Source organism: Marinobacter sp. ELB17 (genome assembly GCF_000169375.1).
Classification (GTDB): domain Bacteria; phylum Pseudomonadota; class Gammaproteobacteria; order Pseudomonadales; family Oleiphilaceae; genus Marinobacter.
In genome coordinates this window covers 55,258-166,833 of record NZ_AAXY01000001.1, presented here as the reverse complement: position 1 = coordinate 166,833, position 111,576 = coordinate 55,258, and the positions used below count along the sequence as shown (strand labels likewise).

The 111,576-nt window shown below is 54.5% G+C and carries 114 protein-coding genes, 4 pseudogenes and 2 riboswitches (1 of these 120 only partly in view); of the genes and pseudogenes, 50 read left to right on the top strand and 68 right to left on the bottom strand.

Annotation, left to right across the window (positions count from 1 at the left end):
- Nucleotides 1–780, bottom strand: the 5' portion of a protein-coding gene (locus MELB17_RS00900) for a patatin-like phospholipase family protein (RefSeq protein ID WP_007348225.1). The gene continues 303 nt to the left of window position 1, outside the view; only the first 780 of its 1,083 coding nucleotides appear in the window; the start codon lies at nucleotides 778–780; the stop codon falls past the left edge of the window.
- Nucleotides 781–987: 207 nt separating this feature from the next.
- Here MELB17_RS00900 and MELB17_RS00895 point away from each other — a divergent pair, with 207 nt between their 5' ends.
- The 10 genes and pseudogenes from MELB17_RS00895 to MELB17_RS00850 all read left to right on the top strand — a co-directional run bounded on the left by MELB17_RS00895 (nucleotide 988) and on the right by MELB17_RS00850 (nucleotide 11,402).
- A complete protein-coding gene (locus tag MELB17_RS00895) occupies nucleotides 988–2,031 on the top strand; it encodes a sensor domain-containing diguanylate cyclase (protein WP_007348224.1) in 1,044 nt (347 codons plus the stop codon).
- A 99-nt stretch (nucleotides 2,032–2,130) separates the two neighbouring features.
- Nucleotides 2,131–2,703, top strand: a complete 573-nt coding sequence (gene folE, locus MELB17_RS00890; RefSeq protein WP_007348223.1) for a GTP cyclohydrolase I FolE — start codon at nucleotides 2,131–2,133, stop codon at nucleotides 2,701–2,703.
- 84 nt (nucleotides 2,704–2,787) lie between these two features.
- Nucleotides 2,788–3,210, top strand: coding sequence for a CoA-binding protein (locus MELB17_RS00885; protein ID WP_007348222.1), 423 nt, complete (start codon nucleotides 2,788–2,790; stop codon nucleotides 3,208–3,210).
- Nucleotides 3,211–3,505: 295 nt separating this feature from the next.
- Nucleotides 3,506–3,844 (top strand): annotated as a pseudogene (locus tag MELB17_RS26025) (EAL domain-containing protein); the annotation flags it as partial.
- A gap of 12 nt (nucleotides 3,845–3,856) precedes the next feature.
- Nucleotides 3,857–4,165, top strand: a complete 309-nt coding sequence (locus tag MELB17_RS00875) for a hypothetical protein (protein ID WP_007348220.1) — start codon at nucleotides 3,857–3,859, stop codon at nucleotides 4,163–4,165.
- Between the two features lie 80 nt (nucleotides 4,166–4,245).
- A complete protein-coding gene (locus MELB17_RS00870; protein ID WP_007348219.1) occupies nucleotides 4,246–4,677 on the top strand; it encodes a MerR family transcriptional regulator in 432 nt (143 codons plus the stop codon).
- 3 nt (nucleotides 4,678–4,680) lie between these two features.
- Nucleotides 4,681–7,281, top strand: a complete 2,601-nt coding sequence (locus MELB17_RS00865) for a heavy metal translocating P-type ATPase (RefSeq protein ID WP_007348218.1) — start codon at nucleotides 4,681–4,683, stop codon at nucleotides 7,279–7,281.
- Nucleotides 7,282–7,381: 100 nt separating this feature from the next.
- Nucleotides 7,382–7,831 (top strand): DUF411 domain-containing protein, encoded by a 450-nt coding sequence (locus tag MELB17_RS00860; RefSeq protein WP_036183078.1) that lies wholly within the window; start codon nucleotides 7,382–7,384, stop codon nucleotides 7,829–7,831.
- 144 nt (nucleotides 7,832–7,975) lie between these two features.
- Nucleotides 7,976–9,313, top strand: coding sequence for a GGDEF domain-containing protein (locus MELB17_RS00855; RefSeq protein ID WP_007348215.1), 1,338 nt, complete (start codon nucleotides 7,976–7,978; stop codon nucleotides 9,311–9,313).
- Nucleotides 9,314–9,425: 112 nt separating this feature from the next.
- On the top strand, nucleotides 9,426–11,402 hold the full coding sequence (locus tag MELB17_RS00850; RefSeq protein ID WP_007348214.1) for a ribonuclease R family protein: 1,977 nt from the start codon (nucleotides 9,426–9,428) through the stop codon (nucleotides 11,400–11,402).
- Here MELB17_RS00850 and MELB17_RS00845 read toward each other — a convergent pair.
- Nucleotides 11,350–12,273, bottom strand: coding sequence for an acyltransferase (locus tag MELB17_RS00845; protein ID WP_007348213.1), 924 nt, complete (start codon nucleotides 12,271–12,273; stop codon nucleotides 11,350–11,352). The genes MELB17_RS00850 and MELB17_RS00845 overlap by 53 nt on opposite strands.
- A 150-nt stretch (nucleotides 12,274–12,423) precedes the next feature.
- Here MELB17_RS00845 and MELB17_RS00840 point away from each other — a divergent pair, with 150 nt between their 5' ends.
- From MELB17_RS00840 to MELB17_RS00825, 4 genes are all read left to right on the top strand, one after another.
- Complete coding sequence (locus MELB17_RS00840) at nucleotides 12,424–13,335, top strand: LysR family transcriptional regulator (protein ID WP_007348212.1); 912 nt, start codon at nucleotides 12,424–12,426, stop codon at nucleotides 13,333–13,335.
- A 103-nt stretch (nucleotides 13,336–13,438) separates the two neighbouring features.
- Nucleotides 13,439–14,653 carry a multidrug effflux MFS transporter gene (locus MELB17_RS00835; RefSeq protein WP_007348211.1) on the top strand — a complete coding sequence of 405 codons (1,215 nt, stop codon included), beginning with the start codon at nucleotides 13,439–13,441 and terminating at the stop codon, nucleotides 14,651–14,653.
- Between the two features lie 115 nt (nucleotides 14,654–14,768).
- Nucleotides 14,769–15,266: a thiol peroxidase gene (tpx, locus tag MELB17_RS00830; protein ID WP_007348210.1), complete on the top strand. Its 498-nt coding sequence runs from the start codon at nucleotides 14,769–14,771 to the stop codon at nucleotides 15,264–15,266.
- A 148-nt stretch (nucleotides 15,267–15,414) separates the two neighbouring features.
- Entirely contained in the window at nucleotides 15,415–16,788 is a 1,374-nt protein-coding gene (locus tag MELB17_RS00825) for an MATE family efflux transporter (protein ID WP_007348209.1), read from the top strand.
- Between the two features lie 18 nt (nucleotides 16,789–16,806).
- On the opposite strand, the gene MELB17_RS00820 is transcribed toward MELB17_RS00825, so the two are convergent.
- A complete protein-coding gene (locus MELB17_RS00820) occupies nucleotides 16,807–17,235 on the bottom strand; it encodes an acyl-CoA thioesterase (protein ID WP_007348208.1) in 429 nt (142 codons plus the stop codon).
- 94 nt (nucleotides 17,236–17,329) lie between these two features.
- Between MELB17_RS00820 and MELB17_RS00815 the strand changes: the two genes are divergently transcribed.
- Both MELB17_RS00815 and MELB17_RS00810 read left to right on the top strand, forming a co-directional pair.
- Nucleotides 17,330–18,967, top strand: a complete 1,638-nt coding sequence (locus MELB17_RS00815) for an MBL fold metallo-hydrolase (RefSeq protein WP_007348207.1) — start codon at nucleotides 17,330–17,332, stop codon at nucleotides 18,965–18,967.
- 231 nt (nucleotides 18,968–19,198) lie between these two features.
- Nucleotides 19,199–20,584 (top strand): succinylglutamate desuccinylase/aspartoacylase family protein, encoded by a 1,386-nt coding sequence (locus MELB17_RS00810; RefSeq protein WP_007348206.1) that lies wholly within the window; start codon nucleotides 19,199–19,201, stop codon nucleotides 20,582–20,584.
- A 24-nt stretch (nucleotides 20,585–20,608) separates the two neighbouring features.
- Here the strand turns inward: MELB17_RS00810 and MELB17_RS00805 are convergent, their stop codons facing one another.
- Nucleotides 20,609–21,805 (bottom strand): MalY/PatB family protein, encoded by a 1,197-nt coding sequence (locus tag MELB17_RS00805; protein WP_007348205.1) that lies wholly within the window; start codon nucleotides 21,803–21,805, stop codon nucleotides 20,609–20,611.
- A 119-nt stretch (nucleotides 21,806–21,924) separates the two neighbouring features.
- Between MELB17_RS00805 and MELB17_RS00800 the strand changes: the two genes are divergently transcribed.
- The 3 genes from MELB17_RS00800 (at nucleotide 21,925) to MELB17_RS00790 (ending at nucleotide 26,594) form a co-directional block, all read left to right on the top strand.
- Nucleotides 21,925–22,818, top strand: a complete 894-nt coding sequence (locus tag MELB17_RS00800; RefSeq protein ID WP_007348204.1) for a prenyltransferase — start codon at nucleotides 21,925–21,927, stop codon at nucleotides 22,816–22,818.
- 190 nt (nucleotides 22,819–23,008) lie between these two features.
- On the top strand, nucleotides 23,009–25,510 hold the full coding sequence (locus tag MELB17_RS00795; protein WP_007348203.1) for an acyl-CoA dehydrogenase: 2,502 nt from the start codon (nucleotides 23,009–23,011) through the stop codon (nucleotides 25,508–25,510).
- Nucleotides 25,511–25,694: 184 nt separating this feature from the next.
- A complete protein-coding gene (locus MELB17_RS00790; protein ID WP_007348202.1) occupies nucleotides 25,695–26,594 on the top strand; it encodes a DMT family transporter in 900 nt (299 codons plus the stop codon).
- Nucleotides 26,595–26,615: 21 nt separating this feature from the next.
- On the opposite strand, the gene MELB17_RS00785 is transcribed toward MELB17_RS00790, so the two are convergent.
- Both MELB17_RS00785 and bamE read right to left on the bottom strand, forming a co-directional pair.
- Nucleotides 26,616–27,257, bottom strand: coding sequence for a MarC family protein (locus tag MELB17_RS00785; protein ID WP_036183262.1), 642 nt, complete (start codon nucleotides 27,255–27,257; stop codon nucleotides 26,616–26,618).
- Between the two features lie 174 nt (nucleotides 27,258–27,431).
- Nucleotides 27,432–27,740 carry an outer membrane protein assembly factor BamE gene (gene bamE / locus MELB17_RS00780; protein WP_007348200.1) on the bottom strand — a complete coding sequence of 103 codons (309 nt, stop codon included), beginning with the start codon at nucleotides 27,738–27,740 and terminating at the stop codon, nucleotides 27,432–27,434.
- 167 nt (nucleotides 27,741–27,907) lie between these two features.
- Here bamE and MELB17_RS00775 point away from each other — a divergent pair, with 167 nt between their 5' ends.
- Complete coding sequence (locus MELB17_RS00775) at nucleotides 27,908–28,357, top strand: potassium channel family protein (protein ID WP_007348199.1); 450 nt, start codon at nucleotides 27,908–27,910, stop codon at nucleotides 28,355–28,357.
- Between the two features lie 150 nt (nucleotides 28,358–28,507).
- Nucleotides 28,508–29,236, top strand: coding sequence for an OmpW/AlkL family protein (locus MELB17_RS00770; protein ID WP_007348198.1), 729 nt, complete (start codon nucleotides 28,508–28,510; stop codon nucleotides 29,234–29,236).
- Nucleotides 29,237–29,395: 159 nt separating this feature from the next.
- Here MELB17_RS00770 and MELB17_RS00765 read toward each other — a convergent pair whose 3' ends face one another.
- From MELB17_RS00765 to rlmE, 5 genes are all read right to left on the bottom strand, one after another.
- On the bottom strand, nucleotides 29,396–30,730 hold the full coding sequence (locus tag MELB17_RS00765) for a DEAD/DEAH box helicase (protein ID WP_007348197.1): 1,335 nt from the start codon (nucleotides 30,728–30,730) through the stop codon (nucleotides 29,396–29,398).
- A 314-nt stretch (nucleotides 30,731–31,044) separates the two neighbouring features.
- Complete coding sequence (locus MELB17_RS00760) at nucleotides 31,045–32,391, bottom strand: hypothetical protein (RefSeq protein WP_007348196.1); 1,347 nt, start codon at nucleotides 32,389–32,391, stop codon at nucleotides 31,045–31,047.
- 101 nt (nucleotides 32,392–32,492) lie between these two features.
- The gene (locus MELB17_RS00755; RefSeq protein ID WP_007348195.1) at nucleotides 32,493–32,951 is read right to left on the bottom strand and encodes a DUF302 domain-containing protein; all 459 of its coding nucleotides are present in this window, start codon (nucleotides 32,949–32,951) and stop codon (nucleotides 32,493–32,495) included.
- A 12-nt stretch (nucleotides 32,952–32,963) separates the two neighbouring features.
- Nucleotides 32,964–33,254 carry an encapsulin-associated ferritin-like protein gene (locus tag MELB17_RS00750; protein ID WP_007348194.1) on the bottom strand — a complete coding sequence of 97 codons (291 nt, stop codon included), beginning with the start codon at nucleotides 33,252–33,254 and terminating at the stop codon, nucleotides 32,964–32,966.
- A gap of 114 nt (nucleotides 33,255–33,368) precedes the next feature.
- Entirely contained in the window at nucleotides 33,369–33,989 is a 621-nt protein-coding gene (gene rlmE / locus MELB17_RS00745) for a 23S rRNA (uridine(2552)-2'-O)-methyltransferase RlmE (RefSeq protein ID WP_007348193.1), read from the bottom strand.
- A 211-nt stretch (nucleotides 33,990–34,200) separates the two neighbouring features.
- On the opposite strand from rlmE, the gene MELB17_RS00740 reads away from it, so the two are divergent.
- The gene (locus tag MELB17_RS00740) at nucleotides 34,201–34,989 is read left to right on the top strand and encodes a TrmH family RNA methyltransferase (protein WP_007348192.1); all 789 of its coding nucleotides are present in this window, start codon (nucleotides 34,201–34,203) and stop codon (nucleotides 34,987–34,989) included.
- A 56-nt stretch (nucleotides 34,990–35,045) separates the two neighbouring features.
- On the opposite strand, the gene ahpF is transcribed toward MELB17_RS00740, so the two are convergent.
- Nucleotides 35,046–36,614, bottom strand: a complete 1,569-nt coding sequence (ahpF, locus tag MELB17_RS00735) for an alkyl hydroperoxide reductase subunit F (protein ID WP_007348191.1) — start codon at nucleotides 36,612–36,614, stop codon at nucleotides 35,046–35,048.
- Between the two features lie 279 nt (nucleotides 36,615–36,893).
- Between ahpF and MELB17_RS00730 the strand changes: the two genes are divergently transcribed.
- Nucleotides 36,894–37,625 carry a DUF3581 domain-containing protein gene (locus MELB17_RS00730; protein ID WP_007348190.1) on the top strand — a complete coding sequence of 244 codons (732 nt, stop codon included), beginning with the start codon at nucleotides 36,894–36,896 and terminating at the stop codon, nucleotides 37,623–37,625.
- 233 nt (nucleotides 37,626–37,858) lie between these two features.
- Here MELB17_RS00730 and ahpC read toward each other — a convergent pair whose 3' ends face one another.
- From ahpC to MELB17_RS00710, 3 genes are all read right to left on the bottom strand, one after another.
- A complete protein-coding gene (ahpC, locus tag MELB17_RS00720) occupies nucleotides 37,859–38,422 on the bottom strand; it encodes an alkyl hydroperoxide reductase subunit C (protein ID WP_007348188.1) in 564 nt (187 codons plus the stop codon).
- Between the two features lie 179 nt (nucleotides 38,423–38,601).
- The gene (locus MELB17_RS00715; RefSeq protein WP_007348186.1) at nucleotides 38,602–39,537 is read right to left on the bottom strand and encodes a putative RNA methyltransferase; all 936 of its coding nucleotides are present in this window, start codon (nucleotides 39,535–39,537) and stop codon (nucleotides 38,602–38,604) included.
- Nucleotides 39,538–39,659: 122 nt separating this feature from the next.
- Complete coding sequence (locus MELB17_RS00710; RefSeq protein ID WP_007348185.1) at nucleotides 39,660–39,926, bottom strand: DksA/TraR family C4-type zinc finger protein; 267 nt, start codon at nucleotides 39,924–39,926, stop codon at nucleotides 39,660–39,662.
- A gap of 336 nt (nucleotides 39,927–40,262) precedes the next feature.
- Between MELB17_RS00710 and MELB17_RS00705 the strand changes: the two genes are divergently transcribed.
- Both MELB17_RS00705 and MELB17_RS00700 read left to right on the top strand, forming a co-directional pair.
- A complete protein-coding gene (locus MELB17_RS00705) occupies nucleotides 40,263–40,469 on the top strand; it encodes a cold-shock protein (RefSeq protein ID WP_007348184.1) in 207 nt (68 codons plus the stop codon).
- Between the two features lie 196 nt (nucleotides 40,470–40,665).
- Complete coding sequence (locus MELB17_RS00700) at nucleotides 40,666–41,043, top strand: thiol-disulfide oxidoreductase DCC family protein (RefSeq protein WP_007348183.1); 378 nt, start codon at nucleotides 40,666–40,668, stop codon at nucleotides 41,041–41,043.
- A 29-nt stretch (nucleotides 41,044–41,072) separates the two neighbouring features.
- Here MELB17_RS00700 and MELB17_RS00695 read toward each other — a convergent pair whose 3' ends face one another.
- The 3 genes from MELB17_RS00695 to MELB17_RS00685 all read right to left on the bottom strand — a co-directional run bounded on the left by MELB17_RS00695 (nucleotide 41,073) and on the right by MELB17_RS00685 (nucleotide 43,944).
- On the bottom strand, nucleotides 41,073–42,377 hold the full coding sequence (locus tag MELB17_RS00695; protein WP_007348182.1) for a TRAP transporter large permease: 1,305 nt from the start codon (nucleotides 42,375–42,377) through the stop codon (nucleotides 41,073–41,075).
- Nucleotides 42,367–42,861, bottom strand: coding sequence for a TRAP transporter small permease (locus tag MELB17_RS00690; RefSeq protein WP_007348181.1), 495 nt, complete (start codon nucleotides 42,859–42,861; stop codon nucleotides 42,367–42,369). The genes MELB17_RS00695 and MELB17_RS00690 overlap by 11 nt, the downstream gene beginning before the upstream one ends.
- Nucleotides 42,862–42,933: 72 nt before the next feature.
- Nucleotides 42,934–43,944, bottom strand: coding sequence for a DctP family TRAP transporter solute-binding subunit (locus MELB17_RS00685; RefSeq protein ID WP_007348180.1), 1,011 nt, complete (start codon nucleotides 43,942–43,944; stop codon nucleotides 42,934–42,936).
- A gap of 233 nt (nucleotides 43,945–44,177) precedes the next feature.
- Between MELB17_RS00685 and MELB17_RS00680 the strand changes: the two genes are divergently transcribed.
- Entirely contained in the window at nucleotides 44,178–44,963 is a 786-nt protein-coding gene (locus tag MELB17_RS00680; protein WP_007348179.1) for a DUF1499 domain-containing protein, read from the top strand.
- Nucleotides 44,963–47,239, top strand: a complete 2,277-nt coding sequence (locus MELB17_RS00675; RefSeq protein ID WP_007348178.1) for a mechanosensitive ion channel family protein — start codon at nucleotides 44,963–44,965, stop codon at nucleotides 47,237–47,239. The genes MELB17_RS00680 and MELB17_RS00675 overlap by 1 nt, the downstream gene beginning before the upstream one ends.
- Before the next feature lie 81 nt (nucleotides 47,240–47,320).
- On the opposite strand, the gene MELB17_RS00670 is transcribed toward MELB17_RS00675, so the two are convergent.
- The 3 genes from MELB17_RS00670 to MELB17_RS00660 form a co-directional block, all read right to left on the bottom strand.
- Nucleotides 47,321–48,121, bottom strand: coding sequence for a thiazole synthase (locus tag MELB17_RS00670; RefSeq protein WP_007348177.1), 801 nt, complete (start codon nucleotides 48,119–48,121; stop codon nucleotides 47,321–47,323).
- A 96-nt stretch (nucleotides 48,122–48,217) separates the two neighbouring features.
- Complete coding sequence (locus tag MELB17_RS00665; protein ID WP_007348176.1) at nucleotides 48,218–49,534, bottom strand: LLM class flavin-dependent oxidoreductase; 1,317 nt, start codon at nucleotides 49,532–49,534, stop codon at nucleotides 48,218–48,220.
- Nucleotides 49,534–50,307, bottom strand: a complete 774-nt coding sequence (locus MELB17_RS00660; RefSeq protein WP_007348175.1) for a 3-oxoacyl-ACP reductase — start codon at nucleotides 50,305–50,307, stop codon at nucleotides 49,534–49,536. The genes MELB17_RS00665 and MELB17_RS00660 overlap by 1 nt, the downstream gene beginning before the upstream one ends.
- Before the next feature lie 47 nt (nucleotides 50,308–50,354).
- A riboswitch (TPP riboswitch) is annotated at nucleotides 50,355–50,451 on the bottom strand.
- An 89-nt stretch (nucleotides 50,452–50,540) separates the two neighbouring features.
- A riboswitch (TPP riboswitch) is annotated at nucleotides 50,541–50,649 on the top strand.
- 110 nt (nucleotides 50,650–50,759) lie between these two features.
- Between MELB17_RS00660 and MELB17_RS00655 the strand changes: the two genes are divergently transcribed.
- Nucleotides 50,760–52,199, top strand: a complete 1,440-nt coding sequence (locus MELB17_RS00655; RefSeq protein WP_007348174.1) for a sodium:solute symporter family protein — start codon at nucleotides 50,760–50,762, stop codon at nucleotides 52,197–52,199.
- Nucleotides 52,200–52,209: 10 nt separating this feature from the next.
- Here the strand turns inward: MELB17_RS00655 and MELB17_RS00650 are convergent, their stop codons facing one another.
- From MELB17_RS00650 to MELB17_RS00630, 5 genes are all read right to left on the bottom strand, one after another.
- Nucleotides 52,210–52,455: a TIGR03643 family protein gene (locus MELB17_RS00650; protein ID WP_007348173.1), complete on the bottom strand. Its 246-nt coding sequence runs from the start codon at nucleotides 52,453–52,455 to the stop codon at nucleotides 52,210–52,212.
- A 77-nt stretch (nucleotides 52,456–52,532) separates the two neighbouring features.
- Nucleotides 52,533–53,105, bottom strand: coding sequence for an SOUL family heme-binding protein (locus MELB17_RS00645; RefSeq protein WP_227498751.1), 573 nt, complete (start codon nucleotides 53,103–53,105; stop codon nucleotides 52,533–52,535).
- Between the two features lie 113 nt (nucleotides 53,106–53,218).
- Nucleotides 53,219–54,196, bottom strand: a complete 978-nt coding sequence (locus tag MELB17_RS00640; protein WP_007348171.1) for a M23 family metallopeptidase — start codon at nucleotides 54,194–54,196, stop codon at nucleotides 53,219–53,221.
- 86 nt (nucleotides 54,197–54,282) lie between these two features.
- Nucleotides 54,283–54,957 (bottom strand): hypothetical protein, encoded by a 675-nt coding sequence (locus tag MELB17_RS00635; RefSeq protein ID WP_007348170.1) that lies wholly within the window; start codon nucleotides 54,955–54,957, stop codon nucleotides 54,283–54,285.
- Between the two features lie 143 nt (nucleotides 54,958–55,100).
- Nucleotides 55,101–55,772 carry an SDR family oxidoreductase gene (locus MELB17_RS00630; RefSeq protein WP_007348169.1) on the bottom strand — a complete coding sequence of 224 codons (672 nt, stop codon included), beginning with the start codon at nucleotides 55,770–55,772 and terminating at the stop codon, nucleotides 55,101–55,103.
- Nucleotides 55,773–55,837: 65 nt separating this feature from the next.
- Between MELB17_RS00630 and MELB17_RS00625 the strand changes: the two genes are divergently transcribed.
- Entirely contained in the window at nucleotides 55,838–56,671 is an 834-nt protein-coding gene (locus MELB17_RS00625; RefSeq protein WP_036183249.1) for a M90 family metallopeptidase, read from the top strand.
- 74 nt (nucleotides 56,672–56,745) lie between these two features.
- A complete protein-coding gene (ltaE, locus tag MELB17_RS00620; protein WP_007348167.1) occupies nucleotides 56,746–57,762 on the top strand; it encodes a low-specificity L-threonine aldolase in 1,017 nt (338 codons plus the stop codon).
- Here ltaE and MELB17_RS00615 read toward each other — a convergent pair.
- The 3 genes from MELB17_RS00615 to MELB17_RS00610 form a co-directional block, all read right to left on the bottom strand.
- On the bottom strand, nucleotides 57,731–58,138 hold the full coding sequence (locus MELB17_RS00615; protein ID WP_007348166.1) for a hypothetical protein: 408 nt from the start codon (nucleotides 58,136–58,138) through the stop codon (nucleotides 57,731–57,733). The two genes, ltaE and MELB17_RS00615, sit on opposite strands and share 32 nt — an antisense overlap.
- Before the next feature lie 193 nt (nucleotides 58,139–58,331).
- Nucleotides 58,332–58,508 carry a hypothetical protein gene (locus MELB17_RS24870; RefSeq protein WP_007348165.1) on the bottom strand — a complete coding sequence of 59 codons (177 nt, stop codon included), beginning with the start codon at nucleotides 58,506–58,508 and terminating at the stop codon, nucleotides 58,332–58,334.
- Between the two features lie 70 nt (nucleotides 58,509–58,578).
- Entirely contained in the window at nucleotides 58,579–58,899 is a 321-nt protein-coding gene (locus MELB17_RS00610) for a HigA family addiction module antitoxin (protein ID WP_014873018.1), read from the bottom strand.
- A 273-nt stretch (nucleotides 58,900–59,172) separates the two neighbouring features.
- Between MELB17_RS00610 and rlmF the strand changes: the two genes are divergently transcribed.
- Nucleotides 59,173–60,126: a 23S rRNA (adenine(1618)-N(6))-methyltransferase RlmF gene (gene rlmF, locus MELB17_RS00605; protein WP_007348163.1), complete on the top strand. Its 954-nt coding sequence runs from the start codon at nucleotides 59,173–59,175 to the stop codon at nucleotides 60,124–60,126.
- 25 nt (nucleotides 60,127–60,151) lie between these two features.
- On the opposite strand, the gene MELB17_RS25285 is transcribed toward rlmF, so the two are convergent.
- Nucleotides 60,152–61,846 carry a putative bifunctional diguanylate cyclase/phosphodiesterase gene (locus MELB17_RS25285; protein WP_007348162.1) on the bottom strand — a complete coding sequence of 565 codons (1,695 nt, stop codon included), beginning with the start codon at nucleotides 61,844–61,846 and terminating at the stop codon, nucleotides 60,152–60,154.
- Entirely contained in the window at nucleotides 61,816–62,769 is a 954-nt protein-coding gene (locus MELB17_RS25280; RefSeq protein ID WP_007348161.1) for a PAS domain S-box protein, read from the bottom strand. The genes MELB17_RS25285 and MELB17_RS25280 overlap by 31 nt, the downstream gene beginning before the upstream one ends.
- Here MELB17_RS25280 and MELB17_RS00590 point away from each other — a divergent pair.
- The 4 genes from MELB17_RS00590 (at nucleotide 62,768) to MELB17_RS00575 (ending at nucleotide 65,685) form a co-directional block, all read left to right on the top strand.
- Nucleotides 62,768–63,160 carry a hypothetical protein gene (locus tag MELB17_RS00590; RefSeq protein ID WP_007348160.1) on the top strand — a complete coding sequence of 131 codons (393 nt, stop codon included), beginning with the start codon at nucleotides 62,768–62,770 and terminating at the stop codon, nucleotides 63,158–63,160. The two genes, MELB17_RS25280 and MELB17_RS00590, sit on opposite strands and share 2 nt — an antisense overlap.
- An 83-nt stretch (nucleotides 63,161–63,243) precedes the next feature.
- Nucleotides 63,244–63,789 carry a GNAT family N-acetyltransferase gene (locus tag MELB17_RS00585; RefSeq protein WP_036183244.1) on the top strand — a complete coding sequence of 182 codons (546 nt, stop codon included), beginning with the start codon at nucleotides 63,244–63,246 and terminating at the stop codon, nucleotides 63,787–63,789.
- 84 nt (nucleotides 63,790–63,873) lie between these two features.
- Nucleotides 63,874–64,977, top strand: coding sequence for a histone deacetylase (locus tag MELB17_RS00580; protein WP_007348158.1), 1,104 nt, complete (start codon nucleotides 63,874–63,876; stop codon nucleotides 64,975–64,977).
- A 228-nt stretch (nucleotides 64,978–65,205) separates the two neighbouring features.
- Nucleotides 65,206–65,685 (top strand): NADAR family protein, encoded by a 480-nt coding sequence (locus MELB17_RS00575; RefSeq protein WP_007348157.1) that lies wholly within the window; start codon nucleotides 65,206–65,208, stop codon nucleotides 65,683–65,685.
- On the opposite strand, the gene MELB17_RS00570 is transcribed toward MELB17_RS00575, so the two are convergent.
- Complete coding sequence (locus MELB17_RS00570) at nucleotides 65,682–66,887, bottom strand: MFS transporter (RefSeq protein ID WP_007348156.1); 1,206 nt, start codon at nucleotides 66,885–66,887, stop codon at nucleotides 65,682–65,684. The genes MELB17_RS00575 and MELB17_RS00570 overlap by 4 nt on opposite strands.
- 360 nt (nucleotides 66,888–67,247) lie before the next feature.
- On the opposite strand from MELB17_RS00570, the gene ggpS reads away from it, so the two are divergent.
- The 3 genes from ggpS to MELB17_RS00555 all read left to right on the top strand — a co-directional run bounded on the left by ggpS (nucleotide 67,248) and on the right by MELB17_RS00555 (nucleotide 72,895).
- Nucleotides 67,248–69,521 carry a glucosylglycerol-phosphate synthase gene (ggpS, locus tag MELB17_RS00565; RefSeq protein WP_007348155.1) on the top strand — a complete coding sequence of 758 codons (2,274 nt, stop codon included), beginning with the start codon at nucleotides 67,248–67,250 and terminating at the stop codon, nucleotides 69,519–69,521.
- A gap of 32 nt (nucleotides 69,522–69,553) precedes the next feature.
- Nucleotides 69,554–70,996 (top strand): sucrose phosphorylase, encoded by a 1,443-nt coding sequence (gene gtfA, locus MELB17_RS00560; protein WP_007348154.1) that lies wholly within the window; start codon nucleotides 69,554–69,556, stop codon nucleotides 70,994–70,996.
- Nucleotides 70,997–71,128: 132 nt separating this feature from the next.
- On the top strand, nucleotides 71,129–72,895 hold the full coding sequence (locus tag MELB17_RS00555) for a diguanylate cyclase (RefSeq protein WP_007348153.1): 1,767 nt from the start codon (nucleotides 71,129–71,131) through the stop codon (nucleotides 72,893–72,895).
- Between the two features lie 76 nt (nucleotides 72,896–72,971).
- Here the strand turns inward: MELB17_RS00555 and MELB17_RS25275 are convergent, their stop codons facing one another.
- From MELB17_RS25275 to MELB17_RS00540, 3 genes and pseudogenes are all read right to left on the bottom strand, one after another.
- Nucleotides 72,972–73,418, bottom strand: a complete 447-nt coding sequence (locus MELB17_RS25275) for a hypothetical protein (protein WP_227498749.1) — start codon at nucleotides 73,416–73,418, stop codon at nucleotides 72,972–72,974.
- 22 nt (nucleotides 73,419–73,440) lie between these two features.
- The gene (locus MELB17_RS00545) at nucleotides 73,441–74,583 is read right to left on the bottom strand and encodes an iron-containing alcohol dehydrogenase (RefSeq protein ID WP_007348151.1); all 1,143 of its coding nucleotides are present in this window, start codon (nucleotides 74,581–74,583) and stop codon (nucleotides 73,441–73,443) included.
- Nucleotides 74,584–74,740: 157 nt separating this feature from the next.
- A pseudogene (locus MELB17_RS00540) lies at nucleotides 74,741–75,049 on the bottom strand (IS3 family transposase); the annotation flags it as partial.
- Between the two features lie 164 nt (nucleotides 75,050–75,213).
- Here MELB17_RS00540 and MELB17_RS00535 point away from each other — a divergent pair.
- Genes MELB17_RS00535 through MELB17_RS00525 form a run of 3 tightly spaced genes read left to right on the top strand, consistent with a single transcriptional unit; the run spans nucleotide 75,214 to nucleotide 78,418 of the window.
- On the top strand, nucleotides 75,214–76,425 hold the full coding sequence (locus MELB17_RS00535; protein ID WP_007348149.1) for a tyrosine-type recombinase/integrase: 1,212 nt from the start codon (nucleotides 75,214–75,216) through the stop codon (nucleotides 76,423–76,425).
- Nucleotides 76,422–77,381: a tyrosine-type recombinase/integrase gene (locus MELB17_RS00530; RefSeq protein WP_007348148.1), complete on the top strand. Its 960-nt coding sequence runs from the start codon at nucleotides 76,422–76,424 to the stop codon at nucleotides 77,379–77,381. The genes MELB17_RS00535 and MELB17_RS00530 overlap by 4 nt, the downstream gene beginning before the upstream one ends.
- On the top strand, nucleotides 77,378–78,418 hold the full coding sequence (locus tag MELB17_RS00525) for a tyrosine-type recombinase/integrase (RefSeq protein ID WP_007348147.1): 1,041 nt from the start codon (nucleotides 77,378–77,380) through the stop codon (nucleotides 78,416–78,418). Before MELB17_RS00530 ends, MELB17_RS00525 begins: the two co-directional genes overlap by 4 nt.
- 92 nt (nucleotides 78,419–78,510) lie before the next feature.
- Here MELB17_RS00525 and MELB17_RS25270 read toward each other — a convergent pair.
- Both MELB17_RS25270 and MELB17_RS00510 read right to left on the bottom strand, forming a co-directional pair.
- Nucleotides 78,511–79,382, bottom strand: a pseudogene (locus MELB17_RS25270) (IS3 family transposase); the annotation flags it as partial.
- A gap of 177 nt (nucleotides 79,383–79,559) precedes the next feature.
- On the bottom strand, nucleotides 79,560–79,892 hold the full coding sequence (locus MELB17_RS00510; RefSeq protein ID WP_007348144.1) for a YnfA family protein: 333 nt from the start codon (nucleotides 79,890–79,892) through the stop codon (nucleotides 79,560–79,562).
- A 408-nt stretch (nucleotides 79,893–80,300) separates the two neighbouring features.
- Between MELB17_RS00510 and MELB17_RS00505 the strand changes: the two genes are divergently transcribed.
- Together MELB17_RS00505 and MELB17_RS00500 are read left to right on the top strand one after the other, a co-directional pair.
- Entirely contained in the window at nucleotides 80,301–80,750 is a 450-nt protein-coding gene (locus tag MELB17_RS00505; RefSeq protein ID WP_007348143.1) for a MarR family winged helix-turn-helix transcriptional regulator, read from the top strand.
- 161 nt (nucleotides 80,751–80,911) lie between these two features.
- Nucleotides 80,912–81,340, top strand: a complete 429-nt coding sequence (locus MELB17_RS00500) for an organic hydroperoxide resistance protein (RefSeq protein WP_007348142.1) — start codon at nucleotides 80,912–80,914, stop codon at nucleotides 81,338–81,340.
- Nucleotides 81,341–81,377: 37 nt separating this feature from the next.
- Here MELB17_RS00500 and MELB17_RS00495 read toward each other — a convergent pair whose 3' ends face one another.
- From MELB17_RS00495 to MELB17_RS00445, 11 genes are all read right to left on the bottom strand, one after another.
- Complete coding sequence (locus MELB17_RS00495; RefSeq protein ID WP_007348141.1) at nucleotides 81,378–82,271, bottom strand: dihydrodipicolinate synthase family protein; 894 nt, start codon at nucleotides 82,269–82,271, stop codon at nucleotides 81,378–81,380.
- Between the two features lie 177 nt (nucleotides 82,272–82,448).
- Nucleotides 82,449–82,997, bottom strand: coding sequence for a hypothetical protein (locus MELB17_RS00490; protein ID WP_007348140.1), 549 nt, complete (start codon nucleotides 82,995–82,997; stop codon nucleotides 82,449–82,451).
- A 116-nt stretch (nucleotides 82,998–83,113) separates the two neighbouring features.
- The gene (locus MELB17_RS00485; protein ID WP_007348139.1) at nucleotides 83,114–83,299 is read right to left on the bottom strand and encodes a hypothetical protein; all 186 of its coding nucleotides are present in this window, start codon (nucleotides 83,297–83,299) and stop codon (nucleotides 83,114–83,116) included.
- Nucleotides 83,296–84,054: an IS21-like element helper ATPase IstB gene (gene istB, locus MELB17_RS00480; protein WP_007348138.1), complete on the bottom strand. Its 759-nt coding sequence runs from the start codon at nucleotides 84,052–84,054 to the stop codon at nucleotides 83,296–83,298. The genes MELB17_RS00485 and istB overlap by 4 nt, the downstream gene beginning before the upstream one ends.
- Nucleotides 84,047–85,552 carry an IS21 family transposase gene (gene istA / locus MELB17_RS00475; protein ID WP_007348137.1) on the bottom strand — a complete coding sequence of 502 codons (1,506 nt, stop codon included), beginning with the start codon at nucleotides 85,550–85,552 and terminating at the stop codon, nucleotides 84,047–84,049. Before istA ends, istB begins: the two co-directional genes overlap by 8 nt.
- Nucleotides 85,553–86,699: 1,147 nt before the next feature.
- Nucleotides 86,700–87,122 carry a GFA family protein gene (locus MELB17_RS23505; RefSeq protein WP_007348134.1) on the bottom strand — a complete coding sequence of 141 codons (423 nt, stop codon included), beginning with the start codon at nucleotides 87,120–87,122 and terminating at the stop codon, nucleotides 86,700–86,702.
- Between the two features lie 77 nt (nucleotides 87,123–87,199).
- Nucleotides 87,200–87,838: an SGNH/GDSL hydrolase family protein gene (locus MELB17_RS00465; RefSeq protein WP_007348133.1), complete on the bottom strand. Its 639-nt coding sequence runs from the start codon at nucleotides 87,836–87,838 to the stop codon at nucleotides 87,200–87,202.
- A 235-nt stretch (nucleotides 87,839–88,073) separates the two neighbouring features.
- Entirely contained in the window at nucleotides 88,074–89,603 is a 1,530-nt protein-coding gene (locus MELB17_RS00460; RefSeq protein ID WP_007348132.1) for a methyl-accepting chemotaxis protein, read from the bottom strand.
- Between the two features lie 21 nt (nucleotides 89,604–89,624).
- Nucleotides 89,625–89,834: a hypothetical protein gene (locus MELB17_RS00455; RefSeq protein ID WP_007348131.1), complete on the bottom strand. Its 210-nt coding sequence runs from the start codon at nucleotides 89,832–89,834 to the stop codon at nucleotides 89,625–89,627.
- 697 nt (nucleotides 89,835–90,531) lie between these two features.
- Nucleotides 90,532–90,756, bottom strand: coding sequence for a transporter substrate-binding domain-containing protein (locus tag MELB17_RS00450; protein WP_007348130.1), 225 nt, complete (start codon nucleotides 90,754–90,756; stop codon nucleotides 90,532–90,534).
- A gap of 120 nt (nucleotides 90,757–90,876) precedes the next feature.
- On the bottom strand, nucleotides 90,877–92,595 hold the full coding sequence (locus MELB17_RS00445; protein WP_007348129.1) for an aconitase family protein: 1,719 nt from the start codon (nucleotides 92,593–92,595) through the stop codon (nucleotides 90,877–90,879).
- Between the two features lie 45 nt (nucleotides 92,596–92,640).
- Here MELB17_RS00445 and MELB17_RS24445 point away from each other — a divergent pair, with 45 nt between their 5' ends.
- On the top strand, nucleotides 92,641–92,817 hold the full coding sequence (locus MELB17_RS24445; RefSeq protein WP_007348128.1) for a hypothetical protein: 177 nt from the start codon (nucleotides 92,641–92,643) through the stop codon (nucleotides 92,815–92,817).
- A gap of 458 nt (nucleotides 92,818–93,275) precedes the next feature.
- On the opposite strand, the gene MELB17_RS26395 is transcribed toward MELB17_RS24445, so the two are convergent.
- The 16 genes and pseudogenes from MELB17_RS26395 to MELB17_RS00365 all read right to left on the bottom strand — a co-directional run bounded on the left by MELB17_RS26395 (nucleotide 93,276) and on the right by MELB17_RS00365 (nucleotide 103,789).
- On the bottom strand, nucleotides 93,276–93,566 hold the full coding sequence (locus MELB17_RS26395) for an HAD hydrolase-like protein (RefSeq protein WP_007348127.1): 291 nt from the start codon (nucleotides 93,564–93,566) through the stop codon (nucleotides 93,276–93,278).
- A 24-nt stretch (nucleotides 93,567–93,590) separates the two neighbouring features.
- Nucleotides 93,591–93,731, bottom strand: a complete 141-nt coding sequence (locus tag MELB17_RS24440) for a hypothetical protein (protein WP_007348126.1) — start codon at nucleotides 93,729–93,731, stop codon at nucleotides 93,591–93,593.
- A gap of 217 nt (nucleotides 93,732–93,948) precedes the next feature.
- Nucleotides 93,949–94,245: a 4a-hydroxytetrahydrobiopterin dehydratase gene (locus MELB17_RS00430; RefSeq protein ID WP_007348125.1), complete on the bottom strand. Its 297-nt coding sequence runs from the start codon at nucleotides 94,243–94,245 to the stop codon at nucleotides 93,949–93,951.
- A gap of 137 nt (nucleotides 94,246–94,382) precedes the next feature.
- A complete protein-coding gene (locus MELB17_RS00425) occupies nucleotides 94,383–95,555 on the bottom strand; it encodes a pyridoxal phosphate-dependent decarboxylase family protein (RefSeq protein ID WP_227498748.1) in 1,173 nt (390 codons plus the stop codon).
- A gap of 172 nt (nucleotides 95,556–95,727) precedes the next feature.
- Nucleotides 95,728–96,183, bottom strand: coding sequence for a GNAT family N-acetyltransferase (locus MELB17_RS00420; protein ID WP_007348123.1), 456 nt, complete (start codon nucleotides 96,181–96,183; stop codon nucleotides 95,728–95,730).
- Between the two features lie 708 nt (nucleotides 96,184–96,891).
- Nucleotides 96,892–97,308, bottom strand: coding sequence for a GFA family protein (locus MELB17_RS00415; protein WP_036183065.1), 417 nt, complete (start codon nucleotides 97,306–97,308; stop codon nucleotides 96,892–96,894).
- A gap of 92 nt (nucleotides 97,309–97,400) precedes the next feature.
- A complete protein-coding gene (locus MELB17_RS00410; RefSeq protein ID WP_036183062.1) occupies nucleotides 97,401–97,718 on the bottom strand; it encodes an antibiotic biosynthesis monooxygenase family protein in 318 nt (105 codons plus the stop codon).
- Entirely contained in the window at nucleotides 97,702–98,286 is a 585-nt protein-coding gene (locus MELB17_RS24865) for a hypothetical protein (protein ID WP_198136416.1), read from the bottom strand. The genes MELB17_RS00410 and MELB17_RS24865 overlap by 17 nt, the downstream gene beginning before the upstream one ends.
- A gap of 70 nt (nucleotides 98,287–98,356) precedes the next feature.
- Nucleotides 98,357–99,256, bottom strand: a complete 900-nt coding sequence (locus tag MELB17_RS00400) for an alpha/beta fold hydrolase (protein WP_007348119.1) — start codon at nucleotides 99,254–99,256, stop codon at nucleotides 98,357–98,359.
- Nucleotides 99,257–99,861: 605 nt separating this feature from the next.
- The gene (locus MELB17_RS00395) at nucleotides 99,862–100,227 is read right to left on the bottom strand and encodes a hypothetical protein (RefSeq protein WP_007348118.1); all 366 of its coding nucleotides are present in this window, start codon (nucleotides 100,225–100,227) and stop codon (nucleotides 99,862–99,864) included.
- Nucleotides 100,228–100,334: 107 nt separating this feature from the next.
- Nucleotides 100,335–100,637 (bottom strand): type II toxin-antitoxin system RelE/ParE family toxin, encoded by a 303-nt coding sequence (locus MELB17_RS00390; RefSeq protein WP_007348117.1) that lies wholly within the window; start codon nucleotides 100,635–100,637, stop codon nucleotides 100,335–100,337.
- Nucleotides 100,634–100,915 carry a type II toxin-antitoxin system Phd/YefM family antitoxin gene (locus tag MELB17_RS00385; RefSeq protein WP_007348116.1) on the bottom strand — a complete coding sequence of 94 codons (282 nt, stop codon included), beginning with the start codon at nucleotides 100,913–100,915 and terminating at the stop codon, nucleotides 100,634–100,636. Before MELB17_RS00385 ends, MELB17_RS00390 begins: the two co-directional genes overlap by 4 nt.
- A gap of 161 nt (nucleotides 100,916–101,076) precedes the next feature.
- The gene (locus tag MELB17_RS00380) at nucleotides 101,077–101,394 is read right to left on the bottom strand and encodes an antibiotic biosynthesis monooxygenase family protein (protein ID WP_007348115.1); all 318 of its coding nucleotides are present in this window, start codon (nucleotides 101,392–101,394) and stop codon (nucleotides 101,077–101,079) included.
- Between the two features lie 207 nt (nucleotides 101,395–101,601).
- Nucleotides 101,602–103,173: pseudogene (locus tag MELB17_RS00375) on the bottom strand (transposase).
- Between the two features lie 113 nt (nucleotides 103,174–103,286).
- Nucleotides 103,287–103,550 (bottom strand): Txe/YoeB family addiction module toxin, encoded by a 264-nt coding sequence (locus MELB17_RS00370; RefSeq protein ID WP_007348113.1) that lies wholly within the window; start codon nucleotides 103,548–103,550, stop codon nucleotides 103,287–103,289.
- Nucleotides 103,547–103,789: a type II toxin-antitoxin system Phd/YefM family antitoxin gene (locus MELB17_RS00365; RefSeq protein WP_007348112.1), complete on the bottom strand. Its 243-nt coding sequence runs from the start codon at nucleotides 103,787–103,789 to the stop codon at nucleotides 103,547–103,549. The genes MELB17_RS00370 and MELB17_RS00365 overlap by 4 nt, the downstream gene beginning before the upstream one ends.
- 244 nt (nucleotides 103,790–104,033) lie before the next feature.
- Here MELB17_RS00365 and MELB17_RS00360 point away from each other — a divergent pair, with 244 nt between their 5' ends.
- From MELB17_RS00360 to MELB17_RS00345, 4 genes are all read left to right on the top strand, one after another.
- Nucleotides 104,034–104,939 carry a tyrosine-type recombinase/integrase gene (locus MELB17_RS00360; RefSeq protein ID WP_007348111.1) on the top strand — a complete coding sequence of 302 codons (906 nt, stop codon included), beginning with the start codon at nucleotides 104,034–104,036 and terminating at the stop codon, nucleotides 104,937–104,939.
- A 1-nt stretch (nucleotide 104,940) separates the two neighbouring features.
- Nucleotides 104,941–105,996 carry an IS91 family transposase gene (locus tag MELB17_RS00355; RefSeq protein WP_007348110.1) on the top strand — a complete coding sequence of 352 codons (1,056 nt, stop codon included), beginning with the start codon at nucleotides 104,941–104,943 and terminating at the stop codon, nucleotides 105,994–105,996.
- A gap of 307 nt (nucleotides 105,997–106,303) precedes the next feature.
- Nucleotides 106,304–106,540, top strand: coding sequence for an addiction module protein (locus tag MELB17_RS00350; protein ID WP_007348109.1), 237 nt, complete (start codon nucleotides 106,304–106,306; stop codon nucleotides 106,538–106,540).
- Between the two features lie 2 nt (nucleotides 106,541–106,542).
- Complete coding sequence (locus tag MELB17_RS00345) at nucleotides 106,543–106,857, top strand: hypothetical protein (protein ID WP_007348108.1); 315 nt, start codon at nucleotides 106,543–106,545, stop codon at nucleotides 106,855–106,857.
- 90 nt (nucleotides 106,858–106,947) lie between these two features.
- Here MELB17_RS00345 and ltrA read toward each other — a convergent pair whose 3' ends face one another.
- Nucleotides 106,948–108,288 carry a group II intron reverse transcriptase/maturase gene (gene ltrA, locus MELB17_RS00340; protein ID WP_007348107.1) on the bottom strand — a complete coding sequence of 447 codons (1,341 nt, stop codon included), beginning with the start codon at nucleotides 108,286–108,288 and terminating at the stop codon, nucleotides 106,948–106,950.
- A gap of 652 nt (nucleotides 108,289–108,940) precedes the next feature.
- Here ltrA and MELB17_RS00335 point away from each other — a divergent pair.
- Together MELB17_RS00335 and MELB17_RS00330 are read left to right on the top strand one after the other, a co-directional pair.
- Complete coding sequence (locus tag MELB17_RS00335; protein WP_036183053.1) at nucleotides 108,941–109,186, top strand: type II toxin-antitoxin system CcdA family antitoxin; 246 nt, start codon at nucleotides 108,941–108,943, stop codon at nucleotides 109,184–109,186.
- On the top strand, nucleotides 109,186–109,503 hold the full coding sequence (locus tag MELB17_RS00330) for a CcdB family protein (protein ID WP_007348105.1): 318 nt from the start codon (nucleotides 109,186–109,188) through the stop codon (nucleotides 109,501–109,503). The genes MELB17_RS00335 and MELB17_RS00330 overlap by 1 nt, the downstream gene beginning before the upstream one ends.
- A gap of 827 nt (nucleotides 109,504–110,330) precedes the next feature.
- Here the strand turns inward: MELB17_RS00330 and MELB17_RS00325 are convergent.
- From MELB17_RS00325 to MELB17_RS00315, 3 genes are read right to left on the bottom strand one after another with little or no spacing between them, the layout of a single operon-like run.
- Nucleotides 110,331–110,792, bottom strand: coding sequence for a methyltransferase family protein (locus MELB17_RS00325; RefSeq protein ID WP_007348104.1), 462 nt, complete (start codon nucleotides 110,790–110,792; stop codon nucleotides 110,331–110,333).
- A 42-nt stretch (nucleotides 110,793–110,834) separates the two neighbouring features.
- Nucleotides 110,835–111,137, bottom strand: a complete 303-nt coding sequence (locus MELB17_RS00320) for a CopG family antitoxin (protein WP_007348103.1) — start codon at nucleotides 111,135–111,137, stop codon at nucleotides 110,835–110,837.
- The gene (locus MELB17_RS00315) at nucleotides 111,124–111,411 is read right to left on the bottom strand and encodes a BrnT family toxin (RefSeq protein ID WP_007348102.1); all 288 of its coding nucleotides are present in this window, start codon (nucleotides 111,409–111,411) and stop codon (nucleotides 111,124–111,126) included. The genes MELB17_RS00320 and MELB17_RS00315 overlap by 14 nt, the downstream gene beginning before the upstream one ends.
- Between the last annotated feature and the right edge of the window lie 165 nt (nucleotides 111,412–111,576).

Here is a 111,576-nt window from a genome sequence, read left to right as displayed (position 1 = left end):
AACACCGGGCTGCTGGTACGGCAAATCCAGGTGATAATCCAATAAACCGCCGTCGCGATAAAGTCCTGCTGGCGCTCCAGGAATGTTCGCCACTCCCGACATCACCATCGGAATTGAAGCCGAGGCCAGCAACGCCGGAAGCAGGTTGTCTTGATTCAGTGCAATGGTGTGGCTGGCGAAATCGCGCAGCTCCTCTAAGGGTGCCGGTGTGCGAGTGTCCTGCACAATGCCCCGCTCCATGACCCGACCCAGATGCCGGCGCCCCAGCATATTGCTAGCTATGGCGTGTAGCAGCCCCAGGGTCAGACGACCGCGGCTATCGTGCCGCAACAGTCCCAAACTGCGCACCACCATTACGCTGAGCCGATACTGCGGGTGATTCAAAATATGCTGTTCACGCCCACCCAGTAACTGTTGCAGAAACTCGAGGCTTTTGCGGGTTACTTCGGCGGCGCTGACCCCTTTTGTAAAACGCTGCTGGGTGTATAGCTCCGCTAGCAACTCCAACTGAGCAACCGGGTTGTCAGACGACGCCACCGCCGCAAAGCGCCAGCTGCCAATAGACGAGCCCACCAACGCTCTGGGCTGCGGCGCGCTCGGCAGCCAATGACCAAACAGGGTTTTATCCAAGCCGCTCAGGCCCAAGGCTTTGGGCCCGCCGGCAGCGCCAGGAATCACGTGAACATCCTCGGCGCTCAGCGGGTTATCCCGTAACCGCCTCATGGCACGAGTACCGGCTCGAATCGTTAAAGCCGGTGTGCGAATATGAATAGCGGTCATGGTTTCTCCTTAATAAGGGACGCGGTCGAGAAAGCCACAAAGTGTCATCATTATTGGGTTTGGCCGCGGTTTCTCCGGCGAACACGACAACGATTATTCAACAGGGCAGCGTTTTTTCACGGCAAGCCGTGCTAAATTTGGCGTATTGAGTAATAAAAAAAACCAGCGTGCCAAGCCGCAACATCGGGCTGACGAAGGGAGCTCTAGGTGGCCATACCTTTTTTCCTATCGGAAAAATTTACCAGCAACCCAACTTTGGTGGTAATGGGGTTTCGCCGCCAGCTGGTTTATCATATGCATTTCTGGGCTTGCCTGGCCGTAGCGCCGCTGATTGTGGTGCAGTGGCTTCATCAGAATTATCTATTGTCTGCCCTACTCTTTCTGTTCTGCGCCAACGCCTTACTGGTGATTGGCTTTTTGCGCTTCCGCCAACACTACTTCTTGCGGGGCTGGCTGTTTCCGCTACTGGCGATGATCTGCGCGGTCTATTCTACCGCCATTAACGGCCATGCCGGGCTTTACTGGGCCTACCCTGCCATTACTGCCGTATTTTTTCTAATGCCCCTGCGGGATGCCGCCATCAGCAACTTTGTGTTTTTGGCCCTGATGGCGGTCATGGCCTTTTACGTATTTCCCCTGTCGGAGTTCTGGCGTATCACCACATCACTAGGGCTGACTTGCCTGTTCGCACTGATTTTTGCCTGGCTGGTGGGGCGCTTGCAGCAAGAACTGACAGAACTTGCCACCACAGACCCACTCACCGGCTGCCGGAACCGGGCAACACTGGCTGAAAGCCTGACCAACCAAATCCAGTTGTGCGAACGCTACGACCGGCCATCGTCTATTTTGCTGCTGGACCTGGACCACTTCAAAGCCATCAACGACAAATGGGGCCACCACACCGGTGACACCGTATTGACCGGCATAGCACGCCTGCTGAGCAACCGCCTGCGCGACAACGACCACATATTTCGTATTGGCGGCGAAGAATTCATGGTGCTGCTGCCGGAAACCAGCCTGCCCGAAGCCGAGACACTGGCCCGTGAGCTGGTAAAGAGCGTGGCCGTTGAACCCTTTCAGACCGGTATTGGGGTCACCATCAGCGGTGGCCTGACGCAAGCCTGCGCCAACGAGACTTGGTCAGTCTGGCTCAAGCGTGCAGACCAGGCACTGTATAAAGCCAAATCCGATGGCCGCAACCGTGTTGTGCAGTTAACTGGCAGCTCGCCGCCAACCGATACCGGCCTTTAGGGCGACAGCTGAACCGCTACGGCGCTTACCCATAGAGATCATGGCCATTTTGCCTTAAGCTTCCGCCCTTGCCAGATTCAGTAAACCGGACCCTTATTTATGAGCAATTCCCTGACAGACGATCTTGCAGGCCACTACCGCGCCATTATTAATGGCTTGGGTGAAAACTGTGACCGCGAAGGCCTACAAAGCACGCCTCTGCGCGCGGCCAAAGCCATGCAGTTTCTAACTCGCGGGTACCAGCAGGATCTGAACAAGTTGGTCAACAACGCGGTGTTCGAATCCGCCATGGACGAAATGGTGGTGATACAGGACATAGAACTGTACAGCATGTGTGAACATCACGTGTTGCCTTTTATCGGCAAGTGCCACATTGCCTACCTGCCCCAGGGCAAGGTCCTGGGGCTGTCCAAATTCGCGCGCATTGTGGATATGTACGCAAGGCGCCTGCAAATCCAGGAAAATCTGACCCGACAAATCGCAGAAGCGGTAGAAAGTGTGACCAACGCCAAGGGCGTCGCCGTCGTGATCGAAGCCCAGCACATGTGCATGATGATGCGCGGTGTCGAAAAACAGAACTCGAAAATGAAGACCTCGATGATGCTCGGCCAGTTCCGAAAGTCACAGGCCACCCGCCTGGAATTCTTCAATCTGATCAGTACCAACCGTTGATCAGGTTCACATTGGCCAGATGGGGCACTAGGTGACTGGTAGCACTTACATTGTCATTTTCTTCCTCGACAGGAGCGTTACATCATGCATGAGACGTCTGACTCGCAGATTCTCGACATTCTGCAGCAGGTCCGCACCATAGCGTTGGTGGGCGCCAGTGAAAAAACCAGCCGACCTTCCCACGAAGTTATGCATTACTTGCAACAGCAGGGCTACCGGGTAATACCCGTCAACCCACGTTTGGCTGGCCAGCAGCTACTGGGTGAAACCGTTTACGCGGATCTTGAATCACTGCCGGTCGCGGCAGACATGGCAGACCTGTTCCTGGCTCCGCAACGCACCGACGCGGTGATCGACCAGGCCATCGCCATGAGAATTCCGGTCCTGTGGCTCCAAATTGGCGTTATTAATCACCAAGGCGCCGAGCGCGCGCGACAGGCGGGCATGAAAGTAGTGATGGACCGCTGTCCAAAAATGGAAATACCCCGGCTTATACACCGACCCTAGAGAGCGCGATGAAAAACACCGATTCAACACAGCGTGTTGTGGCAAAAGGGCTTTTCCCCCCAGCCCTGCCGGTGTTTATCTTTTTTTGTTTTTATTACTGGCCTTGGGTTTGCGATTTGGCCAAAGCCAGCAAGACAGTCGCCAGATTCAGGCGCATCTGGACACCGAGGCTGAAATAATGGCCATTAGCGAAGCCCAGTGGCGCAGGGATGTCCGCAACCATTTGCAAGATTCCAAGATTTACCAGGCAATCGAGTGGATTGACCGTGATTTTTCCATCCGCTGGATCGAGCCGCAACTTGGCGTGCGCTTGGCAATTGACAATGTCGGAGTTGGCTACTCCTCGCTGAGCTACATCCGTGACTTCCCGATTGATCTGCTAAAAATTGACCGTTCGTTCATCACCCAAGTAACCGAACGCCAGGACGATGCCACCATTACCTCTGCAATTATCAATTTGGCCCACAATCTGGGCATCCAGGTGGTAGCCGAAGGCGTAGAAACTATCAGCAAGCTCAATTTTCTGCGCCAGCGTGGTTGCGCTGTGGCTCAGGGTTATCTGATCAGCCGTCCGATTCCCGCCGACCAGCTGGAGCAGTGGCTGAAGCCGCAACACGCTGAAAACTTACTTTAACTGTGAGACTCCATGACACATTATCTGACCACCGAACAAGACGCGCGCCTACGCCGCTGGGAACGGTGGAACCGCAATTATTTTCTGTTCGCCTTTACGGCGTTAATCATCATTTTGGTGTTCAGCAGCCAACTGGGGTTGTCTAGCGGCGATAGTTGGGACGGGCTGGGTATCATTCTGGTGCTGTTGGTGGCGCCAATAGTGGCGATGCAGCTAAAGCTGACCTGTCCCGCTTGTAGCGAAAAGCTGGGCTGGCAAGCCAAACTGATGGTTCCGGAACAGTGCAAGCACTGCGGTTGTTTTCTCCGCGCCAAAGGCTGACAACACGTTCGTAACATTTGACCTATGAGCAGCTAACAGGTTTTAAGCTACACTTATCGTAAAAGGCGACGGGGTAGTTTATGAAAGTAAAAGACATGGCCCGTGCCGCTGGGGTAACGCCTGACACTGTGCGATTCTATTCTCGCGAAAAACTGCTGGCACCCAGCCGCGATCCGGCGAACAACTACCAACATTTCTCCAGCGATGATCTGCGCCGCCTACGTTTTGCCCGTAAGGCCCGCCAGCTTGGTTTTTCCCTGCCCGAGATCCGCGACATTTTGAACCAAGCCGACGACGAGCATTCCCCCTGTCCCATGGTGCGCGGCCTGTTTGAACAACGACTGGCCGAGGTTGAACTCCAGATTAACGAGCTCCAGCAACTGCACCAGCGCATGGAAAAGGCCCTGGACGCTTGGCGAGACATGCCCGATGGCACACCAGACGGCCATACCATCTGCCGTTTAATTGAACACTGGGATCAGGCCGAACCTAACCTGACGGAGGAACTCTGAATCATGGACAACACAACCGCTAACACCGAGAATCGGCTCAGCATTGCCGGTGCCACCTGCCAGGGCTGCGCCCGTAAAATCCGCGTGGCATTAGAACCTTTGGTCACCGACAGTGCCGCGGTGGATGTGAACATCGAGCAGAAAACCGTCACCTTGCCCGCAGGCATTGACGCCACCGACGCTGCCCGCAGAATCACCGAAGCGGGCTATCCGTCGGAGATTCTCCATGCCGAGCCCGCCGCCAAAAACTGCTGTGCCAGCAAGATAACGCCATCCTGTCGCAGCGAAAAAAGTACCACTGATGAAGCAAAGGCCCCTGCGCCAGAGACGGCCAGCGCCGCCAGCGACAGCAACGACGGCATTCAGCTGACGGTCACCGGCGCCACCTGTGCGTCTTGCGTCAGCAGCATCGAAAAAGCCTTGAAGTCGGTCAGCGGCGTTACCCGCGCCCACATGAACCTGGCCGACAATACCGCCAGTGCCAGCGGTCAAGTAGCTCCGCAAGCACTGATCAAAGCCATCGAAAGCGCCGGCTACGGCGCCAGCGTGATTGAAGATCCAGACACTGCAGACGAACGCCGCCAGCAGCAAGATCGCAAACGCTACCGCACCTTGCTGGTAAAAATGGCGATCAGCCTGTCATTGGGTTTAGGCCTGATGATCTGGGGCATGGGTTTCGGCTCAATGACCGTAGATGCCGGTAACCAGACCACCTGGATCAACCTGGGCATTCTGACCCTGGGCGTGATGATTGCCACCGGCAGCCATTTTTTCACCAGCGCCGGGAAAGCCTTTCTCCATCACAACGCCAATATGGACACCCTGGTAGCGCTGGGTACCGGCACCGCGTGGATCTATTCCATGGTGGTGGCGGTGTTCCCCGCAGCCCTGCCAGAAATGGCGCGCCACGTGTATTTTGAAGCTTCGGCGATGATCATCGGTCTGATCAATCTGGGCCAGGCATTAGAGCTGCGCGCCAAAGGCAAAACCTCCGAAGCCGTGCGCCGGCTGTTGGATCTGCGCGCTAAAACCGCCCGCGTGATCCGCGACGGCCAGGAACAGGACCTGCCCATAGAGCAGGTGCGTAAAGGCGACCAGATCCGCGTTCGGCCCGGTGAACAGCTGCCGGTGGACGGTGTAGTGCGCGAAGGCAACACCCGCGTTGACGAAAGCATGCTCACCGGCGAGCCCATGCCGGTCAGTAAAGGCGAAGGCGACGAAGTGTCTGCCGGCACTTTGAACACCCGTGGCAGCATTGTGTACGAAGCCACCCGTGTAGGCAGCGACACGGCCCTGGCGCAAATTATCCGTCTGGTAAAAAAAGCCCAAGGCTCGAAGCCCTCAATAGGCCGCCTGGCGGATAAAATTTCCTCGGTATTTGTGCCCAGTGTGATGCTGATCGCCATAGCCGCCGCGCTTGCCTGGTACAACCTGGGGCCAGACCCGGCAGTAGCGCACATGATGGTGGCCGCCACCACCGTACTGATCATCGCCTGTCCCTGCGCCTTGGGCCTTGCCACGCCCATGTCGGTGATGGTCGGCGTCGGCAAAGCCGCTGAATACGGCGCGCTGATCCGCCAGGGTGAAGCGCTTCAAACCGCTGGCAAGATCAACCTGGTCATTCTGGATAAGACCGGCACTATCACTGCCGGCAAACCCGTGGTTACCCAAGTGCATGTAGTAAACGGTGATGAAATTCATCTGCTGGCCCTGGCCGCCGGTCTTGAGCAGTATTCAGAGCACCCGCTGGCCTACGCCATTATGGAAAAAGTCCGGCAGGACACTATTCAACCGGCCGACATAACCGGCTTCGACAGCCTCAACGGCAAGGGTGTAGCCGGGCAACACAATGGCGATACCCTGCGCCTGGGCAACCGGCGTTGGCTGGTAGATGAAGGGCTGGATGTAACCCCGTTGGACCAGGCCGCCCAAAGTATTACCGACAACGCCGGCACCCCGCTGTTTGTGGCCCTGGGCACACGGGTGCTGGGCGTCATTGGCGTTGCAGATGCGATCAAACCTGACTCCCGGGCCGCCATTGAACGGCTGCATCAAGCCGGCATCAAAGTGATGATGGTCACCGGCGATGTGGACGCCACCGCCAAAGCCATCTGCGCCAGTGCCGGTATTGACGATTATCGTGCCGGAGTGTTGCCGGAAGACAAAGCCGACGTAGTTAATGACATGCGTAAAAAAGGCTATACCGTCGCCATGGTGGGTGACGGAATTAACGATGCCCCGGCTCTGGCCGCCGCCGATGTTGGCTTTGCCATTGGCACCGGCACTGATGTAGCCATTGAAAGCGCCGCCATTACACTGATGCGCGGTTCCCTGCACGGGGTTCCCGACGCCATCGAAATATCCCGCGCCACGGTGAAGAACATTCACCAGAATCTGTTCGGCGCGTTTATTTATAACAGCCTGGGTATCCCCATTGCCGCTGGCTTGCTGTATCCATTGTGGGGCATTCTGTTAAGCCCGATCCTTGCCGGTGCAGCCATGTCGATGTCGTCGGTTACCGTGGTTACCAACGCTAACCGGCTGCGACTGTTCAAAACCAGTCGCAAAGTAGACAGCTCCGCCAAACAGGAACAGAACCAATGACATCTTTTTTGGTCAACCTCACAGGTTTAGCGCTGATGGCCGCCGTCGTCTGGTGGTTCTGGTTGGCGCCCACTGACACCAAAACGAAGAGGTAACACTTATGAAGCAACGTACTCTAGCCATGTTACTGGGCGCTAGCCTGAGCTTTGGCTCGGCCCTGGCAAGCGCCGAATCTGAGCACAACATTCACGTCTACAAATCGCCTACCTGTGGCTGCTGCACCGACTGGATCAAACACCTGGAGGACAACGGTTTTGAGGTGGAAGTCAGCGAAGTCGACAATGTCACGCCGGTGAAAATCGAAGCCGGCCTGACACCGGCCCTGGCCAGTTGCCACACCGCGTTTATCAACGATTACGTGATTGAAGGCCACGTGCCGGCGGACGACATCAAACGCCTGTTAAGCCAAGCGCCCCAAGCCCGTGGCTTGAGCGTTCCGGGCATGCCTGCAGGCTCACCAGGAATGGAAATGGGCGGCCGCAAAGATCCGTACCAAGTGCTGTTATTCAACGCCAACGGCCAGACCCAGGTGTTCGCCGAACACAACTAATTGCCGCACGATTCTGAACAACAATGTCAATCGGCCCTTACACCAAGCACTGCGACATTTTTATACAGTTTAGTGATTATTTGCTCTAACATCGGGCTCCTTATTTTATGACTTTGTGAACGAAATCATCGAGAGGGAGCCTCGTTGAATCTGAAAAATCGAATTCTCAGCCTTGCTGCTGGCCTGATGATCTTGGCAAGCATTGCCACCTGGGCCGCGTATCAGCAGTTGTCAGACAATCTGATCGAGCGCTGGGGTAAACAAGTCGCTGAAATTCAGGTGCGTTATGACAGCGCCCGTCTGCTGCAGTCGCTAGAGCGCGAAATAGGCCTGGCGCGGCAAATGGCGCGCTCTCAAGCCCTTCTGGCACTCGCCAGAACCCCTGACGGCCCGTTGATCAAAGCCGCCGCCATTGGTGAAATGGAAAGCTTTCGCAATAATTTCCGCGACCACAGCTATTTTGTCGCCTTTTTAAGCAATAGCCACTATTACTACAACAACACATCCAACGATTATCAGGGCCAGCAGTTCCGCTACACTCTGGACCCAAACGAGCCCGATGACGCCTGGTTCTACCGACTGATTGACGAAGGCCGCGACTTCCATCTGAATGTGAATCCCGACACCAACCTGGGTGTAACCAAGCTGTGGATTGACGTACTGATGCGCAACAAAGAGAACGTCATCGTGGGTATGGTAGGAACCGGACTGAACCTTGATGACTTTCTGAAGGACATTGTAGACACCGGCCAGCAAGGCATAACCACGTTGTTTGTGGATCTGAACGGCGCCATTCAGCTATACCGCGATCGCAATTACATCGATTTTGCCACGATCATCAAGCCCGAAGGCCAGAAAAGCACCATTGACCTGCTGTTCGACAGCGCCGACGACTTTGAGGAAATGACACGTACACTCAAATATTCCCGCGATGAGCTTGAACAAAAAATTGCCGAACGCACTACAGACCTGCATTCGCTAGCGCGGGTAGATTCGCTGACCGGACTTTGTAACCGCCGCAGTCTGGATGAAATCCTGGAGGTCGAGATCCAGCGGGCCAGTCGGCGAAATGCCGGTTTTGGCGTTATGTGGCTGGACATCGACCACTTTAAGGCGATTAACGACAGCCTTGGCCATCAAACCGGCGATGAAGTTCTGTGTCAGGCAGCGCTCTGGTTACAGTACAGTCTGCGCCCGTACGACCAACCCGGGCGATGGGGTGGCGACGAGTTTATGGTGGTGTTGTCGCCCTGTGATCATAATATTCTACGTTTTCTGAGCGAGCGTTTGCGCCAGACCTTTGAACGCGAAAGTGCAAACGGTAATATACCGATTACGGTCAGCGTAGGCGCCTACCTGTGTCAACCCGGCGACAGCGCTAAAACCATCCTGCACGAAGCCGACCAAGCGCTTTACCAGGCCAAAGCCCGCGGTCGCAACACGGTGTTCATCGCGAATAAAGACCATCAAATCCCGGGCTGACCCGACAAATAAAGCATCAGCCACGCTCTCATTGCCTAACGGGTCTGACTCATTGCCCCTTTACAGTTATACTGCGCGGTAACATTCATTTTTTTATCAGCCAGGTTACTTCATGCTCAATGCCGACGCTCTCAGCCAGTTGCGCCAGCTGAAATCCAATATCGAAGAACACAAAGTGGTTTTTTCCGGCACCGTAAAAGCAACCAATGGCCGCTTTGGCTTTGCTGCTATGGACGACGGCAGAGATGTGTTTCTTCCGCCCGAGGAAATGCAAAAAGTGCTTCCCGGCGACCGCATCAACATCACCGAACAGGATGTCGAAAAAGGCAAAACCCAAGGCTTGGTGGAAGAGCTGCTGAGCAGCTCGCTGGATACCTTTGTAGGCCGCTACCAGGTCAAGGGCAAAGGCCACTTTGTGGTGCCGGAAACGGCGGGCATTAACCGCTGGATCTTCATACCGCCAAAAGAGCGTAACGGCGCCCAGCCCGGTGATTACATATATTGCCGCCTGCACCGCCACCCGATCAAAGACGGCAAAGGCCAGGCCCGGGTACTGCGGGTAATAGGCCAGGCTGGCGATGCCGGTATTGAGCGGGCGCTGACCATGGCCGGTTTTGATTTGTCTGACGCATGGCCAGAGGCAGTGCAGCAACACGCCCAAGCACTCAGTGAAGACGCGATAGCCGCACACAGCGCAGGGCGAGAAGACCGCTGCTCACAGCCCTATGTCACCATCGACAGCCCTGGCACCCAAGATATGGACGACGCCCTGCTAGCGGTGCCAAACGCCACCGGCTGGGCGCTGTCAATTGCGATTGCCGACCCCACCGCATTGATTGAACCAGGCAGCGCCACCGAACGCGAAGCCATGCGCCGAGCCACCGCCATTTACTTCCCGGGAGAGCCGCTGCCGATGCTGCCCGAAGCCGCCAGCACCCGCTTGTGTTCGCTGCAGCCCGATACAACGCGTCTGGCTTTAGTTTGCGATCTGCAGGTTAACAACGATGGCAGTCTGGGCGATTACAGTTTTCACCAGGCCAGCCTCCGCTCCCACGGCAAACTCAGTTATGAACTGGTTGCCAACTTGATTGACGGCCGCGAAGACGACGACATCAAAGCTCTGTCGTCAGCCGTGTCTAACAGCTTGGACCAGCTGCACCAGGCCGCTACGGCGCTGCGGCGCTGGCGCGTCGAACACGCTCTTATTAATGGTGACCGCACGGAGTTCCGCCTGCGGCTGGACGAAAACCGCCGTATTCGCAGCATTGAACCCACAGTTCAAAATGAAGCCCACCGTTTGGTAGAAGAGTGCATGGTAGCGGCCAACCGCTGCGCCGCCGACTTTCTGTCGCAGCACAACACAGGTCTGTTTATTTGTCACAGCGGCCTGCGCGCCGACCGTCACGACAACGTCCGCAAGCTGCTGGAACAACACATGCCACAGCTTGCCGAGCTGGATATTGCCCAGGCAGAGAGTTTCAAAACACTGATGAAAACCACCGACAGCCTGAACGCAGATGCCCCGGTAAAATCCATTGTCGCGCGCCAACTGGCCCGCGCCGAGCTGGCCTTCAGCCCCGCACCGCACCAGGGTATGGGGCTTGCTGCCTACACCACGTTCACCTCGCCGCTGCGCAAGTTCACCGACTTTTACGTGCACCGGGTGATCAAATCGCTGATCTGGCAGACGCCGTTAGAAGAATTGGACAACAACGCCCTCAGCACGCTTCAGGCAACTCTGATACAGGCTCGCCAGGCCGCCAACAGCGTAGAGAACTGGCTTAAAAGCGACTTTGCAAAAACGTTGGGCGATGATGACATGGGCGGCGTTATCAGCCGCACCATTCCCGCCGGCTTTTTTGTGCGCTTAAATTGCAACGGCCTGGAAGGGTTTGTCAGCTGCCGTGACCTCGATGGAAAATACAGTTTTGACCCGGTCACCCTGCGCCTGATTCACAACAAAAATGGCCGCATCTTCCAACTCGACCAGGCCGTTACCGTGCGCCTGGCCGGGGTGGATGACGAACGCCGTCAGATCAATCTGACGCTGCAGGAGCCGAAGCAGGAACCTGTCCCAGCATCTGCGTAAGGCGCTGGTCTTTGGCTTGCCACTGTTCGGCAAGCCAAAGCTTTACGTTGCGGCGGTATTCAGAGTCGGCCATGTAGTCGCGGCCTTTGAGGTTGTCGGGAATGGCCACGGTGTGAATTTCCATTTTGATTTCTGGTATCTGGCCACACAAGAACTGCCAGAAGGTCGGCGCACCGCCGGGGTAGGCAATGGTCAAATCCACCAATGTTTTGACGGAGTCACCCATGGCGTCTAACACAAAACCGACACCGCCAGCTTTGGGCGGTAACAGGTGAGTGTAGGATGATTTTTGGGCGGCATGCTTGGCCGGCGTAAAGCGCGTGCCTTCTACGAAGTTCATAATGCTGACGGGCGTGTGCTGGAACTTCTCGCACGCGCGGCGAGTGGCTTTCATGTCTTCACCGCGTTTTTCGGGGTGCTTTACCAGATACTGACGCGAATAGCGCTTCATGAACGGGAAATCCAGCCCCCACCAGGCCAAGCCGATCACCGGTACCCACACCAGCTGCTGCTTCAGAAAGAACTTCAGAAACGGTGCTTTGCCGTGAAAAACCCGCTGCATGGCCAGAATATCCACCCAGCTCTGGTGGTTACTAAGCACCAGATACCAGCTTTCCTGCTTCAGCTCTTCAACCCCGGTCACGTCCCAGCGGGTGCTCTGGGTGAGTTTCATCCAGCCACTGTTACAAGCTACCCAAATTTCGGCCACGCGAATAATCAGCTTGGTGCACAGCACACCAAAACCCTTGTGGGGAATAATCAGCTTCAACAGCGCCGGAATATATAAAAGTAGGCACCACACCAGGGTGTTCAGTAACAACAGCAACGAGTTCAGTACACCAATCACCGGCGCAGGTAAAAAACTGAGCATGGGTTCATTCCATTTTGAAAATTCATGACTGTTAATCATAACAACCACATTGGGTCTTGGGCAGAGGCGAATGCCCTCTACTGTTCCCAGCGTGGTATCGTCATTACATTATTATGGCATCATTTTGGCAACAAGAACGGACTCCCGCTGATGAACCCTGTTGAGCCTTTTAATCTGGACCTGCGCGCGCTGGCCACCTTTTTGGTGGTGCTGGACGAAGGCAGCGTATCGCGGGCCGCAGTAACGCTTGGGGTTAGTCAGTCGGCCGTCAGTCACACCCTGGAGCGTTTGCGCCAGGCTTTGGGTGACCCTCTGTTTGTTAAATCCGGGCGTGGCATTGCCCCTACCCGTTATGCCCAGCAGGCCGGCCCGCACATTCGTCAGGTGCTGGATGATTTGCGCGCGCTGTCCTCCGGCCCACCGTTCAGTCCGCAAACCGCAGAACTGGTGTTTACCATCGCCGCCAACGATTATGAGCGCGACCTTCTGCTGCCCGGCTTGCTGGCTATTTTGCGTGAGCAGGCGCCGGGCATTCGCCTGCAGGTGATTGCCGCCGGCATTCCCAGCGCCGAGCTGTTACGCCAGGAAGCCTGCGATCTTATTGTGTCGCCGCACCCACCGGAGGCCAGCGATATTATGCAACGTGGCCTGATGACCGACCGCATGGTGGTGTTTTATGATCCGGCGCGGCGCGAGCCGCCTCATACCCTGGCCGATTTCCTCAAAGCCGACCACATCAGCCTGATGCTGGGTTCGGCCGAACAGCCGGGGCTGGACCAAGCCCTGAGCGCCCGCAATCTGCGCCGCACCAAGAGAGTGAGCGTGTCAAACTTCTCGGCCCTTGCCAGCCTTTTATACGGTACCGACATGTTGGCAGTGGCGCCGGAACGTATGGGTCAGCAGCTGTTGTCGCGGGCCGCCTGGGTGCCACTGCCGTTCGACTACAAGCCCTTTACCCTGTTGATGATCTGGCACCAGCGCTATCAGAACGATGCTGCCCACCGCTGGTTGCGCAACCAGATAAACGCGGTGGCGGCCACCATGAATGGAATGACGCAATAATCAATCGATATCATTCATAGGTTGTATGACAACTGACCGGCTTACCCGCTGCCTTTAAATTCGTAAACTGCCTGCCCGAATCAACGCTTTTACGGAATTTTCCATGTTTGCCTTAACCAGTATCTGGACCACTATTTTATTGGCTGCCGCGGTAGCGCTAGGGCCATTGGCGACTGATATGTACCTGCCGGCACTGCCGCAGATTGGCAGCGACCTCAATGCCAGCAATGGCGATGTCCAGCTTACCCTAAGTTTTTATCTGGCCGGTTTCGCCATGGCCCAGCTTTTTTGCGGCCCCTTGGCCGATTGCTTTGGCCGCAAGCCCATCATGATTGCCGGCTTTTTTATATTTGCCCTCGCCAGTATTGGCTGTGCCCGCGCCACCAACGTTGACAGCCTGATGCTGTTTCGCTTTTTACAGGCGCTTGGGGGTTCAGCCGGCCCGGTACTGGGGCGCGCCGCAGTGCGCGATATTTACACGCCACAACAGTCGGCCCGCATCATGGCCATTCTGGCCAGTATTATGGCCCTGGCCCCGGCGCTGGCTCCCACCATTGGCGGCGTAATGGTTAGCCATCTGGGTTGGGCATCGATTTTTTACGTGCTGGCCGGTTACGCTCTGGCAATGATGGTCATTGTTGCTATCGGCATACCCGAGCCCATGCGCCCGGAATACCGCCAGCCACTGCGGCCCGCATCGCTGCTGAAAAACTATCGCCTGATTGGCAGCGATATCAGTTTTCTGGGTTATACCCTGACCAACAGCCTGATGTATTCAAGCCTGTTCGCCTTTATTTCCGGCTCGTCCTTCGTACTCATCGACTTTCTGGGGGTGTCACCACAACATTTCGGGCTCTACTTTGCCTTTGTGGTGGCCGGCTACATAGTGGGCAACCTGCTGGCGGTGCGCTTGGGCAAACGCCTGTTGCCCGATCAAATTTTGCTGCGTGGTATTTTGCTGGCTGCGGCCGGTGGCACCGTGATGGCATCGTTGGCGCTGGCTGAGGTGTATTCGGTATGGGCGGTTATGTTGCCCCAGGCGGTGATTCTGTGCGGCACTGGTATGGTACTGCCACAAACCATGGCCGGCGCACTGGCAAATTTCCCGCGCACGGCCGGCTCAGCCTCTTCCCTGTTCGGCTTCGCACAGATGACTATAGCCGCCGGTTCCGGCGCTCTGGTAGGCTACCTGCACAATGGCACGTCACTGGTGATGGCGTTGGTGATTGCTCTGTCGACGTTTGCCGCACTCGCCAGCTATGTACTCCTGGTACAACGCTTCCCGGCACCGGGCTTCGAGGCGGAAGCCCGTGTTTAATCGGGCGCCTGGCGGCCAAAAACGTGCAAACGCATGCAGTTTAGACTAGAAAGAGTAAGTTGACCGGTATTATAAAGTCTGTTTTTCTGACACTTCCATCCTTAAGGAGAATGTTATGAGCAACGTAACACTTGGCGGCGATGCCGTAGAATTGAGCGGAAACTTCCCCCAACCTGGCGAAACCATCCACCCTTTTACCCTGACCAACAACAGCCTGGAAGACGTTAAACTCAGCAACTGGGACGGCAAGCGTAAAATTCTGAGCATTTTCCCCAGCATAGATACTGGCGTGTGTGCCGCATCTACCCGTAAATTCAACGAAAAAGCCGCTGATCTCGACAACACCGTGGTGTTGGTGATTTCCGCAGACCTGCCCTTTGCCTTTGCCCGTTTCTGTAGCGCCGAAGGCCTGGACAAAGTGATTTCCCTATCCAGCTTCCGCAACTACAGCTTCCAGCAGGACTACGGCGTCGCTATGCAAACCGGCCCGCTGGCAGGTTTGTGCGCCCGCGCCGTGATTGTGCTCGACCAGAACAACAAAGTACTGCACAGCGAACTGGTTGGCGACATCAAAGACGAGCCCAACTACGATGCTGCCCTGAACGCTCTGTAACCTGCCATAACGAGTGCCGGTATCGCGCCTGCGATGTCGGTTTTTCTACCCGGCTTTGCTATTCAACTCAACGCGCAAGCATCCAATGCCCCGGCGCTTGCTGCTACACTGCCCGACTTCATTCAGAACGCACATCCGGATTGCTCCTGTGAGTCAATTAGCCACTAACACCAGCATCAACGCCAGCCTGCATCGCCAGCTTTACGACATGACATGGCCGATGCTGTTCGGTGTGTTATCGCTGATGACCTTTCAGCTCACCGACAGCGCGTTTATAGGCCAGCTTGGCCGCGACCCGCTTGCGGCACTGGGCTTTACAATTCCCATGCAGCAGCTGGTCAGCGGCATGTATGTAGGCTTGGGAATTGCCACCACCGCGGTGATTTCACGCAATCTGGGCCAGAACAACAGCGATCGCGCCCGCCAATTGGGTGGTCTTGTGGTGCTGATTGGCGCAACCCTGGTGCTGGTGCTTTGCCTGCTGGTGTGGTTCGGCCAGAAACCGATTCTGACCCTGCTGGGCGCCGAGCCCGAACTTTGGCCGGTTATTCGCCAGTACTGGGCGCCCTGGCTGATTGCAGCCTGGATCGGCGCCATGGTGTATTTCGGTTACAGCCTGTGCCGCTCCCACGGCAACACCAAACTGCCCGGCGCGGTTATGGTGGCCACCAGCCTGCTGAATATAGGGTTGGACTGGCTGTACATCTTTTATTTCGGCTGGGGCCTGCCCGGCGCGGCCTGGGCCACCGCCACCGCCTTCGGCCTGGGCGCTCTGGTGATCTATCCGCTGCTGCTCAAGCGCGGCTGGCTCGGGTTTGATCTGGCCGGCCTGCAGCTGGTGCGCGCAGTGCGCCAGTTGGGCGGCATCATGGCGCCGGCCATGGTCAGTCAGATGATGCCGCCAATGGCCGCGGTGCTGGCCACAGCGCTGGTCGCCAGTTTTGGTTCTACCGCCGTAGCGGCCTGGGGGTTGGGGTCGCGGCTGGAGTTTTTCTCGATTGTTGTGGTGTTGGCGCTGACCATGTCGATGCCGCAAATGATCGGGCGCATGCTGGGCAGGGGTGAAATAGAGAGTATCCGTCGCCTGGTGCGCCTGGCCGTGCGGTTTCTGGTGGTCTGGCAGCTGGCGATTGGCCTGTTATGGCTGCTGGGTTCCGGCTTGGTGACCGAATTGTTCACCACCGATGCACAGGTGCAGAGCATTCTGGCCAGCTATCTGTGGCGAGTACCGCTGAGCTACGGTGGCCTGGGCGCCTGCATGCTGATGGTGTCGGTGTGCAACGCCTTGGGACTGCCGCTGCGGGCGCTGCTGATTTCCACCTTGCGACTGTTTCTATGTTACCTGCCCATGCTCTGGCTGGGCAGCCAACTTAATGGCATTCCCGGCCTGATGACCGGCGCGCTGGTGGGCAATCTGCTGGCCGGCATTATCGCCTGGCAGCTTTACCGCGCCGGTATGGCAAGGCTATCCGCAAAAAGCAGGCAAGAACCCGGCGAAGTAACGGCCCGTAATGCCGGTTAGGCGAACGTTAAGCGAGCCTCAGGCGGCGAACTTCAAGCGAAAGCTATCCGGCATGGGCGTTACCTGTTTTTCACCATAATCAAAAAACACAAAACCGTATTTGGCCTGCGCCACTTCAGCGCCGTCCCGTTCGCGGGTTACGCGGAACACAAAATCACCGCCGTAGCGATTAAAGTCGGTTATCCCCACGTCAAACACCAGAGTTTCCGGGTAGTAAGCTTCGGCCTGATACACGGTAGCCAAGTCAGTCACCAGAATGCCCAAACCATTGTGACCGACCTCGTCGATCCCGTGATGGGAAAGAAGCTGCACCCGTGCCTCTGACAGCATTGAAATCAGCGCATCGTTACCCAAATGATTGGCACCGTTGAGATCGGTGCTGCGCACTGCCAGACGAGTTTGAAAACAAAACGCCTGTTCGGGAAATTCCAGTTTTATTCGAGCCACTATCCATTCGCCTATGCCGAAAAATGAGGTATGTTGGCATAATCACGCAAAAATCCCAATTGCGCCATATTGACGACTGACTGCTGGTGATTTTATGGATATTCGCCCCGCTGCCACTCTTGCTTTGATCCGCGATAGCGACAAGGGTCTTGAGGTGCTACTGCTACAACGTACTTGGGAAGCCTCTTTTCTGCCGGGTTATTTCGTGTTTCCCGGCGGCGCGGTGGATGACGCCGACCAAGCCTGCCGCGCCCACATTGCCGGCCGTGACGATAGCGCCATCAGCCAGACCATGAGCCTAAGCGAGGGCGGCGCAGACTACATGGTGGCGGCATTGCGGGAATGCTTCGAAGAAGCCGGCCTGCTGCTGGCGGTTAACGATAACGGCGAACTGGTAGGCGCAGACCACCCCATTCTTCAGTCGCGGCAGGCATTGTTTCGCGGCGACGTGAGCTTGCAGGCGCTGTGCCTGCAACACAATCTGATTCTGCCTCTGGACCGGCTGGCTTACCTGAGCCACTGGGTAACCCCGCCGGGGCCACCGCGGCGCTTTGATACCCGTTTTTTTGTGGCGGTTACCCCAGAAAACCAGATCGCCAGCCACGATGGCGAAGAAACCATTGACCACTTGTGGATAACCCCGCAACAGGGCCTGGCGGAATACCGCAGCGGCGAACGCCTGTTCAGCCTGCCAACCTTGCGCACCCTGCGGGTGCTGCACGATTTCACCAACACCGGCGAGGTTATGCGCTACGCCCATGCCAATCCGCCCGAGCCTTTGCCCAGCGAACCCTGGCCCGCCAGACGCCGCGATAAAACCATCGTTCTGGAACCCGACGCGCCGGCGTACGATGAAGCCCGCAAGCTTGACCCGGAAGGTGCAGGTACCACCAATGCAGTGATTGTACCCGGCGAGCCGGTCGAAATTGCCGCGGGCGTTATCCGTCTGACCTCACCCAACCCGGGCGTGATGACTGGGCCGGGCACCAACACGTACCTGGTGGGCCACGATTGTTTCACCGTGATTGACCCAGGCCCGGAAGACCCCGCCCACATCGAGCGCATTCTTCAGTTAACCGGTGGCCGTGTTGATCAGGTGCTGGTAACCCACACCCATCAGGACCATTCACCGGCCGCCAGCCTGCTAAAACAACGCACCGGATGCCGGCTGATTGGCCGCACCGCACCGGCAGGCGCGTCACAGGACAGCAGTTTCAACCCGGATGAGGAGCCCGAACACGGCGACCTGATTGCCACAGACGCCGGTATCCTGAAGGTTTTACACACGCCGGGCCACGCATCGAATCACCTGTGTTATTTGTTGTTGGAACAGGGAATGCTGTTTTCCGGGGACCACATCATGCAGGGTTCCACCGTGGTGATAAACCCGCCAGACGGCGATATGAAGGCGTACATGGAATCGCTCTATGATTTGCTGGCCGAACCGCTGAGTTTTATTGCACCAGGCCATGGCTTCGTGATGGCGCGGCCAGAAGCGACGGTAGATTATTTAATTACCCACCGATTGACCCGCGAACACAAAATTGCCCGGGTGCTGAAGAAACTGGCACCGGTCAGCCTGGAAAAGCTTACCGCCAGCGCCTATGACGACGTACCGGCGACGATTCACGGGGTGGCCGCGCGCTCGGCGCTGGCACACCTGTTAAAACTGGAGCAAGAGGACCGCGCCAGTTGCAACGACGACGTCTGGCATGCCACCCGCCATACCTGATTACGCCGATACCGGGCGCAGAAGGTTCATGGGCTCGACTCCGTGTTTGATGACAAAAGCATGCTACTGAAATATTCATTCAATCCGCCATCTACTATGCTAAATCCGGCGAAGGCTTCATGAAAACGGTATTAAACCTTTGTCACAGCCATATCAACCATCTATAAAGCGCTCTAATCTGTCGACCGTTAGGCTCGGCAAAAGCCGGGAGTCACGATTACAAGAGGTAGTATGGCTAGCAAACACGGGGTGATGATGGCATTTTGGCAGCACTTGGCCAGGCGTTCTTTGGCAAGCGCCGTCGTTGTGGCGGGCGCTTTTGGCGCGCTTTCAGCCCAAGCCGACGGTAACAGTGACGGCGACACCTTAGTGGCCGACTTGGATAGCGAACAGGCACCCCTAGAATCACAACCTGCCGCCAGCCGCAGCGCACCGGATATCGATTTGAAGGAGGTGGCACCGCCCCCGGCAGCCGCGGCCGAACCGGCAAGTCCTGACGCCGGTGCAAAGCCGCTGTCAGACTCGATTCAGCCCGCATCCGCGGTAGAGGCCCCAAAAATTACCGCAAGTTTCAGCCTGCTGGGCAGTGATATTCGCCCGGGCATTTCTACCCGCCTGGCCTGGTCTCCCAACATCCAGATTGCCGGTCTATCGCAGCCAACGCCGGTTCTAGTGGTCAACGGCATCAATCCCGGCCCTACCCTGTGCCTGACCTCAGCCATTCACGGCGACGAGCTAAACGGCATTGAAATTGTGCGCCGCACCCTGTATGACCTGGACGCGACCAAGCTGTCCGGGCGGGTTGTGGGTGTGCCGATTGTGAATCTACCGGGTTTTGAGCAAGGCAGCCGTTACCTGCCTGACCGCCGCGACCTCAACCGGCACTTCCCCGGCAGCGCCAACGGCAGCTTGGCGGATCGTATTGCCCACTCGCTGTTTACCCAAGTTATCAACCATTGCGACATGCTGGTGGACATTCATACTGGCTCGCAAAAGCGCACTAACCTGCCGCAACTGCGCGCCGATATGAACAATCCGGATGTAGCAGCCTTCACCCTCGGCTTTGACCGCATGGCGGTGGTGCACAGCAGTGGCTCACCCGGTATGTTGCGCACCGCGGCAGTTAACGCCGGTATCCGCGCAGTTACTCTGGAAGTCGGGGAATCCCACCGAATTCAAGAGCACCAGATAGAAGCCGGGGTGAACAGCCTGATCAGCCTGCTAGAAAAACAGGAAATGATTTCGCGGATGTTTGTGTGGGGTGCACCCGAGCCGGTTTACTACGACTCACTTTGGGTGCGGGTTGATCACGGTGGCATTCTTTTCAGCAAGGTGGGCCTGGGCGACAAGGTGAACAAGGGGGATCTGATGGGCCATGTTACCGACCCCATTACCAACGCCCAGTACCCGGTGCGAGCCACTCGCAGCGGGCGGTTGATTGGCATGGCAGTAGACCAGGTGGTTATGGCGGGATTCGCCGCGTACCACCTGGGTACCAAACCTGACAGCCCAGAATTTCACATCAACGGCGAGCTTGACCACGCTGACAGTGCGGGAAGGGGAGAGAGCGTGGAAGCTGTAGAAAGCGGTGACGATCTCATCGACAACGATGGTTAAGCCGCCACCCCACTCATCGTGAATCTACTGCCGAGTGCCAAGCGCCGCCTGGATACGCTCAATCACTTGCTCCAGGGTGGCTCGCGGGCAGCCGATGTTCAGGCGCATAAAACCGCGGCCATTGGCGCCAAACGAAACACCCGGATTCATACCCACACCGGCCTGCTGCACAAACAAGCGTTTCAGGCCGGTGTCGTCCAACCCCAGTGCGCGGCAGTCCAGCCACATTAAATAAGTGCCCTCGGGGGCGCTCACTTTTATACCCGGCAGACGCTGGGCAACCTGGTTCACCACAAAGTCGCGGTTGGCCTGCAGGTAATCCATCAACTGGTCCAGCCAGGGGCCGCCATGGCGGTAACCGGCTTCGAAACCGGTTACGCTGAACGGATTGCTCTGGGGCATGTGGAACGATTCCAGCACATCCGCCATTTTCTGCCGAAGCCCGCTGTCTGCAATCACCATGGCCGACAAACCAAGGCCGGGGATGTTGAAGGTTTTACTAGGGGCAATGGCGGTGATCAACTGGTCGTCGGGGCGTGCAAGGGCCGCTAGCATACGGTGGCGATGGCTGTCGGAAAACACTAGATCGCAATGAATTTCATCGCTCAGCAGCACTAGGTTGTGGCGTCGGCAAATGTCGAGCACCGCTGTCAGTTCGGCTTCAGACCACACCCGCCCGATTGGGTTATGGGGCGAACACAAAATCAGCATCTTTGCCTGCGGGCGCGCCGCACATTGCTCCAGGTGGGCCAGATTCATGCGGTAGTACAAGCTGCCGTCTTCCTGCTTTTCCGCCAGCAGCGGATTTTCCAGAACCTGGCGTCCGGTTTGTCGCACCGAACTGAAAAACGGCGGGTATACTGGCGGCTGTATAATTACCTCATCGCCCGGATGGGTACAGGCCATACACGCGGCATTTAATGAGGGCACTACGCCCGGCGCCATCAGCACCCATTCACGCTGAAAACTCCATTGGTGGCGCTGGCGAAACCAGTCGCGCATGGCGCTGTAAAGGCTGTCGGGGAACATCGTGTAACCGTATACCGGGTGCCGGGCGCGCTCGCTGAGTGCATCGGTAACCGCTTGCGGCGCGGCAAGATCCATATCGGCCACCCACACCGGCAGTACATCGGCGCGGCCGAACACCGCTTCGCGGGCGTCCAATTTTACCGCATGGGTGTTTTCCCGGTTTACGGGCTGATCAAAATCAGCGTGGGACACACGTCACTCCCTGAAATTGCCAAAAGCAAGGCCGCTCGCCGTTGCGAGCCTGACCCAAGCTTGAGGTTATAATTGATTGATAGCAATGTATCAGCATACATCACAAGGCCCCGTAATCCATGTCTCAAACCGCCGTCGTTATTCGCACTTCCCGCCCCAACTTTCTGGTGATGGCCCCGCTGTGTGTGGGTCTGGGCGTTGCGCTGTCGTGGCGGCTGCCAGGAGCTCCGCCGCCCTTCTTAGACACCCTATTGGTTTTCTTGGGTGCGCTGCTGGCCCACGCCGCGGTGAATATGCTGAATGAATACGAGGATTTTACCTCCGGACTGGATTTGCACACCCGCCGTACGCCGTTTTCAGGCGGCAGCGGCGCCCTGCCACAGCGGCCGTCGGCGGCGCGCTCCGTTTTACTGGGTGCACGGGTTACATTGGGTCTGGTAGTGGTTATTGGCCTGTATTTTTTATCGCAACGGGGCTTGCCGATGCTGATACTGGGGGGGGCTGGCGTTGCTCTGGTCATTACCTACACCCGCTGGATTACCCGTTCGCCCCTGCTGTGTCTGCTGGCGCCCGGGCTGGGGTTTGGCCCGGTGATGGTGCTGGGGACTCTGGTGGCACTGGGGGCGCCGATCAACGCCGCGGCCGTCGCGGTGTCTGTCATCAGTCTGCTGCTGGTAAGCACACTGCTTTTGGTGAACCAGATCCCCGACGCCGAAGCCGATCGCCGTGGTGGCCGTTATCACGCGGCAATCGTGCTGGGCGTTTATAAAGCCGCGTGGCTGGCCGGAGCCATGTTACTGGCCAGTTATGGCGTACTCGCGCTGGCTCTGGTCAGCAGTTGGTTGCCGCCGGCAACGGCGCTGGGTTTTATAACCCTGCCCCTGGCACTGTGGATTACCTTCAAATTGCCCCAGGTGGCAGGCGATCATCACAGCCTGCCACCGGTTCTGGCCGTAAATGTAGCCTGCCTGCTTGCCACACTGGCTTTGCTGGTTGTCGGGCTGAGCATGTAACGGGGGGGGGCGATCACGCCTTCAGCTCGTTTCAATGCTGCTGACTGTCGCTGTTTGTTACAGTATTTAATCGATATTACAAATCGTTACAGGGCGCATAGTGCGACCCGCTCTACGGAGGCCTGCTATAGTGTTTGTTCCGGGCATCATGGGTTGTTCTGGACATTTTTCATTGTGACAAGGAGTTGCCATGAGTGTTGTGCTTCTGTTATTGAGCGCGCTGGTACTGATTTACCTCAGTATTGGCGGAAAGACAGCCAGCGTTGTGCTGTGCGTTGCTACGCTGATTGGCCTGGCCCAGGACGACTGGCATCTGGTCAGCTTTATAGTCGGCGGGCTTGCCCTGGCTTTGGCGTTAATTCTGCTGAACCCCAGCGATCTGCGTCTCAATAGGTTCAGCAGACCATTGCTGAACTGGGTACGCTCACGCTTGCCACAATTGTCAGATACCGAAGCCGAAGCGCTGAAGTCCGGCTCGGTGGACTGGGACGGCGAGCTGTTTTCCGGCAAGCCACAGTGGTCAAAACTGCTGGGCGCAAAGCCGGCGCACCTGAACAGTGAAGAACAGGCGTTTCTGGATGGCCCGGTAGAGGAACTCTGCGCCATGCTGGACGACTGGGAAATCACCCACGAGCATTACGATTTGCCCGAAAAAGTTTGGGCGTTCATACGCGGTAACGGCTTTTTCGGGCTGGTCATACCCAAAAAAGACGGCGGCATGGGGTTTTCTAACACCGCGCACTCGGAAATCGTGATGAAAATATCCACCCGCAGCGTGTCCACTGCGGTCACCGTGATGGTGCCCAACTCTCTTGGGCCCGGTGAGCTGTTGATGCACTATGGTACCGATGCCCAAAAGCAGCATTATCTGCCGCGCTTGGCCGGCGGCCAGGAAATCCCCTGTTTTGCTCTGACATCGCCGGTGGCAGGCTCAGATGCCGGCGCTATTCCAGACAAAGGCATTGTGTGCAAAGGCCAGTGGAAGGGCGAAGAAGTACTGGGTCTGAAAGTCACCTGGAACAAGCGCTACATCACGCTAGCGCCGGTGGCCACCCTGATTGGGCTGGCCATCAAAGTGTATGATCCAGACGCCCTGTTGGGCGACAACGCCGACATGGGTGTTACCTGCGTGATGGTGCCGCGGGAAACCGATGGCGTACACGCCGGCGCCCGCCACTTGCCGATGAACACGGTGTTCATGAACGGCCCGACCTGGGGCAACGGCGTATTTATTCCCATGGACCAGGTGATCGGCGGCCAGGACATGCTGGGCAAAGGCTGGACCATGCTGCTGGAATGCCTGTCCATAGGTCGTTCTATTTCGCTACCGGCTTTGGGCACAGGCGCCGGCAAAGTTGCCAGCCTGGCCACCGGTTCTTACGCCCTGACCCGAGAACAATTCGGCCGCTCTATCAGCCAGTTTGAGGGCGTGCAAGAAGCGCTGGAACCCATCGCCGGTTACACCTGGATGATGGACGCTGCGCGCTTGCTCACGGCAGGTATGCTAGACCGCGGTGTACGCCCGGCCGTGCCTTCTGCGCTGCTGAAATACCGCAACACCGACCTGATGCGCATTGTGATCAACCACGCCATGGACGTCGTTGCCGGCCGCGGCGTTATTACCGGGCCACGCAACTTCCTGGCCCGCGCCTACCAAGCTATACCCATCGGTATCACCGTAGAAGGCGCCAACATTCTTACCCGCAGCCTGATGGTATTTGGCCAAGGCGCCATCCGCTGCCATCCGTTTATTGTTGACGAAATCGCTGCGGCTGGCATGGAAGACCAAAATCAGGCCGCCAAAAAGTTCGATGGCGTTTTCTACAGCCACCTGGCACACACCACCCGCAACGGTTTGCGCGCACTGGTGCTGGGCCTGACCGGCGGCCTGGCCGAACCGGTGCCGCGCCAAGGCAACCTGAAACCTTACTACCGCCAACTGGCGCGCTTTTCGGCGGCCCTTGCGCTGATGACCGATGTTACGCTGCTTTCCGTAGGCGGCGGCCTGAAGGCTCGCCAGCGCCTGTCCGGGCGCATGGCCGACTGCCTGGTACAGCTGTATTACGCCACCGCAGTGATCAAACAATGGCACGAAGAAGGCTATCCGGAAGAACAGCGCCACATGGTGGAATGGTGCCTGAAAACCTGCCTGCGCGATTTACAGGATTCCATGCGTGAAGCCATCATCAACTTCCCGGTTCCAGCCCTGCGCTGGCCCCTGCGATTGTTGGTGTTCCCCTTGGGCGCGACGGGGCTGAATGGCCCCGACGACCGCCTGGGCACCAAAGTGGCCGCCAGCATTGTAGAGGACACACCGCTGCGCCAGCGCATTCACCGCGGCGCCTATATACCCACAGACAGCAGCGACTCTCTGGGCAGGGTGTTGAACGCCTACCGTCTGGCCAACGAAACCACCGACATGCGCGCTCGCTTGCACCAAGCTATTCGAGACCGCGATGAAGACGACCTGGACGGCATTGCCCTGCTGATGGGCCACGAACGCAAACAGCTGGTCGACTGGGCCTGCGCCCAAGGCGTAGTGAAAGCCAATGAGTGCGAAAAACTGGAAGAGGCACTCACCGCGCTCTACGACGTTATTCGCGTGGATGCGTTTGACAGCGACGGCCTGAAAGAGCTGTCAAAGTGCGCCACTGGCAAACGCAAAGTGGTCGAACGCCCCGCAGGACACTGATCGCTGAGCCGGCAATCCCACAAAGATTGCCGGCGCCTTCATTTCGATAGCTTAACTATTAAATAGGTGCTTATATATTAGATAGGTACTTATATATTAGATAGGTACTAAACGGCATTCAGGCTGGCCAAAGGCACGGCTATACTGCCTTGCTGAATCCATTCCGCGTTTTCTGAGGTTATTCATGTCCGGCAAAACCGTTGGCAGCGCCATCTTTCTGCTGGTGATCGGTAACGCCATGGCGTTAATTTCCGATGTTCTGATAAAACTGCTGGATCCCGGCGCGCCCATCTTCCAGTTCGCCTTCCTGCGCTGCGTGCTAACTCTGCTGCTGCTGTTACCGCTGGCCAAAAAAATAGACCGCCGCCAGTTTTTTGCTGGCACCGGCATTCACGCCATCCGCGCCCATGTTCACCTGATTGGCATGCTGTGCATGATCATCGCCCTGGCCAACCTGCCCCTGGCCACCGCCAACGCCGTATTCTACGCCGCGCCCATACTGGTGATGCTGTTCTCAGTCGTTATCTTCCGCGAGCGCCTGACACCCCTAAGCGTGATTGCCGTATTCAGCGGCTTTGCCGGCATTATCCTGATATTAAGACCCATAGACTTCACTTGGGCGGCGTTTGCGGCCCTGGGCTCGGCGTTTTCACTGGCCATCAACGCCGTACTGGTGCGTAAACTGCCAAAGCAACAGAGCACCGTGCACAAACTGGTCCTGAACTACCTGCTGATTATCCCGGCCGCCGGCGCACTGGCCATTTGGGACTGGCAGCAAGGCTCACGCTGGAGCACCGACCTGGTCATCATCGCCGCCGGCTCCTCCCTGTTCATACTGGGTTACAACATCACCGTACTGCTGGCTTACCGCCAGGTAGACGCCAACCAAGTCACCAGCGCCGAATACACCGGCCTGATCTGGGCGGTGGCCATCGGCTGGATATGGTTCAACGAAGTCCCCGACTTATGGTTCCTGGCCGGCAGCCTGATGATCGTGATACCGCTGATCCTGATCGGCCTGACCCAAAGAAGAAAATACCCGGCAAGAGGCTTCAACCCCGCGCTGCGGAATTCAAAAAAATAGATGCCACAAGCGGCAGTGTGACTATTTTCCAGCCACCAACCCAGAAGCCGCAATAAACCCGGACACCCCGGTCAACACGATCTCAGCCGCCATAGCCGACAAAATCAACCCGCTGATCTTCGACATAATATTCAGGCCATTCTTACCCATCGCCTTTTCCAGATAACCCGACAACCGCAACAACACCGCCAGAATCAGCAAACTCGACACCAACCCCAACAGGCCCCCGGCCACCGCCGCAACCTCCTTCAGCTCCGCACCGTAAACCAGAATCGCACCAATAGTCGCCGGGCCAATCATGACCGGAATCGCCAGGGGCACCACCGCAATATCGTCGCGATTGTCATCCGGTAAACCCGTGGCGTGGCTGCGAGTTCCATTGTTAACCAGACTGATGGCCGTCAAAAACAGCAGTGTACCTGCACCAATGCGGAACGAATTCAGGGTGATACCAATGGCACCAAATAACAGCGGACCGGCAAAAAACAGAATCACACCCAACACCAGCGCCGATATGCAGGCACGACGAATAATCGCGGTTTTCTCGTCAGCCGGCAGCCCGCGGGTTAGCGCCAGAAACATGGTCACCACAAAAAACGGCGCTAACAGAAACAAAAAGCGGATAGAGCTACTGATGTAGGTCGAGAAAAACAATTCAATCATTACCGAAGAATTCCACAGAAGGAGATTTTGGGCGCCAAGCATAGTCCCCTCATCCCGGATTTACCGTAAGGAAGTGGACCTACTCAGCGCTATTAAAGAGGGCTTAGCAATGTAAAATCGACTAAAAAAAACGGGCTGCAAGTGCAGCCCGTTTTTTTATTCACGCTTCGCGATTTACTGCGTGGCGTTGTAATTATAAGACTGCACCACTCCGTTACCATCGAACGTGATAATCAGGTCTTCGGTTTTGTCGTCACCAAACGCAGACCAGCGATACTTGCCGTAAGTCCAGGTGCGCTTACCGTCTTTCATACCGGTACGCCAAGGCTCACCAAACAACGCCTGCACTTCTGAGCGAGTGGTTTCATTGACTGTAATCTGGTCAACATTGTGGGTGGCAAAATCCTGGCCCACAGATGCACAACCTGCAAACGTCAGGGTAGCGGCCATCAACACGGCTGCTGAGATTTTTTTCACAAACATCGCCTTCACTCCTGTGGAAACTGCTCTGCATTTTTCGACCTGTATCATAGCGCCAATCGGGTGACGGAAAAAACAAACCCAACCATAATACCTGCAAGAACCCATTATAAGCTGGGGTAGGCTCACCCGCTCTGCGGGCCTGTCATCCAGCATGGAGAGATTCACCTTTGCCTGTAGAAGAACCCGGAAGCCTGCTTATCGCCACTGTCGCCTTCAGTGCGCTGGTTGCGACCGTGGTGCTGATTCATCACAAAGTGCTGGTGCGGTTGAGCAGCGTACTGGGGAAAAGGGGTAATCATCACCATTTCCGCCTGATTGTGACCGTGCTGGGGGTTCTGGCCGCTCATGCTCTGGAAGTATGGATTTTCGCCATAGCGTACTTTGCTATGCACCATACCCTGAGCTGGGGGCTGCTGGTTGGTAACTTTAACGGCACCCTTCTGGACTGCGTGTACTTTTCGTTCAGCACATTTACCACCGTAGGCTACGGCGATATTGAGCCTATAGGCAACCTGCGTTTTCTGACCGGCATTGAAGGCCTGACCGGGTTGGTACTGGTGGGCTGGAGTGCGTCTTTCCTGTCTATGGAAATGCAGCGTTACTGGCCACGGCGTTAAAACACCCCGCAATACATTCATTACTTGAGCTGAATCAAAGGTGCTCTGAAATAGCGCTACTCTTTTTTTAATAATTGCGCTAAATCAAGATTGCCTTTGTAACAACCATTACTCTTACAGCCAATACGAATCGAACCTTGGAGATTTACCATGCCCCATACTTTCAAAATTGGTGTTTTGGCTGCGGCCGTAATGGCGGTTGCACCGGCTGCTCAGGCTTTTGAAGCGGGTGATTTTATTCTGCGTGCGGGTGCTGCTCATGTTGCGCCTGATGCGTCCAGTGAGCAAATCAAGGTTGGTGGCGCAGCTTTCCCGACAGCTAACTCACGTGTTGATGTTGACGCTAATACCCAGCTGGGCATACGTGGAACTTATATGGTCACCAGCAACATCGGTATTGGCTTACTCGGCGCAACGCCCTTCAAACACAATATTACGGGTGCCGGCGATATATCTGCCGATGCCAAACTAGGCGAAACCAAACACCTGCCACCAACGCTGACATTGCAATACTATCCAATGCATAGCTCCTCAGCTTTCCAGCCGTTCGTGGGCTTGGGCGTAAACTACACCACTTTTTTCGAAGAAAAGACATCGAGCACACTGACTAATGTAATAGATGGTGCGCTTACTTCCACGAACGTAGGCTCGACCAAGCTTGATCTAGACGACAGCGTTGGCGTAGCAGTAGAAGTCGGCATGGACTACATGCTGAGCGAGAACTTTGGTTTGAACGCTGCTATTTGGTGGGCCGATATTAATACTGACGCAAAAGTGTCGGTGTATGATACTGCCGGAAATTTTGTTGCGGCTACCGACAAATTTGAAGTCGAAATCGACCCGATGGTCTACATGGTAGGTTTCACCTACAAGTTCTGATCCCTTACGAATAACCTGCTGAGCAGCAGACTCTGAAGGCACTACCTTTTACGGGGCCCTGTTTCTACACGGCCCCGTTTTTATTTTCAGATTCTGAACAAAAAAATGCGGAGCCGAAGCTCCGCATTTTTTAACCTGCTACCTTAAGCCCGTATGGCTTCAGGCGCCCTGGTTTTGGCGCTGGCCTGAACGTCCACGTTGGCCGCCATTGCCATTCTGGCTGCGGCCTGCGCTGCGTCCGCCTGGCTTATCGCCAAAGCTGCGGGGCTTATCACTTGGCCGGCCATTACCGCCGCCATTTCCACCGCTGCGGTTACGAGCTTTGCTCGGATCGGCCTTGGCTTTTGGCTTCAGCGCCACGTTGTTTTTGGGTTCAAAGCCTTCCACTTCCTTACGCGGCAGCTGTTTTTTGATCAGCTTTTCGATACCTACCAACATGCTGAGTTCGTCAGCACTCACCAAAGACAGCGCGTGGCCACTTTCACCCGCGCGACCGGTGCGGCCAATGCGGTGAACGTAGTCTTCCGGCACGTTAGGCAGTTCAAAATTAACCACTTGGGGCAGCTGCTTAATATCCAGACCGCGAGCGGCGATGTCGGTCGCTACCAGCACACGGATATCACCTTGCTTGAACTCAGCCAAAGCACGGGTACGGGCGCCTTGGGACTTATTGCCGTGAATCGCAGCCGCGGTAATACCGTCTTTGCCCAGCTTCTCGGTCAGGCGGTTGGCACCGTGCTTGGTGCGGGTAAATACCAACACTTGTTCCCAGCTGTTGTCGCGCACCAGTTTACTCAACAGCGCCGTTTTCTGGCTCTGATCCACCGGATACACGGATTGAATAACGCTTTCGGCGGTGGTATTGCGCACTGCAACATCAATCTGCACCGGGTCGTTCAGCAGGCCCTTGGCCAGGGTGCGAATTTCGTTGGAGAACGTTGCAGAAAACAGCAGGCTCTGGCGCTTCGCAGGCAGCATAGCCAGAATTTTGCGGATATCGCGAATAAAGCCCATATCCAGCATGCGGTCGGCTTCGTCCAGCACCAGAAACTCTACTTCGTTAAAACGCACGGCGTTCTGCTGATACAAGTCCATCAGGCGGCCAGGTGTTGCCACCAATACGTCCAGCCCTTTGCGCAGCTTCATCATCTGCGGGTTGATTTTCACACCGCCAAATACGACAGCCGCGCGGGTAGGCACGTAGCGGCTGTAAAGGTTCACGCTGTCGTGCACCTGGGCGGCAAGTTCACGGGTAGGCGTCAGAATCAGCACGCGCGGGCCTTTGCCGGTACGCGGGTTCTGCTCCAGCATCTGCAGTATCGGCAGGACAAAACCGGCGGTTTTACCGGTGCCGGTTTGCGCAGCGGCCATCACGTCTTTACCGGCCAATACCGCTGGAATGGCTTTTAACTGAATGGGTGACGGGGTTTCATAACCCTGATCCAAAGTGGCACGGACTAGCGGCTCAGACAAACCGAGTGAAGAAAAACTCATAATAGATTAACTCTTGATTGTTCTGCCTCCACGAACACCGTTGTTGGCGAATGCGGGCAGATGCCATGAAGATTCATGGCGTAAAAGACGACTACGGTCACACGCCGTTAACGGGGTGACGTCCTCTGACAGGTCGTATGGATGGTTCGCATGTGGGCTTTACGCCTAAAACTGCGGAATCCCTAGAGGCAGGATGGCGCAGACATTAACAGAGGGCTTTGGCATACGCCATAGGTGATTGCCATAAAGCCGGGACGCAGGGCGCTTGCCACAAGATCGCACAAAATGAAACGAGGCCTTAACTGGCAGGCAAGCTACGCCAGAACGAGCGTCAGGCCGGCCGCCAGCGCACTGGCGACGGTTAATCCCGACAGCGCCAGGCTGAAGCTCCAGCGCAATGATGCGTCTACCGCCTTGTAACCGGTTAAGCGTTCCATAATCAGCGCGTTAGCGGCAAACGGTGTACCAAAGGCGGTAATTCCCCAACCGGTTACCATGGCAAAGCCCAAACCCACCAGAACGTTTTCCGGCCACACGGCACCCAGAATACCGCCTGCCAGGGTGCCGATAACAATCGGGTTTACGCCGCCCAGTCCGGCGATGAAAAACACCCATGGCACGGCCGCGGCCAGCACCGGCCAAAGCCAGTCGGGCACGTTCAAATCACCACTAATCTGGCCCAGCACTGCGGCGCTGATGACAGCACCAATAAACGCCGAGCCGCCCACAATCGCCAGCTCGTTACTGACGTTAGCCATACTCACCAGGGGCGGGTTGGTTCGGCGGCTCCATGCCAGAAGCCTGGCACCTATGACCGCGCCCATACAACTGAGCGTAACGGCGTAGGCATAGCTGAGCTGAAACTGATGGCTAAGCAAGAAAACACCGACACAAATTGCCAGAATCAAGGCGCAGAATCGAAACCAGGGTGCCAGACCGGCGTCGCTCACACCACTGCTGGTAGTGGCGCTGGCGCCAGAAACCTCAACCTTAACGAGTTCTATTTCAGATTCTGGCTCAGGTTCGCACCAGATCAACCCGGAAAACAGCAAAACTATGGAAAAAGGAATGGTGAGCATCAGTAATTGAAGGCTGCCAAGGCCCGGCAGCAAAGTCAGTGTAAGCACCACAGAAATCGACAGCGGCGAAAAAGTAGGCGATACACCAAAGCCCCTGAGCACGGCACGTGTGGCGTTGCGGGTAGACGGGGAATCGCCGTTGCTGCGAATACGTTCACCCACCACACTTCCGACCACCGCTACCGAACCAAAATTGAGCGGTATCGACACCATAGCGGTACCAAAGGCCAGGCTGAGGTAACGCACCCGTGGCCTCCCGCCAAAAAGGCTGGCCGAAATTTTTTGCAAATCTGAAGTACGGCCCAGCACCGACGATAGCAACATAACCGCCAACACCAAACCAGCCAGGCGGCTCATATTCTCCGCCGCTGCCGCAATCATGCCCGGATCGCGGCCCAGAGCAAACGCCAACGCAAAACCCGCCACTAGAAAAACCACCTTGGGTACCAGGCGCATATCCCGCCAGCCCAGAATAACCGCCAGGCTGACCGCTGCAGCGCCCAAACCGGCCATGCTGGGAAGCAGTGCCAGAATGGCGGCAATCAACGCAAGGTAAGCAAGAGCAGAACGTATCAGCAGCAAGGGAGCGCGTCTCTGAATGGCAAGGGTAAGTATATTAGGCAACCGGAACCCTGCCAGGTATCAGCCATTATGAGCATTCCCGTGTTTTGCTCCGGGCTTTATCAGTCCGCAGTGGCAGCTCGGGCAAAATTCTTCAGCGCGCCCCCCACTTTCGCCAACACCGGATCACAACCTTCGATAGCATGGCGGGTTTTCAGATATTGCGGATCGTTATAGCCAAGCCAGACCTGGCCATTCTCGTCCTCCCAGATCAGCGCTTTCTGGGGCAAATCCACAGCGACGGTTTGCGAGCATTGCATCAGTGGCGTGCCCACTTTTGGGTTGCCAAAAATCACCAGTTCGGTGGGCCGTAATTCCATATTGGCCGATTCAGCCCCGGCAGCGTGATTAATTCGGTTCATGATTTTCATGCCGTTCTTACTCAAAACCGCTTCAAGTTTATCGGCCGTCGCCGCTACGCTATGATTGCTTTTCACCACAATCAAGCCGTCTGCGGCCAAAGCCACGCCTGAACTCATCAAGAAGAGAAAAGGCAAAACAATCTTTCTGAAGACGTTCATAGAGATCCTCGTTTATCCGTGCTCAGTTATGGAGCCGTCGGTGAACAAAAATTCCCGCAGGTACTTGTCCATGGTCGGGTCTTTGCGCCGAATCCATTCCAGCACCATCGCAGCGTGCTCTTTTTCTTCGTCGCGGTTGTGCGCCAGAATGGCTTTGAGCTCCGCGTCTTTGCAGGAATCTACACGTTGGTTGTACCAGTCAACGGCTTCAAACTCTTCCATTAACGAGCTGACGGCCCGGTGCATGTCCCGCGTTTCATCTGACAATTCGTCAACCGGTTCGTGGTAGCTGTCGTTCGCCATAGTGTGTTCCTCATCGCTGTGTTGTGAGTAGCAAAAAGCCCTGTTACGCCATGCTGCTCTCAGCGTAAAAGGGCCTTTTGAACATAGCTGGTAACGGCTCGTTTAGACAAGCGATCAGCCGCGAAAGCCCTTACCCACGAGATAGACCTCCCGCGAGCGGGCACGGGAAGAATCTGGTTTGCGCACCACCACCTTGTCGAACTGTTCGCGCACAGCTTTCACGTAGCCGTCATAACCTCCACCGTGGAACACCTTGGCGACGAAACTGCCTTTGGGTTTTAGCACCTGGCTCGCCATGTCCAGCGCCAGCTCGATCAAATACATAGAGGCGGCCTGATCCGCCGCGTTCACACCGCTGATGTTGGGCGCCATGTCTGAAATCACCACGTCGACTTTTGCATCGCGCAGTACCGCCATGATTTCCTCAAAAACAGCGTTCTCGGTAAAATCGCCCTGAATAAATTCGACACCGGCAACGGCGTCCATGGGCAGAATGTCCGAGGCTATTACTCGGCCTTTATGCCCCACCAGATCGGTGGCCACCTGGGACCATCCGCCAGGCGCAGAACCCAGGTCCATCACCGTCATGGTGGGTTGGATGAGCTTGTCTTTGGCGTTAATTTCAAGAAGTTTGTAGCTGGAACGGGAGCGATAGCCATCCATTTGCGCTTTTTTCACGAAGGGATCGTTAACGTGTTCTTCCAGCCAGCGGTTACTGCTTTTTGATCGGGCCATAGTGTCTCTTTGTTAACCGAATGATAGTGGCTCTTTACGAGTTCGGTTATTAGTCGAGTTATTAATCGCGCTATTGTACGCCGAGGGCCAGGGCGCCGCAAAAGCGCCCCGCGCGTCGGCACCAGAGCACTGACAGCAAACCGGCAGCCACGTACAATAGCCCCACTAATTAGCTGCCCCTGAGCTCTGCACACACAACCGGGACATAACCGTGAAGCTGGACGACATCAAAAAACTGCAGCAAAAAAAATACCGCGAGGCTTTCGGACACTATCTGGTGGAAGGCGAGCATCTGGTGCTGGAATTGCAAAAAGCCGCCAGCACCCAGCCAGCCTTAAAGTCTTCAGAACTTTACGTGACGGCGGCTTATGAGCACTGGCAAAGCCCGTTCACCACTCACCTGATCGGCGAACGCCAGATGGCGCGGCTCGCCGATACCCAAACGCCCCAGGGTATTTTGGCGATAGTGCCTATAAAAGTACCCATAATAGCGCCCGAAGTGACGCCGATAGTCACGCCCATGGCCCAGTCGCAAGAACGGCCAGCCATTAATACACAGCACAGCCCTGCAAAAGCCATTTATCTGCACGAAGTGCAGGACCCAGGCAATTTGGGCACCATTTTACGCACCTTGGCCTGGTTCGGCGGTTTTCGCTGCCTGCTCAGCCCCGGCAGCGTTGACCCTTACAATCCAAAAGTAGTGCGTGCCAGCATGGGCGCGATATTTCATTTGCCGCTGGAAACCGATGTTGAGCTAGCCAGCCTGAGCGAGCGATTTCACCGTTTGGCTTGCCTTGATCTGAATGGCCGCAGCTTAACCGAGCCCGGCTTTGCTGACCACGACTGCTATTTGTTCGGCAACGAAGCCCGCGGCATTCCGGCTCAGGCCCTCGATGAACTGAACGCCACCGCCTACACCATAAATGGTAAAGGCCAGATTGAATCTCTCAATCTGGCCTCAGCAGTCAATATTTGCAGTTGGGAGCTGATGCGCAGCTGATTATGTATCAGCGATTGCGCGTCAGCAAAAGCCCTTTAACAAACGCTCTTCAACACCTATTCGTCAGCAGAGTTGCGAATCAGGAAGTCAAAGGCACTAAGGGCCGCTTTGGAACCTTCACCCATAGAAATCACGATCTGCTTGTAGGGCACGGTGGTAGCATCACCGGCGGCAAATACGCCAGGAATGCTGGTTTCGTTGCGCTCGTTGATGACCACCTCACCGTGCTTGCTGAGTTCGATATCGCCTTTCAGCCACTCGGTATTGGGTAACAGGCCGATTTGTATAAACACGCCTTCCAGCTCTACGTGAACATTTTTACCGCTGTTGCGATCAGTGTAGTCCAGGCCATTCACCTTACCGTTGGCACCGGTCACTTCGGTGGTCTGGGCCGATACCGCGACATCCACGTTCTTCAGGCTGCGCAGCTTACGCTGCAGTACTTCGTCAGCGCGCAATTCGGCACCAAATTCCAGCAAGGTTACGTGGCCAACAATACCAGCCAGGTCAATGGCGGCTTCCACGCCTGAGTTACCGCCGCCAATTACGGCTACGCGCTTGCCTTTGAACAATGGGCCGTCGCAGTGCGGGCAGTAAGCCACGCCCTTGTTGCGGTACTTGTCCTCACCGGGAACACCCAGCTGGCGCCAGCGGGCACCGGTAGACAATACCAAGGTGCGGGCTTTCAACGAGGCACCGTTGGCCATACGGATTTCATGAGGCATGCCCGGCTTTGTCGCCGGAATCAGCTTTTCGGCCCGCTGCATGTTCATGATATCCACACCGTACTCTATTACGTTCTGCTCCATCGCGGCCACTAACTTGGGGCCTTCTGTGTAGGGCACGGAAATCAGGTTTTCAATACCCATGGTGTCAGCAACCTGACCACCAAAGCGTTCGGCGGCAATGCCGGTGGAAATGCCTTTACGGGCGGCGTAAACAGCCGCTGCGGAGCCAGCGGGGCCACCGCCGATTACCAACACTTCAAAGGTGCCCTTCTGGCGAATTTTATCAGCTTCACGGGCGCCGGTGTTGGTGTCCAGCTTGGCTACAATTTCTTCCAGCTTCATACGGCCCTGGCCAAACAGCTTGCCGTTCAGGTACACGCTGGGCACCGCCATGATTTCACGCTCTTCCACTTCGGCCTGGAACAAGGCGCCGTCAATGGCGGTGTGCTTCACGCTTGGGTTGAGCACACTCATCAAGTTCAGCGCCTGCACCACATCCGGACAGTTCTGGCATGACAGCGAGAAGTAAGTTTCAAATTCAAAATTGCCGTCCAGTTCCTGAACCTTCTGGATCAGCTCCGGAGTGGCCTTGGAGGGGTGCCCACCCACCTGCAACAATGCCAACACCAGTGACGTAAACTCGTGGCCCATGGGTATACCGGCAAAGCGCACACCTACGTCGGTGCCAACACGGTTGATGGCAAATGACGGGCGGCGCACCTCTGAGTCGCCATCTTCACGCAGGGTAATCATGTCAGACAAAGCGTCGATTTCTTGCAGCAGCTCATACAGCTCGTTGGCTTTTGCGCTGTCGTCCAGCGCGGCAACGAGCTCGATGGGCTGCTTTACATTGTCCAGGTAGCCTTTCAATTGGCCTTTCAGATTGGCATCTAACATTTTGTCGTCCTTTATAAGGAATAAAGTCTGTGAACCGGCTCGGTTTTATCCGGTTGTTCTAAGTGGATGTTGCTAAGATACGGCGCCGGACAAACAAGCTCAAATCAATTGATTCAAAAACTTCGATAGGTATTTGCTATTGACGAGCATCGGCCGATTCACACCCTGACGAAAGATATTCTGCAGTATTTTTGCATTAAGCCAGATGGTGCATTTTGATATGGGTGCAGCTGGACTATCATGGGAAGCTGAATCTGGCCACTCGGAATAAGGTACTCCATGTTTCTAGAACGTTTTCACTGTGAAAAGGATGGCCGCGTATACATCAGCGCCGCCCAGGCCAGCCTGTTTGCCAAGGAAGTGGCCGGGGACTTTAACCCGATCCACGACCCGGACGCCCGCCGCTTCTGCGTGCCGGGGGATTTACTGTTCGCTGTGGTACTTTGGCGTTTTGGCTTGTCGACGAATATGACCTTCCACTTTCGCGCCCTGCTGGGTAAAGACGTGCCTCTGGAATTTCGCGAAGGCGCCGATGGCACTATTCAGGTGTGCGATCAAGCCGGCAAGGTGTATCTGGAAGTCGCCCGCAGCGGCGACATAACCACCGACAAGGTGTTTATCGAAGAATTCACCTTGGGTTACGTGGCGGCCTCGGGCAAAAATTTCCCGCACACCATGAAGCCTTTGATGGAATCCAACGGCGTGATGTTCAACCCGGACCGGCCAATGGTGATGTATGACAGTATGACCGTAACATTGGATAGCCTGCATGCAGCGTCACCGGAACTTGAACTGCATAACGCCACCCTGGAAGCCAATGGCAAGCGTGGTCAGGTAACTCTGGAGTATCGCCTGATGTCTGGCGACCAGGCGCTGGGTACCGTATCCAAACGGTTGGTGCTGGGCGGCTTGCGCCCCTACTGTCCGGATGCCATGGCCGATGTGGTAGAACAGTTCTACCGCCTGAAAGCCCGCGGTGTCAGTTACGGCACCGACATCGCCAGTACCTGACGCAGATCGTTTTTCTAGCCAGATTTCTGGTTACACGGGTCCTTATGAACTTTGCCATGATAGTGACCCGTAAGCATGGACAGCGGACGCTCATCAAAGAAGTCCCAAGCCGCTGCACGCAGTTCATAATCCACCTTGCCCTGAACAAAAAAACCCCGGATTTCCGGGGTTTTTTGATAGTAGCAAGCCCGTAACACGAGCCTGTACTGTTTGATTCCTTGTTAAAAGGAGCCTTAGATCTTGCCAACCAGATCCAGTGAAGGAGACAGTGTCGCTTCGCCTTCCTGCCACTTGGCGGGGCAAACTTCGCCAGGATGCTTGCGCACGTACTGAGCAGCCTTAACCCGACGCATCAGCTCGGACGCATCACGACCGACGCCTTCCGCGGTGATTTCAACGGCTTGAATTACGCCATCCGGATCGATCAGGAAAGTAGCACGGTCTGCCAGGCCTTGGCCTTCACGCATCACACCAAAGTTGTTGGTGATGTTGCCGGTCTGATCGCCAACCATGTAGTACTGAATCTTGTTGATGGTTTCAGAGCTGTCGTGCCAGGCTTTGTGAGTGAAGTGGGTGTCTGTGGATACAGAGAACACTTCAACGCCCATCTTTTGCAGTTCTGCATACTTGTCAGCTACGTCGCCCAGCTCGGTGGGGCATACGAAAGTGAAATCAGCCGGGTAGAAGAAAAATACAGACCACTTGCCTTTTACGTCTGTTTCGGAAATCTCAACGAACTCGCCCCGTTTGAAAGCGGTTGCGTTAAACGGTTTAATTTCAGAATTAATGATACCCATAAGATATTGCCCTTTGCTTGCCAGATGATTAATGGATACCTGAGATTATAGGGATGCTGCGCGCTTAACAAAAATTGATAATGCCCAAACAAGAGATAGCTTTAAGCTATTACTTATACTCCCCTTACACCTCCGAGAAGCAGCGGCGGCTAATGTGAATGTATGGATGCCTATCCGTGCTATTTCACGGCAGCGCTTGGGGCGCTGGCGCCGTCAGCCGGTGTGGTTTCCAGCACCGTCAGCCGTACATCCACTGTTACCTCCAATTCGCCAAGCGCAGCGGCGCGGGCCAGGCCCTCGGCTTTGGCGCGATAAAAGTGCGGGGTCATCGCCAACAGGTCGGCAATAGTGCCTTCGCCGACCAATGCAAGGCTGAAATTAATCGTCTGCCGCCCTATTGTCTGAAAGCCCGGAGGCGCTTCGCTGGCGTTGGGTTTGTCGATCTCGGGCTTGAGTACCGGGTAAATGACTTCTCGCAATTCGCGCAAATGATCCGGCCCCGCGTCGACAACCATTACCCGGCCGCCAGGGCGCAGCACCCGCCGGAACTCCGGATACACCGGAAACCCGAACAGGCTCAAAATGCAGCCCAAAGACCCGTCAGCCAGGGGTATATTGGCGTTGCTGGCGACCAGCCACCGCGTTGTTTTTGACTGTTTTGCCGCAGCCAGCACCGCCGGTTTTGAAATATCCAGACCTACCAGCGACAGCTGCTGTTCCTGTTCCTGTTTCTGGCCCGACAAGCAAGCATCAAGCTGGCGCAAATAATAGCCTTCGCCGCAACCCGCATCCAAACAGGAGAAAGATTCTTTTGTGCCTGGCTGGTGCTCAGCACCCGCGACCACAGTGTTAAATGCTTCCGCGACCGATTGAGCAACCGCAGCGGCTATCGGCTGATAGTGCCCAGCACTTAAAAAGCGCTGGCGTGCGGCCACCATTTCCTTGCTGTCACCAGGGGCCAGTGACCGCTTGTTCTGCACCGGCAGCAAGTGCACATAGCCCTGGCGGGCGTTATCGAAACTGTGTCCGTTGGCGCAGCGCCAACTGTTTTGCTGCATCAGCAGGGATTGTCCGTCTAACGGGCAAATAAGGTGGTTAAATGGCGTTATGGTCATAATCAGAGGGTATCGCTGGCAAATGTGCGGGGAACGCCTTGGTCACGGCGTTGCTGGGCGCTTTCTCAGCGCTAAGATAGCATTCTCGTAGCACCTTTATTAAACAGCCTCATACCCGGGGGTCAGCGCAGCTGGCTGTCTTTACTGGCGCGCCGGTTAACGCCGCCACTTTTGCCCTGCTGCTTTTCCAGCTCGGCCTGGCACTGTATGCACAGGCGCACACCCGGCACCGCAGCCCGCCGGGCCTCAGGTATTTCCCGGTCGCATTCTTCACAATGGGCCTGGCTATCGCCCTTACCCAGGCTGCTTCTGGCTTTGTTAACCGCATCTTCAACGCTGGCGTCGATCTGATCTTGCACGGCGCCATCCCGTGCCCATCCTCCGGCCATAACCCCTGCTCCTTTGGCATCTACGTTGTCACAACTATAGCTTGGTTATTGCTTTATTAACGTGCTGCCGCGGTTTCACCATTTCAACACGTGGCTTATCCGTTGCTGTACCTACAGGTTACAAAAAATCACACAAAGGCTTTGCAATGACCTCGTTTGCGTGTAGAGTGCCTTCCGTCGGAAAGATTTAGCAAAGCACTTCATCAATAGAACGTACTAAGTAACGCATCGTCCTGTTTTTGATCACGCCTCATTTTTTGTTTCCCGCATACCGCTGATCCGTCGTCATTAAGGATGACTGACAGCACATTACCTAAAGAATTCAGGATTATTATTATGTCTACAGTTACCGGTACCGTTAAGTTCTTCAATGAAGCAAAAGGTTTTGGCTTTATCACTCGCGAAGGCGGCCCCGACGTATTTGTTCACTACAGCTCTATTCAAGGCGGCGGATTCAAGACCCTGGCTGAAGGCCAGCAGGTTGAGTTCACTGTTACTCAGGGCCAGAAAGGTCCTCAGGCAGAGAACGTTGTAGCTGTCTAAGCTAGAACAGATAATTGTGCTGTGAATAACAGCCAATAATCAAAAAAGGCAGCTTCGGCTGCCTTTTTGCTGTCTGCCTTTTTTATACGTGCCTTTCCTACCCCGCTAATGAATACGCTTCGCCCCCGCCAACGTAACCTCTGTACCAAAACTTCGTTAACGTACGACTCGAAAAGACTGACCACAAGGCTACGCTATGCCCGCAAAACCGATTTTATTCTACGATGGCCAATGCCCGTTGTGCCGCCGCGAGATTGACCACTACCGCAAGGTCGACAAGCAATCACGCATCGACTGGCAGGATATATTCGCCAGCGACACTACCTTGGCCCAATACCAGCTTAGCCACACAGATGCGATGAAAGTCATTCACGCAGTAGACAGCGCAGGCACTCTTCAGTCCGGAGCACACGCGTTTGTGGTGGTGTGGCAGGAACTGCCGGGCTACCGCCATTTGGCGACAGTGTTGAAGAAACTGCACCTGGTTGGCCTGGTGAACCGAGCCTATCTGGTGTTCGCCCGCTTGCGCTTTCGTTCGCGCTGCAAGCAGGGTTGTCAGTTGCCGCCGCAATAGATTTTCACGCATCGCACCTGAACCTGCATTTACCAAGGCCCAACCACATAGCCAAGCTTGTCGGGCAGCCACAGCGCAATGCCCGGCACCAGTGCGACCAGCAGCAGGCTTACGCCCATAGCGACAACAAACACCAGCGCCCAACCCAGGGTGTGCTCCAGGCGGATATTGGCAATACGGGTGGTAACCATCAAATTCACTGCAACCGGCGGAGTAAACTGACCAATAGCAATGTTCATGGCCAGCAGAATACCGAACCACACCGGGTTCCAGCCAAAGTGGTTCATGAGCGGCAATACGATGGGAATCAGGATCAGGTAAATGGATACCGCGTCCAGCAACATACCCGCCAGCAACACCAGCAGCATCACCAGCACCAGCAGCACCCAGCCGTTGTCCGACAGCGACAATAACGCATCCGCCAGATGCTGAAAGGTGCCCAAAGTGGTGCCAGCCCAAGCAAAAATACCCGCCAAAGCGATAATCAGCATAACCACGCCGGAGGTAACCGCAGCGTCGGTCACCAGATCGTAAAGCCCACGCAGGCTCAGATTGCGATAGATCAGGCAGCCCACAATCACCCCGTAGGTGACCGCCACCACCGCGGCTTCGGTAGGTGTGAACAAGCCGGAACGCAGGCCACCCAGAATAATCACCGGCGCGAACAAAGCCGGCAAGGCCGCTTTAAAGCTGGGCCAGAAAGGCGGGCGCTCTGAGGTTTTCGGATCTTCCCAGCGATATTTGCGGGAAAAATACAGCGCCGGCACCAGCAGCGAAAGCCCAGCCAGAATACCAGGGAACACACCAGCGGCAAACAGCGCGCGCAAATCTACCCCCGGCACCACAATGGAATACAGAATCAGCGCAATGGACGGTGGAATCAGAATGGCGGTAGACGACGATGCCGCAATCAACGTGGCGGAAAACGGCTGCGGATAACCCGCCTTGCGCATGCTGGGCAGCATCACCATGGCCACCGCGGCCGCATCGGCCGGGCCGGAGCCACTCATGCCGCCCATAATCAGGCATACCAGCACGGCAACAACGGTCAGGCCACCGTGGCGCGGGCCGATAATAGCTTGGGCAAAACGCACCAGACTGGCGGCCACACCGGCACGTTCAAAAATCAAACCAGTCAGTATGAACAGCGGTATGGCAATCAGCGGGTACTTCGCCACGCTGTTGTAGGTGTTAGTGCCAAAGGTGGCCAGCATGTCTGGCGACAGCCCGGCCACAATGCCTACCGCGCCGCCCAGCCCCAAGGCCATTGCCACGGGTACACCCAACAGCAGCGCCACCATGAAACTGGCGATCATTAACAGATCAGGACTCATGAATAACCCCCGGATCGGCTTTACCGCGCAGACGATCTATCAAACTCTGGGTCATGCGTACAATAATGGCCAGCGCCATCAGCGGCAGCCAAATCACGTAAATCCAGTTGGGCAAGCCCAGCCCGGGTGACAGCGATTCCCACTGGTACTCCTGCCAGGCAAACACACTGCCGTACCAGGCGGTAATGGCAAACACCGTCACACCCAACGCCCATTGCACTATGTATACGGCCGTTCTAACAGGCGCCGGCAGGTGGTGCTCGATCAGCTCGATGCGAATGTGCTGGTTGTTGCGCGCCGCTACCGCAGCGCCGGCAAAAGTCACCAGAACGAGAAAAAACACCGAGAACTCTTCAGTAAAGGCAAAAGACGCATCGGTGGTGTAGCGCACAATCACGTTGCCCAGGCTGATCAAACAGATCGCAATCAAGGCAACAGACGCCAGCCAGGCTTCGGGCCAGCACTTAGGGGGGCGGGTAGACATGAAAACTCCGGGTTGGTCAGCCCGGCTTTACGCCAGAGTGATATTCTCGGCGCAAAGCTCGGGCCAGAACGCTTACTGCTGGCGGTCGGCGACGGCTTGCTGGGCCTTCTTTACCAGACCTTCACCAATCCGCGGTGACCATTCCTGATAGACCGACTGGGTCGCGTTGATGAACTCATCGCGCTGGGTCGGCGTCAGTTCGGTGACGGTCACGCCACGCTCCTTGATGGCGGCCAAGTTGGCGTCCAGCTCACTGCGCGACTTTTCAATTTCCCATTGGCCGGCGTCTATTGCAGCCTGCTTTAACAAGGCCTGATCGTCGGCGCTGAATGTCGCCCAAATCCGATTGTTAACCGCAAATACCAGCGGGTCTGCCATGTAGTGCCACAGGGTCAGGTGCTCCTGCCCTACCTGATCAATACGCGCCACATCAAACACCGACAGCGGGTTTTCCTGGCCGTCTACGGCACCGGTGGTCAGCGCCGGCTTGGCGTCGGCCCAGCTCATCTGAGTGGGGTTGGCGCCCAGAGCATTAAAGGTATCCTGAAACAATGGCGAACCTACCACGCGGATTTTCAAGCCCTCCACGTCTGCCGGCTTGCTGATCGCGCGCTTGGAGTTAGACAGTTCACGAAAACCGTTTTCGCCCCAGGCCAACGGCGTTACACCCCGTTTCTGGATGGCGGCAAAAACGGCCTCGCCGACCTCGCCCTGGGTAATCGCATCAATGGCGGGGTAATCCGGCATCAGAAACGGCAGCGAGAACAGATTCAGTTCCGGCATCTGGGGTGACCAGTTGATGGTAGAGCCCACCGCCATATCAATCAGTCCGGAGCGCATGGCAGAAAATTCTTTAGTCTGGTCACCAGACACCAGCTGGGAGTTGCTGTAAATTTTCATGTTGATACGCCCTTCCGAGCGCTCGTTCACAAGCTCTACCCATTTGTCGGCCGCCTGGCCCCAGGGAAAGGCCGATGGCAACACGGTAGATACGGTGTACTCGTCTTTGTATTGAGCATGGGCAATAGACCCAAACAAGAGCGCGCCTGCGGCGGCGACAACTAACGTGCAACGTTTCAGCATGTTCTTTTCCTTATTGTTTGACGAGAAGCTGGCCGCCGGGCAAAAGCGTAGCAGGCGACTGACCCGCGATTATAGGAGGGTCGCTCGGCGCGACGCAAAAAAAACTGCTGAGTGCCAGCGGTTAAGTTTGTGTCGCCTTGAGACTTCACCTCATTGCACACTATGCTTGTTAGCAGAACCAAGCCAATGCTGCTCTTATTAAAAGTAGCTCAACAAAACCAGGAGTTATTGCTATGTCATCGCTTTCACACCCCCATCGTCGCGGTGGCAAGTGGCCTGTACTCTGCGCCTGGCTAGCAGTCATCGCGCTGATTGCCGCCGGTGTTCTAATGGCAACGTCAGGGACGGTATTTCGCATGGAATGGATTGCACTGGCCGATGCCTTTAGCTGGCTGCGAATGGGCGCGCAACTGGCAGCGGTGGCCGCCATACTGGGCATAGTGACCATCGTGGTTGCCGGTCTGTGTAAGCGCTGGGGTGCGGTTTTGACCGGAGCAGTGGCCGCCGTGGTCGCGGTTACGGTGATTGCGATGCCGGTGCAAATGCAGCAGCGGGCACACACGGTACCGCCTATTCACGACATTACCACCGACATGGACAATCCACCGGCGTTTGTGGCCCTGGCCAACGCCCGTGAAGCTGCGCCCAACGCTGTGAATTATCCCGGCATTAAGACCGCGCGCCAACAACGGGCTTCTTACCCGATGTTGCAGCCCGTCACACTGGCGGTACCCATGGCGCGAGTGCAAACAGCGGCACGGGATCTGATTGCTGCCCGCGACTGGCAGCTGGCCGAGGCCAGCCCAACAACCCTTGAAGCAACAGCCATCACTCTTGAAGCAACAGCCACTACCCGCTGGTTCGGTTTTAAAGACGATGTGGTGATTCGCCTGACTGAAACCAGCGAAGGCGTGCGTGTAGACATGCGCTCCGCCTCACGCCTTGGTAAAAGCGATTTGGGCACGAATGCCGAACGAATACAGGATTTCCTGGAAGATCTACAACGCGCGGTGCGCTGATGATGCCACCGCACATAAAAGGCCAAACCATGGGTTCCCGTTTGTTCACGGCGCCATTTTTTGAGCTTGTTATCGGTGTTGCGCTGCTGTGCCTTGCGGCCACCGCAACCCAGGCCCAGGGGTTGTCGCTGCCAGCAATTCCGGGGCTGCCCGGATCGAGCCAGGAACAACAGCAACAAACGGCTTCTGCAGAAGAATTGAGCCAGTCACTTGAAATTACCATTCAGGCCCTGCAAGACGACAGCAGCCGCGAAGACCTGATCAAACAGCTGAAAACCCTGCAACAGGGCCTGCAGGCGCAAGCCATTGAAGATCAGCGCAACTCACCTACTCAGCAGGGCCTGCTGGGGGCGCTGGCAGAATTTTTTGACGATCTTACACGCTCTGACGGTGCCGCTGGTGAGTCACTGGGGCGTTGGAAAGTGAATTTTGACAACGCAATCAGTGCTGGCAAGGGACTGATAGCCGCTGCCTCATTCAAGGTGGTGGCAGAAACCGCCATCGGGCTGGCACTGGGGGCAGCGCTTTTGTACAGCCTGTCGCGCCTTGCCCGAGTGCTGTTTATTCGCCGCGACTGGCCGTTAGAAATGCCCCGGCGCGCCAAGCCGTGGATGCTGATGGCGCATTTTGCACGCCGGATAATCCCCTGGATTCTGACGCTGGTTGGCCTGTTCCTGCTGTTGGGTCTGCGCATGCTGGCTATTTCAGACACCGCGCAAAGCACCGTTCTGGTGCTCGCTTACATCAGCCTGTGCGGCCGACTTCTGACGTCATTATTCGATGTTATGATTTCGGTTTTTTCCAGCGGCCATCGAACCGCCGCTGTTGCTATTTTACATAAACGTACGCTGTTTCCGCTGTTCATTATCGGTGCCATGTTCGCTTTGGAAGATGCTCTGGGATCGTCAGAGCTGGTGTCGCAGCTTGGCGCCGATCTGGCCTCTACTCTGGCACTGGTGTTCAGCATGTTTGGTGCCCTGTTGGCAATCTTCGTGATTATTCGCAACCGCCGCCCTATCACCCATCTGATACGCAACCAGCCTTATAACCAGCGCAAGAATCAAGGCGTATGGCGGGAACTCGTCGGCCTGCTGGCGCGGCTCTGGCATATTCCGTTATTGCTGGCGATTGGCGCCTCTATGGTGGCTGTTTTTGCCAAAGGCGGTTCAGGCGATGCAGCCCTGGGCAAGGCGCTTATTGTTTCACTAGTACTGATTGTCACCTTGGCAGCGCAAGGCGTTGTCGGCATTCAGAAAAGCAGCTCACGCCACAAGTCCCTGAGCACCTTCAGCCGGCGCCTGGTGAAATTCGGCTATCGCCTATTACAAATTGCGTTATGGCTGGCCTTTTTTGAGATAGCACTGCAAGTATGGGATCTGTCCTTGCTAGGGCTGGCCGACAAGCCATCCCTCAGTGCTGGCCTGGCAGACAGCCTGTTTGCGCTGACGGTTACCGGGCTGGTCGCCAGCTTGACCTGGACCTTCGCCGATGAGCTTCTGGAGCGCGCTGTACGCCGTGGCGACCGCAAAAAGCGCCTTAGGGCGGCGCGCGCCCAAACCATCGTTCCCATTGTCCGAACCACCATTCTGATCATCATTGTTGTGGTGGCCTTTCTGGTCAGCCTTTCCATTGTCGGGGTAGACGTTACGCCGCTGCTGGCCGGTGCCGGTATTATCGGTCTGGCGGTCGGTTTTGGTGCCCAAACGCTGGTACAGGATTTAATCACCGGGCTGTTTATTGTGGTGGAAGATTCAATGTCGGTGGGCGACTTCGTAGAAATCAACGGCTTTATGGGCACGGTAGAAGGCTTCAATCTGCGCACCGTGCGGCTGCGGGACCTGGAAGCGGTGGTACACCACATTACCTTCAGCAAAATCAGCTCGATTCACAATATGTCCCGCCAGTTTGGCATTGCGCTGATAAAAATCCGGGTACCGCCGGACCTGCCTATTGATGACGCCATCAAACTGATGACCGACACCGCAGAAGAACTGCGTGCGGATCCCGCCATGCGCTGGCTGATCTGGTCGCCCCTTGAAATGCAGGGTATTCACGCGTTTGAAGACGGTTGTCCGGTTTTGCGCATGCGTATGCGCACCAAACCAGAGTTCCAGTGGGATGTGTCACGAGCGTTCAATCTGCTGCTGAAGCGGCGGATGGAAGACCTGTATCTGGACGTGGCCGCACCGCGCATCAGCGTGCAAATGGAGGCCGAAGGCGGCGCCCGTTCGCCAGGTCGCGGAGGCCAAGCCGTCAATATGGAAAATCAGGATTAACGCAGAAGACATTAAAAAGCCAGGCTCCGCGAATAAAACAGAGCCTGGCAACAATCAACTCTACGTCTGAAAATCGAGGTGTCAGGCGCCGGCGATGCGCCCGGCCAGCGGTGATGACGGATCTGCCAGTTGGCGGCGGGGCATGCGTCCGGCAAGAAATGCTTCACGCCCGGCTTGCACCGCCAGTCGCATGGCACGGGCCATAGCAATAGGGTCTGGCGAATGAGCAATGGCCGAGTTCATCAATACCGCATCGCACCCCAGTTCCATCGCCATAGCAGCCTCGTGAGCGGCACCAATACCGGCATCCACCAACACGGGCACGCTCGCGCGCTCGACGATCAGACGAATATTGTGGGGGTTTTGAATACCAAGGCCGGAGCCAATCAACGAGCCCAGGGGCATGATCGCGCAGCAGCCGATCTTCTCCAGTTCCAACGCCACAATGGGGTCGTCGCTGGTATACACCATCACGTCAAAGCCATCACGGATCAGCTCTTCGGCAGCTTTTAGGGTTTCCACCACATTCGGATAAAGGGTGGTTTCATCGCCCAGCACTTCCAGCTTGACCAGATTGTGGCCATCCAGCAGCTCGCGGGCCAGCTTGCAGGTACGCACCGCAGAACGGGCATCGTAACAGCCGGCGGTATTAGGCAGCAGCGTGTAGCGGTTTGGTGGCAGAAAATCCAGCAGGTTGGGTTCGTCGGGATTCTGACCAATGCTGGTGCGGCGCACGGCAAACGTTACGACCTCGGCGCCGCTTTCGTAAAGTGCCCGCGCGGTTTCATCGTAGTCTTTGTAGCGGCCGGTACCCACCATAAGGCGCGATGTGAACTGCCGCCCTGCGATCACCAGTGGTTTGTCCAAGGTTTGTTCTGTCATCTTGTGTTCCTGTTTATGTGGGTACCTACTTGCACAAGCGGAGACTGTTGCAAGTGTTTGTACCGTGATTTGATATTGGGCAGAAAAAATAACGTTTCAACGATGATCAGGCCTGGCCAACCCTAAATGTTCGCGCAAAGTGCTGCCCTGATATTCAGTACGAAACAGCCCGCGACTTTGCAGCACCGGCACCACCTGCTCGATAAAGTCTTCAATGCCACCGGGCAGCGACGGCGGCATCAGGTTAAACCCGTCGGCGCCCTCGTTGCGGAACCAGTGCTCCATCTTGTCCGCAATCTGCTGGGGCGTGCCAACCATAGTGCAGTGGCCACCCCCCGCCGCCAGCCGGCCCAACAGCTGGCGCAGAGTCGGCTGTTCCGTTTCGATGATGCGTAAAATGGTGCTGTAACGACCCTGTGGCCCGCTAAACTCCTCCAATGGCGGAAGTGTTGGCACGGGTGCGTCCAAATCCCAGCCCGAACAGTTCTGGCCGATAAACATGGCCAGCTGACGCAAAGACGCATCGGCGGGTAACAGCTCATCAAGCTCACGCTGCTTGGCCTTTGCTTCCGCCTCGGTGGGTGCCACGTAAGTGACCAAACCCGGCAGAATCGGCACGTAAACCTCGCGGCCAGCGGCTTTTACCCGCTGTTTGATATCGCGGTAATAGCTTTGCGCCGTTGGCAAATCATAGGCAACTGCATAAATCGCCTCGGCGCATCTGGCCGCCAGCTCCCGCCCGGGCTCTGACGCGCCGGCCTGAAACAGCACCGGATGCCCCTGCACCGGGCGCGGTACGTTCAACGGTCCGTCTACCCGAAAAAACTCACCCTGGTGGTTTATCGGACGCACCTTGGCGGGGTCGGCGTAATGGCCCTGGCGATCAAACCGCAAAGCGTCATCGGCCCAGGAGTCCCACAATCCCAGTACCGCCTGCACAAACTCGTCGGCGCGGCGGTAGCGCTCGGCGTGGCCGGGCATAGATTCATAACCGTGGTTGCGGGCTTCTACATCAAACATCGAAGTAACGACGTTCCAGCCAATGCGGCCGCCAGAGATATGATCCAGCGACGCGACGAGACGCGCGGCGTGAAACGGTGTGTAAAACGTGCTGGATACGGTGCTGATAAGCCCGATCTTCTCTGTGGCCCGGCTCATGGCTGCCATGGCCGTTAGCGGCTCCAGGTAAAACCAGCTGCCATCTGACACATTGCCCGCCGAATTGCTGTCGGCGAAAAATACGGCGTCCAGCTTTCCGCGTTCGGCGGTTTGCGCCAGGCACTCGTAATAGCGAATGTCTCCCAACTGCTCCACCGCCGACTGCGGGTGGCGCCAGGCTGCTCGATGATGGCCGCAGCCCATCAGAAACAGGTTTATGTGCATCATCCGTTGCTGTGCATCTGAAGCCATCATCAGTTTTTCACCAACCCGCCGTCTACCACCAGGTTCTGCCCGGTTACCGAGCGCGACCAGGGTGACGCAAAAAACAAGGTGGCATCGGCAAACTCTGCCGGCGTAGTCACCCGCCGCAACGGTGTGCTGGCTGCGATGAAATCAAACACCGCCTCGGGCGTGGCAGCCGATGCGTCCGTGGTGCGCAGCAGGCCGCCCGACACCATATTGACGGTGATGTTGTCTGGGCCCAAATCCTGGGACAAGGTACGGGTAAGTGACAGCAAAGCCGCTTTACCCGCAGTGTAATCGTGATACGGCACCACTGGGTTCTGGAACAGGTTGGTTCCCACATTCACAATACGACCAAAACCCACTTCGCGCATACCGGCCAGCGCCGCCTGAGTGGTGTTCAGCGCACCGCCCACCACGCCGGCAAACTGCTGGTTCAGATTCTCCCAGGTCAGCTGCTCCGCGTTCGGGCGGGCATCGCCGTTGAATGAGAAATCCGGTAAGGCATTATTGATTACCGTGGTCACCGGAAACCCGAAATGCTGCCGCGCCTGGGCAAACATCGCCTGTACAGCGGCGCGGTCGGTCACATCAGCCTGCACCGCAAGCGCACGGACCGGTTCTTCGGCGGCCAGTTTGTGCGCCGCTTCGGCGCTGTTGCGATAGTTGATGACAACGCTGGCGCCTTCGCGCAAAAACGCGCGCACCAGATGTTCCCCCAAACCGCGGGCAGCACCGGTTATCAAAACCAGCTGTTGATCAAGACGGATGGATTTGTGCATAGACACCTCATGGCTGAGGCGAAGGTATGAATGGACAGATTTGGTACCGGCGCACCTTCTGACATCCCTTCGCCAGTGTGAACTGGATCAGGTTCAACGGGTGTGCTCTCAGCCCTGCAAAGCAGGACACCCCGTGTCGAGCCCAAACCATAGCATAACGGATGCGCGAATATGCGGGCCAAACCGCCATTAATAGCTGCAATTGACAAGTACGAACAGACTTCCTACTCTGGTGTGATTCCTGGGGGCGCCATTGCGATGGCTGAGACTCCGCACTTTGTGCGGTAACCCTTCGAACCTGATCCGGGTAATGCCGGCGAAGGGAAGGATAAAGCCTGCTTTACGCTTGCCTGTGCGCTCCTTTCTTTCCCTGCGGTTTGTCCCGGTTGTCCCGGTCGTTCGCCACCTTTGGCGATGACGCTCCCGTCTGCCACGGCAAGGAAGATTTACCAATGCTAAGCACCTCTACCGCCCTTGTGTGGCTGGTTTTATTCGCCGCACTTTTTGCCATACCCGGCCTGATTTACGCCCGCCACAAGCAAGACAAACTGGACGATTTTCTGGTGGCCCGCAACAGCCAGAGCAGCTCCGCTACTCTGCTGACACTGCTGGCGACCACCATGGGCACCTGGATTCTTTTTGGCCCGGCGCAAGCCGCCACCTGGGGTGGTATTGGTGCCGTTACCGGTTATGCGCTGGGTGCCCTGGCGCCGCGGCTGATCATGATTCCCCTGGGTAAACGCATTCGCACACTGATGCCCGAAGGCCACACCCTCACCGAATTTGTGCTCGGCCGCTATGGCCGTATTATGTATGGCTTCGTGCTGGTGATCATGGTTTTCTATCTATTTATCAGCCTGACAGCGGGCCTGACGGCCATTGCCAAAATGGTGTCTTTGTTGGCGCCGGTTCCTCTGTGGCTGACCGCCAGCATCGTCATGGGCGCCACCCTGCTGTACACCCTGTACGGCGGCCTGCGGGTCACTATTTTTACCGACCGGGTACAAATGCTGGTGATTTTGCCATTCCTGGCGCTATTGATTGGTTTTGGCTGGCAGGCCACCGGTGGTTTGGCTCCGGCGCTGCAAGGCTTGCAGGAAAAGGCACCGCACCTGTTGAACCCGCTGGACATCAACGGTTTGAAATCCGGCCTGACTTTTTTCCTGGCGGTGGTGCTGACCGGATTATTTTACCAAGGCACCTGGCAGCGAGTCTTCGCCGCCCGTGATAACAAGGTTATCCGCAACGGTTTTATCCTCAGCGGTCTGTTGAGTTTCCCTATCATTTTCATCATGGGATTGTTCGGGCTGGCGTTTGTAGGCCTGGGCTTGCCGGGTGACGGCTCGGTGGCGCTGTTCAGCGTGCTGTTGGCCGATGTGCCCGTGTGGTTTGCCATTGGCCTGTTACCCTTCGGGCTGGCGCTGATTATGAGCAGCGCAGACTCTACCATCAGCGGGCTGACCAGCATCATGGTCATAGACCTGCGCCGACTGCTGCCCAAGTTGGGCAACCATAGCCTGCTGTCGCTGTCGCGTTGGCTGATTGTGTTGTTGTCGATACCGGTGTTGTTCGTGGCGGCCCAAGGCTACAGCGTGCTCTACCTGTTTTTGCTGGCCGACCTGTTGTGCTGCGCCGCCGCTTTCCCGGTATTTTTCGGCTTCTACAACGCCCGTTACCAAAGCTACAACGCCGCTATTAGCACGTTTGCCGGCCTGGCTACCGGGTTGATGCTGTTTCCCGCACCGGGGGCGCCGCTCACCTATTTGCTGGAATCTTTCCTGCTGGCAACCTTTGTACCGATTGCGGTGTCGTTATTGTTGCTGCTACTGCCAAAGGGAAAGCTCTTTGATTTCTCTTTATTGGCGCAGCGGGTGCGGAAGCTGGAGGGGTAATGTCACGGGCTTAGCGCTGTTTGTACTGGGTTGGGCAATAACCCCTGCTTATGTCCGGGCTTCTCAACTTCAGGTGTTTGGTTGAGCGGCCCGACACCCGCGCCCGCCACAGCCTGAAGCTACCTGGCTTCAGTGACTTGCGCATAAACCGGATAACCTCAGGTTCTGACATGCCGTACAGTTGCTGAATGGCCTCGAAAGGCGTGCGGTCTTCCCAGGCCATTTCAATAACCCGAGACTCGTCGGATGGACTCATGGCGTTTGCTCTAACAGAACAGAATTGTTCAAAGCGTTACGTGCTACCACGGCTTTTGGATGCAGGCTGGCCGAGCCTCACTTATTGTCCACCGGAATCACGATGCGGACCAACACTTCATTCCGTCGCAAAAACCAGGGCATAAAGGGCGGGTTGTAGCGTGCCCAAGCCGGCTCGCCAATCACGCGAAAGCCGTTTTCATTGATCCACGCGTCCAGCTTATTCTTGTTGTTCTGGTAACCCTCTTCACTCCACGTGCCTGAGTAGCGCACCACAGCGATGCGCTGGGTGGGAACCTGGCGCAGAACCACCTTAGGGTCTTTCGGCGCTGGAAGTGTCTCCATTGTATAAGACGCTGGCATCATAAAGCTTACTACCCAGCTGTCGTTTTCCCGCTTCTGACTGACCGGCGACGTCATATCAATCTTTTCGCTTTCAGCTTCCTGCGCGACCGGCGAGGTCTTTTCAATTGTCTGCTGGGACGTATTGTCACCGGAGATGTATTTGAACAACCGGCCGAAGGCCTTGTTACCGGCGTTAGAAAACTTTCCGTCTACGATGGTTTCGGCCAGGATATGTGGCTCGTAATCGCGCACCTCAAAGTTCTTATCCTTGAGCACAACGGTGTATTCAGCTTCTTCTGTCGCCATAACGTTGCCTAGCCCTAAAATCGTCAAAAAGGCGATACAAACAGTTTGCGCCAAATACGTCATCGGCGTTCGTCCTCAAACGTTATTTGCAGATTTACAAAAAAACCGCGCGTTTAACGGCTCAGTGAAGCCCCGGGTTCGGTTACTTTGAGCCTGTCGTTCCTCACATAGAAGGTTCCGTTGATGGTCAGCGCCAGTGGCTGTCCACTTAGCGGAGCCTCTTCGGGCAAGCCTCTTTGGGCATGCACGTGCAAATGCGGCTCTGAACTATTGCCGGAATTACCCATCTCCCCAAGCTTGTCGCCAATTTCCAGACTGTTTCCGGCCCGAACCTGAACGCTGCCCTGGCGCAAATGCGCCAACACCACAAAGAAATCACCGCAATCAACAGCGACGTAATTGCCTGCTATATTCTCAGGGTCTATTTCAGGAACCTGCATGTCCTGAACACCGTCCACAATTCTGGCGACTTCCCCCTTACAAGGTGCTAATACCGCTGTTCCGAAGGTGACATAACGAGCTGGGTCAGCGGGTTGCCAGCCTTCTACATGACGGCCAAACGGCGTAATCCGTACAATGTCGAGCGCGCGGCTCTGGCCCCGCCAGGGCCGGAATCGCTCTACCGATTCGTCCAGTGTATGCAGGTGAATATTGACCAGCCTGCCTGAGCCCCCTTGTGCCACCAGATAGTCGCCCGCGCCGAAGGGCAGTGCGATATTCACGGTGTCTACCGGCGGGAGTTCACGGCCCAGCCACGCCAGATAACCCATATAACCGCCGATCGAGCCGAACCCGGCTACTATCAGCACCAGCGTGGTTGGCCCGGCTGACGCTTGCCAAAATCCGTTGCCCAGGAAGCGGCCTCGCACAAGATGCCAAGCCGTAATCAACAGGAACACAACGGCGTAAACATAAGGTACCCAGAAAGGCGGCATCGTCCATAAAGCCGCGAGCCCTATCCCCAGAATAACCGCGCCAACCGAAATCGCCTGAAGCCCAAAGGCCAGAAAGCCAGCCGCCGGAAACCGTGCAAACCAAAACAGCAGCAGCACCGGAATAAGAATCTGGGTAACCATGGCCATCCAGGACATTAATCGGGGTTCCTTAATTCAAGCCGTAATACGGATAGGGAATACACACAAAGAATTCTTATAAAGAGCGCTCATAACCAAAGCCACTACCACGCCAGCCAGATGACATGCTTAGCACCCTTTCCGGGGCGATGGGCACGCACCGTCACCGGCTCAACAGACAGCCCGGCACGCTTGATCCGTTCGGTAAAAGTGGGGTCTTGCCCTGCCGACCAGTAAGCCAGAATGCCTTCGGACGTCAGCGCGGCCTGGGCGGCGGCAATACCGGCGGCGGTGTACAGCCAATCATTTTCCTTACGGGTCATTCCTTCGGGACCATTGTCGATGTCCAGCAAAATGGCGTCATAATGGCCCGGGGAGTCTTTGATCAGCTGCACCACGTCGCCGACGTGCACTTTCGTTCTGGGATCCTTTAAGGGATAACCCGCCGCAAGGCCCAGTGGCCCGCGATTCCATTCAACGACGTCCGGCACCAACTCAGCCACAGTTACTTCAGCCTTACCACCCAGCGTGCCCAGGGCTGCTGCCAGCGTAAAGCCCATGCCCAAACCGCCAATTAGTACGCGTGGTGCGGGGTGATCGGCAATCCGCTCGCAAGCGAGCGTTGCCAAGGCATCTTCGGAGCCGTGAAGGCGGCTGTTCATCAGTTCACCGGACTTGCCGGCAATTTTGATCGAAAATTCATCATTGCGCTGGAGCAGGCGCAGCTCCGTGCCTTTGCCCGGAATGGTGGCGGTACCCAGCAGTTCAAAACGGGCCATAAAAACCTCAAAAGTCGTCAACACACCAGCAAAGGATTCGCCGCAATATTCAGGCGCGATACTCTACCACGCCCTTCTCTCCACTATGCCCTTCTCGCTAATACGCTCTTCCCTTCACCACATCCTCTATCACCGTCTTCCTTCTACCAGGATAACTGCTCGCCGTTGCTGTGCCAGAAGGTTCCGGAATTCTCCAGATTGAGCCCGTCAATCAGCGCAACCAACCCTTTCGCAGAGTCTTCTGGCGTAATCAGCCCGCCGAAATTCACCATGCGAGTTTTCACATAGCCCGGGTGAAGCTGAGCGACGGCGATACCGTGAGGTTTCAAATCTATCGCCAGAGATTTCGCAAACGCGTTCAATGCAGCTTTGGAGGCACGGTAACCGTAGCGACCGCCGGAGTCGTTATCAGCAATCGACCCCATGCGGCTGGTGATATTCGCGATCTTGCCACCGAAAGGCATTTGCGGGAACAGGGCTTCGGCGATTCGCAACGGTGCGTAGGCATTGATCTCCATCTGGGTACGCAGGGAGTCAAAATCGATGCTGCCCAGCACTTCGTCCTGCAACAGACCCGCGTTGTTAATCAGTACGTCGATTTGAACGCCTTGCAAGCCGGCCATCAGTCTTTCCACACCGGCGTCGGTTGTAACATCCACACCAACAACAACCTTGGCAGCCACTTCCGTAAGCTCGGCCGACGTTTCACGACACACGCCAATCACCTCACAACCCTTTGCGGCAAAGAGCCGGGCTAGCTCCAGGCCTATTCCGCGGTTGGCCCCGGTGATGACCACTACTCGTTTATTCGACATAACAACACCTCATAGATGAATAGGATAAGATGGCAAAACTGCCCTCCAGACAGGACACAGCCACATTGTCTTCGCCACTTGTATTCGCCGTGTTTGCTCTGGCGCTCATCGCTTTCGCGATATTTTACCTGTTTTTCTACCGCAACTGGCGGCGACAACGTGAACTGCAACAGCCTTTTCCAAAAGCCTGGCGCAAGTTGCTGCGGGCCCATATGCCACTCTATCAAAAACTCCCCCCGCCCTTGAAAAAACAGCTGGAAAAATACGTTCAGCTTTTTCTTTCCGAAAAAGCGTTCTACGGCTGCGCCGATTTTCATGTGGACGAGCGGGTAAAAATCACCATTGCCGGCCACGCTTGCCTGCTTATTCTGGCCCGCCCCTACGCTTCTTATGACGATGTTCGCAGCATTCTGGTGTACCCGAATGCGTATCGCGTTCAAACAGCACAGAGTGATGGCATCGTGGTTAGTGTTCAAGATCAGGTTCGTGCGGGCGAAGCGTCTAACCGGGGGCAAGTCGTGTTGGCGTGGTCTGAATGCGAAGAAGGCGCGATGAATTCAGACGGTCCTCACAACGTTATTCTTCATGAGTTCGCCCACCAACTGGACTACCTGGACGGCACTGCAGACGGTGCGCCGCCGCTAAGCGGCCAGCAAGCCCAAGTGTGGCAACAAACGATGACCAAAGCGTATGAGAACCTGCGATCCAGCTTGCGGCATCATCAGAAAAGCTGGCTAGACCCCTACGGTGCCACCGAGCCTGCCGAATTTTTTGCGGTGCTTACAGAGGCTTTTTTTCAGCAGCCAAAACATCTGAAAGCCGAACAACCGGACGTTTACGAAGCACTGCGCGGTTTTTATCGGCTGGACCCCATAGACTTCAGCCGCCACGAAGGTTGAATCGCCTCCTGCCTTTCACTGTAGAATGCCACGATCTATTTCACACGTTAGCGATAATGCAAAAGAGCGCCACCATGATTGATTTTCGCAGTGACACCGTTACCCGCCCTACCCGGGAAATGCGCGAGGCCATGGCCTACGCGGAGGTTGGTGACGATGTTTACGGTGAAGACCCAACAGTGAACAACCTGCAAGCCTGTGCAGCCGAGCGGCTGGGCTTCGAATCTGCCCTGTTTACGGCCAGCGGCACCCAGGCCAACCTGCTGGCTATTATGAGCCACTGCGGTCGTGGCGACGAATACCTGTGTGGCCAGTCAGCGCACAACTACCGCTACGAAGGCGGTGGCGCTGCCGTGCTTGGAAGCGTGCAACCTCAGCCCATCGAGAATGAGCCCGACGGCAGCATCAACCTCGACAAGGCCCGCGCAGCGATAAAGCCCGGTGACTTTCATTTCGCCATAACGCGCCTGCTATCGCTGGAAAACACCATCGGCGGCAAAGTGCTATCACTGGACTATCAACGCCAGGCTCGCGCCTTTTGCGATGACCACCGGTTGCAGCTTCATCTAGACGGAGCCCGGGTATTTAACGCAGCGGTAAAATCAGACTGTGATGTAACGGACATAACCAAACACTACGATTCCGTCAGCGTTTGCCTGTCGAAGGGATTGGGCGCCCCAGTGGGGTCACTGTTGTTGGGTTCAACAGCTTTTATTGAGCGCGCAACACGCCTGCGCAAAATGCTCGGCGGCGGCATGCGCCAGGCAGGAATACTGGCAGCGGCCGGGCGCATCGCCCTGGAGCAAGGGCCGCTGCGACTGCAAAAAGACCATGAAAACGCCCGCTACCTAAGTACCGGGCTTGCCGCAATTTCAGAGCTGGAAATTGACCCGAGCCGCACCCAGACCAACATCGTTTACGCCCGCTGCCGCTCTGGCAAAGCCGCGGCGCTGCGCGATTATCTGGCGAGCCAGGGCATTCTTATCACCGCCGGTGAGCCTATTCGCTTCGTGACCCACCAGGACGTTGATAACAACGATGTAAAACAGCTAGTAACCGCTATTCAGCGTTTTTATCGGCAGCAGCCTTAACGGTCGACTGAGGGAGGTTGCCCCCCAACATGTTTTCAACGACAGCCGCATTATAGAACGCTTCAATCTTTTGGATTTTGTCGCCTAGAACACTAAACCAGACTGCCAGCCGCACATCGCCAATCGGTTCAAAATTGGTCCGGTAATCCAGAATTGCGAACACCTGCTCTTCATCGGCGCTGAGCTGACGGAGAATCAAGGCTTTCTGAATGGCGACCATCCCGAATTGGTAGGCCATCAAGTCATCCGGGTTCACGAAACGCATGTTTGGCCCAACATATTCAAATCCGTCCGTAACCAGCAAGGCCTTCGCCTCATCAAAACGCTGGGCTTGGATATCAGCAACGAACTGCGCCGCGATGTCTTTTGGCTTCATCAATAGACTCCACTTCTAATACGGGAATGGTTTGAATGCCCAGAAACTTGATAAGCTTTGACGCTGCTATAAAAGACGTTTTTTATGCAGCAAAGCTCTGGGGTATGGCGTAAGAGCCACCCCAAAACTTAGCAAAAAAAGCAATGCTTTTTAATGAGCTTGCCAATCACTTCAGCGCCAGCCAACGAACACATCAGCCATTTTTCGGGGTAACCGGCTTCGGGGTAACCGGCTTCGGGCCTACAGGGGCAATTTGCCCGCTTTTACCTTTGACAACATAATGAACCGCTCCGCCAGCCTTTAAAAAAGCCGCTGTTTGCTCTTCAATTGAGGCCGTTGTTACTGAATCTTTTGCGGGTTTCTTGCTCATAGTATTCTCTTGGTTAAATGTTGGTTTATCTGTCCATTTCAACAATGTCTAATCTTGCTGCACGATCTGGTTATGCAGCGTCTAACGGTGTGATTCGGTCAACTTCTTCCTTGACCGATAGCGCTGCAGTCCACAAATCAACAGCGCGCTGCGCATTCAGCCAAAACTCTGGAGAATTACCAAACAAACGCGCAAGCCGAAGTGCCATTTCAGGGCTGACCGCACGGCGCTCTCGCAACAGTTCATTAACCGACTGGCGAGATACCCCCAAAGATTCAGCCAATCCAGCAACCGTTAGGTCGTAGTCTGGGATGAAGTCCTCTCTTAACATTTCACCAGGATGGGTCGGCTTGTGCTGCATACTGCCAGTGTCAGGAATAGCCATCGTCATTACCTCTCCCAGTGGTCGTTGCATATGACCTTGTACGTATTACCATCGTCAAAAAAAAGCGATGACGCCACTGGTCATTTATCGAAAACGTTTGCTGCTCCTGCCTGCCAAGTTTCGATCGCGGAACGCAAGTGTAATTTGTCACGTTACACATGTCAATTAATGGTTATACGACTGGGGCTGCAATAACCGGAGCGGTCGTGTCTTAAGGGCTTATAATGGGTCTGGGCGGCTTCGCTTCACTTTTAAATTCTAAACCTCGGATATATTGCTGTGAGCACACTCTACCGACGTGAAAAGAACCAAACCAAGCCTGATCGCAAAGGTCTGCACCCGAGAAATCGACACAAGCAGGGCTATGATTTTCCATCGCTTGTAAAAAGCTGTGCGCCACTAGCCCCCTATGTGCATAAAAACGCTTACGGCAACCTTTCCATAGAATTCGCAGACCCACTGGCCGTAAAAGCCCTGAATACTGCGCTATTAAAGCGATACTACAGCGTTATTGATTGGGATATTCCAGAGGGCGCTCTTTGTCCGCCCATTCCGGGCAGAGCCGACTACATCCATTACATAGCCGAGTTGCTTGGCGTTGGCGAGCCTACGACGAACCAGGCTAATACCCAACCCAGCATTTCGTTACTTGATATAGGAACGGGTGCGAATGGGATATACCCGCTATTAGCGTGCCAGATATACGGTTGGCAGTGTGTGGGTAGTGATATTAACCGTCAGTCACTTGAAAACGTAGCCTCGATTATCGCTAATAACCCCACGCTAAAAGACCGTTTCGCACTGCGCACGCAACACGATAAAAATCACATTTTTGAAGGAATCATTCAAACCGGAGAATTCTTTGATGTCAGCGTATGCAACCCGCCGTTTCATGCGTCGCAAGAGGAAGCTCTAACAAGCAGCCAGCGTAAAATTAACAACCTTACTCGTCATCGCGGTGAGCAAAAAATCACGTCTTCCACTCTTAATTTTGGCGGCTTGGGAGCCGAGCTATGGTGTAAAGGTGGCGAACGACTGTTCCTTAAAAAACTCATAAAAGAAAGCCAGGTTTTTTCAACTCAATGCCGCTGGTTTACAAGCCTGGTTTCGAAAATTGACAATGTGAAGCCTGCAAAAAAATTGATTCTTAAGCTTGGTGCCATCGACGTGCAGGAAATAGAGATGAAGCAGGGCAATAAAACCACGAGAATATTGGCTTGGACGTTTATCTAAACCTGGCACTCCATTGTGACATCAATCATAACGTCGGGACGACGAACGTTTGCGCCGCTACTTCCAGAGCCTCCTGGCAGAGCAACGGACGTGCAATGAGATAGCCCTGAGCCTGGTCGCAGCCGTGTTCGCGCAGCATTGTAAGCTGCTTGGTTTCCACGCCTTCGGCAATGACCTTAAGCCCCAGACTGTGAGCCATAACGATGATGGTTTTGACAATCACGTTGCTGTCGGGGTCTGTCGTCACTTCGTCAATGAAAGATTTGTCGATCTTGAGCATGTCGATGGGGAAGCGCTTCAGGTAACTCAAGCTGGAATAGCCGGTGCCAAAGTCGTCCAGTGAAACGCTCACACCCAGGTCGTTCAACTGCTCCATCGTGGCGATGGCCAGTTCAACATCGTAGATCAGAGCACTTTCCGTGATCTCCAACTCCAGGTTCACCGGCGGCATACCGGTTTCATCCAGAATTCGACGGATCATGGCCACCAGGTCTTTCTGGTGGAACTGTCGGGCGGACAGGTTCACCGCCACTTTCAACCCGTGCTGGGTGGCAACCTGGCTGCAAGCCTCGCGCAGCACCCATTCGCCGATGGGTATAATCAATCCGGTCTTTTCGGCCAAAGGAATGAAGCGATCCGGGGCAATCATGCCCTGCGTAGGATGATGCCAGCGCAAGAGGGCCTCTAGCCCCAAAACCCGTCCGGAGACAATATCAATCTGGGGCTGATAGTAAAGCCGGAACTGCTTCTGCCCCAGCGCCTGTCTCAATGATGTTTCCAGCTCCAACCCGTCATCGAAGGCCTGATCGCCTCCCGCTACAAAATGCCGGTAATTATTGCCCCCCTGTTCCTTAATCGCGGACATCGCGCTTCTTGCACTGTTAATGAGTGCATCTATATCACCGCCCTTATGAGGATACTCCGCAATGCCGATGCTGCACGAGACGAACAATTCCCGGCTGCCACCCAGCACAATGAGCGAATGTAACGCCCTACTGATAGCGCTGGCGACCCCAGCGGCGTCGCCAGCACTTTGGCCTGGCAGCAGAACAATGAATTCGTCGCCACCCCAGCGGGATACCGTATCGGCCTTGCCAACACATGCACCAATCCGCTCAGCCACCCGTCGGAGCACCTCGTCGCCGCCGGCATGACCAAAGCTGTCGTTGACCTGCTTAAAGCGGTCGATGTCCATATACAAAATACTGACAATGCCCTGATAGCTGTCGGCCTGAAACATGGCCTGCTGGAGCCGGTCGGTAAGCAGCAGGCGGTTTGGTAGATCGGTGACCTTGTCGAAATGCGTGAGATACGCAAGCTCCTGGCTCTTATCCAGGTTAGCCATCGCAAATGAGATATCGCCAGCCACCTCCAGTAAAAGCTTGAGTTCCGGCTCGTCGAAAAAAAACGACTCGCGCCCGCACAGCAACAAGGCCACTTCCGGTGAATGGTTATTTGAAGTCAGCGGGAACACCGCCAAAGCACGTATACCAAGCTTGGCCAGATCCGCAGGGTCGTCGTCGCCAGGGTCCCCAGCCAGGTCATTACGCACAACAACGCGATTTTGCTGCACGCATTCGCGGATTGAGTCCACCTCAGAGCCAATCAACAGCCGAGTTTCAATCTGCTCTTCGGCGGCGTGCGCGTTTAGAATTGTGCACCGCTGCAGCGTGCTGTCGTAATGCACTATCAATGCGGCAAGCAGCTCTCCGTCCTCCACTGCGATGCGTGTCGACCCCTCGAAGAGCGAATCGCGAGTCTGGGTGCGAACAATGAGGTGTTAATACCGCTTAACACTTTGTGCATGCGGTTAAGGCGCAGGATTCTCTGCTCAGCCGCCACGCGGTCGGTAATGTCCACAACAGCTGCCATAACATAGCGACCGTCGGCCGTCTGAACAGGGTTCAGCGCGATTTCGACCCGGAATTCGGTGCCGTCCTGGCGCAGAGCGAACAGCTCGCGCCCTTCCCCCATTATTCGCTGCGTGGGGTTGCGCATGTACTCACGGCGGTAACCTTTATGGCCCTGACGGAACTGATCGGATAGCAATTGCTCAACAGACAACCCCACCAAGCCATGATCCGGGTAACGAAAGACTGAATGTACGAGCCGGTTGGCAATCCGGATAATGCCGTCCTGATCGATCATGATTGTGGCCACGGGGGAAGCGTCGATGGTGGAGCGGAAGCGTTCTTCCTCACAGTTGAGCGCGTCGGCACCAAGCCAACTGACAAAGCCCAGCACGAGGATGCTGGACAGACTGCTCAGTGCGAAGCCGAATGCCTCGGAATAGTAGCCAGCCAACACGCCCTGCATGCTCAGCCAGCTCGTAAGGACTGGCGTCACCGCAATGAACGGAAGCAGGCGCCGCAGCGAACGGCCACCAATGTAACGACTGGTGGCAGAGCTCATCAGGCCTTCGCCGGGCCGTACGAGCAGCATGCCCAAACCGCAGAGAACCAATAGCACAGCCGTATGCAGTGCCATGGTTGAGAAAATAGGCAACCTGAACTCCCTAACACCAAACACATAGCCAATCAGCGCTGCAGCGCTGACAATGGTCACCGCCAGGGCGAAAAGCTGCAATATCAGCGTGGAGTGACGCATCGGAATCATACTGATCAACCAAGCGGCGCCAATCATGCTGAAACACAATGCCGTGGCCCCGGACATCCGCCCGGGCCAGTTCTCCGGAACCGTTGCCGTGTCGAAAATGACAAGATTATCGATGCCTAACGACCAACCTGACCCATATTCGAATAGCGTAAGGCCCGATATCACGAGTATGAACAATGCCAAAAACCCAGCGATAGGGTCGCTGTCTGACGCAGACGCGGGCGCTCTACGCCACAGAACGGAGCCGCAGGCGATTAAGCAAAGTGCGGTGTTGAACTTCATTGACTGGGCACTCGAAGGGATAGAAAACAGGATGGCCGCAGCCCGGCTGCCCGGCTGCCCGGTTCTGGAGCAGAACATGCGCCATACGGCAATTGATAGTCGGGAAATTGAAATGAAGCAGGAGAGCTTTGAATAGTTAGGCTAAAGTAAATGGGAGATGCGGCTCCGATTGATCTTCAGCGAAGTCTGTTCTGCGTCATTCCGTTCCAGGAGTCTTTTATGGCCAGAAAGAAAGGCAGTAAAACGGCCTTTGTGCTTCGGGAAGCACGCGAAGAGGATCTTCCGGTACTCGTGGATTTTCTCGCCAAACTGGCATTGCATGTCTCTGGAGCGCCACCGCAGAATCTCAGGAAGAACGAACATAACCGGCTCCTGAACGTACTGCGCTCCTCACTGGGCGACGATAATAAGCTACTGACTGTGGCAGAGAACCCGGATGCCGGCATCATCGGCATGGGCTATATCTATGTGTGGCACAGTCAGGGAATCTGGGAACAGGCGGAAGCGTTGGTTTACAAGTCGGGAATAATTGACGATGTGTGGGTGGAGCCCGAGTTTCGAAATCTTGGTATTTTCAGGGCCCTGCTGCAGGAATTGGTTGGATTTGCGGAAAGCCATCATGTGCATGAGCTGATTCTTGAATACGCTGAGTCTAACAAAGAGGCCAAGGCCGCCTGGGCCAAATTGGGTTTTAAAACCACCGGTATTCGTGCAGCAGCCTTCACCTCGACGGTGAAGGAAGCCCTGGCGTCACCGCAACTATGAGGAGCCTGTCGAAACCGTTTCGAAACCGTCTCGAAACGATAGCTACGACAGGCAACCGAAAGAGCTCAAAAAGGAGAGTGTCTTGTGATCGGCGATCGCAGTGTTAATGTGTTTTATGATGAGATAATGCTGGGGCATAATCCCGAGGTGGACCTGCCGTTCATTCCTAGCCGGGTAGAAAAGCGAGTCAGGACTATTCTCCAGGGACTGAACTTTAAATGGAGCTATCCTGAACATCCGGGCCGGTTGGCGGCGATCAAAGCGCATTTGGATAAAAACCCCATACCCGGTGTCCAGTTCCAGTCAGGAGCGCCTGCTGCCACCTACGATCAGCTGGCACGCGTGCACATCACGTCCTATCTAGACCATCTTTTTTCACTGGATGGCAAACGCGTCTGGCTCGACAGAGACACCACGGCGGTTTCCCCCGACAGCATCAAAGCGGCCACCGCGGCAGCCGGCAACGCTATTGCTGCCGTGGAAAGCGTTTGCAAGGGTGAGGCACAAAGCGCCTTCGCCCTTGTGCGTCCGCCGGGGCATCACGCCGAGCCCGTGCGTGCACGGGGCTTCTGCCTACTGAACAACGTTGCCGTAGCGGCCGCCCATGCCCAGGCAAAGCTGGGCTGTGAACGTGTCCTGATCATTGACTGGGATGCGCACCACGGCAATGGCACCCAAGATATTTTTTGGGCAGACCCGGATGTGCTGTTCTTCGACACCCATTGCGCCGCACCGTTTTATCCCGGGTCTGGTCTGATTGAAGAGGTGGGTGTTGGCCTGGGTGAAGGTTACACCATCAACGTCCCCCTTCCGGAAACCGCCGGCGACATTGCCTTCGAAAAAGTCTTCCGAGACATACTGGTGCCCGCCGCCGAGCACTTCAAACCGGATCTGGTGCTGGTCTCGGCGGGGTTTGACCCCCACCGCAACGATATGGCGATGAACCTCACCTATGACGGCTTTAAAGTGCTGACCAGAATTGTTCAGGACATTGCTGACACGCACTGCGAGGGCAAGCTCGCGTTCGTTCTGGAGGGTGGGTACAACCTTTCCTCGCTGGCCAAAGGTGTTCACGCGGTGCTTGAGGTGCTGACGGGTGGCGACGTACCCAAACTCTGGGAAGCGGGCGTCAAGGAAGCAGAAGAAGCCGCAGAGTTCCACCGGTCGGCTTTCAGCGACGAAGAATAGATTTTCAGCCTGGCACGGTATAAATGCCGTCGAGTGAATCTGTCATAGGAGGCTCTCGTCATCAACTCATGTAAATGCGAGACGTGATAGTTCACATATACGATTGAAAATTTCGCTGTCGTTCTTCAATCGTCAAATGACTGTTGTCATTGTCTGGCGTCGTTCCGGGAGTCATCGGTATACTCATTATTTGATGTATTGACTCATTTTCTTGCAGCGACGGTTATCATGTCCCTATTTCCAATAGACGACGGCGAAAGCAGTCTTTTTATCTCTCGTACCGATCCGCATAGCCCCCTCGGGACCTACGCCCGCTACAGTTTCGAGCTGGAGGGTAAAGTGTGGCCGTCAGTGGAGCATTATTTTCAGGGTATGAAGTTTACAGATGACGTCCACAAGGAACAGGTGCGAAACGCCATATCACCGACTGAGGCCCGCAAACTGGGCCGCAAACGCTGGAAGAGTTTTCGCAGTGACTGGAAGCAGGTGCGTGAAACCGTTATGACCCGGGGCGTCTACACCCGTTGCCGCACTCACCCTGAGCTGACGGAAGCGCTTCTCAACACCGGCGATCAAAAGATTATGGAAAACAGTAACTTCGATTATTTTTGGGGTTGTGGGCGGGATCGCCGGGGCGATAACAAGTACGGCAACGTGTTGATGAACGTTCGGGCCAAGCTGCAGGAAGAGCGGGCGAGCAGTCGTTAACCTTCTTTTTCGATCATGCCAACAATCTCATGAGACGTCTGCATCATGGGCTCAAAATGCGCATGCTCCCCTGCGGTCAGAACCGAAACATGTCTGACCTGATAAACCGCATAGCCGGTCAGTGAAAAGAGGATGCCCGCCATATAAAGCGGCATACCCTGAGTGCCCACCAGATTCATGATAACGCCCGCAAACAAAGGCGCCAGGGCAGAACCGGCGCCATGCAACACCAGCATATCGGTTGATCCCGAGACCACCTCATCCGGGTGCAATTGATCAAGCAACTGCGCCACACCCAGCGGATAAAGAGAAAACGACAGGCCGCCCCAGACAAAGAACGTAATCATCAACATCCTCTGGTTTTGCACCAGCGGCATTATCAAACACATCACCGCAGCCAGAGCTGCAACACAGATAAGAACCTTGCGGCGATCATGGGTGTCGGAAAAGCGGCCGATCGGGATCTGCAAAAGCGCACCCCCGACAATAGTGATACTCATCAGCAAGCCAACGTCTGAAAGACCAAAACCCAACTTGCTGGCGTAAAGCGGCGCCATCCCCAAAAAGGCTCCCATGGCCAAGCCAGAGAGCACCGACGTCGCAACCGCAAGCGGCGCAAACTGTATCAACTTTTTCAGGCTGCTTTTCGCCCGATCCGGAATCACGGGCTGGCTGCGGCTGGTGATCGTTATTGGCAGAAGCGCCCAGCAGATCAATATGGCAGACAGGGAAAACAGCACAAACACTTCCCTGGAGTTTAGGCGCAGGAGCTGCTGCGCCAGAGCGATAGCCCCGAGATTAACAACCATATAAAGCGCAAAAACGCGGCCGCGCTCTTCCCTGGCGGCCCGGGTATTGAGCCAGCTTTCAGTAACTGTCATCAGAGTGACAAAGGCGATGCCGTAGCAAAATCTCAACAGTAGCCAGACCCAGGGATTCATCCAAATGACATGCAGGAGCGCGATGGTGGCGCAAAGTGCCGCGCAGAAGGCAAAGGTGCGGATATGCCCCATACGCCGGATCAGGCGAACGCTGACGAATATGCCGCAAGCAAAGCCGACGAAGAAGCCGGACATAATAAAGCCGATCCAGATTGTTGAAAACCTCTGGCCGTCGGCGGTCACAGCCAGCAACGTGTTGAGCAGACCACTGCCGAGCTGTAATAGTGCGACGCTGCCCAGAATCGCACCAATGGGGCGCATAAGAGACCAGATAGGAACCTCCTGACTTAGCCTTGCTTTTGGGGCGTGTTGCCCGCGGCCTGCAAGCACTTGGGGGTTGTTCTTATCTTTATGCACCGCCTTTGTGATCACGTGTGTGCTGTGAATCTTGCAAGAGCTAGGCCATGCACGGAAATGTCTGTATCACTATGATCACATTAGGCATTTTCGAACTTCATGGGCAGAATACCGGTGTTTCCGCCGACTTCCGGTATGAAAACTGCATTGGTAGTTTGTAGGGTCCCCTAGTTCAGCAAAACTTTGCCCACGCTAGTGTCCCATCTCTACGCCATGTTTTGCTGAACTCCTGGACATAAGGAAAGACTTATACAGGAGTATAAAATGCTACTCGCCACCGACCTTGACGGTACTTTTCTCGCGGGTGATCCGGAAAATCGCCTCAAGCTTTATCGACTCATCGTTGCTCACCCCGAGATCGATTTAGTGTTTGTTACCGGTCGAGGGCTGGAAGCCGTACTACCCCTGCTGTCCGATCCGACGATTCCGCAGCCCGACTATATTATCTGCGATGTCGGCTGTACCGTGGTTCATGGCGCCTCGCAACAAGCCATCCAGCCCCTGCAGGGCGAAATCGACGAACTCTGGCCAGGTGAGCAAGTTGTGGAGAGCGCCCTGTCCTCATTTGAAGGCTTGCAGCGTCAGGAAGTCCCTCAGGAGCGCCGCGTCTCTTACTTCTGTGACAACGACCTGGTCAGCGAAGACATGCTGGCACGCGTCAGCGCATTATCCTGTGATGTACTTTTTTCCGCGGGCAAGTATCTGGACATACTTCCGCGGGGCGTCAACAAGGGACGCACCCTGTCCCGTCTGGTTGAACACCTGGGGGTAGACCCAGAATCGGTCTTGGTTGCCGGTGACACCCTGAATGACCTGTCGATGTATCAACACGAATTCAAGGGTGTCTGTGTCGGTGAGTCCGAGGCCGGACTGCTGGCAGCAACCGAGCACCAGGCGCGAGTACTTCATGCTGGAGCGTCGGGCTGTGGTGGCATTCTGGAGGCATTCGAACATTTTGGTTATCTGGGCCATCTGGGTATTGAAGCCGAAATTCCGGATTACATGAACAGGGGCAAATCCGACCTGGTGATTGTCTACCATCGCCTGCCCTATGAAGAAGTGGTTGAGAATGGGGAGTTGATTCGACGTCGGCCCAAATCGCCCAATGGCATCATCCCCACACTGCTAAGCTTCTTCTCCGATGGCAAAGCGGGTTCGTGGGTCGCCTGGTCAGTTGACGATCCCGATCTCGGCCCCTTCCAGACCCACACCGAAGTGGATACCAGCCGCTACGAAAAATTGGTCGCGGCACGAGTAGCACTGAGCGAAGAAGACGTTGAGATCTTTTACAAACGATTCTCGAAAGAAGCCTTCTGGCCGACCCTGCACACCTTTTGGGAGCGGGCCACGTTCCGCGATGACCACTGGCAGGTGTACCTCAAGGTCAACAGGTTGTTTGCAGAGCGCGCCGCCGAGGAAGCGGCGGAAAACGCCGTGGTCTGGATTCACGATTACAATCTGTGGATGGTACCTGCCTATTTACGCGAGATGCGGCCAGACCTCACTATCGCCTTTTTCCATCACACCTACTTCCCGTCAGCCGACGTATTCAACGTGCTGCCCTGGCGCCGCGAAATCATCGGCAGCCTGTTGCAGTGTGACCACATTGGTTTTCATATTCCCCGGCAGGCCGAGAACTTTGTGGATGTGGCTAGAGGCGTCACACCGCTTGAGGTCACCCATAAAATGGGCTGTGCACCGCGCTTTCTGACCTATGGCTGCGCGGTGGGTCTAGATGAAATGAGCACCGAAATCACAGTGAATGACCGCAAGATCGGGCTGGGTGCACACCCGGTCGGGCTTGACCTGAATCGCGTTCGTACCGCCCTGTCTGACCAGAGTGTCATCGCGCAAATGGAAACACTGCGTGAAGAGTTCAAGGATGTTCGGCTGATTTTGTCGGTGGAGCGTCTCGACTTCACCAAAGGCATTATTGAAAAGCTACAGGCTTATGAGCGCATTCTGAACGAGCATCCTGAACTGAAAACCAAAGTCACCCTTATGCTGATCTGCGTGCCGGCGGCGGCCGGAATGACTATTTACGAGGAATTGCTGTCGCAGATCGAACAAACGGTGGGGCGCATTAACGGGCAGTTTGCACAGGTCGGGTGGACCCCGGTGCAGTTCTTCTTCCGCGCCCTGCCCTTTGAAGAGCTGGTGGCCTATTACACCATAGCCGATGTGATGTGGATTACGCCGCTGCGGGATGGCCTGAACCTGGTCGCAAAAGAATACATCGCAACCCAGGGCTTAACCCAAGGCAGTGGCGTACTGGTGCTGTCTGAATTTGCCGGCGCTGCGGCAGAACTGCGCGGCGCCATTCTGGCGAATCCGCACCACCCGCAGGACCTGGCCGATACCTGCTACTACGCGTTGGCAATCAGCCGAAGCGAAGCCCGGAATCGACTGAGCGAAGCCTTCGAAGTGGTTTGCCGTTATGACATCGAGTATTGGGGGCGGGAGTTTATCAATGAGGTTGAACGCCGACGCGCAACAAAATTAAACAAGATTTTGGCCATAGGTCATCGCGCGGCCTGATCGGACCTTCACCCAATCCAGGAGCTAGACACATGCTGTTAAAAAATGCCGTGCAGCTGATTTGCTACCCAAACCGAATGGGCAATGACCTGAAAGACCTCTACACAGTCGTCGACAAACACCTGTCACAGGCCATTGGAGGGCTGCATATCCTGCCGTTTTTCCCCTCCAATGCCGATGGCGGGTTTTCGCCCTTGACGCACAAGGAAGTGGATCCGGATTTTGGTACCTGGGACGACATTGAAGCCTTCACCAAAAAGTACGACCTGTGTGTCGACCTGACGGTGAACCATATCTCTGACGAGTCTGCCGAGTTTAAGGATTTCATCGCCCATGGCTTTGATTCGGAGTATGCCGACCTGTTTGTCCATGTCGACAAGTTCGGCGAGATTTCCCCGGATGACATGGCCAAGATTCATATCCGCAAAGAGAAAGAACCCTTTCGCGAAGTGACGCTTGCGGATGGCACAAAAACCCGGGTCTGGTGCACCTTCACCGACCAGCAGATTGATCTCAATTACGAGTCCGACCAGGCTTACCGCCTGATGGAAAGCTATATCGGCTTTCTCACCTCAAAAGGTGTAAACCTGCTGAGGCTCGATGCCTTTGGTTACACCACCAAACGTATGGGAACCAGCTGCTTTTTGGTGGAGCCCGAGGTCTATCGGATACTCGACTGGATTAACGAAGTGGCCCTGAAACACGGCGCCGAATGCCTACCGGAAGTCCACGATCACACCAGTTATCAATACGCGATCGGCCGACGCAACATGCACCCCTACGGCTTTGCTCTGCCGCCCCTTTTGCTCTACTCGCTGCTGGACGCAAACAGCGTGTACCTGAAAAACTGGCTGCGAATGTGCCCACGCAACATGGTGACCGTATTAGATACCCACGACGGAATCTGTATTCCGGATGTCGAAGGTGTGTTGCCGGATGAAAAAATCCGAGCGCTTATTGATAACATTGATGCCCGCAGTGCAGACCCGATCATGCGGCGCTCGGCGGCCAATATCCACAGCGTTGGCGCAATCTACCAGCTCACCTGCACCTTCTACGACGCGCTCATGCAGAACGATGACGCCTACATTGCTGCCCGGGCGATCCAGTTTTTCACACCTGGCATTCCGCAGGTCTACTACGTGGGGTTGTTGGCTGGATGCAATAACCACGAACTGATGAAACAAAGCGGCGAACTGCGGGATATTAATCGCCATTACTACACCCTGGACGAAGTGGAACAACACATTCAAAAGCCCGTCGTGCAACGCTTACTGGCCCTGATGAAGTTTCGTAGCAACTACCCGGCCTTTGATGGCCATTTTGAACTCAACTACTCCAACAATTCCAGCGTGGCCATGGCCTGGCGCCATGGGGACTATTATTGCCACCTGTTTGTCGACCTGAACTTTAATACCGTAAAAATCGGGTATTACGATCTCGACACCGCACAGATGGAAAAACTTGCGTGTTAACGCTGTCTGCGCTGATTTTTTGATATGCCCCGACGTTTTGATGGAGGACATCGCCGAACGATGACGCCAGATATGACATGTCAGTAGTTTAATTATATTCTACGAAAACGACATTAACGGATGAACAGTTAAGTGCGACCACATTGGCCCCTCATTTTTCTTCTGACCATGGTGAACCTGACAACCTGCGCGCTGGCTGAATCAGCTGTCGATGACGGATCAGTGCCGATCATCGACGCTCGAACCGTGTTCCAGGGCGCAATGGTCGATCGGATGGCATTTCTCGCTGAACAAGAAGAGGCGCTCTCCGTTGACGGGGTTCAGTCCCTGATTCGCGGGAATCCCGCTGTCCTGAAGTATCCTGAGTCCAGCGTGTTAACCAGAGGCATCAATTCCGGTGCAATCTGGCTGGTGGCGAATGTTCTCAATCCGACCGATGACACCATTTTGCGCCGCGTGTCCGTCAGAACAGGCTGGTTGGAACAGGTCGACTTCTTTTTCATCACAGAAGGTCGGCTGCCACAGCACTTTATCGGTGGTGATCGTATTCCGCTGAATGAGCGCTCCCTCGCCAAACGCATACCCAGTGCCGACTATCCGTTTCCGCCCGGCGAGACACGCCTGTTGCTGCGGATTGAGACAGCGGACCCAATGGTGGTGCCACTGTATTTTTCCAGTATTGCGGCCAGCCACAGTCTAGAGCAGTCAGAAACGACGTTCTACAGCTTCGTCTACGGCGTCATGTTTGCACTTTCGGCCTGCAGCCTGATGTTGTTCGTCGGCCTTCGGCAGCGGCGTTATCTGTTCTACTCGCTCTACACTGGCAGCTTTGTAGCTATGACCGCGTCCTACAACGGCATTGGAATGGCCCTACTCTGGCCCGAGGCGGTGGGCTGGCAACAATGGGCGCCACCCCTGCTGATGTTGTGTTTCGCCAGCTCCGGCTTGGCGTTTGCGACGAATTTTCTGAGCACCAAACGTCGCCAACCACGGCTCCACAGAACTTTCCAGACAATTGGCGTGGCTTATTTTGCGCTCTTTGTTGTCTGTTTCGCCTTAGGCGAACAGGGTCTGGCGCTGCGCCTGGCATTCCTGGTTGCGCCTTTGTTCAGTGTACTGATGCTCTACATGGGCGCGTCGAGCTGGGTCGCGGGCAACCAGTTCGCACGCTATTTCATGCTGGGCACATTAGCCTCCGTTGTTGGTGCTTCGATTACGGCCTCAACGGTAACCGGCATGATTCCTTATACCCAGCTTGGCTACTACGCCGTGGACATCGGCATGATAGTGGATGCCATACTGTTGATGTTAGCGCTGGCCGATCTGGTTCGTAAAAACGAAGAGGCCCGGACGGCAGCCGAGCAAAATGCCCAGACTGACCTGCTGACCGGCCTGAGCAATCGGCGCGGTTTTCTGCCTGTCGCCGAATCACTATGGAGCCTCGTCACGCGCAAGAACAGAAACGTCTGTGTGGCTATGATCGATATCGACCGTTTCAAGAACATCAATGATCAATATGGCCATGCCGTCGGCGACAAGGTCTTAAAGGTAATTGCTGACGAGCTTTATAGATCGCGGCGCCGCGGCGACCTCCTGGCCCGCTGGGGGGGTGAGGAATTCACTCTTTTGTTGCCGGAAACGAGCGAGGCGGAAGCCCTCAAAGTGGCCGAACGTTTCCGCCACAATATTGAGCAGCTGGTGACCAATGACCGCGGCAGGGTGATTCAATGCACCATCAGCATCGGTGTCACCAGCCGTCATTCCGAACATGTCACCCTGGACCAAGCTATTGCCAGGGCCGATGAGGAGCTCTACCGGGCCAAGTTGCAAGGGCGCAATCAGGTCTCCTTTGGCCGCATGTCAGGCAGGTCCAGGGAAAACCCGCTGCCCGCCAACTGACGGTCCCTCCGGCTCCCTTGAGCCACGCGACGACTCGCGTATTGGGCAGAACTGCCCCAATGGATTCACAACTCGTCTATTTACTGCCCCAAATTTTTGCAACCGCGCGGTTACTCCCTAATAACCCAACCACTTCACATACAAGCCCAATCATAAAAAATACGAGAAAAGGAATAAGCCCACCCATTTGTGATGAAATGATCGCTAATACCGCTGAAACAGTTGATAGGGCTAAAAACAATACACCCATAGCAATGAGTATCTTTCGGTGTGATTTCTCATAACGATACTCCCCGTCACCAGATTCAAATATGCGGAGTATTGGTTGGAATATTCTTCTCAATATTTTTTCCATAAAGCGATGCTCATAAAGTTTTCCGTCAGAGTTGCATACCGCAATGAAGCACAGGCAAAGATGCCCGCATGCCACTGAGTTGTTTCTTGTCCAGTATGTGCAGCAGGGCAGGCCTTGATTTCCATGCTCAATCCAAGCTATTTTTGAGTCACTAACGTGCTGTTGCAAAGCCAATCCGCCATATTCAGAATCAAAAAGAATGGCGCATAATGTTTTCTATTGCTGCGGTGGACAACACCACAGGATTGGCCTTCATGGAGGAAGAGCCGGCCGCTGCTTGTGAGGCTGCAATAATGTGTTCCTCCGTCACTCCGATCGACGCAAGCCCGGGTAATCCATTCTGAATAATCCATTGCCGAAAACGTTGCAATGCTTGGCCTCTGGAGGTCTCAAATACGTCAGCAATCCAGTCAATCACCCGGTCGATACGAGCGATCTGTTCAGCTTCAACCACGTTATCTCGGTTGGCGGCGATGCCGGCTGGTAACAATGCGCCACATATCGCACCGTGCGGCGCACCGCATAATCCGCCTAACGGGCCAGCAATACCGTGAACAACACCCAGTCCCGAGTTCGCAAGAGCAAGACCACCGAAGAGGCTAACCTGAGCCAGCGAGTCGCGTGCTTCTTCGGATTCCCTGTCCATAAGTTGCTTTAATGCCCGGAGCCCCTTAGGGATAGCCTCCATACACAACATGTCCGTAAACAGATTTGAGCGCGACGATAAATAGGGCTCGATTACCTGAGTAACAGCGTCTAGTCCCGAGTATAAGCTGACCTGCCGGGGGCAGTTGTCGGTCAGCGCAGGGTCTACCAAAGCAAGATCCGGGAGTAACTGGTTATCCCTGAGACTCACCTTACGCTGGGCTTCCGGAATATCAATAACAGCGTTTCGAGTGACTTCGGCACCTGTGCCAGAGGTGGTGGGAACCAGAATCAACGGTAGGCGTTTGGCTGACAGTGGCAATCCGCTTCCGACTACCTCCAGATGGCTGATCAAATCTGTCTGACTGGGCAGCATAGCGGCAAGTACTTTAGCGGTATCCATGACAGAGCCACCGCCGATTCCGAGCACCAGATCTATACCCAGCAATTTACCTTGATCAATGGCCGCCATCAGTGTTTTCAGGTCTGGCTCTTTTTCAATGGACAGCGTTTGCACGATATCGACGGCCTTCAATGACTCGAAGACACCAGAGAGCCTGCCTGGATTTCTACCATGCACCACCAGTACTCGCGTACCCAGTTTTGCCGCCCGATCGTTTAGTTGGGCTATGTGCCCCCGTCCGAACAGTATCTCTGTCGGGGTTACCAAGTTAAAAGCGCCTAACATAGAAGGTATCGTCCTGAATATAAGAGGGATTCCCCTCGCGTTAGAACCTGGAGGAATACATAACAGAAAGACTAAAAATCGCGCCCTGTAAAGCTGGGGGCACTCGAAGTTCTAAAGATTTCATGATGGAGTGGTCAAGCACTTTGTGACAACCCAGTTAAGCGGCTTTCCTCAGTTCAACAACCGCTGCTTCGTAGCCCATCGGGCTGATATAGCCCAGCGTAGAGTGCAGTCGTCGACTGTTATAAAACATCACAACGTAATCCAGAATGTCCCGCTGTGACTCGGTTCGGGTCTGGTAGCTTCGCCACTGCACACGTTCCTTTTTCAAGCTCGCAAAAAAGCTCTCAGCGACTGCATTGTCCCAGCAGTCGCCTTTGCGGCTCATGCTGCCAGCAAAGCCGTTAGCGTTTAGTAACCGCCGATAAGCGTTGCTGGCATATTGAGAGCCTCGATCCGAATTAAGCCGAATTCGGCTTAATTCGGATTATGCCGAGGAAAACGTTAAGCCGAGAAACCGTGGCCCTGCCCACTGTTCCTTGAGAACTAGGGCTATTTCTTCGGCCTAATGTTTGAGGCCAGTTCTGGTGTTATCTTCGTCGTATCCACAGATGAACGAAGGGAATTGCTATGGACACGATGGTCAGCAATATTGGTGGGCGGGTTGTTGTCGCGCTGGAAGCGGCCGGCTACGCGGAGTCGACGATGGGTCAGTACCGTAAGTCACTTCGGTATCTGGCGCTGTTGGCACAGAAACAGGCCGGAGTGTATTCGCCTGGTTTGGGCGCTGAGTTCGCTTCGATGACGACGAGTCCGCGGACGGGTATGTTCAGTGCGCAGCGCCGTTCTGATTATGGCCGGTTGGTGCGACTTTTCGACGGCTACCTGCTGACCGGGCGGGTGGACCTCTCGACGAAAAAGCGCGGTGGGGGTGGGGATGGTCCGCAGTCCGAGGATTTCACCGCGTTATTGGCCTCGTGGTCAAAGGAGATGGAGCAACGTGGCCTGGCAGTGGCCACGCGGAGTGCCTATGGTCATGCGGCCTGCGACTACCTTCTCTATTTGGAGGGCACCGGGCTGACGTCGTTGGCCATGGCTGACGGTGCCAGTATCCTTAGATTTCTCGAATCGTTGCGGGGACGGTGGGCTGAAACTGCGATGTGGACTGTGGTCACGAATTTCCGTCCGTTCCTGAATTTCACGCGACGTGGTGACCTGCTGAATGCCCTGAAAATGGCTAACGTCAAGCGTCACCACGGAATCGTACCTCTCCTGGGAAATGACGAAGAATTGGCCGTTGTCCACGCCTGCACTCATGGCGAGGTTTCTGCACGGGACGCGTCGATCGTGTTGCTTACGCTAGTGACGGGCTTACGGGCGTGCGACCTGATCGCCCTGAGATTGAAGGACATCGACTGGCGCGGTTCAACGATCGGTATCGTGCAGCGGAAAACCGGTAATCCGCTGACGCTTCCGTTGCTCCCTGTGATCGCTGGGAAGCTTGCAAAGTATGTTCTCAATGAGCGGACGAATTCCAAGGACGACCCTCTGTTTTTGCGTATGCTCGCGCCTCATACCGAGCTGGCAGATCATTCTTCCATTTATGAAGTGACGAGGAAGGTCTTCGCAGCTGCCGGGGTGGACCGCACGAAGGTTGGGACCAGGCTGCTCCGCCATAATGCGGCGTCGAAACTCCTTCGTGCAGGAACACCTCTGCCAACGATATCGGCAGTACTTGGCCACTCAAGCCCGGATTCCACCAACGTGTATCTGAGCACGGATACCGGGCACCTGCGCGCCTGCGTGCTCCCGCTGCCGCTCGATCAGGGAACGCTGCGATGAACGGGCCCAGCTTCACTAGCGTGTTCGCGCCCGACCTGGAGCGTTACCTCGCCTTCAAGACAAGCATGGGCTTTCACGGCAATTCCCGCGTGTGGTATTTGAGGAATTTTGACCGCTACTGCTCTGAACGCGGCCTGAAAAACTTCGACCGAATCACTGTTGAAGGGTGGGTCGTCCTCAGACAATCGAGCCAGCCCAATAGCTCTCGATCGTGGATGTCTTACATCAGGGATTTTGGCCGATGGGAACGAATCAACGGCAACCAGAATGCGTACGTTTTATCGGACGACTGGAAGGCCGGCTTCGTCCGCACCCAGCCATACCTGCTGACGCACGAAGAAATCAGCATGTTCTTTCACGCTGCGGCACGGTTGGAAACGACATCACCGTGGAAGTGGCAAGCTGTCGCGTTCTTCGCACTTATGCATTCCTGCGGACTTCGCACTTGCGAGACGCGCAGGCTGAAAGTGGGCGACGTGAACCTCGCTGACGGCGTCATCGACGTGCATTGGTCCAAGGCCAATCGCAGCCGGCAGCTTCCCCTCACCGAACAGATCGTTGGCATCTTGACTGATTGCGATCACGCATCACGCCACGTCTTCGGGAACGATCGAACCGTGTTCTTCCAGTCCTCTACTGGAAGCCCGGTGACGCCAGCATGGATTGGGGTCATGTTCAGCCGGATCTGGGACGAAGCCGGCCTGCCGCGGTCCTTAGAAGGAAAGCAACCGCGCCCGTATGACTTTCGGCATCACTTTGCTTACGCCAACATCGAACGGTGGATGGCCGAAGGCATTGACGTTAACGCAATGCTGCCCTACCTGGCCCGATATATGGGCCATGCTTCGCTGGACAGCACCTATTATTATATCCACACATCTCCGAATTTCATGAACGGATACGCCGACATTACTCGTGAAAGTCAGAGGATTCTGCCGGAGGTGGGATTCGAATGAAACGCGACATCAGGAACGCCACCCCAAATTTCTGGGGTTATGCCCGAAACTATTTGCATGAATACATGCCCAAAGTCAGGGCACTGTCTCCAAAAACCATCGAAGCGTATCGGATCTCTTTGGAATGCTTCGTGGACTACCTCATCGAGGTGCAGCACATCCAGCGCAAGGACATCAGCTTCGATCACTTCGAACGAAAGTTTATCAAAGGCTGGCTCATTTGGATGCGCGAGACCAAAAGGTACCAGCCAAGAACCTTGACCCTGCGATTGACGGCGGTCAAAGCGTTCCTCAGTTACGTCTCCCGCGAAGACCTCAGGTTGGTCGCACTGAACGACGCAGCCAAGACGCTCAAGGCCCCGACCCCACCGAAAAAGCCCATCGAATACCTTCCGGAGAACGAAACCGCATCGATCCTTGCGGCTTTCGACGGCTCCACCATGAAGTCTCGACGCAACCGAATGCTCTTGATACTCCTCTACGAGACCGCAGCACGCGTCGGTGAGATCACCGGCCTTACCCTGGGCGAGCTCAAACTGACGAAACCGGCGCACCTGACGCTCAGCGGAAAAAGAGATAAGAGCCGTGTCGTGCCCTTGGGTGACAAAACAGTCGAACACCTTCAGGTTTATCTCAACGAATTCTACCCTCACTGGGCAAACCTGCCCGCCGTGCGCCCGCTGTTTTACAGCCGCCATCTCGGCGAGCCCATCCGGCTCTCGGAAGACAGCGTCTCAGCGATACTCAAGAAGGCTGGGGACCTCGCCCGAGGCACCTGTTCTTCGATCCCCGTCACACTGCATTGCCACATGATGCGCAAAACCAAGGCGATGGATCTCTACAAGCAAGGGATCCCACTGCCGATCATCATGCAACTGCTCGGACATGAAAGCATGAGCACTACCTCAGCCTTCTACGCTTTCGCCACCCTGGACATGATGAGAGCCGCCATGAACGCAGCAACACCCGGCATCAGCCAATCGGATATGGAATGGCTCAGCGAAGAAAAACTGCAAATGCTCTACACGCTCAGATAAACACCGGAATTGTTATGCCGAAGAATAGCCCCAGTTCTCAAGGAACAGTGGGCAGGGCCACGGTTTCTCGGCTTAACGTTTTCCTCGGCATAATCCGAATGGACGACTAAACCGGGCTTTGGTTGCCGCTGCCAGAGGGCCATGTTCAGGGCGTCTGTCACCAGCCTGGTGGTCATCCGCGACCCCATGCTCCAACCTACTACCCGTCGGCTGAACAAATCGATAAACACCGCCAGATACAGCCAGCCCTCTCGGGTCCAGATGTAAGTGATGTCACCGACGTATGCTTGATCAGGCTCAGCAGCGCTAAAGTCTCGTGCCAATACATTGTCGAACACCGGCTGTTTATGGTCGCTGTTGGTGGTTACCTTAAACTTCCTCCGGTACCGGGCTTTGACGCCTGCTTCACGCATCAGCGACCGCGCCTTTCGCCGACCCACTGGATAGCCCAGAGCGTTCAGAGCGTGCTTCATCCGCCTGGAGCCATAGCTCTTGTCGCTACTTTGAGCGACCTCCTTCACAGCCTCAATCATCGCCTCGTGCTCCGCATTCGGCAGCCGTTCGCGTTGACGTTGGCAGTACCGATAATAGGCATTGCGACTGACACCCAAGAGCCGACTCATTACGTCGACTGGCCAGGTCTTCTTATGCTGGGTGATGAACGCGTACTTTAATGCGTTTCCTTGGCAAAGAAGACCGTCGCTTTTTTTAAGATGTCTTTTTCCATTTTCAGGCGGCGATTTTCTTCTCGCAACTGACGAATTTCTAACTGTTCAGCGGTCAGTTTGCCGTTCCCTCTGAAGGCCTGGCCATCGACCGACTCATGCTCTTTAATCCAACGTCCCAGCATGTTTGGGTTGATCTCCAGACTGCGCGCTGCGTTGGCTCTTGAATATCCCTGCTCCAGCACAAGGCTGATGGCGTCCAGCTTAAATTCTTTTGAGTACAGCTTTCTTGTGGTCATGTAGGTTCTCCAGGTTCAGGGTATTATTCCTTAACTGGGCTGGTCACATCCATTAAACCACTTCATGATGCCGCCATTCTGAGACTTAACGCTGAAGCGAAGGAAGCGCTGCGCCCGTTTAATAATCTCTCATCCTTCACCAACCGAACGTTGCAGATAAACCACTTAATTGACGGGTTACGTGGTGCGAGGCGCAAACATGATGATTGCCATGCCCAAAAGTGCCACCGCAGACCCCACTATGTCCCACGTTGTTGGTCGAATTCCATTGACTGTCCACAGCCACAAAATCGCCATAAAAATATAAACACCACCATAGGCTGCATATACCCTGCCCGCCGCCGCCGGGTGTAGCGACAACAGCCAGACAAAAGCAACCAAACTCAGAGCGCCAGGTACCAGAAGCCAGATTGTTTTGCCTTCCCGAAGCCAAAGATATGGCAAATAGCAGCCGAGAATTTCCGCTAACGCGGTGATAATAAAAAGGCCAAAAGTCTTCAATTCAGGCAAATCACTTACTCCTTGGCAGCAGCACACCTTACGCATCGGGAGATCTTGTTTTTTAATAAAAACAACATTAATAATATGACCTTCATGCTGCTCAATTCCTTTATGCGCTAAACGATAAGGCTACACCACTCCGAAACAGATTCAGATTTTAGTTCTTTAGAACCGTCTAATTCCGCATGGCTAAGAGATGACGCGTGTGCCCGCCAGGTCGGTGTGCAAAGCAAGATAGGCCGGTCATTAACGCCAATGGTAACCGGCGCCGGCGCATAGCGAAAGGAGCCAAAAGCAGGGGAGCTCTTTCGCTGCTGCCAGTCATGTTCACTGGAAAAACCCCTGAAAAACGCCGTACACTCGGGGGCAAATACTTAGCGCGATGGCTTTTATCGCCCCTGATACGATGGACCCTCCATGCCCAAGAACGATTCCTACTCCGAGCTGCTACTCGATAACCAGCTGTGTTTTGCCCTCTACTCGACGTCTTTAATGATGACTAAAGCCTATAAGCCACTGCTGAATTCCTTGAATCTGACCTATCCGCAGTATCTGGCCATGCTGGTTTTATGGGAGGAAGACGGGATAACCGTGAGCCATATCAGCAAGCGATTGCTGACAGACCCCGGCTCGCTCACGCCTCTGCTCAAGCGGCTCGAATCGGATGGCATGCTGAACCGGCAACGCCGGAAAGACGATGAACGCGTAGTTGAATTGCACCTCACAGAAAAAGGCCGGGGTCTTCAGGACCAAGCCAAGGATATACCGGGCTGCATTGTCAATGTCAGTGGCCAATCAGTAACCGACCTAATGGAACTGAAACAGCAGCTAATCAAACTGCGCAGCAATCTGAAAACACCCACCTGAGGTCCTTCACCTAGCGCGTACGTATTACACTTCCGCCATTTATCTTGCGCGCAATCTATTTGTACGCTAACTTAGTCATCGAGCAGCGCTAACAGTTTGCGCACTCATTAATCACGCAAACGAGGAGTCATCAACACGACTCGTCGAAAGGAGCAAACACTATGTCTGTTGCACAAATCTTGTATCGCGCATCCGCCGAAGCCACGGGTGGCCGTGACGGTCGCGCCATCTCATCAGACGGTATTCTGGATGTTGAGCTGACCACTCCGAAAGAACTTGGCGGAGCCGGCGGCAAAGGAACAAACCCTGAGCAGCTTTTCGCTGCTGGCTACTCTGCCTGCTTCATCGGTGCCATGAAGTTCGTCGCAGGCCGCGACAAGCTGGCAATGCCGGAACAAGCCTCAATCGAAGGCGAAGTTGGCATTGGTCAAATTCCGGGGGGTTTTGGTATCGAAGTTGAGCTGAAAATTTCATTGCCGGGCATGGATGACGCTCAGGCTGAAAAGCTGATCAGCGAAGCGCACAAAGTGTGCCCTTACTCAAACGCGACCCGTGGCAACATCGACGTGACCCTAACCCGCGTCGAGTAATTCCCTCTTTGGGTGGTTAAGGGGAGGGCTATTGGCGTCAGGATAAATCCAGTTCGTCAATCAACTCCCTGAGCCGTCGGCGCCCCTCTCCAGCCAAAGCTTTAAGCGGCAGCGGCAAACATGGGTGTTCAACGAGTCCCTGCAGCTCTGCAGCAGCCGCAACAACGCGCAAACTACCTCCATACTCGCTGAACAACTGCCACAGCGGCTGCAATCGTTCCGACAAGCGTATCGCTTCCTTCGCATTCCCAGCCTGTGCTGCACGAGTAATCGCAAGTGCGGTGACGGGAAACACACCCCCGATCACCGAATACCAGGCATCACAGCCGGCGTTCAAACCGTTCGCAGCATAACCATCGCCGCTGACGCCCACAGTGACGTGTAAGGGAATCTGTGCTCGAAGTCGTTCCACTCTTGATCTTGCCGCAACAGGATCCTCAGGCACTCCCGGAATCTTGATGGATGCCACGTTCGGAAGTTGTGCTATCTGGCCATGAAGCTCGTCACTGAACACAAACTGCGTGGTGCCGGGATTATCATAAACACACAGCGGTACCAACAGTGCATGCGTTACCGCTTCATAGAGCCCGAGAACTTCCTCAGGACGCAGTTTCTGATATGACATTGGCGCCATCAGTACCCCGGAGACACCCGCAATCTCTGCGTCTTTAGCCAAGGCAAGCACATCGCGCGTGCGCAGTGCTCCAATGCCCACCACCACCGGGACATTGCCTGCGTGTTCCACCGCAAGTCTTACCACCCGCGCACGCTCCACCATGGTCAGATAAGCATAGTTCCCGGTCGAGCCGAGTACGCCGATTGAGTCGACGTTGGCGGTGACAAGCCGCTCAATCAATCGAACAAACGCCGCTTCGTCCAAACCGCGTTCATTCATCGGGGTTAAAGGAAATGCGCTCAGGCCAGAAAACATACTGGATACTCCGATGTTATTGAAAGGACGAGTGCCTTACCGTTTTAAACTAAAACCCCGAAACGAAGTTTGGTTAATGTATAACGCCAATGTTCAGCGGTCGGTTTGGAGGCGCTCCGCGCTGGAAAAGCAGTCCGGTGAAGGCCCGTCAGGGCCGGAACGTACCGGAATGACTTGTTATGCCTCTTTTAGGAGAGTAACCATTCTGTTAGCAAGCGAGACATATTCTTTTGCGGCGTCGAATTCTATGACTTTGTTGGTAAGATAGAAGGCCTCGTTTCGCATCTCGCACAATGACTGCAACAGGCCAAAGGCGCCTTTGCCCAACGCATTGTCGTCCCCATGCATCCGTTCCATCATGTGAATATCGGGATGCTTCAGTTCATCTCTTGGAATTTCGTATCTAGCTCCCAACTCCTCCAGCGTTGCTTCTACGTCAATCCAAGATTCTAGAATTGCTCCTCTAGGAGAATATCCAGCTAACTCCAGTCGATGGGCTAACCCCTTTGATGCTAAATCAACTGAATCCGGAAGGGATGATTTTGCCTTTTTGCTAGCCTCTTGGAGACAGTGGCCGAATTCAATTTGGGTTTCTTTATGCTTGACACCCTGAATCCGGCCGATGACATCAACCCATTCCTGGCGTAGAAATACCACCGCAGCAACAAACGCTACTGGCCACGCGATTGCCTCAATGACGGATAATATGAAGATTAGCCAATCCATAGTGACCCTTGTTAGCGCCGGTGAAGATCCGCTGTTATTTGCCGCAGTTTAAAAATGGCGATAAAACGACGTTTATTGCCATTTTTCAATAGCCGTTGAGTTGGATGCCTTAGTCCTTAGAAGTCCATGCCGGCATTAGACTGCTCGCTTTTTTCCTTTTGTTCGTTGGCAATATGTCTGTACATTCCGGTAATATCTTTGCCGTAACTTTCCCAGATAGCGGTTTGTAACGTGTCGAGCGCTTCGTGAACACATGCCGCTTCTTCTGTTGTCCAATGGGTGGTGATTTTCAGCACTTTCATTTTGTCTTTCCTCTTTTAACTTTTCCCCGTGCTAATGCCTGCTCTTGTGCTTCTTTCATGCGATAAGAGTCTCCTTCAATCGCAATCACTTCGCTGTGATGCACCAAGCGGTCGATTAGCGATACCACGCAGGCTGCATTCGGGAACACGTCATTCCATTCGCTAAACGGCCGATTCGTTGTGATGAGGGTCGCGTTTTTCTCATAACGGCGGTTGATGATTTCAAACAGTAAGTCGGCATGGCGATTGCTGTAGGACAGGTAGCCCACTTCATCGATGATGAGTAACGTCGTCTTGCTGTAATGAGCTAATCGTCGTCGAAGTGCGTTATCACCATCTTGCGCCGCTAAATCGTTAAGCATGTTGGCGGCAGAAGTGAATAGAACGGTGTGTCCTTGCATAACCGCCTGATAGCCTACGTTCTGCGCGATGGTCGATTTGCCCACACCGTTACTGCCAATGAGGATGATGTTGCTTGGGTCCTGAATGAAGTCGAGCTGCATGACACGGTGCACTGCTTGTTGGTCTATTTTTGCTGGCCATTGCCAGTCGAATTCGGTTAATGATTTAAACCGACCGAGTTTGGCGCTGCTTAATCTGCGCTCAAGTGAGCGCTGTTTACGCTCGCTTATTTCCCACGCTAATAGTTCTGCCAGCCAGGGTGTTTGCTCGGGCGTTAATTCATTCCAGTGGCTGAGCAAGCCATGCAGTTTAAGGGCAGATGCCTGGGCTTTAAGGGTCTGATGTTCATTCATCGTCATCATCTCCTTGCATTTCTACCGTGCTCAGCGCGTCATACTGAGTCAGGTTGGCGGGTTTGACGCAGTATTGCTTCACTTTATTGGGCACGCTCACCGCAATGGGTGGCGGTTGTTGACGCCTTTCTCTGCGGTATTCTAGGATCTGTGCGACGCCTTCTACATAAGGTGCGTTTTTCTCGATGGCTTCGCCCATGGCCTGATGCAATTCAGTGGCGCCATAATCATCCAGTAATTGGTTTAAGCGATTCACGGCGCCTTTCAGCGCATGGCCTCGGTCAATGATGTGCTGCAGTAACGGCTGTGCATGGGAGGATATTTGGCACAGCCTATCTTGTGCGCGATGTTGTTTGGCGTTCGTTTTCATCAGCCATAAAGCGTTCACGTGCGCTTCGTTTTCTATTTGTTCGCCTTTGCTAAAACTGCGTAAATGAGTCGCGATAACATTCGTGCCACTAATAATACGCACCTCTTTTAGGCAGGCGTTCACGGTTAAGGATGTTTGGACGTGCTGATGAGGCACCGAGTAATCATTGCTATCAAACCGGACGTAAGGTGTTTTTTGTGCGCGCACCACCACATGCTCACGCGTATCGAAGGGGTTGTCTGGCAGTGCCAATAAGCCAGGTTGCTCTTGCAAGAAGGCCTCTCCTACGCTGAGTTGAGGGTCTTCAGGGCAGCGCCTCTCTGCGCTTGTGCCTTTACACCACTCATCCGCTTGCGCATTTAAATCTTCAAGCGATGAGTAATGACGACCGGCAAAAAAGTTATCGCGGATATAGCGAATGGCTCTTTCCACTCGCCCCTTCTCATTGCCTCTGGCCGGCGCAGCGGCCCGAGGCTCGAAGTGATAGTGGCTGGATAAATCGAGCAGCGCAGGGTGGAATCGAATAGCGCTGCCATTGCGCTCAAGCACCGCCGTTTTCATGTTGTCAAAAAGGCAGACCTTGGGCACGCCGTTAAATGCCTCGAACGCCGCCACTTGCCCGCGTAAAAAACTGGCTGTTTGCTGATTGACATAAAACTGTAAAAATATCTGCCTTGACCAACTCAACACCATCACATACGCCATTAATGCGCGCTTTGCCTGGCCGATTTGTAGGTGCCCGAAGTGCCCCCAATCGACCTGTGCTTGCTCCCCGGGTAAGCTCTTTAAGCGTAAATACGCTTCGGGCTGCTTACGGGGCCTAAGCTCGCTAATACGGTGGCGAAACTGACTGGGCCCGCCAGGATAACCGCGCTGCTTCGCCATTTCATACAAGCGCACGGCGGTGAGTGTGGGGTAAGTCTCCAAGGTTTGAATGATGAAGGGCAAATAGGGCGTCAGAATAGACGTGCGTTCAGTGCGTTCTACTTTAGGCAAGCCCGCTTGGGACAGCACTCTGTCAACCACGCTATGGTGAATACCTAATTGTGTGGCAATGGTGCCGGTGCGCCATTTCTCCACAAAGTGATAGCGCAATATCTTTGCTTCCATGTCTTTATTTATGGTCATTAATCCAGCCTTATTCACTAAGCGTCGGATCTAAATGCTGCCGTAAGATGGTTTAACACCTCAGTCGTTCTTTAAAGATCGTCCCGCGTAAAAAGTCATGTCGTAAAAAGGGACTACAGACCTCACCACAATGATGGCAGACCATAAAGGTGCTGTGTTTTAGCGGCGGGATCACCCTTTTACGACTTTTTCGTTGCGCATTGAGTACATCATTAAGGGTAATTATCTGGGAAGACTGATGCGTTACTTTGTGCTTTTTTTGTTGACGAAATCGCTGTTGACGCTCGGCATTTTTGAAGCACCCAACGCGACTTTCTTGATACTTTTTTGAGGCACGAGCAAGGGATACTCGACGGGCTTTTTCAGAACACCCATCAGTGCAATAACGATGACCGCGATCACAACGAGAACAAATAATGACTTGTGCATGGCAAAGGAGGCAGTGATATAGGCGACTTGAAGTTTGCATCGACAGCTAAAGGTCGATGAGGGCTGGATTTGATCCCAAAGTGTGTAACAATCATTGGGTCGTGCGCCTGCACGATTTTGAGGGGTATGGCGTCAGTTAGGACTGTCAAATCATTCTTGGCGTCATACCTTTCTCACCGACAGCATCTTTATAGCCCGAGTAAAACGATATTGCTTGGCTTATCTATTTCCAATCTCGTGAATGACCCGCCTGAATTGTGCAATGTTTTATGGATTTTCGATCTGAGGAAAAATCTGACTGTGTGGATATTCGGCAAATAGCAGCGCTTTTAGACCGGTGTTTACAACCCTTTCGGTATAACGCTTGCGGCCGCTACACGTACCTGAATGAGTGGCCTGCACCAAGAGTAATGGCAAGCCAGCTAGTCTTTTTTGTCTATCGTTATCTCAATAGATTTGCTATCACCAGCAAACCACTTCTGAATATACAGAGTACCCACGATAGGGGCAGTTCCTGCATCAGGGACCTCCTTATAGCGAACGCTATTTTTTGTTTCCTTCTCGAATTCAAACATGACTACTTTCTTCGACATAAAATTTTCTCCATAACTAACGTCGTAAACCCGGGCTGCTTACGCCTATATCTGCCGCATTTTTTAGCGCTGATTTTCAAGCGTTGATTAAAATGTCGCCCAAGATACACTTGTTAGCTGATACTCTACGGCTGCCTGTCAATAACCTTTACGCCCTCTGGAATCTGATACCAACTTAGTTTTTCGCATACCCAAATGTGTGCCGTTGGTTTAAATACTTCATCGTCAGCCAGATTTACAGGTTTCAGCTTTAATTTAACGGTAGATAAGTCTTCAGGATTAAAATGATAAATTCTATTGCCACAGTTAGGGCAGAATTTTACGTTAGACTTATTTCCACTTTCAGCAGTCCTGCTCCACTCTTTTAGCTCTCCACTAAATTCGATAGCGCTAGACGCTATTACCGCGGTAACACTAAATGGACCGGTTGCAATTTTTTGGCACTCGGTGCAATGGCAAGCCAAAACCATTGTGGGTGCTTCATGCAATTTATAAGTAACCTGCCCGCACTGGCAAGAACCTTCGATAGGATAATCAATATTGGCCATAATTTACTCAATAGTAAGAGAACTGCTAACGCTTCCAGTAGGAGCGCCCCCTTGCCTGCACTTGTTATGCAGCAAAATTACTGGACTAACGGCTGTATTATTTTGGCAAGCGCGAGACCGAGTGTGCGATGCTGATCTTCATCTAGGTGAACACCGTCGACACGACTTGTCGGAGTAACCGAACCAGCATCAAAGTAATAGCATCCACACTCTTCCGCCACAACTTGAATTGCGCCAGCCAGACCTACAGCTTTGTCTTCGGCACTTTCAAATTTGGGCGCAATATTGCCTCTAGCTTTCTGCAATTCAGGGGGCGCCACAAGCACAATTGCCGGTACTGGCATTCCAGGCTCAATAGGAGCACGCCGTATCGCCCCGACCAGAGCTTTTAAACCTTGTGCGGACTGCCATGCGGTCAAGTTATGCATAGACTGAAAATCATTGGTTCCCAATAGCATGATGACCAATGACAACGGCGAGTTGATTTCGATGCGCTGTTCTAGCCCCTCAAGTCCGTTTCGACCCGGTTTGTAAGGGTCATCCCATACGGTACGGCGACCATTAAGACAATCTTCAATAATCCGAACGGACTTACCCGAATTGAGCAGTGCAGTCTCTAAAACCCCCGGCCACCTTTGGTCAAATCGAAATCGACCACGAGTGTCAGGGATGATGCCCCAACTCAACGAATCTGCGTATACCAAGATTTGGTGCATTGCCTGAAACTCCCTTACCGTATAACGCCTCAATCCAGTATCTCTTGCTAACTGGCTCATGTTCTTGGCGCGCGCGATGACGCCTAATGCGAGGACTATAAAGAACGGATCGTCTCCGGCCTATATAGTCCTCGCTAGCAGTCTGTCGGACTTAAGGCTGATCTGCCGCGCTGGTGGGAAATCGGTCCACTTTCCCGCGCTGTCCAGTGTGTGATTGATGCTTTCAACGTAGCCGTCAAACTTTAAACTTACCTACCAGTTCACCCAGGTGGTGGGCCATTTGCGTCATCTCATCACTGGCGGCTTCGGTGCTTTGGGTATCATTGGACGCTTCATTGGCAATTTCCACAATGCACATCAGGCTACGGTTGATCTCTTCCACCACTGCGGTCTGCTCTTCCGCTGCGCTGGCGATCTGTACATTCATGTCGTTGATGGTGGAGATGGCTTTCGCGACGCCGCCCAGGGCCTCTTCCGCCATACTGGCTTTTTCCACCGTGGCCTCACCCCGGGCCTTGCTCTGCTGCATCACATCCACAGCGCGCTTCGCGCCTTGCTGCAAGTTCTGGATTTTTTCTCTGATTTCACCGGTGCTGTTTTGGGTGCGACTGGCCAAAGAGCGCACTTCGTCGGCGACCACGGCAAAGCCGCGCCCCTGTTCCCCAGCCCGGGCCGCTTCGATGGCCGCGTTCAGGGCCAGCAGGTTGGTCTGTTCGGCGATACCACTGATCACATCGATCATGGAGGTGATATCCCCCACGGCCTGATCCAGCTCGTTGATCACCTTCGCCCCGCTGTCAATCTCCACGGCCAGGGTGCGGATGGCGTCCGTGGCCGCATTGACGATGGAACGCGCCCGGGCACCCTCCTCATCCCCCCGTCTCGCGGCCTGAGCGGCGTTGTTGGCACTTTCCGCCACATCATGGGCGGTGGCGCCCATCTCATTCATGGCGGTGGCCACTTGGTCGGTTTCCACCCGCTGATTATTCACCCCGGAGCTGGTGCGGGCCGCCAAGTGCTGCATCTGGTCCGAGGAGGTGCTGATACGGCCGGTGGTTTCCACCACCTGCTTGACCAGGGTCTGTACCTGACTGACAAAGTCGTTGAAAGCCCCGGCCACTGCCCCCACTTCATCCTGGCGACGAATGGCCAGGCGCTGGGTCAGGTCCCCCTCACCCTTGGCGATGTCTTCCAGGGCTGCCTGCACCTGTTGAATGGGGCCCGTGACCAGGCGATGGGTCAGCAGAGCAATGGCCACGCCAATACTGAGTATCATAATAACGGTCTGTACCACTGTTCGCACCAGCGACTCGCGCTGCAGGGCAATGACATTGCGGTGATCCGCCAACACCACCAGCGTGCCTACCTCGTTGGTACCGTCATAAATTAGCACTTCTTCCTGAGTTGAGACCCCATCCTCAGGCACGCTTTCGCTGTCCACCAGCGCCCCATCCGTACCGACACGTCGACCGACAACGCGCTCGCCACCGTCATTGAAAATGTAGATGCCACCCACGCTGACACCTTCCATTTCCGAATCGACAATCGTGGCCAACTGGTCGAACTCATAGTTCCACAGCGTTCCGGGCACGCTCAGGGATAATCGCTCCACCGCCGCACTAACGTTCCGGTCGAGCTGATCATTCAGCGTATCTTGGGTTTTAAAATGATTATACGACCCGAAACCGGCCAGCAGTAACAACAAGAGCACCATGGTGGTCAGATTGAAGCGGAAGTTGATGGAGCTAGTCAGTGGAACAGCCATGATTCTGCCTTACCTGATCGGTTAGTTGTTCAGGTGCCCCTTGGGGGCACCTGAATGTAAACTGTTTTCACTCATAATCCAGTCAAAGGTGCCGTTTTCCTGAATAATTGCAAGCCCGGCATTAAAGGCGGCCACCAGCGTTCTGCCCCAGGCAGACAAAGTGAACACTAGGAGGCTGTTGGACTTAAGGCTGATCTGCTGCGCAACACAAAGGCTCATCAAGCGAAGCATGGCTGTATCCTCGGATATTTGATGCGCCAAAATACGGCTGGCGCGCCTTCCTAAATTTAGTTCGTATCCACTTTTTTCACCGTGAAAGCGCCTTTTCCCAACCCTTTCGGTGTTTCACTTTGGCTCTGACCATGCATGCTTTGCCCTACCTTATAATGGCTATCGGCAAGTGAGTTCGGTACTGAAGTTTTCTTTTTCGGCAGGCAATAAGTGTCTAGCCTGGGCAGTCCCGGGCCAGCCGCCTATCCCTATAACCCGGGCAACTCGGGAAAATCCAGAAGGCGTACCAGAAGTGACTCGTCAATCCGCTGAAATGAGAACTTAGGTATGGAACGCCTCCTTGATATCTTCAATCAAGGAATGCGCCTTCGTCGGCGACGACTGTTCGGCGACAATTAGGACGACCGGACAGGATAGTTGACGCCGAACAGACGACGTCGGTTCCTCAATAAAATTAGAAGGGAGTCCCTGCGGACCATCAGTGACAGCAATGAAGTGGCCACAAGATTCTTCATCAAATATTTTTATATTTAAAGCGGCTTTCCTTAACGTCAAATTTTGTCGGTGAACAATGGGTGGCATCTTAACAAGTACGGATTTATTGAGTGACAAGGGCTCCACCCACTTAAACTTATCCCGGCGTGCCGACGTATTGAAGGTTGTGAATACACAGGCGTTATCATCAGTCATGGCATTATTATAATAATGCCCTTGCCCAGGGGAACACGCTCATCTCATAATCAACCCCTGCTTTATCAAGTATAAGCTTAACCTGTTCCGTCGCTACCCCTTTAATCTCGCCATTTTCCGTATAGCTCAAAGGTGCATATTCCTCAGTCACAATCATTAGTTTTTCTGCGTGAGCGGGAAAACTCAACAGGATGGCTGAAAATAAAAACAGATATAGCTGGAAAATTCTCATAATCCGATAACTCCGGCTGAACTAATATGTCGTTTATTTAAACAGATTATCGAGTATCAAACTTTGTTCAATTTTTAGCGCTAGCCTGTCCCTTAAACCATTCCTGCCAGTCCCTGCTGCTTAATTCTGAAGCCATTTTGGAAGACGTTCTGGTGCATGGCCGCTGATAGCTGTTTCAACGCAATCCTCAAGGCTGCCGATTCGGGAGTGCCTTCCCGACAAACCATGAGCGTAGTGGGCATATTTACCGGAGTTAGTGAATAAGCCTTCAGCGTCCGTTGGAAAAACAGGTTCTGTGATTGAGCACCAACAAAGATCGGGAATGAGCCGAACGCCTGCTCGTTCCAGACGGTCCACGATGCCCTCAGATCTCGCTGCCTGCAGCATTTCTCTTCCAATCGTTATAATCAATTGAGTCGATGGATTGCAGTGACGTTCTCCGAAGAGATCGGCAATGCGGCGAGCTTCATCTATAGACGCATGTGGGCTTCCGATAGCAACAAGATCGATTTTAAGATCTCCCCGATTAAGTTCGTTCCAGGCGCTAATGAATTCCGGGATTCCGATAGATTGATGTTCGGCATCTGCTGAAGGTAAAAGATGCGCCTCAGGTGTATGGCCGGCAATGTGCAGCATCGGGACGCCTGAGGTGGTACCGAAAGCTGCGCATAGCGATTTCAGATCATCCGTCGATGGTTTCAGGTTTTCCAAGCCGGTCAAAAGCGGTATGTGATCGGGCGAAAACTTTCCAGCCAACCACCCCAAGAGTGGCCAGAAGAGTTCGTCATTATCTCCTGGCGTAGGAGGCGGTGTAACATTCAGAACCCTGCGAGCGACGCGACCCTCTTGCGTATAAACGCCTGATGCCGGAGCGCGTCCTGTCATTGCTATAAACAGATCGAGATAATCAGGATGCTTGGGGGTGCGGGCACCGAGCACCGTATTGGCGAAGATGACCGCGTTTGATTCTGACCAGCCGATCACTTCGCCGAATTCTGGTGCGTCGTCCAGGAGGTAAGGGGCGCAAGTGAAAGTTGGGCGGGCACCCATCCTGACGTAGGCGTCAGCCAGTCTGCTCGCGCGGTTACCAAAGTCATCAGGTACATGCTGAGAGCGCCAGTTTTCTCTATCGACCGAAATGGCATTGATGGTTGTAGGTATTGAAACTTTAGCACCGAGATCGGCCAGCTTTTCTGCGAAGATCAGATTTGCCGAATGAGCCAGGATACAACCGTCTATGTGCCCTCTTGTGACATCTGTGAGCTGCCGGGTTCCACCGGCGGCAGCCATCAGGCAGATGATTTCCATCGCCATTCGCGCAGCCGGACCGGCTTCATTGTTCAAACGTGCTTTGTCTGCTTCACAGAGATCTATGTCGCCAAGTCTGGTTGTTACGAGTTCGAGGTCGAGGTTATCAGCCTTAATTCTGTGTCCCGAGATCGATGCTGTTTTCGAGCGAGCCAGAGCCTCGTAGTCGACGGGCAATAACGAAATCGTTGGAAGGGGCCGGCCAAAAATACGATCGGATACCAGAGCACCGAGGGTTAAAACCTCCTCATGCTCCCGAAACACCAGAGCTGCCGGCGCAAGGGAATTCAGGGATAGTTCAAGAAGAACTCCGCTGCCACTGCAAGAGCCGCGAGAAGTCGGCATCATCAGAATTTTTCCAGAGACCGACTCGCCATAATTCGGATGATGCACATCGATAATGCTCCCGAAATCGGGATCGACGCCACCCCAGAAGCTAAGACCTTCATCACAGACAAGGACCTCACCTGATGCCTCTCCTTCAATAAAGATACAGCTCTGGTCTCTGGTGCCAGCCGCTAATGTGTCCAAAGTGCCTCCGATGGTTTAGTAAGGTGAACTACAAGATATTCGAGGATGGCTCACGCCGCCATAGGCCCTGCACCTTTTGCCTACATGAGCCGCCCTTGGCTGGACCAAGCCGCGCTGCCCAATATCCTGCCGATCGTTGAGCTGGACGTTGGTACTGCCCACTGGCCCATTGAATCCTTCACCTGGGCGTTCTCAGCGAACACCGCCCACATCATCGCGTAGAGTGACGTCGAACCGATGTTCCGCAACATCGGCGAGCGTCTAACAACCGGAGGGGCGTTTTGCCTTTACGGTCCGTTCAATAACCGGGGCCATTGATGAGAAGGCCTTGCCTATTCTGGAGCAGTTGAACCTTGATACTGGCCGATGGTGCGAGCGGGCCACGAGGTTTGAGGCTACCTATCAGGATTACCGACAGCGCCGGCGACGACAAGCAGCCTGAGCACTTCCCTCCCCTCTGAGTAACACTTTCCAATCTGGCAGACTGGCCGGAGTTTTGGCCTGTCTGGCACACAGCGCTACCAGACAAGATTGTTCATATTTCACACACAAGCTTGGAAATAAACCCAAAATACACGCGCCAGAAATAGCAAAGGCCTGGGAGCGGAACCTCCGGGTTTTTTAGATCGGGTCAGGCTATGTTGTGCCTGTCCATCGTGGGCTTTCTGTGCTTGGCCTTGTTAAGCCTCACGTGCACTATCCAAGTAGACCCTTTGGATATAATCACATGCGGCATTCATACTTGGCAAAACCGCTGAGGCTAGGGCAATGGCATCGGTCGAGAGGCCAAACCTACTGACCAAATCGGATGCATTCGCGGGGGTTGGAAGGCCAGCATACAAGTCCTTGTACTGTCGATCGGACAACTGAAACCCGTATGTACTAAGAACCGAATTCCAAAGTTCTAGGTGAACCGGTTCGGAGTTGACGAGTGTTCCGTCGTGATCGAAGAGTACAGCTTGAATAGACATATTGCGAAGGATCCTATGGAGGATTTAACGCGAAGCTTTGCGCTCAGGCTGTTTCCCAGTCGCCAGCGTGAAGGGATGGATATCCAGTGCTTCAGCAACGCCTTTCACACTCTTGAACTCAGTGCTGTACTGCTTAGTTTTCTTCCCCGTGATCATCCCCGGCATCGTTTTACTCCTCCTGCGGAGTTATCGATGCGTGTCTATTTGATTGGGGGAAGTCCACAGTCCGTTGGAATAATTTGTTAGCTTTTTTTATGGCAATGGACCTTACGAAGCCACCCAGATATAAACTCTTTTTAGCTAGACCAAGCAAATAAACTATTCCAAATTAATATCAGTTCTGGCGCGCAGCGAAGCGTAGTCTCCAAGTGGAATTGCTTTGTTAGATTAATTTCGATATTTCCTGTGCTAAGTCAAAATCTCTCTTCGATATACCACCGGCCTCATGGGTTGTTAAGTTTATAACCACCTTATTATATACATTAAACCATTCCGGATGATGATTCGCTTTCTCCGCAAGCATTGCGACTTTGGTCATGAAACCAAAGGCTACAACAAAATTTTGAAACTTAAACTCTCTGTATAACTTGCCTTCCTTGATACACCACAAACTTTCCAAGTCTCTATTGAGCTTTACGAGTGAAGCGTCTATAGCGCTTTGACTGTAACGTTCTATCATACAAACCTCCAAACAATGACAAAATTTAAATCTACATGAAATATTTAAGTGTCTCTTAAAAAATGTGCGCCTAATATGTTTTAAAATCTAACGATTAAATTCACCAACCACCGAAAGCGGTCCTGTGCAACGAAAGGTTAGGCGTGTTCACGACTGGCCGCGAGTATTCTCTCCACCACGAGATCCATATCCACTGACGGATTTGCCGCTACCGAACGCGCCCAAGTCTGGCCATCCAGCACGCAGGTTGACAACATACCTGGCGGTAGCGCCTTCACAAGTTCAGAGGTCGAAGAATACACGGGGCGAAACACATTAATTGCAGTCTGCGGTCTGCCCCACAACTCCAAACGATCAGACTTCTCGATGACGTCTGCTAGCGAGTCAGCCATCTGCATGAGATGGTCGAGCCGTTGGGCCACGCCCTCCCGACCCCAAGCAAGAAAGGTTGCGAGTAAAGGAATAGCCGCAGCCGATCGCGAGCCCTGAATGCCAATATTGGGCTTTGATAGATAGTCACCGCCGAAGCTGATCGCTGCATTCGCTATGTCCAAGTTGCGGAACATTACCAGGGCCGAATCCTTGGGCTGGAAGAGCCACTTGTGGGCAGACACAGCCACCGAGTCGGCCGCTTCAATGCCGTCGAGTATTCCGGAGTAGGATCGACTAAGTCGGAGAGGGCCAGCCCATGCAGCATCAACGTGTGTCCACTTCGCTGCGCCGACCAAGTCCAACGGGTCGACCGCGCCTGTAGCAGTAGCTCCGGCAGTGAGAACAAGGCACGCGTCATCAAGATTCGGGAGTTGGTTGCAGTCTATGCGTCCTTTCCGGTCGACTGCAACCTTCACAAACTCAAGGCCCAGCAGGCGGCACGCCTTCTCGACGCTTAAGTGTGCGGCCTGTGAGGCGACGACCTTTTTAATGCCTACGGCATCACGTGCGGCCCAAATTCCTGTCAGATTTGCAATTGTTGACCCCGCGCAGAAGTGCCCGCCCTCCATGCCAAAGTAAGGTATCAGCCAACTCAAGACCAGTGCCTCCGCCTGGGCGCCAAAGGGCGAGGTCATTTCATGGAGCATGTTCTGGTTGAGACTGGCATTCCATAGCGCCATGGCCCAAGTGATCCACGGGGTTGGAGGGTCCATATGCGCCAGCGAAGTGGGCGAACCAAGTCGGGCGGCCCTGCCTAGAACGTGACCTGAGAGCATTTCCAGCACACGCATATCGCCCAAGCCGGACTCAGGAAGCGTGAAAGGCAGCTCAACAACGTCATAACTTGGCGACGCAAGAAGTTCAAGTGCCTTGTTCAATCCGTCGTGCGGGGAAAAGCTGGGGTCGGGAATACACATACAAGATCCTGTTCGGGTCAGGTTTTGTTGGCTAGCTACTCGTGCGTCGATTAAAGACGCCTAACGCTGAACGAAGCGGTGCGCCTCACGCGTCCGTCTCCGTGACTTGTCAGACGTATGCCCGAAGTCAGGGCTAATCCTGCTTCCACTGGTACATAATGAAATCACTTGGTCCAGAAGTATAATGGTCATAGAAGGCGCGGCCCCGCGCATTGAAGTGCTGAGTAATCCAACGAACAGTTGGCCAGCCACGCTCCACCGCCAAGGCACGCAAACCCACAAATAAAGCATCCGACGCACCAGAACCGCGAGCATCTGGAGCAACGTACATATCATCTAGGAAGCCGACGTCGCAGCCGCCAAGAGTACGGGGACAGGCACGAACGTGTACGAAGCCAGCAATTGTACCGCTTGCATCACGCGCCACTAGCCCTTCAAGGACGTGGCTCGGGTCACGCAGCCAACCCCAGACTTTATCTGCGGTGCTATCGTCCATCGGCACACCATAAAAATCTGCATATCCGTTGAAAAGAACTCGCCACTCAGCCTTGTCGTTTTCGATGACGAAGCTGGTCTGATAGTCAGTCATAACTCTCCCCCTGATGATCGTGAACGTCTAACGCCCGCCATCACCGGTGACAAAGCCGCAGCGAAGCGCAGGTTTTGGCATCCGGTGCATGGTCTGGTTATGTGAGTTTAGTCGACAACGAACAGCTTGGCTCCCTGCTCCGTCGATGAACGGTGAAGCTCTGCATTGTCTGCGACCTGATAGCTCAAACCAGGACTGAGTACAAAACGGCGACCGTCCTCCAGTTCGGTATGGCGCGCCCCGGGTTCTACCCCGATTCTGCGGACACTTTCACTAAGACACATACTGGGTCAAAGGAGTGTCCATGCAGTGTTAGCCCCGCAATCTGGGATCTATGCCGTACCAAGTACCTTCACTACGAAGCACACTACAGCGTGTAAATGAGGTGCGATCTGCCAGGCTCTGCTCATGTTGCCGAGCCCTTTGGTTCCGGTGCACCCCTGGCCCATAGGCAAAGGCGCGAAGGGGTGCCTCATCACGCCAGAATGACACCGTGATTGGATCGAACTCCAGAACGCGTGGGAAGAAGAAGGACTGCTGCGACCGGAGGCCACCAACAGCTTCGATGCCTCGCTGTAGGTTAGCTGCACCCTAGTAGATCAGCTTTTCATTTGGAGAGATCAGTTTTCATCAAAGCGCCTAGCGCAGAGCTTTGCGGCAATTTTTCAGTCGCGAAGCGGTGAAAAATTGTCCGGCAACAGCGTTTTGTTAGGTCTTGCTATTTCGCGGGACATACGCGGCCTCGAATTGGGTGAGGTCATCGTTTATGGGCCACCAATTGGCTTTTGAGCCTGTGTAGCAATGGGCAACTGGCTTTGAGGATAACGGCTCATTGATGAGGCCCACACGAATGCGCAGCACACCAGGCAGCGCGTCTTTTTTGCTGTAGATCGGCGAGCCACACTCACTGCAGAAAACACGCTGCTTGCCAGGCGATGCCTCAAAAGATTTGAGCAATTTAGCTCCGCTGTCTAGCTGGAAAGCGGTCTCTTTGACAGGTGTATTTGTAGCAAAGGGAGTGCCTTGCGCTTTGCGACACTGGGAGCAATGACAAACCTGTATTGGCTCTAGCTCACATAGGATCTGGAAGCGGACCCCACCGCATAAGCAACTACCTGAATACAAAGTACTCTCCTTTTTTGGCCTAACGCCAATATTCAGCGACGGCCTTTGCGTAGCGAAGCGGAGAAAGGCCCGTAACGAACTGGAATTACTGGTTAAATTCCATAAGCCCGCTCAACCTTTGCAACCCGGACTTTGAATTCAGAGTACCAGGCTTTATGACCAAGGCGCTGGGCTTCAAGATGCTCTGCGTTTTGCTTCCAACTTTTGATGGATTCCTCGCTGGCCCAGTATGAGACAGTAATACCGACATCCTCACGGGCTGACTCTATACCAAGAAACCCTTCTTGTTGTGCTGCCAGCTCCAGCATTCTGTCAGCCATTGCACCGTAGCCATGATCACCTGCGGTGCGAGTTGAGCTGAAAATCACTGCGTAATATGGAGGGCTTGGAGTTTTAGCGATTCCTGACATGGTAATCCCCCCATTTTTGGACGAGCGCATGAGCAGCTGTTGCCTCTAGCAGGTCTTTGGCCGCACCAGACAACAATGGGCTGTCCAACGATCCGCGTCGTGCGCGATCAGTATAAGCCTGCAGCGCCGTAGTGAGCGCTTTGCCAGTCAATGAATCGAGTACTTGCGGCTGAAGCGCACCGTCCGACGCAAGATTGGCTTGGTCGATCTGGAACACAATGTCAGAGTGAGTCGGTTCGCGCTTTTCACTCTGTGAATCATCGACGAGGCGAGCAATGGCCACGAAGATAGCGTCGGTAAGTGGAGGTCGAGTTGCCATAGCGCTTGGTCTGCCCTCTAACCCCCGCAGCAAGCGCGCATTTTTTGCGTCGCCTTTCCTGCGTTTGTTATAACCATTACTTACCTTCAACCCAGCCGATATTTTTTGACTGGATCGATTAACGGATATATGTAGCAGGCTATGTTGTGCCTGTCCATTGTGGTTTCCCAAATAGCCAAACGCCCATCGTAATGGCTGGAACAGGGTGAAGGCCTGAACCCGAAAATCAATGAGGAGATAATCGGCCACCTTACTCTGAACGTTTTCGGGAAACACCCTATGCGGACCCCCGCAGGCAGCTTGTTGTCGGGGCTGAGGATTAGATACCCTCGACTACCCGATTAGCCGCGTTCGCCAGAAACTCAAGCAGCGCCTCCGTGAACTCTTCGGGCGCATCCTGTTGTACCCAGTGCGAAGCTCCGATAAGCGGCTTGAATAGCGCTCCCGGAATCTCGTTCGACAGTCGCATCCCATCCTCCGATTTTTGCCATGGATCATCCATTCCCCAAAGAATCATAGTCGGAGCGGAGATACTTCCATGTCGGTCGACCAGGGCCATGGTCTGGTTGGCATTGAGCGCAGAGGCATTGCGGATCAGGCTGAGTTTGCCTGCTTCGCTGGACCAGGGCGCGAGTATGCCGGCGCAAAATTCTGGCGTTAGCCGAGTTGGGTTCGACAAGCCCATAGCCAGGCTTTCCTCCAGCGCAGCAATCAGGTCCGATACTGGTCGTGGCTTCCAACGCATAGGATGACCAAAATCGAGCATGTCGTCATCAAAGCTGTCGTAACAGACAGAATTTGTAATCACAAGCCGATTCACTCGCGGTTGATGCTCTATTGCCAGAATGAGTGCAACTGCTCCTCCCGTATCGTGGCCTACCACGTCCACGGCATCCAATTGAAGGCTATCCAGCAGCGCAATAATCATGCGAGCCTGGTCTTGAAATGAACGGTCAAAGCGGTCTCTGCGATCGGACCAGCCATGCCCCAGAAAATCAGGTGCGATAACTCGATACCCTGCTTGTGCGAGTAGGGGGATGACAGCGTGATACAGGTATCCCCACGTCGGTATTCCATGCATCAAAAGAACCGTGCCTTTGAAACCCTGACCAGTATCAATGTAACGGATCGTGACTGGTATATGTGCAACCGCGCGCGCCGGGAGCTCAATTTCTTTTTGCGAAGATTTAAACTCTTCCCAAGTCGTCCAATCAATCATCAGTGACTCCACTCTGTAAAAAATTCTGCCTAACACTCGGCTAACCGGCAAATTTTTGATGACGGATTTTGTTCGTTTCTTTGCTCAAAAGGTAACAGCTAAAATTTATCCATTTGAGATTTTTTTATGTTTACATTGAACCAATAGGCCCAAGCACACCAACAGGCAATAATAAAATCTATTGCGGTAGTTTTGCAAATACTTGGAGCTTAAAAAAATACCAACCTACTGTAACGAATACTAAAGAGAAAATAATAAAGCTTACGGAAATACCAACAACAATTTTTTGAAATGAGTTTAAATTAAACCAACCTGCATAATTTATTACAAGTCCTGAAATCACTAACGTTATAGACACTATGTGCCAACAACCTAGCAAAGTTGCTTTGGGCACATCAGGAAGGTCTGATTTGAGAAAAGGCTGACAGGATCGATTTGCCCTACAAAATATAAAAAAATCAAGTAAATAAACCGACTATTCCTGCAATAAAAATCCAAATATTCAGGTACTCTCCTCGTAAAAATAACGCCAACAGCACGCGCGGCTGCGAAATGGAGGCGAAGCCGCAATGTAGTAGCCGTCGTCGTGGCTGTGACTGTGACTGTTAGGCGATCGGACTGGGCTCGGCACCATTGGTGAAGTATGCCCGTATAATGTAGATGTCCTTGCTTTCCTCAATAGCCGTTGCGAACTCTACTTTTTTCTTTACTGTGGGAAATAGCTTGTCCTTTTGCTTCATGATTCGCCTGAACTCCCATTCAAGACCCTCGAGGGCCTCTATACTTGGTGCACGGGGTCGTTGAGACTCGATGAACTTGTTGAGCTTTCCTTTCCGTTTTTTTGCAGATGACAGTGACATATTCCATGCAGCCTTCACCAAATCCAAGTGTGCCTGCATTTCTTCCAGACTTTCCGCTCTCTTTAGCAGGTCACCGCTAACTGCTATGAGCATTTCTGATACCTTTTCCATACTATAAAATCTTACTCAAACTTGGATTGTGGGGCGCCTAACGCCAACAGCACGCGCCGGTTTGGAGCCGCTAAGCGGCGGAAAATCAGTCGCTGTGCAGCCGCGGGTTATGCTTCATCATCATCGACCTCGGACATCCGCAATAACTGGCTACTGCGACGCACAGTCAAAATATCAACCTGATCTTTGACGCTGTAAATAACCCGATAGGTTCCAAATATCAGCTCTCTGATCCGCGGCGACCCCACCTCGGGAACCATACGCCCACTTTTAGGGAAGTCGGCTAGCTGCTCTACCGTGGCGAATAAACCATCAACCCACCGTAGCGCAGCATCTGGGTTATCTTCTGCTATATAACGAGCAATATCCTCGACACGCTCCAGCGAAAGCGGGGACCAAACAATCTTCATTGACCCAACCGGCTCAAAACCCGAGCCTTCGCGTCTTCATGCGCAATACCATCCCCGGAGGCTATCTGTTCTTCGGCCTTGTACACCTCTTCCAGCACTTCCAGACGCTCTTGCATCCTCTCGTACTCGTGGACACCCACCAATACTGCAACGCCACGACCTCTCTGCGTCAATACCATAGGGCGGCGGGTTTCATGGAGCTGCTTTACAAATGTGGCTACCCCTGCCCGGAACTCAGACAGAGGACGGATATCTTCATCTACACGAACCCTAGACATGGCATTCACCTCAAGTACGTTTTAGCGTACACTGAAGAGTACGGCATTGCCTACAGGCAGACAAGGTGTCCGAGGGAAGAAACATAACGCATAGCTAAGCGGTGCCCTGACAAGGGCATCCGGTGGACGGCCGCGAGCCGGAAACGTACTTGAGCGTTTTGTTAAATGCCATAAGCCCGCTCAACTTTTGCTACTCGGACTTTGAATTCAGAGTACCAGGCCTTATGACCAAGGCGCTGGGCTTCAAGATGCTCTGCGTTTTGCTTCCAACTTTTGATGGATTCCTCGCTAGCCCAGTACGAGACAGTAATACCGACATTCTCACGGGCTGACTCTATACCAAGAAACCCTTCTTGTTGTGCTGCCAGCTCCAGCATTCTGTCAGCCATTGCACCGTAGCCATGATCGCCTTCAGTGCGAGTTGAGCTGAAAATCACTGCGTAATATGGAGGACTTGGAGTTTTGGCGATTCCTGACATAACTTCCTCTTGGCATTTAACGAGGCTGTAGAAAAACCCTTTTCAGAGCCTAATCCGCAGCCACTCTGTTGTTTTTTCGCACCCGGCGATCAACTGGCGCAAGTTTGATCATTTACTGGTAACACTACAGCATTATTGATATCCGGCGCTGAACACTCTACACATGGCCGTCTGTGACCTATATCTGGCCATATCCTAGCCCTGGTTTCATGCTGCTAACTGCCCATAATTCGCCAGCTTCTCAATATTATGCACCAGGCAATACAACTGCCACTGACCCTGCACTTTTTTCTTAGTTCGCAGGCTGATGCGATTCAGACGTTTGTTACTGCCAATGTTGCCGAACACGGGCTCAACCACGGACATGCGATGACCGTAAATCGCTTTGCCTTGTTGGCTATCGACTCGGTGTTTCATCCAGTCGGTATACGTCGGGCCGCGCCTGAGTTCCAGAGTGTAAGAGACCTGTCTTCCTTTGCCTTTACGATGATCTGCTGAGCTGGGGTTTTGCATACATTGATGCTTTTGCGGGCAGTGGCGGCACTGCAATAATCGCCCTTGGAAGTGGGCTCTGGGTACGCCATTTTGGTCGGTTCGGGTGCCTTCGTGGCGCAGGGATTCTCCGGCGGGACAGATGCACGTCATCGTAACCGGGTCGAACTGGAATTCACTGGCCGGAATCACGTGTCTCCAACCGCTCTTCGATGGGGTTTGCGGGCGCTTACCATACTTTTCTTTCTGCTCGGCGAACTTGGGATCACGGCTGCGGAAGCGATTGTCCGGGATGTAACCGTTGATCTGGTGTTCATGCAGGTACTTCATATTGGCTTCGTTGGCGAAGCCGGTGTCGGCGGTCACGATCGCGCCGGTTTGATAGATGTTGTCGGCGATGCCCAGCTTTTTATAGCGACGCTGAACGGTCTCTAACACCGGCTTTAAAGTATGGTGTTCCTGGCCTTCACCGAAGGCTTGTGCATCGATGATGACCTGATGTTTCTTGTCCACCGTCGCCACGCCGTTATAGCCCTGGATCGTGCCTTTGCTGGTGGTCATCTTGCCGCTTTCGTTATCGGTGATGTTGCTCTTCACTTCTTTCAGTCGTTTACCCTGGCCCAGCCTTGGGCTGTTCGTCTTCAGGAAACGGTCCACTTTTTTCATCGACTCATCCAGAGAGAGCACGGTTTTCGCTCGCCGAATATCTCGATCTAGCTCCGCTTCGGTTTCGGCCTCATCCCGCTCGTGATGCTCATGCAGGTGGTGGCGACTCAGTCGCTTCAGCTTGGCCCGCTTTTCGCTCAGCTCTTTAAAGGTGCCAGACCATTCCTTCGCCGCGTCTGATGACATTTTGCAGCCATCTATGGCGAACAGTTCGTTGCCCAAAAGACCCTGCTCATGACACACCAACAGTATTTGCTCGAACAGTTCTTCAATCTCATCGGCGTGCTGGCTGACAAACTTGGCCAAGGTGGTGAAGTGCGGGACTGTATCGCAGGACAGCGCTTTAAAGATGATGTTGGTCTCACAGCACCACTGGATCTCGCGGCTGGAGGTGATGCCTTTGGAATAAGCAAACAGAATGATCTTCAACAGAATGGCGGGATCGTAGGCCAGGCGGCCGGTGTCATCGTTGCGGTACCTAGGATGAAACACCGATAGGTCCAGCTTGTGTTCGATCAGGTAGTGAACCGCGTGCTCGAAGGTGCCGGACTGGAGTTATTCTCGGTAGTTGATGACGACCATCGTATCTTGGTCGTAGTTGTAGTGCTTGAAACGAGGCATTCCGACGGCTCCTTGTCTGTTTTCTCAATACTACCAAAATCTGTCCGACTTGGGGTTTTTCTACAGCCGCAAAGCGGTGGAAAAATTGTCCGGCAACAGCGGCTGGTTATGCATTATTCGTAGTGACTCCAGAGCCGGAGAACTTTTACCACTCGTTCGTCTTCGAGCACTTGGTAAACAACACGATGCTGGATATTGATGCGGCGAGAGTATGCTCCAGCAAGATCACCAATGAGCTTTTCAAACGGCGGCGGCCTCCTGTACGGATCTTCCGCAATCAGCGCCAACAATTCCTGAGCTTTTGGCTTGAGGCTGCTAGAGGCTAACTTCTTTGCATCTTTTTGGGCCTGTTTGGTGTAAACCAACTTCCATGTCACCAGTTCAGCTCCTCATCGCACTGATCCACAGGGGTATCCATTCCCTCTCGAATAGACTCGCGCATACCTGGTACAGATAACAGGTAAAGCGTTTCCTGAATTGCAGACCAATCTTCCTCGGAAACCAAGACGGCTTTGTTCCGTTTGCCCATGATGATGATTGGTTGGTGGGACTCGGCAGTTTCGTCAATCAACCGATAAAGGTTGCTGCGCGCCTCAGTTGCTGTAATTCCGGTCATGAAGCACCTCTGATGTGTTCAACTTTTTACCATTGTACGCTTTTTAGTACGTACGTAAATACGCACGTACTGCATAACGCTTAGATAACCGCCAGCGGTGGAGGGAACCAAAAGCGGCACGCTTTTGGTGTCCGGTTGACCGTCTTGTTGAACGGAGCCGCTACGCGGCAAAGTTGCCAACCCTCCCAAAACTAAGTATTCCCTCTCTCACCCAATTAAGGGCTACAAACGAGAGGGTTTACCCATGAACGCTGCACAGCAAGCACACTACCATTCACTGTACACACAGCATGTTAATGCATTGCACCGGCAGGGAAAAGCCGCCACCACCATTGACGTTTATTCTCGAGCTGTTCGGCGTGTTACCGAGTTTTTTGACCGGTGCCCCGATACATTAACGCTCGACAATCTGAAAGAATACTTTACCGCGCTGGTCCACTCACACTCATGGAGCACCGTTAAGGTTGATCGTAACGGGCTCCAGTTCTTTTATAAACACGTACTCAATAAAACCTGGACCTGGGTCGATATCGTCAAGCCACCCCAAAAGAAAACCCTACCCGATATTCTCACCCAGGCTGAAATCGAGCGTGTCATTAACCATACCCGTGAGCTGCGCTACCAAACCTTTATTCTTGTCGCCTACAGCATGGGGTTGCGGCTTGGCGAAGCCTTGAACCTAAAAGTCGGCGATATCGATGGCCAGCGCATGAAGGTTCATGTGCGCTTGGGCAAAGGGCAAAAAGATCGGGTGGTCACGCTGCCCACCATCACACGAACCGCCCTGCGGTATTACTGGTCAACACACCGTCACCCACAGTTCCTGTTTCCCAGAGGCAGAACACCCGAAGAGAGAAAATTGGCGATTGCCGTCATGGATCGCAGCGGCTTACAGAAATCGTTTAAAGCCATACTCAAAAGCTGCAACATCCATAAAGACATTACGCCTCACAGCTTGCGCCACTGCTATGGCGCACACCTCACGGCCAGCAACCTTCACCTGCGCGCGATTCAATTCGAGATGGGCCATGCCTGCCCTAAAACAACGGCCATCTACACGCAGCTGACCGATGAGGTCCATCAGAACACCCAGTTGATCATTAACACGTTAATGGACCAACTCGAAGTCAAACTCGACGGGGCGGTTTAGCATGAACGTAAAGGAGCTCCTTCATCGCTACGGTGATCGCTTCAAAATCAAGCACGGCAAGTCGACCAGCAAAGACCAATGGTCGGCGCTGAACGCCATGTCAGGATGCCGCGAAGGTCAATACGGCGAGGTCGCCTTGGCGTGCAAGGCGTGCGACTGGTCCGGCCGTGTCTTCCAATCCTGCGGGCATCGCGCCTGTAACCAATGTCAAAACCATAGCGCCACGCAATGGCTGGAGCGACAGCAGAACAAATTACTGCCGGTCACGTATTTTATGGTGACCTTTACGCTGCCGTTTCAATTGCGGGCCTTGGCAAAAAAACATCAGGCCGATGTCTATTCACTGATGTTCAAGTGTGCCACCGACACGCTGAAACAATTTGCCCGCAATGATCGGCAGCTAGGTTGCGACATCGGCATGACCGGCGTGCTGCATACCCACTCTCGGCGATTAGACTATCACCCGCACATTCATTTTATTGTGCCCGCAGGGGGATTACTAAAAAGCCGCAAAGAGTGGCGAAAAAAACGGGGCAAGTATTTGTTCAAGGAAAAGAACCTCGCCACCGTGTTTCGCGCAAGGCTGTTGCAGGCACTCAAACAAAGTGGCCTGTGGTTACCGCGTGACATTCCCAAAGCATGGATTGTCGACTGTGAGCCTGTCGGAAGCGGATTGCCGGCACTGAAATATCTATCCCGCTATCTCTACCGTGGCGTGATCAGCAACAGCAATATCATGGCCGATGATGGTGACACTATCCGCTTCCGGTATGTCAACAGTACCACCGGAAAAACCAACATCAGACAGCTACCTGGCGAGGACTTTATTGCCTTGCTGCTTCAGCATACCCTGCCCAAAGGATTCAGACGGACGAGAGACTTTGGTTTTTTACACGGCAATGCCAAGAAAACACTGCGATGGGTGCAGTACCTGCTCAGAGTAAAGCTGCCCGCGCCAACGGCTAAAGCAAGACCGAGCTTTCTCTGCAGCTGCTGTGCTCAGCCATTATCGATTGTGGGATTTATTAGACCGAGGGTGAAGCCGCAACCGGGATAGCAGAGCGACAGCAACAACAGGTAGCAGCATCAAGCCATCCCAGCAGGAGACCAGAAACACCCATGACAATGACCTTATTTTTTTATCGTGATAGCCGCGAGGTTTAGGCTCGTCTCAAAGAAATAGCGGCGTTTTATAACGTCGCTATTTCCCTCAAGTTCATTTTAGATATTTGCTATATAGAGAGTGTCGAGGCCGGCCGGGCTCGTTCAACAACCGAATAAGTCGCGGCAAGCGCGACTTATCCTTATTCGTTAGGGCCGTCGAATCGAGATAGCATAGCCGTATCGCTACTCGCGGAGGCACCATGACTACGAACACATTAAATCACCTACGCTCCCAGATTTCGACTCTCTCCGAGTCGGAACGTGCAGCGCTAGCGCGCGAGCTCATAATGAGCTTAGACGGCCCTCGTGACGACTCTGTTGAACGGGACTGGAATGATGAAATTATTCGCCGTGTGTCCAAGGTCAAAAGCGGTAAGGCCACACTTCTCAGCCGCGAAGAATTTCGAACAAAGATGCGAGCGAGGCTAAGCCAGTAACAATGCGAACGGTAAGGATACTGGAAGAAGCCTCGCAGGAAGCTATAGAGGCGGCAGCATGGTACGAATATGAGCAACCTGAACTCGGAGCCGAGTTCTTCGCTGCTGTTGAGGTTGCCATCGACGTTATTGAAGAAAACTTCATCCCCTTATCTCCTCTCCCCGAAGAAGCCGGCCATACCGGTGCAAAGCGACTGATTCTGGAGCGCTTCCCTTACGACATTGTTGCGATTGAGTTGCCGGAGGAAAGCGTAGTGATCGCTATTGCCCACCACTCCCGAAAGCCTGGCTATTGGCGGACGCGCAGTAAGCCCTAATCGGGATAGGGCGAGGCCTCACGGCCCCACTCCCCCCACACCACCGGGCATACGGATCACGTACCACGGCGGTTCGGTTGATTGAGTTGTTCAGCAATCTACAAGATCCGGGAGCCCCATAGAGGCAAAGTACTGCCTCGTCAGGGCCTGTCTTAACCCCGGACTATGGCTCAAACGCCACGGGCCATGAGCAGACTTGGCCGTATTCCAGGCCAGCTTTACACTCACCCCGCGCTTGCGCAACTGGCGGTAACCGGATCGTCCCCATTGCTTTAAGTGATAACACCGGAGCTTGCGACGTACCCACCTTTCCAAATCCCGGATCGGCGATTTCACTTGCGCAAAACCGTAATAGCCTTTCCAGCCTCTCAGGTACACCACTAACTCATCAATCACCGTTTGCAGGGTACGACCTCGCGTTCGCCGGGTGATAGCCCGAACGCGATACTTGAACTGCTGAATCGCGTCTTCGCTCACCTTGCGTCGCTTTTCCCGATCCCGTCGAGTGAACGTGAACCCCAGGAACACTCGCTCCCAGGGACGACCAACCGCGCTCTTTTCCTCATTAACGGTAAGTTTCAGCCGACGATGTAGATAGCCGGTGATGCTTGCCAGTACGCGTTGACCGGAACGCTGGCTTTTGACGTAGATGTTGCAGTCGTCCGCGTAGCGGACGAACCGGTGACCACGTTGTTCCAGCTCTTTGTCCAGTTCATCCAGTAGCAGGTTCGCTAACAGTGGTGACAGCGGGCCGCCCTGTGGGGTGCCTTCCGAGGCCGGAGCCCAGACATTGCCCACCATGGCACCCGCTTTGAGGTAGCTGTTGATCAGTTTGAGTACCCGTTCATCCGTGATTCGTCGCTTCACCAGCGTCATCAGTTTGTCGTGGTTGACCCGGTCAAAGAACTTTTCCAGGTCCATGTCCACGGTCCATCGATACCCTTCGTTGATGTAATGTTGGGCCTGATGGATGGCCTGATGGGCAGAGCGCCCAGGTCTGAAGCCATAGCTGGAATGGGAGAAGCTTCCGTCCCACTCCGCCTGCAAGACCTGGAGCATCGCCTGTTGGATCAGGCGGTCGAGTACGGTCGGGATGCCCAGTTTACGCACACCGCCTTTGGGCTTGGGTATCTCTACCTGTCGTACCGGCTGAGGCCGGTACGTGCCTTCCAGCAGTTGTGCAGCAATTCTGGGCCAATGCTGTTGAACAAAGGCGGTCAGGTCGTCAACGGTCATGCCGTCTATCCCTGCGCTTCCTTTGTTGCGTTTGACCTGACGGAAGGCGCGGCGCAGGTTGTCCCTGTCCAGTACCCGTTCCATCAGTCGATCGTGAACAACCGGAGTGTCTTCTCTGTCAGATCCAGCCACCACTTCACCCCCTGTTTCCAGGGTCAGCGCTTGCTGTTTTTCCGGTGCACTATGGGGTCTCATCACAACAGTAACTGCTCTCTTCTTTCAAACCCCTGTTCCAAGGGGTACCGTTCGGGCCTTCCCATAGACATTCACTCCTGAATAAAATCAGTCGAGTAATCACCGGTACTATGCCCTCTGCTGACTTCTCCTGTGCGGTCGGGGCCAATCACTCAGCCCCCAGCGGTTTTCAACTGCACGCAGTTTCCCAGCGCAGCAACAGGAGATCTCCCGGGGTAAGACACTTAACTTTCATCGCGTAGACGCTCAATTTATAAAACATATCCCAGTTGCAGATGGAGGGCTTGGCAGTCACGTGCCCGCTGGCCCCGAATATGTCACACCTCATATTGAGTTCTTGTTCATCGCCCCGCGATTTGCCTTAGAAGGCCCTACTGTTGGTGCGTTGGGCTTCCTCCAGACCTCCCTCACGGGTTTAGCCCTTGCCCTTTCGCTAACCTTCGGCTCTGCGAATACCTGGTATCGGGACTTTCACCCGACTAGTTAAGTGCCATGCCCGGCACACACGCTGAGATAAGCGGCGGCTAAAAGCCGTCCGGTGGACGGCTTTTAGCCGGGAACGAATTTGATTGATTGGTTAAATGCACTTGAATGCGCACCCGCATACGCATAAGCTGTGTAAAAGCCAGCAAATAGCTCTGTGGAGGCCAAAATGCATGAGCTCTACGATATAGCTTCTCCTAAAAAGGCAACGAATCTGTCCGTGAACAGCGACCTGCTTTCAAAAACGCGAGCGTTGAACATCAATCTCTCGGCCACGCTTGAGCGAGCTTTGAGAGAAGAGTTGGCGAAACGCAAAGCAGCTCAATGGGCCGACGAAAACCGCGCCGCCATCACAAGTTACAACGAATTCGTTGAGCAGCATGGTTGCTTCGGTGACGAATTTAGGGAATTTTAATGGCCCAGTTCGACGTATACCCCAATCCGAACAAAGCCAGCAAATCGTTTTATCCCTACTTGGTCGACATTCAAAGCCTGCACTTATCTGAACTGGCAACACGCATCGTTATTCCGCTTGGCTGGCTCTCAGCCTTCGGGAACCAAACGATGCAGGGCCTCACTCCAGAGGTCACCTTCGATGGCCAGAAACTTCTGTTGCTGACACCTCAAATATCCTCAGTGCCCACCAAGCAACTGAATAACCCCGCAGGCTCATTAACCCACTTTCGAGACCAGATAGTAGATGCCCTGGACTTCGCGATCACTGGCATTTAACGCTTAGCTCACCGAGTGAATAATTTGGCGCGTTTTTGCGGCTCTTTGCAAAAAAAAGCGCAAAATTATGAATCCGGTGTAGCGCCTTGTGTACGCCCAGCATGGGCATGAACTAATGGGGTGAAAGTCCCCTGTGGGGGAGGTCACCGTTCAGCCAGTTTTACCGATTGAACGCTAACCACTAGCGAATGGCAAGGGCCAACCCGCGAGGCGCGGTCTGGAGGAAGCCGCTGGCAAAGCTGCGAGCTGATGAATAAGAACATCATATGAGGCGTAAGCCGGAGGTGAGTTGGCACAAGACGACGAAGCCGCGTGATCTGACGGCCACCGTAAATGATGCAGTTGTGCGGTGAAAGTTCATGCTCTTATCTGGGGCGGTCCGACGCATCGGGATCTGCTCAACGAGCGATCGGTCAATTACCAGTCAGGCCACTGGTCGATCAAGCCTGGGCGCAGTCGTTGCCATCGGCGGTTGCGAGCGAACGAGGTGGACACCGATAGCGCCGATAGGGGTAACCCCGCCGGTGATTGAGCAGAAGTCAGCAGACGGCATAGTAGCCAAACGCCCATCGTAATGGTTGGGACAGGGTGAAGGCCTGAACCCGAAAATCAATGAGGAGCCTGTGCAGCTCAACGATTCCATGTCCGACCGGACTGAGGAACGTTGGCGCAAAATCAGAAGCCATCATTGGGGTAGGAGGAGGTAATCGGCCATCTTACTCTGAACGTTTTCGGGAAACGCCCTGTGCGGACCCGCCGGTCCGACGCATCGGTGCAGGGTGTTGTGGGGGCTGGGGGTTAGATACCCCCGGCTACCCGATTGGGCGTCAAAACCACCGACGCACCGCTGCTTCATACTGACAGTAAGCCTCACCAAACTTCTCTCGCATGTGCCGCTCCTCTGGGACGATTTGAAACCGGTTCATATAAATAACGAATGCCGAAAGCAGCACAAGACTTGCTAGATTGCTCAGAAAAATTCCCCAAGCAATAAGAACGAGCAAGAACCCAACGTACATCGGGTTTCGACTTATTCGATAGACCCCGCGAACGACAAGGCTAACGGATTGATCTGGCACTCGCGGGTCGACGGTTGTGCCCGCTGACCGAAATTCCAATACGCCAAGTAACGCAAAAGCAACACCAATTGCCGCAAACACCAGTGCTGCAAGCGGAGATACGGACAAAGTGAAACCAAGACTCGGGACAGCGACCGCCAATGTCCACATGAGGCTTGCAGTAACAAGCACCTGAACAACTGGTGGGATTTTTAGCTCTAATGTCTGCACGATGATTCCTTTGGCGCCCAACGCAGAAGGCAGCGGCGCGCGTCAGCGCGTCCGCTGGCCTGACTTGTTAGCAGAGATGTCCTTGAACCCACCAGAGACATACTTGTGCAAAACACTGGAAACCAGAGATTGGTACGGCAGGCCCTCCTCCAAAGCCCGGCGCTGAAGTGCCTCCAGATCCCGCCTAGAAATACGGATATTGATCCGCTTGTCTTTCTTGAAGGTTTCTTCGGCTGCCTTCGTGAGATGCTCGCGCCGATCGGCATCCAGATCCGATTCGAATTCCCCGGACTCGTATGCCTCAAGCAACTCTTGCTCTTCAGAATCTAATTTAATCTTGGCCATACAATCCCCCTAAAAATTTCTTGGTGGCCTTGCGGCTGGGGATGATCGTTTTGAGAAAGATCTCCCCGTCATTCTCAACATACGGTACCAGCCAGGCGTAATCATCAATCCGAACCACAAACAGACGCTGATTCGGATACTTATCACTGTTGGGATGAGGTCCATCATCAAGTAAACCATCAGACTGAAGGGCGAACAGAACGTCTTCGAAAGAAGCTCCGCGCTCGCTCATCAACTGCTGGTTCTTTTCAGCATTCCAGTTAATTTGCTTCATGACATGAGTCTAGCAGAGTGTGTGCCTATTGGCATCTTGCTAACGCTTTGTTCAGCGGCAGCCTTGGCAGAGCGAAGCGGCGACAAGGCTGTCCGGTGGAGGGCCGTCAGGCCCGGACCGAACTGGAACTATTTGTTGGGCGACAACGGCACGGGGCCTGGATGA

What these genes read in the sequence shown, in the direction of transcription:
- folE (WP_007348223.1), top strand. Translation starts at nt 2,131, where the DNA reads ATGAGCAATTCCCTGACAGACGATCTTGCAGGCCACTACCGCGCCATT.
- MELB17_RS00885 (WP_007348222.1), top strand. Translation starts at nt 2,788, where the DNA reads ATGCATGAGACGTCTGACTCGCAGATTCTCGACATTCTGCAGCAGGTC.
- MELB17_RS00875 (WP_007348220.1), top strand. Translation starts at nt 3,857, where the DNA reads ATGACACATTATCTGACCACCGAACAAGACGCGCGCCTACGCCGCTGG.
- MELB17_RS00870 (WP_007348219.1), top strand. Translation starts at nt 4,246, where the DNA reads ATGAAAGTAAAAGACATGGCCCGTGCCGCTGGGGTAACGCCTGACACT.
- MELB17_RS00865 (WP_007348218.1), top strand. Translation starts at nt 4,681, where the DNA reads ATGGACAACACAACCGCTAACACCGAGAATCGGCTCAGCATTGCCGGT.
- MELB17_RS00860 (WP_036183078.1), top strand. Translation starts at nt 7,382, where the DNA reads ATGAAGCAACGTACTCTAGCCATGTTACTGGGCGCTAGCCTGAGCTTT.
- MELB17_RS00850 (WP_007348214.1), top strand. Translation starts at nt 9,426, where the DNA reads ATGCTCAATGCCGACGCTCTCAGCCAGTTGCGCCAGCTGAAATCCAAT.
- MELB17_RS00845 (WP_007348213.1), bottom strand. Translation starts at nt 12,273, where the DNA reads ATGCTCAGTTTTTTACCTGCGCCGGTGATTGGTGTACTGAACTCGTTG.
- MELB17_RS00840 (WP_007348212.1), top strand. Translation starts at nt 12,424, where the DNA reads ATGAACCCTGTTGAGCCTTTTAATCTGGACCTGCGCGCGCTGGCCACC.
- MELB17_RS00835 (WP_007348211.1), top strand. Translation starts at nt 13,439, where the DNA reads ATGTTTGCCTTAACCAGTATCTGGACCACTATTTTATTGGCTGCCGCG.
- tpx (WP_007348210.1), top strand. Translation starts at nt 14,769, where the DNA reads ATGAGCAACGTAACACTTGGCGGCGATGCCGTAGAATTGAGCGGAAAC.
- MELB17_RS00815 (WP_007348207.1), top strand. Translation starts at nt 17,330, where the DNA reads ATGGATATTCGCCCCGCTGCCACTCTTGCTTTGATCCGCGATAGCGAC.
- MELB17_RS00810 (WP_007348206.1), top strand. Translation starts at nt 19,199, where the DNA reads ATGGCTAGCAAACACGGGGTGATGATGGCATTTTGGCAGCACTTGGCC.
- MELB17_RS00800 (WP_007348204.1), top strand. Translation starts at nt 21,925, where the DNA reads ATGTCTCAAACCGCCGTCGTTATTCGCACTTCCCGCCCCAACTTTCTG.
- MELB17_RS00795 (WP_007348203.1), top strand. Translation starts at nt 23,009, where the DNA reads ATGAGTGTTGTGCTTCTGTTATTGAGCGCGCTGGTACTGATTTACCTC.
- MELB17_RS00790 (WP_007348202.1), top strand. Translation starts at nt 25,695, where the DNA reads ATGTCCGGCAAAACCGTTGGCAGCGCCATCTTTCTGCTGGTGATCGGT.
- MELB17_RS00785 (WP_036183262.1), bottom strand. Translation starts at nt 27,257, where the DNA reads ATGATTGAATTGTTTTTCTCGACCTACATCAGTAGCTCTATCCGCTTT.
- bamE (WP_007348200.1), bottom strand. Translation starts at nt 27,740, where the DNA reads ATGTTTGTGAAAAAAATCTCAGCAGCCGTGTTGATGGCCGCTACCCTG.
- MELB17_RS00770 (WP_007348198.1), top strand. Translation starts at nt 28,508, where the DNA reads ATGCCCCATACTTTCAAAATTGGTGTTTTGGCTGCGGCCGTAATGGCG.
- MELB17_RS00765 (WP_007348197.1), bottom strand. Translation starts at nt 30,730, where the DNA reads ATGAGTTTTTCTTCACTCGGTTTGTCTGAGCCGCTAGTCCGTGCCACT.
- MELB17_RS00755 (WP_007348195.1), bottom strand. Translation starts at nt 32,951, where the DNA reads ATGAACGTCTTCAGAAAGATTGTTTTGCCTTTTCTCTTCTTGATGAGT.
- MELB17_RS00750 (WP_007348194.1), bottom strand. Translation starts at nt 33,254, where the DNA reads ATGGCGAACGACAGCTACCACGAACCGGTTGACGAATTGTCAGATGAA.
- rlmE (WP_007348193.1), bottom strand. Translation starts at nt 33,989, where the DNA reads ATGGCCCGATCAAAAAGCAGTAACCGCTGGCTGGAAGAACACGTTAAC.
- ahpF (WP_007348191.1), bottom strand. Translation starts at nt 36,614, where the DNA reads ATGTTAGATGCCAATCTGAAAGGCCAATTGAAAGGCTACCTGGACAAT.
- MELB17_RS00730 (WP_007348190.1), top strand. Translation starts at nt 36,894, where the DNA reads ATGTTTCTAGAACGTTTTCACTGTGAAAAGGATGGCCGCGTATACATC.
- ahpC (WP_007348188.1), bottom strand. Translation starts at nt 38,422, where the DNA reads ATGGGTATCATTAATTCTGAAATTAAACCGTTTAACGCAACCGCTTTC.
- MELB17_RS00715 (WP_007348186.1), bottom strand. Translation starts at nt 39,537, where the DNA reads ATGACCATAACGCCATTTAACCACCTTATTTGCCCGTTAGACGGACAA.
- MELB17_RS00710 (WP_007348185.1), bottom strand. Translation starts at nt 39,926, where the DNA reads ATGGCCGGAGGATGGGCACGGGATGGCGCCGTGCAAGATCAGATCGAC.
- MELB17_RS00705 (WP_007348184.1), top strand. Translation starts at nt 40,263, where the DNA reads ATGTCTACAGTTACCGGTACCGTTAAGTTCTTCAATGAAGCAAAAGGT.
- MELB17_RS00700 (WP_007348183.1), top strand. Translation starts at nt 40,666, where the DNA reads ATGCCCGCAAAACCGATTTTATTCTACGATGGCCAATGCCCGTTGTGC.
- MELB17_RS00695 (WP_007348182.1), bottom strand. Translation starts at nt 42,377, where the DNA reads ATGAGTCCTGATCTGTTAATGATCGCCAGTTTCATGGTGGCGCTGCTG.
- MELB17_RS00690 (WP_007348181.1), bottom strand. Translation starts at nt 42,861, where the DNA reads ATGTCTACCCGCCCCCCTAAGTGCTGGCCCGAAGCCTGGCTGGCGTCT.
- MELB17_RS00685 (WP_007348180.1), bottom strand. Translation starts at nt 43,944, where the DNA reads ATGCTGAAACGTTGCACGTTAGTTGTCGCCGCCGCAGGCGCGCTCTTG.
- MELB17_RS00680 (WP_007348179.1), top strand. Translation starts at nt 44,178, where the DNA reads ATGTCATCGCTTTCACACCCCCATCGTCGCGGTGGCAAGTGGCCTGTA.
- MELB17_RS00675 (WP_007348178.1), top strand. Translation starts at nt 44,963, where the DNA reads ATGATGCCACCGCACATAAAAGGCCAAACCATGGGTTCCCGTTTGTTC.
- MELB17_RS00670 (WP_007348177.1), bottom strand. Translation starts at nt 48,121, where the DNA reads ATGACAGAACAAACCTTGGACAAACCACTGGTGATCGCAGGGCGGCAG.
- MELB17_RS00665 (WP_007348176.1), bottom strand. Translation starts at nt 49,534, where the DNA reads ATGATGGCTTCAGATGCACAGCAACGGATGATGCACATAAACCTGTTT.
- MELB17_RS00660 (WP_007348175.1), bottom strand. Translation starts at nt 50,307, where the DNA reads ATGCACAAATCCATCCGTCTTGATCAACAGCTGGTTTTGATAACCGGT.
- MELB17_RS00655 (WP_007348174.1), top strand. Translation starts at nt 50,760, where the DNA reads ATGCTAAGCACCTCTACCGCCCTTGTGTGGCTGGTTTTATTCGCCGCA.
- MELB17_RS00650 (WP_007348173.1), bottom strand. Translation starts at nt 52,455, where the DNA reads ATGAGTCCATCCGACGAGTCTCGGGTTATTGAAATGGCCTGGGAAGAC.
- MELB17_RS00645 (WP_227498751.1), bottom strand. Translation starts at nt 53,105, where the DNA reads ATGGCGACAGAAGAAGCTGAATACACCGTTGTGCTCAAGGATAAGAAC.
- MELB17_RS00640 (WP_007348171.1), bottom strand. Translation starts at nt 54,196, where the DNA reads ATGTCCTGGATGGCCATGGTTACCCAGATTCTTATTCCGGTGCTGCTG.
- MELB17_RS00635 (WP_007348170.1), bottom strand. Translation starts at nt 54,957, where the DNA reads ATGGCCCGTTTTGAACTGCTGGGTACCGCCACCATTCCGGGCAAAGGC.
- MELB17_RS00630 (WP_007348169.1), bottom strand. Translation starts at nt 55,772, where the DNA reads ATGTCGAATAAACGAGTAGTGGTCATCACCGGGGCCAACCGCGGAATA.
- ltaE (WP_007348167.1), top strand. Translation starts at nt 56,746, where the DNA reads ATGATTGATTTTCGCAGTGACACCGTTACCCGCCCTACCCGGGAAATG.
- MELB17_RS00615 (WP_007348166.1), bottom strand. Translation starts at nt 58,138, where the DNA reads ATGAAGCCAAAAGACATCGCGGCGCAGTTCGTTGCTGATATCCAAGCC.
- MELB17_RS24870 (WP_007348165.1), bottom strand. Translation starts at nt 58,508, where the DNA reads ATGAGCAAGAAACCCGCAAAAGATTCAGTAACAACGGCCTCAATTGAA.
- MELB17_RS00610 (WP_014873018.1), bottom strand. Translation starts at nt 58,899, where the DNA reads ATGACGATGGCTATTCCTGACACTGGCAGTATGCAGCACAAGCCGACC.
- MELB17_RS00590 (WP_007348160.1), top strand. Translation starts at nt 62,768, where the DNA reads ATGCTGAAACACAATGCCGTGGCCCCGGACATCCGCCCGGGCCAGTTC.
- MELB17_RS25280 (WP_007348161.1), bottom strand. Translation starts at nt 62,769, where the DNA reads ATGATTGGCGCCGCTTGGTTGATCAGTATGATTCCGATGCGTCACTCC.
- MELB17_RS00585 (WP_036183244.1), top strand. Translation starts at nt 63,244, where the DNA reads ATGGCCAGAAAGAAAGGCAGTAAAACGGCCTTTGTGCTTCGGGAAGCA.
- MELB17_RS00575 (WP_007348157.1), top strand. Translation starts at nt 65,206, where the DNA reads ATGTCCCTATTTCCAATAGACGACGGCGAAAGCAGTCTTTTTATCTCT.
- MELB17_RS00570 (WP_007348156.1), bottom strand. Translation starts at nt 66,887, where the DNA reads ATGCGCCCCATTGGTGCGATTCTGGGCAGCGTCGCACTATTACAGCTC.
- ggpS (WP_007348155.1), top strand. Translation starts at nt 67,248, where the DNA reads ATGCTACTCGCCACCGACCTTGACGGTACTTTTCTCGCGGGTGATCCG.
- gtfA (WP_007348154.1), top strand. Translation starts at nt 69,554, where the DNA reads ATGCTGTTAAAAAATGCCGTGCAGCTGATTTGCTACCCAAACCGAATG.
- MELB17_RS00545 (WP_007348151.1), bottom strand. Translation starts at nt 74,583, where the DNA reads ATGTTAGGCGCTTTTAACTTGGTAACCCCGACAGAGATACTGTTCGGA.
- MELB17_RS00535 (WP_007348149.1), top strand. Translation starts at nt 75,214, where the DNA reads ATGGACACGATGGTCAGCAATATTGGTGGGCGGGTTGTTGTCGCGCTG.
- MELB17_RS00530 (WP_007348148.1), top strand. Translation starts at nt 76,422, where the DNA reads ATGAACGGGCCCAGCTTCACTAGCGTGTTCGCGCCCGACCTGGAGCGT.
- MELB17_RS00525 (WP_007348147.1), top strand. Translation starts at nt 77,378, where the DNA reads ATGAAACGCGACATCAGGAACGCCACCCCAAATTTCTGGGGTTATGCC.
- MELB17_RS00505 (WP_007348143.1), top strand. Translation starts at nt 80,301, where the DNA reads ATGCCCAAGAACGATTCCTACTCCGAGCTGCTACTCGATAACCAGCTG.
- MELB17_RS00500 (WP_007348142.1), top strand. Translation starts at nt 80,912, where the DNA reads ATGTCTGTTGCACAAATCTTGTATCGCGCATCCGCCGAAGCCACGGGT.
- MELB17_RS00495 (WP_007348141.1), bottom strand. Translation starts at nt 82,271, where the DNA reads ATGTTTTCTGGCCTGAGCGCATTTCCTTTAACCCCGATGAATGAACGC.
- MELB17_RS00490 (WP_007348140.1), bottom strand. Translation starts at nt 82,997, where the DNA reads ATGGATTGGCTAATCTTCATATTATCCGTCATTGAGGCAATCGCGTGG.
- MELB17_RS00485 (WP_007348139.1), bottom strand. Translation starts at nt 83,299, where the DNA reads ATGAAAGTGCTGAAAATCACCACCCATTGGACAACAGAAGAAGCGGCA.
- istB (WP_007348138.1), bottom strand. Translation starts at nt 84,054, where the DNA reads ATGAATGAACATCAGACCCTTAAAGCCCAGGCATCTGCCCTTAAACTG.
- istA (WP_007348137.1), bottom strand. Translation starts at nt 85,552, where the DNA reads ATGACCATAAATAAAGACATGGAAGCAAAGATATTGCGCTATCACTTT.
- MELB17_RS23505 (WP_007348134.1), bottom strand. Translation starts at nt 87,122, where the DNA reads ATGGCCAATATTGATTATCCTATCGAAGGTTCTTGCCAGTGCGGGCAG.
- MELB17_RS00465 (WP_007348133.1), bottom strand. Translation starts at nt 87,838, where the DNA reads ATGCACCAAATCTTGGTATACGCAGATTCGTTGAGTTGGGGCATCATC.
- MELB17_RS00460 (WP_007348132.1), bottom strand. Translation starts at nt 89,603, where the DNA reads ATGGCTGTTCCACTGACTAGCTCCATCAACTTCCGCTTCAATCTGACC.
- MELB17_RS00455 (WP_007348131.1), bottom strand. Translation starts at nt 89,834, where the DNA reads ATGCTTCGCTTGATGAGCCTTTGTGTTGCGCAGCAGATCAGCCTTAAG.
- MELB17_RS00450 (WP_007348130.1), bottom strand. Translation starts at nt 90,756, where the DNA reads ATGAGAATTTTCCAGCTATATCTGTTTTTATTTTCAGCCATCCTGTTG.
- MELB17_RS24445 (WP_007348128.1), top strand. Translation starts at nt 92,641, where the DNA reads ATGGCTCACGCCGCCATAGGCCCTGCACCTTTTGCCTACATGAGCCGC.
- MELB17_RS26395 (WP_007348127.1), bottom strand. Translation starts at nt 93,566, where the DNA reads ATGTCTATTCAAGCTGTACTCTTCGATCACGACGGAACACTCGTCAAC.
- MELB17_RS24440 (WP_007348126.1), bottom strand. Translation starts at nt 93,731, where the DNA reads ATGCCGGGGATGATCACGGGGAAGAAAACTAAGCAGTACAGCACTGAG.
- MELB17_RS00430 (WP_007348125.1), bottom strand. Translation starts at nt 94,245, where the DNA reads ATGATAGAACGTTACAGTCAAAGCGCTATAGACGCTTCACTCGTAAAG.
- MELB17_RS00420 (WP_007348123.1), bottom strand. Translation starts at nt 96,183, where the DNA reads ATGACTGACTATCAGACCAGCTTCGTCATCGAAAACGACAAGGCTGAG.
- MELB17_RS00410 (WP_036183062.1), bottom strand. Translation starts at nt 97,718, where the DNA reads ATGTCAGGAATCGCTAAAACTCCAAGCCCTCCATATTACGCAGTGATT.
- MELB17_RS00400 (WP_007348119.1), bottom strand. Translation starts at nt 99,256, where the DNA reads ATGATTGATTGGACGACTTGGGAAGAGTTTAAATCTTCGCAAAAAGAA.
- MELB17_RS00395 (WP_007348118.1), bottom strand. Translation starts at nt 100,227, where the DNA reads ATGGAAAAGGTATCAGAAATGCTCATAGCAGTTAGCGGTGACCTGCTA.
- MELB17_RS00390 (WP_007348117.1), bottom strand. Translation starts at nt 100,637, where the DNA reads ATGAAGATTGTTTGGTCCCCGCTTTCGCTGGAGCGTGTCGAGGATATT.
- MELB17_RS00385 (WP_007348116.1), bottom strand. Translation starts at nt 100,915, where the DNA reads ATGTCTAGGGTTCGTGTAGATGAAGATATCCGTCCTCTGTCTGAGTTC.
- MELB17_RS00380 (WP_007348115.1), bottom strand. Translation starts at nt 101,394, where the DNA reads ATGTCAGGAATCGCCAAAACTCCAAGTCCTCCATATTACGCAGTGATT.
- MELB17_RS00365 (WP_007348112.1), bottom strand. Translation starts at nt 103,789, where the DNA reads ATGACCGGAATTACAGCAACTGAGGCGCGCAGCAACCTTTATCGGTTG.
- MELB17_RS00360 (WP_007348111.1), top strand. Translation starts at nt 104,034, where the DNA reads ATGAACGCTGCACAGCAAGCACACTACCATTCACTGTACACACAGCAT.
- MELB17_RS00355 (WP_007348110.1), top strand. Translation starts at nt 104,941, where the DNA reads ATGAACGTAAAGGAGCTCCTTCATCGCTACGGTGATCGCTTCAAAATC.
- MELB17_RS00350 (WP_007348109.1), top strand. Translation starts at nt 106,304, where the DNA reads ATGACTACGAACACATTAAATCACCTACGCTCCCAGATTTCGACTCTC.
- MELB17_RS00345 (WP_007348108.1), top strand. Translation starts at nt 106,543, where the DNA reads ATGCGAACGGTAAGGATACTGGAAGAAGCCTCGCAGGAAGCTATAGAG.
- ltrA (WP_007348107.1), bottom strand. Translation starts at nt 108,288, where the DNA reads ATGAGACCCCATAGTGCACCGGAAAAACAGCAAGCGCTGACCCTGGAA.
- MELB17_RS00335 (WP_036183053.1), top strand. Translation starts at nt 108,941, where the DNA reads ATGCATGAGCTCTACGATATAGCTTCTCCTAAAAAGGCAACGAATCTG.
- MELB17_RS00330 (WP_007348105.1), top strand. Translation starts at nt 109,186, where the DNA reads ATGGCCCAGTTCGACGTATACCCCAATCCGAACAAAGCCAGCAAATCG.
- MELB17_RS00320 (WP_007348103.1), bottom strand. Translation starts at nt 111,137, where the DNA reads ATGGCCAAGATTAAATTAGATTCTGAAGAGCAAGAGTTGCTTGAGGCA.
- MELB17_RS00315 (WP_007348102.1), bottom strand. Translation starts at nt 111,411, where the DNA reads ATGAAGCAAATTAACTGGAATGCTGAAAAGAACCAGCAGTTGATGAGC.